Below are 112,931 nucleotides of genomic sequence, written 5' to 3' on the forward strand. Positions count from 1 at the left end.
ACCCGGAAGCTAAGCCTTTCAGCGCCGATGGTACTGCAGGGGGGACCCTGTGGGAGAGTAGGACGCCGCCGAACAATTATTCCGGGAAAGCCCCGTGCCCTTGTGGCACGGGGCTTTTCTGCGTTCTGAGCGTCTAGGCTCGAACCATGCGCTACGAACTGGTCATCTTCGACAACGATGGTGTGCTCGTCGACAGTGAGCCGATCTCCAACACCATCCTCTCCGGCTACCTGACCGAGCTCGGTCACCCCACCTCGTACGACGAATCGCTCCGTGACTACATGGGGTCTGCCGTGCACCGGGTCCACGACCTCGTCGAGGAGAGGACCGGGGAGAAGCTGCCTGCGGACTTCGACGAGACGCTGCACTCCCGGATCTTCGCCGCGTTCCAGCAGGAGCTGCAGCCGGTCGAAGGGGTCGCCGACGTGCTGGGGAAGCTCGTCGCCGACGGGGTGCCGTACTGCGTCGCGTCGTCCGGGAGCCACGAGCGGATCCGCGTCGGGCACCGCAGGACCGGGCTCGACCAGTGGTTCGAGGAGGAGTGGATCTTCAGCGCGGAGGACGTGGGGAACGGGAAGCCGGCGCCCGATCTCTTCCTCCATGCCGCTGAGCGGATGGGAGTTCCGCCCGAGAGGTGTGTCGTCATCGAGGACAGCCCGCTCGGTGTGGAGGCGGCCCGGGCCGCGGGGATGGATGTGTACGGGTTCACGTCGATGATGCCCGCCGACCGTCTCGGCGGGGTGACCGGGCACTTCTCCGACATGGCTCAACTGCGGGAAATGCTCGCCTGATCCATCTACCCATGGGTAGGCCACGGCCCTACGCTGCGGCCATGGAGGATGCGCGGTTGCGGCACGGTAGGGCCTCTTTGGCGTTCAGCTTCTTCGTGCAGGGGGTCACCTTTGCCCTGCTCGTGACGCGCATTCCTGCCATTCAGGACCGGTACGGGATATCCGACGGCCTGTTGCCCGTGTTCCTTGCCGCCGTGCCGATCCTGGCCGGCGTAGGCAGCGTGGTCACCGAGAAGGTGGTCGCGCGGGTACGGCCCCGGGTCGTGCTCAGGTGGGCGCAGCCCGTCGTGCTGCTGGCGCTGCTCGGTGTCGGGGCCGGCGACGAACTGTGGGAAGCGGCCGTGGCGCTCGGTGTGTTCGGGCTGTCCGTCGGGGCGCTCGACGCCTCCATGAACATGATGGGGGTCAGCCTTCAGCGGGCGTACGGGCGCAGCATCATGCTCGGGTTCCACGCCGCGTACAGCCTGGGCGGGATCGCCGGGGCGTCGATGGCGTGGGCCGGGGCGCACTGGGATCTGACGCTGCTGGTCTCGTATCTTCCCGCGGTCGTCGTGCTGTTGCCCGCCGCGTTGATCGGGAGCCGGTGGTACGTCGAGGGTGTCGAGGGGAAGACGGAGGGCGACGGGCAGCGGGAAGAGGCCTCTTCGGGGGGCTCGGTGTCGTTCAAGCTGCTGATGCCTCTCTGTCTGGTGATGAGCTTCGCGTACATCGGGGACTCGACGGTCTCCAACTGGAGCGCGAAGTATCTGCAGGACGTGCTGGGGAGTTCGGAGCAGCTGTCGACCCTTCCGTACAACGTCTACATGGTGACGACGCTGCTGGGGCGGGCCGTGGGGGACTTCGGGGTGCGGCGGTTCGGGGCCGTGGCCGTCGTGCGGTTCGGAAGTGCGCTGGCCGCGGCCGGGTTCGGGGCGGTGGCGGTGGCTTCCGGTGCATGGACCGGGATGCTCGGGTTCACCATGCTGGGCCTGGGGCTCTGTGTGATCGTGCCTCAGACGTTCGCGGCGGCGGGGCGGATGTTCCCGGGGGCGAGCGACACGGCGATCGCGCGGCTGAACGTCTTCAACTACGTGGGGTTCCTGGTGGGGTCGCCGCTGGTGGGGGCGCTGGGGGACGCGTGGAGCTACCGGGGCGCGATGCTCGTCCCGATGGTGCTGGTGCTCGCGACGCTCGCGTACGCCAAGTCGTTCGGCCCGGAGCCTGCCCGATACGGTGGCGGGCATGAGCGGCCGCACACAGTTGATGTGGGATGACGCAGTAACGGGATACGACTTCGGGAACAGTCACCCGATGGACCCCGTCAGGCTGGCCCTGACGATGGGTCTGGTGCGGGCGTACGGGCTCGACAGCGCGGTGGATGTGGTGGCCGCCAAGCCGGCCGGGGACTCCACGCTGCGGCTTGTGCACCGCGAGGACTATGTGGCGGCTGTGCGCGCGGCTTCCGCGAACCCCAGGGCGGCCGATCAGAACTACGGGCTCGGGACGGTGGACGATCCGGCGTTCGTGGGGATGCACGAGGTGTCGGCGCTGATCGCCGGGCAGTCGGTGGCGGCGGCCGAGGCGGTGTGGCGCGGGACCACGGCGCATGCGGTGAACTTCGCGGGCGGGCTGCACCATGCGATGCCGGGCAGTGCGTCGGGGTTCTGCATCTACAACGATCCGGCGCTGGCCATCGCCCGGCTGCTGGAGCAGGGGGCGGAGCGGGTCGCGTACATCGATGTGGATGTGCACCACGGTGACGGGGTGCAGGCTGCGTTCTGGGAGGACCCGCGGGTTCTGACGGTGTCGCTGCACGAGCATCCGCGGACGCTCTTTCCGCAGACCGGCTGGCCGGAGGAGACCGGTGCCGGTGCGGGGGAAGGGGCCGCGGTGAATGTGGCGCTGCCCGCCGGTACGGGGGACGCAGGGTGGCTGCGGGCGTTCCATGCGGTGGTGCCGGAGCTGCTGGCGGACTTCCGGCCGCAGGTGCTGGTGACCCAGCACGGGGCCGATACGCACTTCGAGGATCCGCTCGCGCATCTGGCGGTGTCGCTGGATGCGCAGCGGTCGGTCATGGAGTCGTGCCACGCGCTCGCCCATGAGCATGTGGAGGGCGGGCGGTGGGTGGCGCTGGGCGGCGGGGGATATGCGGTCGTCGACGTGGTGCCGCGGTCCTGGACGCATCTGGTGGGGATCGCCGCGCATGCGCCGGTGGACCCGGAGTCGGTGATTCCTGCTTCGTGGCGGGACGAGGTCTATGCCCGGACGCGGCAGCTGGGGCCGGCCCGGATGACGGATGGGCGTACGCCTTCGTGGCAGGCGTGGGAGGACGGGTACGACCCGGCGGACCGGCTGGACCAGGCGGTGCTCGCGACGAGGCGGGCGGCGTTCCCGTTGCGAGGGCTGCTGACCTGAAGCGGGCGGGGACGGTCACGGTGCGGCCGATTCCGGGCTGGGGTGAGGACCGGTTGCGCCAACTGAGGAATGGTTACGCCAACTGTGGGGCGTAGCCGGGCTTCTGTCCCCCCGTCCGGGTGGTTGGGGGAGCATCGGCAGGGTGTTGAGCACCGGAGCGCTGCGTGCGCATCTGCTGGCGGCCCGGCTGGCCGGGCCCGTGGCCACCTCGCGGGAGGTGAGCCTGCGGAGCTATCGGCTGTTCGCGGCGAGAGATCCGCGGGTGCTGCTCGGGCTCGACCCCGAATGGGGGTGGGAGGAGTCCGATCTGCTTCGGTTGATGGCCGACAAGTGCGGAGTCTCGGACGATCCTGCTCATGTTTCGGGCCCGGATGTGATCGATCCGGAACGGACCTTGGCTGGTCTGGACGCGTTTGCCGAGCGGTTGTCGGATGTGGCGACCCGGCGGGCACCGGTGCTGTTCGGGACCGGTCATCCGCACCGACTGCTCGGGTTCTACGCCGCGTTGGCAGACGCTTTGTCGGCGGCCGGGTGCGCCGTACTCACCCCGGCGCAGGGGAGATGTGTCGACATAACGACCCGGTTCGGCGTACGCACCTACCATCTTGATTACGTACGAGGAGTCGCTCTGGTGCGCGAACCCGGCGTGCGGGGCCGCGGTAGTGAGCCGGGCGCACATACCCACTCACCGCTGCCGGTTCGGGTGGCGCTGGAGGCCGCAGTGGCTGCCCATGGGTGGCTGCCCGAGCTGGTCGTCGGGGACCATGGATGGGTCTGCGGGGCAGGTCAGCTGGGCATTGAGGCGATCGGACTGGCGGACACGGATGATCCCGCGCTGTTCGTCGGCGAGGCCGAGGGGCAGGTGTCGGTCGCCGTTCCGCTTGATGATGCCGTCCGGTCCGCTCACTACCGGCCGCTCACTCGCTATGTACTCAATCGGGCGTGTCTGTCACAGTAGGCGGCCGATGGTCCCTCCTCTTCCCCACTCGCATCACCCGCCCCTAATCTGGGGAGTGAGCGCACAACGACGAAGAGTCACCGGAGGGGAAGCCGGTGCGCGTCTCGTGCGGAAGGTACAGGTGGGTCATGGCTGCTGGCAGCGAGAGGCCTCTCAACGAGGTCAAGTTTCTGACCGTGGCGGAAGTCGCCTCGGTCATGCGGGTGTCGAAGATGACCGTGTACCGCTTGGTGCACAGTGGTCATCTGCCGGCGATCCGGGTGGGCAGGTCCTTCCGGGTCCCGGAGCAAGCGGTTCACGAGTATCTCCGCGAGTCCTTTGTGGGGGTGGAGTCGGCCTGAGGCTGGCCTCGGATTACGTCCCTCACCCGGTGGCGGGTAGGCTAGGCCGACGTAGGTCGTGTGGGCCCAGACGCCCCGCACCAGTGAAGAGAAGTGAGCGAGGGTAGTCGTGGGCTCTGTTATCAAGAAGCGGCGCAAGCGGATGGCCAAGAAGAAGCACCGCAAGCTGCTCAAGCGCACGCGCGTTCAGCGTCGCAACAAGAAGTAAGCGAACGCAGTTCGTGAAGCCGCAGCCCTCCCGCCGATACGGCGGGAGGGCTGCGGTGCGTTGTGCGGGCGGCCTTGCACATATTTGGGCCAAAGACTCGGCAGAACGCCGCCGCGCAGTCATCACAGGGCAACATCCACCCGCTACGGTGACCGCCAGGGGAAACCTCTTCGACGGAAGGCGCTGATCTTGGGGAAGGTCGTGCTCGTCACGGGAGCGGCCCGGCAGCTGGGCGGCCGATTCGTGCGGCGCATCCAGCGTGATCCGGAGGTGGACCGGGTGATCGCGGTGGACGCGATCGCGCCGGGACACCAATTGGGTGATGCCGACTTCGTCCGCGCGGACATCCGCCAGCCCGCGATCGCCAGAGTTCTTGCCGAGCACTCCGTCGACACGGTCGTGCATCTGGATGTCAGCGGCAAGGCGCTCGGGGCCGGCAGCCGCACCACGGTCAAGGAGACCAATGTCATCGGCACCATGCAGCTGCTCGGTGCCTGCCAGAAGTCGCCGACGGTCCGGCGGCTGGTGATCAAGTCCAGTACGGGTGTGTACGGCTCCGCGCCGCGCGATCCGGCGGTCTTCACCGAGACCACCGCGCCCAAGTCCCTGCCGAGCGGGGGCTTCGCGAAGGACGCGGTGGAGGTCGAGGGGTACGTACGGGGCTTCGCGCGCCGCAGGCCTGACGTCGCCGTGTGCGTGCTGCGGTTCGCGAACATCCTGGGGCCGGACGCGGACTCGCCGCTCGCCGACTATCTGTCGCTGCCCGTCCTGCCGACGGTGTTCGGGTACGACCCCCGGCTCCAGTTCGTCCACGAGGACGACGTCATCGACGTACTGAGGATTGCCTCGCACGAACCGCGGCGCGGGACGCTGAACAGCGGCACGTTCAATGTCGCGGGCGACGGGGTGCTGCTGCTGTCGCAGTGCTCACGGCGGCTCGGGCGGCCGACGATGCCGCTGCTGCTGCCCGCCGTCACCTGGGTGGGCCAGGCGCTCCGTACCGTCGGAATGACGGACTTCTCGCCGGAGCAGATCCGGCTGCTCACACACGGCAGGGTGGTCTCCACCGTGCAGATGCGCGAGACGCTGGGCTTCCACCCTGGATTCACCACCGCGGAGACGTTCGCGGAGTTCGCGCGGAGTCAGTCTCCCGGACTGCTGCCGCCCGAGGTGGTCGGCAGGGCCGTCGACCGGCTGGCGGCGATGCCGTTCGCCGGTGGGACCGGCGAGGCCCCGGGGATCAGCGGGGCCGACGACACACAACCGAGCCACAGCGCGAGATAGAGGAGCGCACCGACGATGGCGGATGCCAAGGTCATTCCGTTCGACGACGACCGTTCACGGTCGGGCGGCACGCCGCGGTCGGCGCGGCGGCGGTCCGGAGCGGGTCCCGCGGTGGGCACTGCGGCCCTCAGCGCCCTGCCCGGGCAGTTGGACGCCGCGCCGGTCCAGGAGGCGGTGCAGGGGGGCGGGGAGCCCGTGGAGGGTGTGCAGGACGAGGTACGGCGCGGCAGCTGGGACCGGCGGATCGCGGGTGGGCTCGCATTTCTTCGGCGGCGGGTCACCGGCGAGTACGAGGTCGACGAGTTCGGGTACGACAAGGAACTCACCGACCAGGTTCTGATGTCGATGCTGCGGCCGTTGTACGAGAAGTACTTCCGGGTCGAGGTGAGAGGCATCGAGAACATCCCGTCGGACGGCGGGGCGCTGATCGTGGCCAACCACTCGGGGACGTTGCCGCTGGACGGGCTGATGCTCCAGGTCGCCGTGCACGACAACCATCCGGCGGGCCGGCATCTGCGGCTGCTCGCCGCGGATCTGGTCTTCATGCTGCCGGTGGTGAACGAGCTGGCCAGGAAGGCCGGGCACACGCTGGCCTGTGCGGAGGACGCGGAGCGGCTGCTCAGGCAGGGCGAGGTCGTCGGTGTGATGCCGGAGGGCTTCAAGGGAATCGGGAAGCCGTTCGGCGAGCGGTACAAGCTGCAGCGGTTCGGGCGGGGCGGTTTCGTGTCGACGGCGCTGCGGGCCGGGGTGCCGATTGTGCCGTGCTCGATCGTGGGGGCGGAGGAGATCTACCCGATGATCGGCAATGCGAAGACGCTGGCGCGGGTGCTGGGGGTTCCGTACTTCCCGATCACGCCCACGTTTCCTTGGCTGGGGCCGTTGGGGGCGCTGCCGTTGCCGACGAAGTGGACGATTCAGTTCGGGGAGCCGATTCCTACGGAGGGGTATCCGGTGGAGGCGGCGGAGGATCCGATGCTGATGTTCAACCTGACGGATCAGGTGCGGGAGCAGATTCAGCACACGCTGTACAAGCTGTTGGTGCAGCGGAGGTCGGTGTTCTTCTGACGGCGGCTGCACTCCAACGCCGGACGGGGTTGAGCGGCCGGCGGACGGGCTTGGGGGACCCGTCCGCCGGGCGGTCAGTAGTCTTCGTCCTCGCTGTTGATGCCCAGGCCAGGGAGCAGGCCGGGGAGCAGGGGCGGCAGCGTCACATCCGGGGTGGGGGGCGTGTTGTCCCTGCCCGTTGTGGGCGGGGTGGTGCCCGGGGACGGTGTGTCCAGGATGCCGTCCGTGCCGCCTGTGATCAGGCCGTCCTCCGGGGCGGCGGAGTCGGACGGGTCCGGGGTGCCGTTGCTGCCCGTCTGGCCCTGCGAGGCCTCGGGGGAGGACGGGTCCGGGTCGTCCGTGCCGGGTGAGTCGCCGCTCTGCTGCGAGGAGCCGGACTCCTGGGAGTCGGTACTCCGCTCCGGGGTGCGGGGGAGCAGGGACTGCAGCGGCGCGACCTCTTCGTCTATGGCCTCGAAGACCGAGCTGACCTCGTCCCCGACATCGGTCAGCTGGACCGGCAGACGGTCGCGCAGCGTGCTCCAACTTCCCCGGTGGGAGCGGGAGAAGGAGTCCAGGGTCTGGATCGGCCCGAGTGCTCCGTCGCGCTGGTAAGCGGCGTGGAGCAGGCGGTGGCCCTCGGTGGCGTCGTGCGTCATGCCGTTGAGCGTGCGCCTGATCTCGCCGAGTGATTCGTGGTCCAGATCGTCCGCGCGGCCGCGCTCCATCAGCCTGCGGGCCTCGCTCAGCCGGGTCGACGCCTGGTCGAGGTAGACCTCGCCCCGGTCGGCGTCGCCGTTGGCCATGCCGAGGTGGATGTCTTCCATGCCGCGCTTCAGCCCGTACAGCGAATCACCCGGCAGGGCGTCGGAACTGGCAGCGGCCACTCCACCGAAGGCTCCCGCGGCCACGCCGACGGTGAGCCCGCCGGCGGCGAGGCCCTTCGTCCAGCGGGAGCGGGGGCGCAACTTCCGGAGCGGGGAGGCCCGGTGGGCTCCCCTGCTCCGTTGTTCGGGCACCGTAGGGCCCGTGGACGCGCCGCCCTCGGCAAACATGGCCTCCATGGCGGCCACGAGCTGGGCTCGCTGCACCACTTTGACCTCGGGATCCAACTTCGGCCTCGGCAGCTCACCGAGGCCGTTCGCCAGGGCCAACAGCGTTCCGTGGTCGGCCGGTTCGGCCGGGTCCTCGGGCTGTACGGCCGCCGCACCCTGGAGCTCCTGCTCCTCCAGGGCCTGGGCGAAGGCGTTCGCCCGCCGGTGTGCCGAAACGTTTGCGATCACTGGCGGCACCTCCTCTCGTCATGACGGTCGACTCCCCTGGGGGTCCGGAAGGTTGCACACCTTGAGCGCTTCCACACGAAAGAGTGAGTGTCGGCGGACATGGAGTGACGACAGGGGGCCTGCAACCGGCACAACGAGTGGCGCGGCACATGGGTTACGCACGAAAGATGATCGGACCAGTGCGTGATGACGTTGTCGCAGAGCGTGTTCTCAGCGGGCATCGTCGGGCAGGAGCCGGGCGAGCGTGCGGACGGCGCGGTACTGCAAGGTTTTGATCGCGCCTTCGTTCTTGCCCATCACGCGGGCCGTCTCGGCGACCGAGAGGCCCTGCAGGAAGCGCAGCGTCACGCACTCCTGCTGCTGGGGGTTGAGTCGGCGCACGGCTTGCAGCAGTGCGGCGTTGGAGAGGGACTCCAGGACGGAGTCCTCGGGGCTGCGCTCGACCTCGTTGGCGTCGAGCATTTCGCCGGTGGTCACTTCCAGTCGGAAACGACTGGACTTGAAGTGGTCGGCGACCAGGTTGCGGGCGATCGTGACCAGCCAGGCGCCGAAGTCGCGGCCCTGCCAGGTGAACGTGGAGATGCGGCGCAGGGCGCGCAGGAAGGTCTCGCTGGTGAGGTCCTCCGCCGTCGCCTTGCCGCCCACGCGGTAGTAGATGTACCGGTACACGGTGTCGCTGTACTGGTCGTAGAGACGGCCGAAGGCGTCAGCCTCACCGGCCTGTGCGCGCTCGACGAGATCCATCATGCGCGCGCTGTCGCTGTCGGCGGTCGGCCGACGAACGGTGGACGTGGTCGTTGCGCCGCGGTTGCTGCGTCTTCCGACCGCTGCACCGCGTTCGGCCAGGGCATAGCAAGGGCCGACAGGTGCAGGGGTGGCAAAAGCGGGTACGGCGTACGCGGTGGGGACGAAGCCGCGCAAGCGGTCGGCGACCGTTGCGCGCAGCGTAGCCAGGCCCGAGGCGTCAACCCCGACGTGTGGGTACACGGGACTCCCAGAGGCAGAGCTTCCATCACGTGCAGTGCGAAACCGTCACTCGTCGTAGTGAGTGGTGGGTTCCGGAATGCGTCTGAGGAGAATAACGCTTCGTACAGGCAGTGCTACACCCAGTTGCTCAAATCATCGGTTCCGTCGCTTCTGTAGCGACTATGGGGCGCATCAAGTAGCACATCGTGACCGGTTATTGATCGGATTACTTCGTGATCTGCCTGCGGCCGCAACGGGTTGTGGTCGGGTGCGCGCAATCCGACTGGCGGGAGCGGTCGGCGGGTAGGGGGTCCCGATTGGCGGCAGGGAGCCGGGCGTGGCTCGGCCCCCTGCGCGGGTGAAGGTCCGCGTGCGGTCAGCGGCGGCGGCGGTGCAGGGCGACGGCGGCCGCGGTGCCGCCCGCGAGGGCGCCGACACCGGCCGCGGCCGGGATGCCGACCTTGGCCGCCTTGCGGCCTGTGCGGTAGTCGCGCAGCCGCCAGTCGAGGGCCCGGGCGTGCTTGCGGAGCTTGGTGTCCGGGTTGATCGCGTAGGGGTGGCCGACCAGGGACAGCATCGGGATGTCGTTGTGCGAATCGCTGTACGCCGCGCAACGGGCGAGGTCGAGGCCCTCGGCGGCGGCCAGGGCGCGGACCGCCTCGGCCTTCGCGGGCCCGTGCAGCGGCTCGCCGACCAGACGGCCGGTGTAGACGCCGTCGACGGACTCGGCGACCGTGCCGAGCGCGCCGGTCAGCCCGAGACGGCGGGCGATGATCGTGGCGGTCTCCACCGGGGCGGCGGTGACCAGCCAGACCTTCTGTCCGGCGTCGAGGTGGGCCTGGGCGAGGGCGCGGGTGCCGGGCCAGATGCGGTCGGCCATGTACTCGTCGTAGATCTCCTCGCCGATGGACATCAGCTCGGAGACGCGATGGCCCTTGACGATGGACAGGGCGCTGTCGCGGGCGTCCTGCATGTGTTCCGGGTCCTCGACGCCGGCCAGTCTGAACCAGGCCTGCTGCCAGGCGAAGCGGGTCAGTTCGCGGCGCTGGAAGAACTTCCGTTTGTACAGCCCGCGGCCGAAGTGGAAGATCGCCGCGCCCTGCATGACGGTGTTGTCCAGGTCGAAGAAAGCGGCGGCCCGTTCGTCGCCGACGACCGGGAAGTCCGGTTCCGGCTCCGCGGTCGTGGCGGGGGTCTCGTCGGTGAATCGTCCGGCGGGCTGTTCGGCGCGGAGTGACGACTTCCGCGCTGCCTCGGCTGCTGCCTCGCCTGCCAGCACGCTCCGTGCTGTCGCGGAACGCCTACGTGGTGTGAGCCATCCAAGAGCGGCCATGTCGTGAGCATAGCCAGTCTGTTGAGCCCTTCCCGACCTGCCGGGATGCGGTGGCGTGAACTCTCGGCGGCCGAATTGTTAAACGGGCGATTCGGGGCGTACCGGATCAGTGCAGGATGAGTTCCGGAAAGGACGGACGGTCGGCGCAGAATGAAGGCATGAGTGCCTTGCTGCGTCGTGCGAAGAAAAAGCCTGCGGACCGGGTGGTGACCCTGGTCGGGAAGCCGGGGTGTCACCTCTGTGACGATGCGAGGCTGGTGGTGCGGGAGGTCTGTGAGGAGACCGGCACATCCTGGGAGGAGAAGGACATTACCCAGGACGAGGAGCTGCACCGGGAGTACTGGGAGCAGATTCCGGTCGTCCTCATTGATAACGAACAGCACACGTTCTGGCGCGTGGATCCGGTGAGGCTGCGCCGCGCGCTGCTTTCCTGAGTGAAACCCGGTTACCATCGTGGGCGTTTTGAGTGATCTCGGGGGCGTAGTTGTGAGGAGTGTGTACCGTCTTGCCCCCTTCGGGCCTGCAACGGGCTGATGCGATCCAAGGTTCCGGGATCGCGCGACGGATGTGCGTGACCCCGGTCACTTTGACCGGACAAAACGGACACCATCTTTGTGCACGCGTTCACAAAGACATAGCCTGCATTCGACGGGGCGGTCTTGGAACATATGGCCGCCTGCAGCCCCGCTCATCCCGCAGGAGCACCGTGGCAACTGGCCGAACTCACCGACCGGCGACCCGTAGCCGAGGAATTCCCGAGGCCACCGTCGCCCGGCTTCCGCTGTATCTCCGCGCACTGACGGCGCTCTCCGAGCGCTCGGTCCCCACGGTCTCGTCCGAGGAACTCGCCGCGGCGGCGGGGGTCAACTCCGCCAAGCTGCGCAAGGACTTCAGCTACCTCGGCTCCTACGGGACCCGTGGTGTCGGGTACGACGTCGAGTACCTCGTCTACCAGATCTCCCGTGAGCTCGGGCTCACCCAGGACTGGCCGGTTGTCATCGTCGGTATCGGTAACCTCGGCGCCGCGCTCGCCAACTACGGCGGCTTCGCCTCCCGCGGTTTCCGGGTCGCCGCGCTGATCGACGCCGACCCCGCGATGGCCGGTACGCCCGTCGCCGGGATTCCCGTCCAGCACGCCGATGAGCTGGAGAAGATCGTCAGCGACAACGGCGTGTCGATCGGTGTCATCTCGACCCCGGCCGGTGCCGCCCAGCAGGTCTGCGACCGGCTCGTCGCCGCGGGTGTCACCTCCATCCTGAACTTCGCGCCGACGGTGCTCTCCGTGCCCGACGGCGTCGACGTCCGCAAGGTCGACCTCTCGATCGAACTCCAGATCCTCGCCTTCCACGAACAGCGCAAGGCCGGCGAGGAAGCCGCTGCCGGGGGCGGCGTCGACGACCAGGCCGCGCCGCCCGTGCGTGCCGCCGCGAGCAGCAGCCGGAAGGGACCCGACGGGGACATGCCCGCCGTGATGCCGGCATGAGTCTCCTTGTCGTAGGGCTGAGCCACCGCAGCGCCCCGGTCTCCGTACTGGAGCGGGCGTCGCTGGCTGCCGAGACGCAGGGCAAGCTGCTGCAGGACGCCCTGGCCGCAGAGCCCGCGGCCGAGGCCGCTGTCCTCGCCACCTGCAACCGCATCGAGCTGTACGCCGACGTGGACAAGTTCCACGCGGGTGTCGCCGAGCTGTCCACGCTCCTCGCGCAGCACAGCGGGGTCGGGCTGGACGAACTCACTCCGTATCTCTATGTGCACTACGAGGACCGGGCCGTCCACCACCTCTTCTCGGTGGCGTGCGGGCTGGACTCGATGGTCGTCGGCGAGGGCCAGATCCTCGGCCAGATCAAGGACGCGCTGGCACTGGGGCAGGAGAGCCACACCGCGGGCCGGCTACTGAACGACCTGTTCCAGCAGGCCCTGCGGGTCGGCAAGCGCGCGCACAGCGAGACCGGGATCGACCGGGCCGGGCAGTCGCTCGTCACCTTCGGCCTGCAGCAGCTCGCGGGCGGCGCCGACACCGCCGACTGGGCCAGGGGCAAGCGTGCTCTGGTGATCGGCGCCGGCTCGATGTCGTCGCTGGCCGCCGCCACGCTGGCCCGTACCGGTGTCGCCGAGATCGTCGTCGCCAACCGGACCCGGGCCCGCGCCGACCGGCTCGTCGAGATCCTGGGCCAGGCCGGTGGCACGGGAGTGACCGCCCGGGCCGTCGAGATGGCCGCGGTCTCCGACGAACTGACACGTGCCGATGTCGTCGTGTCCTGCACCGGTGCGACGGGTCTCGTCCTGACCGGTGAGACCGTCGCCGGTGCACTCGGCCTGCCGTTCGACGCGGCCGCCACCGCCGCCGAGGCGCCCGCCGCACCCGCCGCCGACCTGGACCAGCACGCCGCGTGGGTGGAGAACGGTTCCGCCACCACGACCGCACAGGCACAGGCACAGGCCGTGCGCCGGGTCACCGTGCCCGCGCAGTCCACCGGCCCCGTCCGGCTCGCCCTGCTCGACCTCGCCATGCCGCGCGACATCGACGGTGCGGCGGCACGCCTCGAGGGTGTGCGCCTCGTCGACATCGAGTCGCTCGCCGAGGCGTCCGCGGACGCCCCGATGGCCGCCGATGTGGACCAGGTGCGCACCATCGTCGCCGACGAGGTCGCCGCGTTCGGCGCCGCCCAGCGCGCCGCCCACATCACCCCGACCGTGGTCGCCCTGCGCACCATGGCCGCCGATGTGGTGGCCGGCGAGATCGCGCGGCTCGACGGACGCCTCCCCGACCTGGACGAGAAGCAGCGCGCCGAGATCACGCAGACCGTGCGCCGCGTCGTCGACAAACTCCTGCACGCGCCCACCGTGCGGGTCAAGCAGCTTGCCAGCGAGCCCGGCGGCGCCGGGTACGCCGACGCGCTGCGGGAACTCTTCGACCTCGACCCGCAGACGGTCGCCGCCGTCTCCCGGGCAGACCTGAACGACCCGAATCGAGGGCGGTCATGACCGACAACTCACCCCTGCGCGCACGGACCGGCGCGCCGCTCCGGCTGGGCACCCGGCGCAGCAAGCTCGCCCTGGCGCAGTCCGGCCTCGTCGCCGACGCGGTCAGCGAGGTGACCGGGCGTGCCGTCGAGCTCGTCGAGGTCACCACGTACGGAGACACCTCCAAGGAGCATCTCGCGCAGATCGGCGGCACAGGCGTGTTCGTCGCGGCGCTGCGTGAGGCGCTGCTGCGAGGCGAGGTGGACTTCGCCGTCCACTCGCTCAAGGACCTGCCGACCGCACAGCCCGAGGGCCTCGTGCTGGCCGCCGTACCGCAGCGCGAGGACCCGCGCGACGTGCTGGTGGCGCGGGACGGGCTGACCTTCGAGCAGCTGCCGTCCGGTGCCCGCATAGGCACCGGTTCGCCGCGCCGCATGGCGCAGCTCAACGCGTACGCCCGCAGTCACGGCCTCGACATCGAGACCGTGCCGATCCGCGGCAACGTCGATACGCGTATCGGATTTGTACGAAGCGGTGAACTGGACGCGGTGGTTCTCGCCGCGGCCGGGCTCAGCCGCCTCGGCCGGACCGGCGAGGTGACCGACTTCCTGCCGGTCGACACCGTTCTGCCCGCTCCCGGCCAGGGAGCACTGGCGATCGAATGTGCTGCAACCAGCGCGGACCTCGCCGCCGCGCTCGCCGAGCTCGACGACCCGTACACCCGGGTCGCCGTGACCGCCGAGCGTTCCCTGCTCGCCGCCCTGGAGGCCGGCTGCTCCGCACCTGTGGGTGCGCTGGCCGACCTCCTGGTCGACGGACAGGCTGTCAACGAACTGCGCCTGCGCGGTGTCGTCGGTTCCACCGACGGCGCCTCGCTGGTACAGATGTCCATCACCGGTCCCGTCCCCACGTCGCACGACGACGCGGCGGCCCTCGGTCGCGAGCTCGCGGCCGAGATGCTTGCCAAGGGTGCGGCCGGTCTTATGGGGGAGCGAGCACTTTGAGCCCCACCGGCCCCGCCGTATCCGACTTTCCGGTCCTGTCCGCAGGGCACGTCACCTTCCTCGGCGCCGGTCCCGGCGATCCGGGACTGCTGACTCTGCGCGCTGTCGAGGCGCTCGCGAGCGCGGAAGTTCTTGTCGCCGAGCCGGACGTACTCGGCGTTGTTCGCGGCCATGCGCGGGCAGGCGTAAGCACGCCTGAGCTGACGGTTGTTGACGTGTCGTCAACGCCCGCCGGTGTGCCCGTTCTCAGGGACGCGGCCAATCTTGTCATGGAGGCCGCGAAGGGCGGCAGGCGGGTCGTCCGTGCCATCTCCGGAGACCCCGGCCTGGACGGGTCCGCAGGCGCGGAGATGCTCGCCTGCGCCGCCGCCGGCATTCCCTTCGAGGTCGTGCCGGGTGTCGCGAACGCCGTGGGCGTGCCCGCGTACGCCGGTGTGCTGCTGCGTGACGCGCAGGGCGCCGACGTCCGGTTCGTCGACGCCCGCACCGCCTCGGACCGCTGCTGGACCGAGATCGGCGCGAGCGATGCCACGGCTGTCGTCTCGACGACGCTGGACTCGGTCGCGGCCACCGCGGGCGAGCTGGTCTCGGCGGGCCGCAAGCCCGACACCCCGCTGACCGTCACCGTCGCCGGTACGACGACCCGGCAGCGCACCTGGACGGCGACCCTCGGGACGATCGCCCAGGTTCTCAAGCAGGCGAAGGTGCTGCCGTCGCCGGACGGGCACCAGCCGGTCATAGCCGTGGTCGGTGAGCGCAGCTCCGCCGCCCAGCGCGACCAGCTCTCGTGGTTCGAGTCCAAGCCGCTCTTCGGCTGGAAGGTGCTCGTGCCGCGTACGAAGGAACAGGCGGCGTCGCTCTCCGACCAGCTGCGTTCGTACGGCGCCGTGCCGCACGAGGTCCCGACGATCGCCGTCGAGCCGCCGCGTACGCCCCAGCAGATGGAGCGCGCGGTCAAGGGCCTTGTCACGGGCCGCTACGAGTGGATCGCCTTCACCAGCGTCAATGCGGTCAAGGCCGTCCGGGAGAAGTTCGAGGAGTACGGGCTCGACGCCCGTGCCTTCGCCGGGATCAAGGTCGCCGCGGTCGGCGAGCAGACCGCCGCCGCGCTGATCGACTTCGGTGTGAAGCCGGACCTGGTGCCGTCCGGTGAGCAGTCCGCCGCCGGTCTGCTGGAGGACTGGCCGCCGTACGACCCGGTCTTCGACCCGATCGACCGCGTCTTCCTGCCGCGCGCCGACATCGCCACGGAGACGCTGGTCGCCGGGCTCATCGAGCTGGGCTGGGAGGTCGACGACGTCACCGCGTACCGCACGGTCCGCGCCTCGCCGCCGCCGTCCGACACCCGTGAGGCCATCAAGGGCGGCGGTTTCGACGCGGTGCTCTTCACCTCGTCGTCGACCGTCCGGAACCTGGTCGGCATCGCGGGCAAGCCGCACAACGTGACCGTCATCGCGTGTATCGGCCCCGCCACGGCGAAGACTGCCGAGGAGCACGGTCTGCGGGTGGACGTGCTGTCGCCGGAGCCGTCGGTGCACAAGCTGGCCGCGGCGCTCGCCGACTTCGGCGCGCAGCGGCGGGATGCGGCGAAGGAGGCCGGCGATCCGGTGACGCGGCCGAGCGAGCGGCGTCCTGGGGCGCGGAGGCGTCGTACGACGACCTGACCCGGCCCGTTCGGGAGTGCTCAGGGTGTTCAGGGGCCCGGCTGTTTCGGCAGCCGGGCCCCTGCCTGTTCTCCTGTCCGTTCTCCCGTTGGTTTTTCCGGCATAGGTGTCGGTAAGACGGTGATGTGTACGGGTCTATCGTCGAAGGATGACTGTGTACGGAAACTTCCCCGGCTCCCGCCCCCGGCGGCTGCGGACGACCCCGGCGATGCGGCGGATGGTCGCCGAGACACGGCTCGACCCGGCGAACCTGATCCTCCCCGCGTTCGTACGCGAGGGCATCACGGCGCCCGTCGCCATCTCGGCCATGCCCGGTGTCCAGCAGCACACCCTGGACACCCTCCGGAAGGCCGCCGTCGACGCGGTCTCGGCCGGGGTCTCCGGGATCATGCTCTTCGGCGTTCCGGCGGACGAGAAGAAGGATGCCCGGGGAACCGCGGGCACCGACCCGGACGGCATCCTCCAGGTCGGTCTGCGCGCGGTGCGCGAAGAGGTCGGTGACGATCTCGTCGTCATGTCGGATCTGTGCCTCGACGAGTACACGGACCACGGTCACTGCGGCGTCCTGACCGCCGACGGCCGTGTCGACAACGACGCCACCCTCGAGCGGTATGCCGAGATGGCCCAGGTCCAGGCGGACGCGGGCGCCCATGTGGTCGGCCCCAGCGGGATGATGGACGGCCAGGTGGGCGTGATCCGCGACGCGCTCGACCAGACCGGGCACGAGGACGTGTCGATCCTCGCCTACACGGTGAAGTACTCGTCGGCGTTCTACGGGCCGTTCCGTGAGGCGGTCGGCTCCTCGCTGAAGGGCGACCGCAAGACGTATCAGCAGGACCCGGCGAACAGCCGAGAGTCCCTGCGCGAGCTGGCGCTCGACCTCGACGAGGGCGCCGACATGGTCATGGTCAAGCCAGCCGGACCGTACCTGGACATCCTGGCGAAGGTCGCCGACTCGGTGGACGTGCCGGTCGCCGCGTACCAGATCAGCGGCGAGTACGCGATGATCGAGGCCGCTGCCGAGAAGGGCTGGATCGACCGCGACGCGGCGATCATGGAGAGCCTGACCGGGATCCGCCGCGCGGGTGCGCAGATGATCCTGACGTACTGGGCGACGGAGGTCGCCGAGCGGCTGCGCCGCTCGTAGCGGCCGACACCTGGAGCCCGCGCCGCCTCAGGCCGCGGGTTCCAGGCCCCAGGACGAGAGGATGCGGACCGCCTCGTGGCCCAGCGTGGCGTCCTCGGACAGCCGGTGCAGCAGCGCGATCCGCTCGTCGCTGGGGCCCGCCTCGTCGAGCGCCGCCAGGGCGTTGTCCCGTACGAGCCGGTCGAAGTCGTCCATGATGGCGGCGGCCAGCACTTCGTGGACCTCCGGGTCGTCCGCGTAGGGCCCGAGCGCCATGGCCGCGTACTGGCGGACCAGATCGTCGTCGGGGCCACGCACCACGGCCAGCAGCGCCCGGCCCGCGCAGAGCCGTGACTCGGCCTCGGCCGGCGGCCGCAGGCGCAGGACCGTGGTGGCTTCGACCCGGGCGAGGTCGTACTCCTCCGCGTCGGCGGTCACCGAGGCGAGGAAGGGCACGGCGGCCGGATGGTCCGGGCGGTCGGCGAGTATGTCGCCCATTGCGGCGATGAGTTCGCGCTTTTCGTCGCTTTCGGCAGGCAGGGCACGGAACTGCTTGATGAGGCTGTCTGTCCGGTCCATGAAGTGTGCGCTTCCCCGTGGGCGGTGATGTATTCCTCGGCGGAAGTGACCGGCCCCCGGCGGGAGTTCGCCGGGGAACGGGAGAGGTGCGTCCTCAGTCCCACCAGAACGACCAGGAATCCTCGCCCAGCACGTACTGGTCCGCGTAGGCGCGCAGGGTGTCCGGGGTGTTGTGGGCGATGTTGTCCGGGCAGAACGCGAAGTGCTCGGCGGCGACCGCTACCGCTTCGTCGACAGTGGTCGGTGGGGTGGCCACCGAGACGATCAGGTGGTCGAAGCCGAGCGCCACGACCCGTATGCCGAACCGGTCCTCCCAGGACCGGAGCACCGCGCAGAGCCGCGCCACGTCGTTCTCGTAGTTCAGCGGGCCCGTCCAGCCGATCGCCGCCGGTATGTCCGCACTGCGCCGGGCGGGGACCAGCGCCGCCCGGGCTCCCGGCATCCGGCCGTCCGCGTCGGTGAGCAGGGCGGCGATCTCGGCGGCCCGTTCCTCCGCGTCGACGGGGCCGCTCACCGGCGGGGTGGGTGCGAGGCCCGGCCACTCCGGGGTGAACGGCTCGATCGCGTCCCCTTCCAGCTCGTCCTCCGCGTACTCCTCCCAGAACTCGCCCAGCACGTCCTCCGCGTGGTGGTCACCCGGGTACGACGTCATGCCGGGGCTGAGCTCCCACTTCTCGGGCCACTCGCCGCGTATCCCGCCGTCCAGGAGGACGGGGAGCAGCCCGACCGTCCTGCCCTCGGCGAGCAGCCGGGGCCAGGTGTCCGGGGTCGCGGGCCCGTCCGCGTACCAGAGCAGGGGTTCGTGCCACGGGCCCTCATGGGTGGTGTCGACCAGGGTGCCGGGCGGGAGCCGGAGCCCGGAAGTGGCCAGTGACGGGAGCGGGTTCGGGAGCGTCGCCATGTCAGTGACCCTAGAGGCCACCGCTGACAATCGGCGGTCCGGCCCCGGCGTCAGCAGGTCGTGTGGGTGCGAGTTCAGGCGGGGCCGCTACTCCGGCTCGGTGAACTCGACGGCCTCCCGGACGTCGGCGTGCGGGTCCTGGGAGAGCCGGTGCGCATTTGACTTACGCATCGTCCGGCATGGCCGCAGCGGGGCGAAGTCTCCCCTCAGGGCGTGTGGTTGATCAGCTCCAGGTGGATCCAGCTCTCCACCGCGCGCACGCCCGCGCAGGCCCGCATGTCCTCCAGCGTGTCGCGCACCGCCGCGAGGGACTCCGCGCTGATCGTTCCGACGAGCTCGGCGCGTCCCATGCAGGCGGAGAGGAACGAGACCCGGTCCCAGGCGGCCAGACGTCGTGCGACCGCATCCCGCTCGCCGTCCAGCCGTACGGCGAACCCGCACAGGAAGCCCAGCCCCAGCAGCTCCGGGCGTACCAGTGCGAGCACCTTGGCGACACCGCCGTCGAGGAGGCGCAGTGTGCGGGCGCGGGCGGCGCCGGGTGAGAGGCCCACGCGCTCGGCGAGTTCCGCGAAGGGCAGCCGCCCGTCGCGTTCCAGCTCGTCCAGGATCAGCCGGTCCGTCTCGTCCAGCTCCGGCACCTCGGGCCGGCCCGCCAGCAGATACGGGTCCTTGAGGTGCTCCAGGGAGATCAGCGGATCCACCACGTCCACACCCTTCAGGGAGCGGATGGACTCCACGGCCCGGTCCAGCTCGGCAAGTCCCTTGGTGCGCAGCTCCGCCATGATCGCGCGGCTGCCCGCGGTGAGCGTGACGAACGGCGCCTGCGGCATGGCGGCGATCGCGCGGGCTACCGGCTCGGCCGGGCCGTTCGCGCCGATCGACAGGTGGGCCGATGCGGTCAGCTCCCGTACGGCGGGATGCACGACGGCCACCACGCGCACGCCGCCGCCCGCGAGCAGTCGCTGCACCCGGGCGCGGGTGGCGGGCCGGGAGAGGCCGACACGCTGCGCCAGCGTCTCGTACGTCAGGCGGCCGTCCGTCTGCAGTTCGCGGACGACGGCCAGATCGGTGTGGTCCAGATCCACCTGGGCGTTTCCCCTCGGCTCGACTGCCCGGGCGGGAGCACCCGGGGCGGGGTCCATTCTCGACCACCGGGGCGCGGGGGCCGGACACGGATGATGCGCGTCGCTGACGATCGCATCACCATCTATGGGCAATTTTGCCGGATGAAACGTAGGTTCTGCGCGAGCGTTGCGAACGAATCATCATTGCGCGGCGCTCTGAGGAACTTGAGGAGGATGGGATGAGCCGGCCCCTGGTGGTGTTCACGGACCCCGAGGAGCTCGACGTCGGTCCGGGCGCACGGCTGCTGGCCGACGCGGGATTCGACACACGCGTCGTCGGCAGCCGCGACCCGGACGCGATCGCCGCCGTCGCGCGTGACGCCGTCGCATTGATCGTCGGCTACGCGCCCGTGGAGGCTGCGCTGCTCGACCGCCTCCCCGGTGTGCGGATGCTGGCCACCATGTCCGCCGGGTACGACATGATCGACACGGCGCAGGCGCGGCGACGCGGACTGTGGGTGAGCAAACTTCCGCATGCCGCGACCGAGGACGTCGCCGTGCACGCGCTCGCCAGTGCGCTCAGCCTGGTGCGCGCGCTGCCCCAGGCCGACGCCACCGTGCGCGGTGGCGGATGGAACACCGAATTCGCCGCACTGCCGCGCAGAGCCGGGGAGCTGACGCTCGGCCTGCTGGGATTCGGACGCATCGCGCGGGTGCTGGCCCGGATCGCGGCCCCCGTCTTCGGCCGCGTCGCCGCGTACGACCCGCACGCCGACGCGGCCGGGTGGCCCGACGGTGTCGAGCGGCTGAGCCTGGCCGAACTGGTCGCCGCCTCCGACGTGCTCTCCCTGCCCACGCCGCTGACTCCGCAGACCCGCGGCATGGTCGACGCTGCGCTGCTCTCCCGGATGCGGCCCGGCGCCTTCCTCGTGAACGTCGCCCGCGGCGAACTCGTCGACACCGCGGCCCTGCTGGCCGCCCTGGACAGCGGTCGGCTCGGGGCGGCGGCACTGGATGTGTTCCCGGTCGAACCCCCGCCGCTCGACGACCCGTTGCGCAGCCATCCGCGCATCCAGCTGTCCCCGCACAGCGCCTATCTCTCCGACGCCTCGCAGCGGGCGTACGTGTGCGCACCCGCCGAGAACGTCATCGCCTGGCACCGCACCGGGCGACCCCTCACCCCAGTGGTCGACCCGGCCCTCGAAGGAGCCCCCTCATGACCGACGTGCAGACCGCCGACGCATCCCTCGACGAGGAGACGCGACTGCGGCGCGAACTCGCCGCCGCATACCGGCTCGTGGCGCACTTCCGGATGACCGATCTGATCTTCACGCACATCTCGCTGCGACTTCCGGGGCCCGATCACCACTTCCTCATCAACCCCTACGGTCTCCTCTTCGAGGAGATCACCGCCTCCAACCTGGTCAAGATCGATCTGGCGGGCAACCCGGTCGAGCCCACCCCGTATCCGGTCAACCCGGCGGGCTTCGTCATCCACAGCGCGATCCACGCCGCGCGCGAGGACGCCCGCTGCGTGCTGCACACCCACACCAGGGCCGGCTGCGCCGTCGCGGCTCAGCGCGACGGACTGCTGCCGCTGAATCAGATGTCGATGGAGTTCTACAACCGCGTCGGCTACCACGACTACGAGGGCGTCGCCCTCAACCTCGACGAACAGAAGCGCCTGGTCGACGACATCGGCATTCACCCGGCGCTGATTCTGCGCAACCACGGTCTGCTGACGGTCGGCGAGAGCGCGGCCCAGGCCTTCCTGCGCATGTACTACCTGGAGAAGGCCTGCGAGATCCAGGTCACCGCGCAGGTGGGCGGCGGACCGCTGACCGTCCCCGCCCCCGAGACCTGCGAGTACGCCGCCCGTCAGCTCGCGGGCGAGGCGGACGCGGACTTCCAGGACGACGGGGCCTACGAGTTGGCGTGGGCGGCCATGCTGCGCCTGCTGGACCGGGTGGCCCCGGACTACCGGGACTGAGCGGCGTCCGGGGGGTGGCTCGGATGCGACGGCCGTGATGGCGGAGAGACACAGTCGTCGCACAGTTCCGGGCGAGCGGACTGCCAGGTTGACGTCCTACGGTCGGGAACCATGACAGCGAAACACGCGGACAGGACGGTGACCAGGCGCAAGGCGCTGGCCATCGGTGGTGGAGTGGTAGCCGGAGTGGGAGTGGTCACCGCGGTCGGTGTCAACGCCTTCGGCTCGGACGCCACCGGGGCAACGGCGACCACCGTCGGCTCCTCGTCCGCCTCCAGCGGTCAGTGCGTGCTGATGTCCAGCGTCACCGAGGGGCCGTACTACCTGGACGGTGCGCTCGTACGGAAGGACATCACCGAGGGCAAGGACGGGGTCCCGCTCCACCTGAACATCACCGTTCAGGACACCACCGACTCCTGCAACCCGGTCAAGGGTGCCGCTGTCGAGATCTGGCACTGCGACGCCTGGGGCTACTACTCCGGCTACACCACGGCCAACCCCGGCGGCAGCGCGCCCGCGGAGAGCGAGGACGGCTCCACCGCGAACGACCAGACGTATCTGCGTGGCTGCCAGATAGCCAACGGGAACGGTGTCGTGAAGTTCGAGACGATCATGCCCGGCTGGTACACCCCGCGCACCTGCCACATCCACGTCAAGGTGCACACCGGTGGCGAGAAGGAGGACGGCACCTACGAGGGCGGCAAGGTGAACTACACCGGCCAGCTTTTCTTCGACGACGAGACCGCCAAGTCCGTCTTCGCCCTGGAGCCTTACTCCCAGCACTCCGGTTCGTACACCGCCCTGGACGACGACATGGTGTACGAGGGCAGCGGCGCCGCCGGCGGGCTGCTGACCCTGGAGCCGATCAACAAGAACAAGATCGAGAAGGGTTTCACCGGCACCATCGTCCTCGGTATCGACCCGGATGCCGAGAATGACGGCGCGGGCGGCGCCGGTGGTGCCGGTGGCGGTACGCCCCCGAGCGGCGCGCCCACCGGTACGCCCCCGAGCGGCTCCCCGAGCGATTCGCCCGAGCCGACCGCGTCCTCGTAACCGATGGGTCGCGAGGAGGAGAGACTTGCACGGACGGCGGTGGACGCACTGCTGGCCGAGGCCGAACTGACCCCTGAGCCCGGCCTCCCGGACGCCCGCGATTCGGACATCAGCGCCCTGCGCTGGTCGGCCCGCTCGCTGGCGCCCGGCCTCGCGGCGATGGCCGCCGCCGCCCGCCGCACCGGTGAGCCCACCCGTACGCTGCGCGAGGAACTCGGCGCGATCGGCCGGTGCACGGAACGGTCCATGACCGTGGCGAACGGCGGCACCCCCCTTCACCATGGGGCCGTCTGGCCGCTCGGCCTGCTCGTCGCCTCCGCCGCCCTGGTCCGCGGAACGGGCGTGAAGGACATCACCGCCATGGCCCGGCAGCTCGCCATGTTCCCCGACCGCCGAGCGCCGCGCCGCCCGACGACCGGATCGGCGGTCGCCACCCGCTATGGCGCGGCGGGCGCCCGGGGCGAAGCACGAGCCGGCTTTCCGCACGTCCGCAGGGCAACGGCTGCCCTGGGCAAGGCCCGCGGTGCCGGGCTGCGCGAGCCGCAGGCGCGGCTCGACGCGCTGCTCACCGTGATGAGCACCCTTCAGGACACCGGTCTCCTCCACACCGGGGGTCCGCACGGCCTGCGCGAGGTGCAGAACGGTGCCCGTGCCGTCCTCGACGCGGGCGGTACGGGCACCGAGGCAGGGTGGCAGGCCCTGCAGGACTTCGACCGGCACCTGCGTACCCGGAACCTGAGCCCCCGGGGCAGCGCCCAGCTCCTGGCGGCCGCCCTCTTCGTCGACTTCCTCACGTGACTCATGCGCCCGATTGCTGGGGTCGGAGTCTTGGCCTCGGCCTTGGACACGGCCCGGAGTGGGCGGACGCCGGCTACTGACCGGCCGAGGAGCACAAGGAGGAGGCCCGGCACGCATGCGCGCCGGGCCTCCTCCTTCGTCGTCCGGCTGTGCTCAGAGACGCTCGGGGGTGCGGATGCCGAGCAGTGCCATGCCCTGGTGCAGGGTCCGGGCGGTCAGGTCGCAGAGGAAGAGCCGGTTCTCGACCACCTCGGCAGGGTTGTCGTCGCTCAGCACGTGGCACTGGTCGTAGAACGTCGTGTAGTGCGAGGCCAGCTGGTAGAGGTACGCGGCCAGCTTGTGCGGCTCGTACGTCGACGCCACCTCGGCGAGGTTCTCGCCGAACTGGTCCAGGTGCAGGCCCAGCGCCCGCTCGGCCGGGGCCAGTTCCAGCTCCGGGTGGGCGACCGGCCGGATCTCGCCCGCCTTGCGCAGGATGGACTTGATCCGGGCGTACGCGTACTGGAGGTACACGGACGTGTCGCCGTTCAGCGACACCATCTGGTCCAGGTCGAACTTGTAGTCCCGCACGGCGGACGTGGACAGGTCGGCGTACTTCACCGCGCCGATACCGACGTACTCGCCGTTCTCGACGATCTCCTGCTCGGTCAGGCCGACCTTCTCGGCCTTCTCGCGCACGACGGCCGTCGCCCGCTCGATCGCCTCGTCCAGCAGGTCGACCAGCCGCACCGTCTCGCCCTCACGGGTCTTGAACGGCTTGCCGTCCTTGCCGAGGACCGTGCCGAACGCCAACTGGTGCGCCTTCACGTCCTCGTTCAGCCAGCCTGCCCGGCGGGCCGTCTCGAAGACCATCTTGAAGTGGAGCGACTGCCGCGCGTCCACGACGTACAGCAGGGTGCTCGCCTTGAGGTTCTGGACCCGGTCGCGGATCGCGGAGAGGTCGGTGGCCGCGTAGCCGTAGCCGCCGTTCGTCTTCTTGACGATCAGCGGGACCGGGTTGCCGTCCGGGCCCTTCACGTCGTCGAAGAACACGCACAGCGCACCCTCGGAGCGGACGGCGACGCCCGTCTCCTCCAGGATCCGGCAGGTCTCCTCGAGCATGTCGTTGTAACCGGACTCGCCGACGATGTCGGGGTCGCGGATCTCCATGTCGAGCTTGTTGAAGACCGAGTAGAAGTAGATCTTCGACTCGTCGACGAACCGCTGCCAGAGCGCGACCGTCTCCTCGTCACCAGCCTGGAGCGCAACCACCCGGTCCCGGGAGCGGGCCTTGAACTCCTCGTCGGAGTCGAAGAGCGCCCGGGATGCCTTGTAGAGCCGGTTCAGCGAGGACATGGCGGCCTCGCCGTCCTGCTCCTCGCCGCCCTGGTGGTCGAGCTCCTGCGGGTGCTCGATCAGGTACTGGATGAGCATGCCGAACTGGGTGCCCCAGTCGCCGATGTGGTGACGCCGGACCACGCTCTCGCCCGTGAACTCCAGGACCTCCACCATCGCGGCACCGATCACCGCGGAGCGGAGGTGCCCGACGTGCATCTCCTTCGCCACGTTCGGCTGCGCGTAGTCGACGACCGTGGTGCCCGCGTGCTGCGCGTACGGCACGCCGAGCCGGCCCTCGTCGTCCGCGGCGCGCGCGGCCAGGGTGTCGATGATCGCCTTGTCGCTGAGCGTGATGTTCAGGAAGCCGGGGCCGGAGACCTCGATCTCCTTGATCAGGTCGCCCGCCGGGATCGCGGCCGTGACCTGGGACGCGAGCTCGCGCGGATTGCCCTTCAGCTTCTTGGCGAGGGCCAGGATCCCGTTGGCCTGGAAGTCGGCCCGGTCGCTTCGGCGCAGCAGCGGGTCCGCGGTGCCGGCATCCGGCAGAGCTGCCGTCAGGGCATCCGCCAGCTGCTGCTGGAGCGTGGAAGCGAGGGACTTGACCGAGGCCATGGGATGGCTGCCGTTTCCGTAGGGGTACAAGGGATCACGCCCAGTATCCCACGCACTGTAAAGCCGTTTTCGCGCTGCCGGTGGGACCTGGGAGAATGGGTGGTGCCCCTACGAGCCCTACCAGAGAGAAGGACGTGCCGACCGTGGCTCAGAGTCAGAGCAGCACCGAGGCCGACTGGGTCTCCCGCTTCGCGGACGAGGTCATCGCCGAATCGGAGCGTCGTGCGCCTGGCAAACCGGTCGTCGTCGCGTCCGGTCTTTCGCCGTCCGGCCCGATCCATCTGGGCAACCTCCGCGAGGTCATGACTCCGCATCTGGTCGCGGACGAGATCCGCCGCCGGGGGCACCAGGTCCGGCACCTCATCTCGTGGGACGACTACGACCGCTACCGGAAGGTCCCGGCCGGCGTCCCCGGTGTCGACGAGTCGTGGGCCGAGCACATCGGCAAGCCCCTGACGTCCGTGCCCGCCCCGGCCGGGTCCGCGTACCCGAACTGGGCGGAGCACTTCAAGGCCGCCATGACGGCCGCGCTGGACGAGCTGGGTGTCGAGTACGACGGCATCAGCCAGACCGAGCAGTACACGGCGGGGGTGTACCGCCAGCAGATCCTGCACGCGATGAGGCACCGCGCCGACATCGACGCCGTCCTCGACCGGTACCGCACGAAGAAGGACCCGGCGGCCGCGGGCAAGGGCAAGAAGCCGCAGCAGCAGAAGAAGGCCGACGAGGCCGAGCTGGAGGCCGAGGCGGGCTCCGGCGCGGCGAGCGAGGACGACGGCAGCGGTGGATCCGCCGGCTACTTCCCGTACAAGCCCTACTGCGGCAACTGCGAGAAGGACCTCACGGTCGTCACGTCGTACGACGACGTGACGACCGAGCTGAACTACACGTGCACCGCCTGCGGCTTCGCCGAGACCGTCCGGCTCAGCGAGTTCAACCGCGGCAAGCTGGTCTGGAAGGTCGACTGGCCGATGCGCTGGGCGTACGAAGGCGTGATCTTCGAGCCCAGCGGTGTGGACCACTCGTCGCCCGGCTCGTCGTTCGTCGTCGGCGGCCAGATCGTCCGCGAGGTCTTCGACGGCGTGCAGCCGGTCGGCCCGATGTACGCCTTCGTCGGCATCTCCGGCATGGCGAAGATGTCCTCCAGCAAGGGCGGCGTGCCGACCCCGGCCGACGCGCTGAAGATCATGGAGGCGCCGCTGCTGCGCTGGCTGTACGCGCGCCGCAGGCCCAACCAGTCCTTCAAGATCGCCTTCGACCAGGAGATCCAGCGGCTGTACGACGAGTGGGACTCGCTGGCCCGCAAGGTCGCCGACGGTTCCGTACTGGCCGCCGACGCCGCTGCGTACGCCCGGGCCATCGGCACGGCCGCCGGTGAGCTGCCGCGTACGCCCCGACCGCTGCCCTACCGCACGCTCGCGTCCGTCGTCGACATCACGGCCGGGCACGACGAGCAGACGCTGCGCATCCTGAGCGACCTGGACCCGGAGAACCCGCTGACCTCGCTCGACGAGGCACGGCCGCGGCTCGACCGCGCGGAGAACTGGATCACCAGCCAGGTCCCGGCCGAGGCCCGCACCATCGTCCGCGACGAGCCGGACAAGGAGCTGCTCGGCTCGCTGGACGAGCAGGGACGCCGGTCGCTGCAGCTGCTCCTGGACGGGCTGGACGCGCACTGGTCGCTGGACGGGCTGACGACGCTCGTCTACGGCGTACCGAAGGTCCTGGCAGGGCTGGAGCCGGACGCCAAGCCGACGCCCGAGCTGAAGACCGCGCAGCGGTCGTTCTTCGCGCTGCTGTACCGGCTGCTCGTCAGCCGGGACACCGGGCCGCGGCTGCCCACGCTGCTGCTGGCCGTGGGTGCGGAGCGGGTGCGGAGGCTGCTGGGCGCGTAGGCGCCTGCAGTACGGAGGGCCGTCACCCGGTGATGCGGGTGACGGCCCTCCGTGCTGCCGGTTCCGGTCCGTCCTCGAGCGGTGACGGGCCCGGGCTGCTCACGCGATGTGGTTCTCGGCCATCTCGTTGTCGAAGCGCTGCTTGAAACCCGGCAGCAGGCGGCGGATCAGGGCCGCGCTGCGCGGGTGCCTGACGTTGTGGCCGTCCGAGAGATGTATGTCGAGGACCTCGACGCTCGGGTAGTCGTTGTGCTGGTGCGTGTACGCGCTGAACACCTCGTACGCGATCTCGCCGAACTCCGCGTCCTCCTGTGCCCACTCGACCGGGTCCGGCTCGGGCTCCTGGGGCTCCTGGGGCTGCTCCAGCGACTCCGGCCGGGGTTCTTCACTGCGGGGGTGGGGGACCGCGCCGATCGTTCCCACGCTGCCCAGCGGGCGGGTGCGGCCGCCCGGGCCCGACGGGATCATGACGGGGGTGGGCTCCAGGCCCTCGACGTACGTGGGGTTGTACGTTCCCTCGTACGTGCCTTCCGGGACCTGCGGCGCCGCGAACCACGGGCTGTCGTGCGAGCCGGGTCCCTCCTGCGGCCATTCCTCGGCGGCCGGGTCGGAGGGGTGGACGTGTTGTTGTACCTGTTGCTGGTGGGGCTCGACGTACTGCTGCTGCGAGGCGTACGGCAATTCGGCCTGGGGGTGGACCGTCTCGACGGCGGCCGGGGCCGGGGCCGGGGGCAGCAGGACCGGTTCGATGCCCGCGGCGGCCAGCCCGGCCGGGCCGGTGTCGGCCAGCGGAACGCCGAACTTCGCCAGCCGCAGCGGCATCAGCGACTCGACGGGGGCCTTGCGGCGCCAGTTCCGGCCGAAACGGGCCTGGAGCCGGGCCTGGTAGATCAGCCGGTCCTGTTCGAGCTTGATGACCTGTTCGTACGAACGCAGCTCCCACAACTTCATCCGGCGCCACAGCTTGAACGTGGGGACGGGGGAGAGCAGCCAGCGGGTGAGCCGGACGCCCTCCATGTGTTTGTCGGCCGTGAGGTCGGCTATGCGGCCGACCGCGTGCCGGGCGGCCTCGACCGAGACCACGAACAGCACCGGGATCACCGCGTGCATGCCGACGCCGAGCGGGTCGGGCCAGGCCGCGGCGCCGTTGAAGGCGATCGTCGCGGCGGTCAGCAGCCAGGCCGTCTGCCGCAGCAGCGGGAACGGTATCCGCATCCAGGTCAGCAGCAGGTCCAGCGCCAGCAGTACGCAGATGCCCGCGTCGATGCCTATCGGGAAGACCAGGGAGAAGTTCCCGAAGCCCTTCTGTTCTGCGAGCGCGCGCACCGCGGCGTACGAGCCCGCGAAGCCGATCGCGGCGATGATTGCCGCGCCGGCGACGACGACCCCGATGAGTACTCGGTGCGTGCGTGTCAGCTGCATCGCGGCCACCCGCGATCCCCTCCCTGTGTCCCCTGCTTCGACTTCTGGCGGGCACAGCCTGGCACATGTGTGTGGAGTGCGTTGCGCGGGGAGGGGCGAAGCCCGGTCTTCGGGTGAGGACCGGGCTTCGTAAAACTGCTTCTGGGCAGGGGCGTTGGCGGTTGAGGCGGCTGCCGGGCGAGCCGGTGCCGGTTCTCCGGTACGCCTAGTTCGACGACGACTTGGCCGACTTCGACGGGCTCGCCGACGGGCTCGACTGCTTCTCGTTGGCGTCGGTGACCGCGGCGACGGCTTCCTTGGCGGCCTTCTCGGCGTCCTTGAGGATGTCGGCGCCGGACGGCGTCTTCGCACCCGCGTAACCCGCGCCGTTGTAGGTCAGGGTGACGACGACGTTCCCTGTACGGGCCACGATCGTGGCGTACTTGAAGTCCTCACCGGTCTTGGTGAGGTCGTACGTGACCTTGGTGGCCTGCTCGCCGATACCGCTGACGGGGGCCTCCACGAGCTTCTTCGCGCCCTCGGCCGTCCTGGTCTTGGCGAGCTGCTTCGTGAGGTCGTCCTCGGCGCGCTTCGCGCCGCTGCCGAGGGCCTGGTCCGAGTCGAAGCGGGTGAAGCCGACGTCGAGCCAGCGGTACTGGGAGCCCTTGACGCCGTTGTCGTCGAGGCCGTTCCAGGAGCAGCCGGCGCGCGCCGCGGTGTCGCTGGACGTGGCCGGAGTACCGGCCTTGTTCTTGGCCTTGGGGACCAGCGCGGTGATCGTCTTCGTGGAGATCGCCTTGCAGGGGTCGGGCAGCTCGGCGAACTTCGCCTGCTCGACCGCCGCCACCGACTTCTTCGCGCCCGGAGCGGAGGAGGACGAGCCGTCCGACTCCTTCTTGCTGCCGGAGTCCGACGAACAGCCGGCGACGACGAGCATCACCGGGACGGCGGCGCAGGCGAGTATGCGGGTGAGTCGCGAGGCTGATCGGTGCATGGTTCCTTCACTCGGGTGGCGCGGGCGGCGCGGATGGGCGGTCGGGCGGGTGTTCCGGAGGGCCACGGTACGACGGACGGCGGCCGGATGCCGCCTCGGCCGGGAGGGCCGCCGAGCGGGCCGACGCGATCGGCGCGGCACTATTCGCTGAACTTGTCGACCAGTTTCCGGGCCAGCGCCTGGGCCTTCTCCTGCAGTTCCTTGCTGTCGGGGAGCTCCGTCGAGAGTGCGGGCTGCTCGGTGTACTGGACGGTCACAATGACGTTCGATGTGCGGAATACCACGCTCACCGTGCGGTGCTGTGCGCTGGAACCTGCCCGAATGAGCAGATCGTCCAGAAATGCGGCATCTCCGAGATTGTCGAGGACGCGCGGCTGAAGGTCTTCGGTGGCTCCGGCGGCCCCGTCGTCACTCTTTCCGTCGCTCTCCTTGCCGGTCTCCCCGTCGCTCGGTGCCGAGCCCGAAGGGGAGCTCGAGTCCGAGGGGGAGTCCGAGGGGGAGACCGAGGGGGAGTCCGATGCGGAGGACGGCAGATGGGCGGCGGCCTCCTTCGTCCCGTACACCTCGCCGGCGCGGTCGTCGTCGCTCACGGAGGTGTCGTACGAGACGACCCGCTCGAAGTCGAGGGAGAGGCTGTGGGACGAGTCCGGGGCCTCGGCCTTCCATGCGCAGCCGACGCGACGGTCCGTGTCGTAGGTCACGGCGGCCGTTCCCGCGTAGGCCTTCTCCTGCTGGTCCTCCGGCAGTTCGGCGATACCCGGAAGCAGGTCCTTCAGGGTGGAGTGCGCGATGGAGCGGCAAGGTTCGGGAAGTGTGCGGTACTTGCCCGCCGGGGCGGCGGAGGCCGTCGGGTCTCCGGGTCTGCTGTCGGCTGCGGGGGTCTCGGTTCCGGTGCCGGCGCTACAGCCGACGACGAGCGCTGCAAGGAGCGCGGCGCCGGGTACGTACGCCATTCGTCGCACGGTCCTGGGCTCCCTTCGTGCGAAAAACGGTTGCCGCTCGATGGCGGCCGGTGGACACAATGTGTATCGCACGCGCCGCTGTGAATGCCGGTCGACCGACTTATTTGCCGACCTTGGCACCGGTTTTGCGCTTTCAAGCTTTTCGGGGGAATCGAGGATCTATGTCGTATGTAGAGGTGCCGGGGGCCAAGGTCCCCATCCGTATGTGGGCCGACCCGGCTTCGGTCGAGGGCGGCGCGATGCAGCAGCTGCAGAATGTGGCCACCCTGCCCTGGATCAAGGGGCTCGCTGTCATGCCTGACGTGCATTACGGCAAGGGCGCGACCGTCGGCTCGGTGATTGCGATGCACGGTGCGGTCTGCCCGGCTGCGGTGGGGGTGGACATCGGCTGCGGAATGTCCGCGGTGAAGACCTCCCTGACCGCCAACGACCTGCCGGGAGACCTGTCGCGGCTGCGGTCGAAGATCGAGCAGGCCATTCCGGTGGGCCGCGGGATGCACGACGACGTCGTGGACCCCGGGCGGCTGCACGGCTTCCCGACGGCGGGCTGGGACGACTTCTGGGGACGGTTCGACGGGGTGGCCGATGCGGTCAAGTTCCGTCGGGAGCGTGCCACGAAGCAGATGGGATCGCTTGGATCAGGCAACCACTTCATCGAGTTCTGCCTCGACGAGTCGGGTTCGGTCTGGCTGATGCTGCACTCCGGATCCCGGAACATCGGCAAGGAGCTCGCCGAGTACCACATCGGGGTGGCGCAGAAGCTGACGCACAACCAGGGCCTGGTCGACCGCGACCTGGCTGTCTTCATCGCGGACACGCCACAGATGGCGGCATACCGGAACGACCTGTTCTGGGCCCAGGAGTACGCGAAGCACAACCGCGCGATCATGATGGGGCTCTTCCAGGACGTGGTCCGCAAGGAGTTCAAGAAGGCCCGGGTGGCCTTCGACCCGGTCATCTCCTGCCATCACAACTATGTGGCGGAGGAGCGGTACGACGGCATGGACCTGCTGGTCACTCGCAAGGGTGCGATCCGGGCCGGGTCGGGGGACTTCGGCATCATCCCGGGATCGATGGGCACCGGCTCGTACATCGTGAAGGGCCTCGGGAACGCGAAGTCGTTCAACTCGGCCTCGCACGGTGCCGGCCGGAGGATGAGCCGCAACGCGGCCAAGCGGCGCTTCTCGACGCGGGACCTGGAGGAGCAGACGCGGGGTGTGGAGTGCCGTAAGGACTCCGGCGTCGTGGACGAGATTCCGGCGGCGTACAAGCCGATCGAGCAGGTCATCGATCAGCAGCGGGACCTGGTGGAGGTCGTCGCGAAGCTGAAGCAGGTGGTGTGCGTGAAGGGCTGAGTGCCCCTGGCGCCGATGAACGGAAGAGCCCCGGACCCTGTGGTGGTGGTCCGGGGCTCTTCTGTGTGCGCTGTCGGTGGCCGGCGGTCAGAGGGTGCGGTGGACCTTGGCGTTGGAGGCCTGGGCGCGGGGGCGGACCACCAGGAGGTCGATGTTGACGTGGCTGGGGCGTGTGACGGCCCAGGTGATGGTGTCGGCCACGTCGTCGGCGGTGAGGGGGGCGTCGACGCCCGCGTAGACCTTGGCGGCCTTCTCGGTGTCGCCGCGGAAGCGGGTGGTGGCGAACTCCTCCGTCTTGACCATGCCGGGGGCGACCTCGATGACGCGGACCGGGGTGCCGACGATCTCCAGGCGGAGGGTCTCGGCGAGGACATGTTCGCCGTGCTTGGCGGCGACGTAGCCACCGCCGCCCTCGTACGTGGCGAGGCCCGCCGTCGAGGAGAGGATCACGATCGTGCCGTCGCCGCCCGCGGTGAGGGCGGGGAGCAGGGCCTGGGTGACGTTGAGGGTGCCGATGACGTTCGTCTCGTACATCTGGCGCCAGTCGGCCGGGTCGCCGGTGGCGACGGGGTCGGCGCCGAGGGCGCCGCCCGCATTGTTGACGAGGACGGCGAGGGTGCGGAAGGCGGTGGCGAACGTGTCGACCGCCTCGCGGTCCGTGACGTCCAGGGCGTACGCCGTAGCCTCGTGGCCCGCTTCGCTGATCTCGGCGGCGAGTGCCTCGATCCGGTCCTTGCGGCGGGCCGTCAGGACGACGCGGTAGCCGGCGGCGGCCAGCCGGCGGGCAGTCGCGGCGCCGATGCCGCTGCTCGCTCCGGTGATCACGGCGATGGGGGTGGCGGCCATGCGGACTCGACTCCTCGGGCAGCTGATCGGTACGGGATCAGGATAGGCAGGCGGGAGGCGCGGCCGTTCGTCGGCCGCCGGTGGGGGCGGCGCGGTGAGGTGCGGTCATCGGGGTGGTCAGTGGTTGCGCGGGGCGTACATGATCACGGCCATGCCGGCCAGGCAGATCAGTGCGCCGATCACGTCCCAGCGGCCGGGGCGGTAGCCGTCGGCGACCATGCCCCAGGCGATCGAACCCGCGACGAAGACACCGCCGTACGCGGCGAGGACCCGGCCGAACTCGGCGTCCGGCTGAAGCGTGGCCACGAAGCCGTACGCGCCGAGGGCGATGACTCCGGCGCCGATCCAGATCCGGCCCCGGTGCTCGCGCACACCCTGCCAGACGAGCCACGCTCCGCCGATCTCGAAGAGCGCGGCGACGACGAACAGTGCGACTGAGCGGGCGACGACCACGCGAGCAGCGTTTCATGCGGGGCGGGACGGGACGGGAGGAGGTGGGTGCGGACGCCGGACGGGGGAGGTGGGTCGGGCGATGGGGCAGGCGGGTGGAGTTGGCGCGTCTAACCGGTGTGTAAATAAGGATGATTCGGGGCGATCGGTATCTTCAGGGCATGGTACTGACGCGTAGGGCTCGACTGGTGGTCTTCGCGGCGGCGGCGGCTGCGGCGACGGTGTCGACTGTGTTGTGGGGGGCCGGAAAAGCGGTCGGGGCGGCCCCGGTGCCCCGGCCGGTGGCCGAAGGTGCGATCGGGCCGGTCCCGGCGTACCGGCCGGTGGTGCCGGAGGCGGATATCTCCCACCACGGGCATGTCTCGCTGTGGGGCGAGGGGCTCGGAGTCTGGCTGCTCAGCGAGAACCATGGCCCGTCGGACCTGATGCGCTCGACCGTGCGGCTGCGCTTCTCGGTGGCCCTCACCGGCCGGCAGGAGATGCCGGACGACTGTCTGCAGGCCAACGCCCGCACCGTGCTGTGCCGGACGGGACCGCTGCGTGCGGACGGGTCGGCGGGGCGGCAGATCGCGCTCGAACTGCAGCTCGCGGGGCGGCCGGACGAGGTGGTCGTACAGGTCGACACCGCGTGGAACGGCGGTGTGACCGACCGGAACCCGCAGAACAACCAGCATGAGGTGCTGGCGCCCGCCACCGGGGACGAGTACGTCTTCTGACCGCCGGTGGCGGGCGCCCGGCGCGATCGGGTCGGCCGGTGCGGCTGCTCAGGTGGTGCGTGTGCCGGTCATCTGGTGAGGGCGGCCCTCAGCGCCGCGGGGTCGGGGCGGCCGCTCGCCCAGGCGACATAGCCGTCGGGGCGGACGAGCAGCACGGTCGAGCGGTCGTCCGTCCAGTGCGTGTGCACCAGCGGGGTCGGCGATACCGGCGTGGGAGTGCCGGCAGGAGTCACGAGGACGAATTCGCCGTCGTGCAGCACCTCCTGGAGGCGGCCCTCCACCAGTCCCAGGTCGGGAGCGCGCTTTCCGGTCAGGGGATGCGAGCCGCGCGGCGCCGCGTACGCGATGCCGATGCCGGAGATCATGCCCATCGCCTTGCCGGCGGCCGGCCGCACCATCGACAGGAGGCGGACGGCGGCTGCGCGGACTGCTCGTTGCCGAAGGGTGCGGGCCATGGCGAGGCGGACCAGCGCACCGCTGCTGCGCAGCACCTCGGTGCCGACCGGGTGCCTCTCGGCGTGGTAGCTGTCGAGGAGCGCCTCCGGGTCCGCCGCGTCGCCCCGAAGCACGGCTGCGAGCTTCCAGGAGAGGTTGGCGGCGTCCTGGAGGCCGGTGTTCATGCCCTGGCCGCCCGCGGGGGAGTGGACATGGGCGGCGTCCCCGGCGAGGAAGACCCGGCCCGTGCGGTAGGCGGGCACCTGGCGCTCGTCGCTGTGGAAGCGGGAGATCCAGCGGGCGTCGTGCATGCCGTGGTCGCTGCCGAGGGCGAGGCGGGCGATCTCGCGCAGCTCGTCGAGCTGGACGGGGTCGGTGTCGTCCGCCTGGTGGCTGCGGTCCCACCCCATGACCCGGTACCAGCCGTCGCCGAACGGGGCGATGAAGGCGAAGGCGTCCCCCACGCCGCCGGCCGTGAGGAGGGCGGCGGGCTCCTCGGTGAGCCGGACGTCGGCCAGGATGATGGACCGGATCACCGACTTGCCGGGGAACGGGAGCCCGAGCGCCTCGCGGACGGCGCTGCGCACGCCGTCGGTGCCGACGGCATAGCGCGCGGAGAGGGTGGTCCGCGTCCCGTCGGCGTCCTGAACCTCGGCGGTGACCTCGTCGGCGGACTGGTGCAGACCGGTCAGCTCCGTGCCGTAACGGAAGTGCACCCCCACGGAGAGCGCGCGGCGCTCCAGCACATGCTCGACCTCGTACTGCGGGGTGATCAGCACGAACGGGAAGCGGGACCGGAGCCGGGACAGGTCGAGCGAATGGTTGCCGAAGAGCCGCAGGCTGGTGAGGCGGGAGCCCGTCTTGAGCAGCTCGTCGGCGAGGCCGCGGGCGTCGAGCACTTCGAGGGTGCGTGCATGAACGGCGAAGGCACGCGTCATGTTGCTCGCGCTGTGCGGGCGGCGCTCGATGACGGTGACCGACAGGCCGCGCGCGGCGAGGTCGCCGGCGAGCAGCAGTCCGGTGGGCCCTGCGCCCACCACGAGGACATCGGCGGTGTCGGCGTTGTGCGCTGCGTCGGGGGTGGAGTCGGCGTTCGTACGGATGCTGGGCTTGCCGGTCATGGCGGCCTCCTGAAGCCGGTTGCCAACGCGTGTGGGCCAACGCTTGTTGGCAAATGTAGATCCGGCGGAGATGGCATGTCAACACTTGTTGGCCTACGATTGTTGGCATGATGACGAAAGCCCCCGGCGCCCCCCGGCGCTCGGACGCCACGAAGGCCGCGATCCTCGAAGCCGCACGCGAGCGGTTCGCCGCCGACGGCTATGAGCGCGCCACCATCCGGGCCATCGCCCGCGACGCGAACATCGACCCGTCGATGGTGATGCGCTACTACGGCAACAAGGAAGGGCTGTTCGCCGCCGCGTCCGTGATCGATCTGCGCCTGCCCGCGCTCGGGGCGCTGCCCGGCAAGCACGTCGGGGCCGTACTCGTCACGCACTTCCTGGACCGCTGGGAGGAGGACGACGTGCTGACGGGGCTGCTCAGGGTCGGCGTCACCAATCAGGCGGGGGCCGAGCGCATGCGGGCGGTCTTCGCCGAGCAGTTCGGTCCGATAGCCGCCGGGCTCTGCCCCGACCCCGCCGATGCCCCCCGCCGTGCCGCGCTCGCCGCCTCCCAGATCCTGGGGATGGCGCTCGCGCGGTACGTCCTGCGCCTCGCGCCTGCTGCCTCGATGCCGCGCGACGAGGTGATCGCCTGGCTCGCGCCCACCGTCCAGCGCTACCTGACCGCCGAGCGGCCGTAGCGGCCCCGGTCGCCCAGGCGGGAGCTCGGCCGGACACCGCTCAGACGAGTGGGCCGGCCTGATCGGAGGCGTCGCCGAACTCGTGGACCGCGCCGGCGACGATCTTCTCCAGATGTGCGTGGTGGGCGCCGCGCCAGTACACCCGGTCGCACTCCGTGCACTGCGCGAAGACGTCGTACGACCGCTGCGTACCGTGCTCCAGCTGCCCGCTGACGGAGTCCTTGTCGGCCTCGGTGAGCTGCCCGTTGCATGCGGTGCACCGGGTCCACGGGGCCAGCACCGGGGCGAACCGTTCGAGTACGTCCCGTAGCTGGTCGTCCGGCCGGTCGCTGTAGATGTACGCCCCCGCCCAGAGCTCCCGCCGGCGCAGCAGCCCCCGGTCGCGCGAGAGCAGCACCCGCTGCTCCCTCGCCGACAGTGCGGCCAGCGCCGGATCGCCGATGTCAGCGCTCTCGTAGGCGGCGTCGACGCCCAGCAGCCGCAGTCGCCGGGCGAGCGTGCCGAGGTGGACGTCGAGCAGGAAGCGCAGCGGCGCGCCTTCGATGCGCTGGGGGCGTGCCACCGCGCGCACCTCGACGAGTTCGCCCGCGCCCGGGATGTGCGAGACCGGAACGGGCCGGCCGTCGACAAGCAGTTGGCCGGCCTCGGTGAGCGGGACTCCGAGCGACTCCACGACATGGCCGAGCGTCGAGGCGCCGTCGGTGATCACGGCCGTGCGTCCGTTGCGGCGCTCGTGCGCGACGAAGAGCCGCAGTTCGGGGTCGACCTCGAGGTGGATCTCCGGTCCGTTCACGTCGCCAGGATGCCATTCGGCGGTCCGCGTCAGCCAGGGGATTCGTAGGGAGAAGGGGCCGCCCAGGCACGGAACGCGTGTTCGGGCCCCCGGGGCGACCGGCCTACAGTTCCCGCATGAAGATTCTCGATCTCGAACCCGGCGATGCCCGACTGGCCGGCGAGCTGCTTCCCGTCCTGCGTGAACTGCGTCCCCATCTGACGGAGGACCTCTTCCGCGAGGTGTACGAAAAGGGATACGTGCAGGGGCTCCGCTTCACCGCCGTCTACGACGACGGCGGCGCATGCGTGGGCGCGGCCGGATGGCGCATCGTCGACAACACCAGCCAGATCCGCAAGCTGTACGTCGACGATCTGGTCACCGCCGGGCACGCCCGCTCCACCGGCGTCGGCCGCCGGCTTCTGGGGTATCTGGAGCAGCGCGCCCGCGAGGCGGGATGCCTGGACCTCAGTCTGGACTCGGGGACCCACCGCACCGATGCCCACCGCTTCTATCTGCGGGAGCGGCTGGCCATCGTCGCCTTCAGCTTCACCAAGCGGCTGGTCCGGGACCCGGACTGAGCTACGGGCCGGGCTCCGGGGCGAGTTCCAGTCGCCAGTTGTTTGTCAGCACCACATGGCCGGGCGGGTACTCGAAGTCGCACATGCCGAGCAGGGTGAAGCCCGCCTTGCGGCACACCGCATTCGACGCCGCGTTGTCCACGGACGGGTATGCGTGCAGATGGCGGTGCTTGCGCTCGGCCCGGGCCTGCTCGGCGACAGCCACGGCCGCGGCGGCCGCGACGCCCCGCCCCTGGTAGCCGGCGAGGACCGCCCATCCCGTCTCGTACACCTCCTGCTCTTGCCAGGTCCGCTCCCAGAACCCGATGGTCCCCACGGCCTCGTCCCCCTTGCCGCCGGTCAGGACGATCCGGTACATCCTGCCCCGGCCCGTCCGGTCCTCGCTCAGCGCGACATAGCGGTCGTGGCGCGCCATGAGCTGCTCCTCGGACTCGGGGCCGCCCAGGTGGTCCATCAGCTCCGGTGCGTTGGCACGGCGGAGCAGCTCCAGGTCGCCGTCCGACCAGGGCACGATCCGTACGGCGGGCGCCGGTGATGACGAGGTGCGTTCCATACCGAAACAGTAGGCCGCACCACCGACAACCACCGGCACCGACCGTCAACGGGCGGCGAGTGCCGTCGGCGGAGCCCCGATCGTCGACGTGAAGTCCCTGGTCAGGTGGGCCTGGTCGCTGTAGCCGAGGTCCGCGGCCAGTTCCGCCCAGTCCACTTCGGGGTCCGACTCGGCGCGTTCCAGCGCCTCGTGGATGCGGTAGCGGAGGATCACCCACTTGGGGCCGACGCCCACGTACGTGGCGAAGAGCCGCTGCAGCGAGCGTGCCGACAGCCCTTCGAGGCGGGCGAGTTCGTCGACCCGGCGCATCGTGCGGTCGGTGCGGACGCGCTCGACCAGGGCCATCGCGCGCTCGGCCTGCGGGTCCGGTTCCGGGGTGAGCGCAAGCAGGTACGCGTCCAGCGCCGCGACCCGCGCGTCCTCCTCGGCCGGGTCCAGCACGGCCGCCACCGGTGCGGGTACGGCGAGGACCTCGTGCGCCAGGAGCCGTCGGCCCGTCCACTCCGACACCGGGCGGCCCGGTGCGAACGGCCGGAAACCGCCTGGCCGGAACTTCACCGCGCACACCCGTCCCCGGCCCTCCAGCTTCTGGGCGAAGAGCCCGAGGCCGATGCCCGCGACCTCCGCGAAGGCGGCCTCGCCGCTGCTCTCGTGGTGCTGGAAGACCAGGTTCACCGAAGGGTGCGGCACCACGTGCGAGGTGTACGGCTCCGGCAGGTCCCAGTCGATCAGCCAGTAGAACGCCACCTGTGTCCGCAGTCCGGGGGCGGGCTCGCGGCGGCGGAAGTGCACATGCGAGAAGAGGTCGCGGGCGTCGACGATGCCCCGGGTGTCGCGTCGAGGAGCAGACATGGCAGCGATTCTATGGCGAATGTAAGTTCGAATCCGTGCTGTCGCGTTTATTCAAGACACGGGCCGCCGCCGGGCGGACGGTCGCAGCATGAAGAAAATCAGTGAACTGCTGGCTGCGGCCGCCGACCGTGCTGCTCCCGTCGTGCGCGGGATCGACGACGGCCGGCTGGGCGACCCCACGCCGTGCACGGAGTACGACGTGCGGGCCCTCGTCGACCATCTCTTCCAAGTGGTCGTCAACTTCCAGGCCCTGGCGGCCAGAGAGGAGCCGGACTTCGGTGCGAAGCCGACCGCGGTCACCGGGGACTGGCGGAGCCGCTTCGACGAGGAGACGGCCGAGCTGGTGGCGGCGTGGGACGCGCCGGGTGCGGACGAGGGGACCGCGGGTTCCATGGGGTTCCCCGCCAGAACCGTTGCGCGGATGGTGCTGGGCGATCTGACCGTGCATGCCTGGGATCTGGCACGGGCCACCGGTCAGGAATACGTCCCGGACGAGGCCGTGGTGAGCGAACTCGGTCCCGGGCTCGCCGAGATGGCTTCGAATGCGCGTAAGGCGAAGGTGTTCGGTGAGCCCTTCCCCGTACCGGACAGTGCTAGCCCCTTCGAGCGGGTGCTGGCTGTGACCGGCCGCGACCCGGACTGGCACCCGCCCCGGACCTGAGCCCCGGGGCGCCTGGGGCCCCGGTGACTCCCGTGGCCGGAATCGTGCCTCCTGAGGCGCCGTAGAGGCCCTCCAGCGTCGTGTACGCCCCGTCGACGATCTCCTCGGCGGCCGCAACCATCTCACGCTCGGCGAGACGCGCCGCCTGATGGGTGTACGGGGACGGCGGCGCCGGATGTCGGCGCCGCCACCACGTCTCGCACCCTGCGTAGATCCCGACGGCGAAGACCAGTACGGGGATGGACAGGGCCAGCAGAATGTCGCCCATGGGCAGGCCTCCTCGATGTCGATGCCTCGCACACCGACCGCACCGGCGGTATCGGCTGTATGGGGTACATCGGCAGGGCCGGCAGGTCTGCTGAAGATCATTCTTCGGCCAATGAATGGCCGAATAGGGGCGTATTCCGGCCTATGCGTCCAAGGCCCACAGGTGCAGGACGTCCCCGCTGCCGGACACCGTGTACCAGGTGCCGTCGCCGAGAGCCGTGGGAGTACCGGAGACCGGGAAGGGATACGCGACCTGACCGGCCGGGCGCATCCCCGCCGTCTCCAGCAGCCAGTGGCGCACCGGCCCGTACTCCTCCTCCTGGTCCGTACTGGAGATGGCCGTCGCCTTGTCCACGAACCCGCACTCGTAGTCCCACATCACCTCGTCGGCGTCGAAGTCGTCCGGATCCGCGTCGGGATGGCGGGGCACGGCGTCCTCGGCCTCCAGCTCGGCCACCACCGCACCGTCCGAGACCCGGTGCAGGGCCAGAGTGTCCAGATCGTGCGCCACCGTCAGGAAGTGCTCGCCCGTGGGGCTCACCGAGGTCAGGATCCGTTCCTCCTCGCCGAAGTGCTCCACGGACAGCTCCGCCCCGTCCCACCGTCCCCACAGCAGTGGCGCCCCGTCCTGGCCCTCGCCGACGCTCAGCCCCATCTGCGCCGGATCGGGATGCGGTACGTGCTCCGAGCCCGCCGCCACGGTCTCCGCGTCCGCCCGCCCCAGCACCCGCCCGTCGGCGGCATCGATGACCAGCCACTCGTCGAGCGCCTCCGGATCCGGCCCGGCGGTCGCCACGGGGCCGCGGACATGGGCCCATACGAGCGACCCGTCCGCCGAGAACACCACCGAGCCGCTGTCCGGGTACAGATGGGACCGGCTGTCCGCGTACTCCTCGAACGAATCGTGCAGGATGCGACAACTGCCCTCCCAGCAACCGTGCCGGACCTCCCAGCGCACCGCCCCCGCCGGATCGACCGCGCTTACCGCGTGCACCCCCGCGAAGACCGCGAGATCCCCGTCCGGCGCCACCGTGAACGTTCCGAAGCGACGCGGCCAGGGGGCCGGGAATCGGGTCTGCGGGGCGGACGGGGCATCCAGGTCGACGGCGACCGCCTCGAAGTCGCCGCGCTGTATCAGCAGACGGCGGTCCGGCCACCGCAGGACGGACGGCGCGAACGCGGCGTCGCGGTCCCGGTCCAGGGGCGCGGTGAGCGTGGCGACAAGACGAGCGGATACGGCACTGGTGGTCATGGGTCCCCTCCCGAACGTGCAGCGTGCACGAGAACAGGGGAGAACCGTAGAGCCCCGGGGTGACACTCGCGCTACGGGGTGGCTTCGGGACCGGCTCAGCACGGGATCGGGACCGGCCCATGGCCGGGTCCGGCGTGGGCGGTCCGGTCCGGAGCGCGAGGCGTACGTGGGCGTTCCGGGCCTTCGCGCCGACACCTCGGACGCATCGAAGACCCGGAACGCTTTCATGCGGGTACGGGGATCGGAACCGGACCGGACCTCTTGAGGTTCGCCGGATCAGAGCCTGTCGAGGATCTTGTTCATCTTCTCGATCTCGGCGGTCTGGTGCGTGACGACGGTACCGGCGAGTTGCTTGGCGTCGGTGCTCTGCCCGTTCTTCTGTTCGTCCTTGGCCATGGTGATCGCACCCTCGTGGTGGTCGATCATCATCTGGGCGAACATCCGGTCGAAGGCCGTGCCCTTGGCGGCCTTCAGGCCTGCCATGTGCTCGTCCGACATCATCCCGGACAGGTCCGTGCCGCCCGAACCGTGATCCATGCCGGGCATGCTGCTCGCCATGGACGTTTCCGGCTTGCCCCAGGACTTCAGCCACCCTCGCATGGTGCTGATCTCGGGGTCCTGGGCCTTCTGGATCGCGGCGGCCAGGTCCTTGACGTCCTGGCCGGAGGCGCGGCCGTCGGCCAGTTCCGCCATCTCCACGGCCTGCTGGTGGTGCGGGATCATCTGCTGCGCGAACGCCACATCCGTGTCGTTGAACGCAATGGGCGAGGGCGAGGCGCTGGAACTGCTTCCGTGGTCCATGCCGGGCATGGACGAGTCCTTGGAGTTGCCGGAGCCGCAGGCCGCCAGCGTCAGCGCGAGGACAGCCGCCGCACCGGCCCGCCGCGAGGGCGCGGCGGGGCGCGTGGGAACGCGGGGAAGTGAACATCTCCGTGGTCTTTCCGGGTGGGCGCGCCATACCGGCGGCGCGCGGGTGAGCCGGACACCTGGCCGGATCGGCCGAACGGCCGGACTCCGGCGGGCGTCTGTCACGTCCGCGCTACGCACACCTTTGTCAGCAGACCCCGCCCACCCACGGGCGGGCCGCGGCGGGCGGGGCCCCCGAAGGCAGGGGGGCGGCCCGTCGCCCCCCACACCATGAGGGCCACGAGGCCGAGGAGCGCGAGCAGACTCGCCGTGGGCAGCGGCGTCCGGTCCCGGGCCGGCGTGGACACACACAGCTCCCCGCTCATCCCCGCCATGGCGGGGGTGTGAGCAGCAGTGACCATGTCGCCCATTCCGCTGGACGCGTGGGCGACGGCGGTTGAGGCCTCGGGGGCCATGACGGCGTGATCCGCGCCTGGAGACACGACCGTGGACATCGTGCTGTGGCAGCCTTCGGCGGCGTTCGCCGGAGCACCGTGCATGAAGAACAGCCCGAACAGAACTGCACAGAGCGCAAAAAGCCGGGTCACTCCCGGCCCGCGCATCCGCCTGCTGTCCACCTCTGCCCTTTCTCCGGTCCGCACGGCACCACCAAGGAGGCACCCTCCCCGACCATACCCCCACGGGGTTCACCCGGCGGCCCGTGGTTCATCCGTCGGCCATCAACCTCGGATCAAGGCCAGACCAAGCAGTACGCCTGATGCCCCGCGTCATGCAGACGATGGCTGAAATCCTGCCATTCGTGAAGCAGTTGGTAGACGTTGAACGCGTCGCGCGGGCCGCCGCGGTCCGGAACCGTGGACCAGATGAAGGCCGCGGCGCCGACCGACTCCTCGCTGACGTCGCGCAGCGGGTCGACGACCGTCATCGGGAGCTTGACCACCGCGTAGTCGGGGTGCAGGACGACCAGTTCCAGCGGGGGGACCTTGTGCAGGGGTATGCCCTGGATGCCGGTGAGAACCATGGCCGCGACCGTCTCCGGCTTGATCTTGGTGAACATGCCGCCCATGCCCAGCTCGTCGCCGCCGAGCTCCTCGGGGCGCATCGAAATGGGCACGCGTGCGGCAGTGGCCCCGTCGGGAGCCCCGAAATATTTGTAGGTCACCCCCACCCGGCCACCACTCCTGCTTCCGGCCTGTGCACTGCCGGCCTGATGTATGCCCTGTTTGCGCTCAGCCTCACGCCGGTGCCGACCTCGCCGGGCAGGCTCGGGCCCCAGGTCGTCGGTCCCTTCGCCCACTCCGCCACCGCGATGCATATCTCATCCACCCGACTACTTCTTAGGAGACACAGCCCCCGCCGCGCAACCCGATCATCGTGTCAGTGACCTCCCCCACGGGCGTGGTGTGAAACACCTGTCCGCAAGACCGTCCGTGGCTCTGACACCATGGCTTGTGTGAGCTTTCCCTATGACGCCCCAGTTTCGCAGACGCTTTTCGACCGCGCGTCCCTCGTGACGCCCGGCGGCGTGAACTCTCCCGTACGTGCCTTCCGGGCCGTGGGCGGTACGCCCCGCTTCATGGTGTCCGGTACCGGTCCGTACCTCACCGACGCCGACGGTCGTGAGTATGTCGACCTTGTGTGCTCGTGGGGGCCGATGATCCTCGGCCATTCCCACCCCGAGGTCATTGCCGCAGTCCAGGAGGCTGTCGTCCGCGGCACCTCGTTCGGTACGCCCGGTGAGGGCGAGGTCGCGCTCGCCGAGGAGATCGTGGCCCGGATCGAGCCCGTGGAGCAGGTACGACTCGTGTCGTCCGGCACCGAGGCGACCATGTCCGCGATCCGGCTGGCCCGCGGGTTCACCGGCCGCGCGAAGGTCGTGAAGTTCGCCGGCTGCTACCACGGGCACGTCGACGCGCTGCTTGCCGCCGCCGGGTCCGGGGTCGCGACCTTCGGTCTTCCGGACACCCCCGGGGTCACGGGCGCGCAGGCCGGCGACACGATCGTGCTGCCGTACAACGACCTCGAGGCCGTGCGGACCGCGTTCGCCGCGCACCCCGGTGAGATCGCCTGCGTGATCACCGAGGCGTCGCCCGGCAACATGGGCGTCGTACCGCCACTGGACGGCTTCAACGCCGGGCTCAAGGAGATCTGCTCCGCCAACGGTGCGCTGTACATCTCCGACGAGGTCATGACCGGATTCCGTACCTCGAAGGCCGGCTGGTTCGGCGTCGACGGGGTGCGGCCCGACCTGATGACCTTCGGCAAGGTCATGGGCGGCGGCTTCCCGGCCGCGGCCTTCGGCGGACGCGCCGATGTGATGGCGCACCTCGCCCCGGTCGGCCCCGTCTACCAGGCGGGCACCCTCTCCGGTAACCCGGTCGCCACCGCCGCCGGGCTCGCCCAGCTGCGGCTGCTCGACGACGCCGCGTATGCGAAGCTCGACGCGGTCTCCACGGAGATCCGGGCCCTGGTGAGCGAGGCGTTCACCAAGGAGGGCGTCGCGCACACGGTGTCCGCGGCCAGCAATATGTTCTCCGTGTTCTTCACGGACCGGCCGGTGCGGAACTACGAGGGCGCCAAGAAGCAGGAAGCTTTCCGCTTCACCGCCTTTTTCCACTCGATGCTGGCGCAGGGTGTCTATCTGCCGCCGTCCGCGTTCGAGTCCTGGTTCGTCTCCACCGCCCACGACGCACAGGCCGTCGAGCGGATCGCCGCCGCGCTGCCCGCCGCCGCCCGCGCCGCATCGGAGGCCACCGCATGAGCCCCGCAGACAAGGACATCACCGTTGTCCATCTGATGCGTCACGGGGAGGTGCACAACCCCGAGGGCGTGCTCTACGGACGCCGCCCCGGCTACCACCTCTCCGAGCTCGGCCGGCAGATGGCCGACCGGGTGGCCGAGCACCTGGAGAAGCGCGACATCACCCATGTCGTCGCCTCCCCGCTGGAGCGCGCCCAGGAGACGGCGACACCTGTCGCCAAAACGCACGGCGTCGACCTGGCGACAGACGAGCGGCTGATCGAGGCGGCCAATGTCTTCGAGGGCAAGACCTTCGGGGTCGGCGACGGCGCGCTGCGCAAGCCGGACAACTGGAAGCACCTCACCAACCCGTTCCGTCCGTCCTGGGGCGAGCCGTACATCGAGCAGGTCGTACGGATGATGGGTGCCCTCGACACCGCGCGCGACGCGGCCCGCGGGCACGAGGCGGTCTGCGTCAGCCACCAGTTGCCGATCTGGATCGTCCGGAGCTTCGTCGAGCGGCGGCGGCTCTGGCACGACCCGCGCAAGCGGCAGTGCACGCTCGCCTCGCTGACCACCTTCACGTACCAGGGCGACAAGATCGTCTCCGTCGGCTACACCGAGCCGGCCCGCGATCTGGTGCCCGCGCATCTGCTGGCCGGTGCCAAGCCGGTGAAGGGGAAGTCCAAGGCGTTCGGAGCCTAGATCCTGTCAACTCTGCGGGCCCCGCCGATGCGTCGGCCGGGGTCCGCAGTGTGTTCGACCACGTCGGTTCTGGTCGTGGTCAGCATTTTGTGCTCGATGGCGGAACGCCTGTGTTGTTTCACCCATCTAAGCCATCGCCAGTTTGTATGGACTTGAGGTAAAACGACCGCAAATGGGGGCGCCATGCGCGACATCAGCCGTAGGAGCCTGCTCGGAGCCGGACTGGGGGCCGCGGCTGCCATCGGGCTGGCGGGCTGCAGTTCCCCGCACTCCTCCGAAAGAGTTCGTCCGGGCCCCGGGGAGGGGAGGGCCGACGGAAAGGGTGCCGGGGGCAAGGACGTCCGGGAGATCGGGGACGGTTCCACCGCTGACACCGGAGAGCAGCCGAACCAGCCTTCCGCGCCGGTTCCGCTGGAACCCGGGCAGACCCCGCCGCAGTTCGTAATCTTTTCCTGGGACGGGGCGGGCGAGGTCGGCACCGGTCTCTTCCCGCGTTTTCTCGAACTCGCCAAGGAGCACGACGCGGCGATGACCTTCTTCCTCTCCGGGCTCTATCTGCTGCCCGAGTCGAAGAAATCTCTCTACCGGCCGCCGGACAACGGCATCGGTGCCTCCGCCATCGGCTATCTCACCGATGCCCACATCAAGGAGACGCTGGGCCACGTACGCCGGGCCTGGCTCGACGGTCATGAGATCGGCACGCACTTCAACGGGCATTTCTGTGCCGGTTCCGGATCGGTCGCCCACTGGACGTCCGGCCAGTGGGAGAACGAAATCGACCAGGCGGTCTCCTTCGTCACCGAATGGCGCACCAATACCGGCTGGACCGATCTCGACCCGCTGCCGTTCGACTACCGCAAGGAACTCATCGGCTCCCGCACCCCCTGTCTGCTCGGCCAGGACAATCTGCTGCCCACCGCGCGCAAACTGGGCTGGCGCTACGACGCGAGTTCGCCCGGTGGCATCCAGGTCTGGCCGGAGAAGCGCCAGGGCCTGTGGGATCTTCCGCTCCAGGGCATACCGTTCCCCGGGCGCACCTTCGAAGTGCTGTCGATGGACTACAACATACTCGCGAACCAGTCGAACAATTCCACCCAGGGAATACCGTCGCGCTTTCCGGCCTGGCGCGAGCAGGCCATGCAGGCGTACCTCGCCGGTTTCGACCGGGCATACGAAACGAATCGTGCGCCCTTCTATATCGGCAACCACTTCGAGGTGTGGAACGGCGGCATCTATATGGATGCGGTCGAGGAGGTCATCAAAAGGATCGCGGGGAAGCCGGATGTGCGGCTCGTGTCGTTCCGGCAGTTCGTCGACTGGCTCGATGTCCAGGACCCGGCCGTGCTCGCGAAGCTTCGTACCCTCGAGGTCGGCGAGTCGCCCCAGGGTGGCTGGAACACCTTCTTTAAACAGGTCTGACAACGGGCTTTACGGGCACCGAGGGGGGTGCGCAAGATCCCCGATACCGCCATGCGAAACTTTTCACATGAGCTCTGGCCGCGCACCCCGACGCCGCTTCACCCTGCTCGCCGCCCCCGCAGCGGCCGCCGCACTGGCGCTGACCCTGACCGCCTGCGGCGGTGACGGCAACAAGGCCGGCGGTGGTGGCAACTCCCACTTCGTCACCGGCAGTGGCGGGATCTCCACCGTGGCCAAGGCGGACCGCCGGGACGCGCCGAAGCTCGACGGAGCGACGCTGGACGGCAAGCCCCTCGACATCGCCGACTACAAGGGCAAGGTCGTCGTGCTGAACGTGTGGGGTTCGTGGTGCGGCCCCTGCCGGCTGGAGGCCAAGCACTTCGCGAAGGTGTCGAAGGAGACCGCGAGTCAGGGTGTCCAGTTCATCGGGATCAACACCCGGGACGCCGAGAAGGGTCCGGCGGTGAACTTCGAGAAGGACAACAGCATCACCTACCCGAGCTTCTTCGACCCGATCGGCAAGCTCATTCTGCGTTTCCCCAAGGGCACACTGAACCCGCAGGCCATTCCGTCGACCGTGGTCATCGACCGGGACGGGAAGATCGCGGCCCGCACCCTCGTCGCCCTCGACGACGTCAAGCTTCACAAGATGATCGACCCGCTGATCGCGGAGAAGTGATCACGTGCTCACGCTCGCCGCGACCACGGGCATGAACACGACTGTGTTCAACGGGGCTCTTCTGGTGGCCCTGCCCATCGCCGTACTCGGCGGACTGGTCTCGTTCTTCTCGCCGTGCGTGCTGCCGCTGGTGCCCGGCTACCTCTCGTACGTCACCGGGGTCAGCGGGACCGATCTGGCCCAGGCCAGACGGGGGCGCATGGTCGTCGGCGCCTCGCTCTTCGTGCTCGGCTTCTCCGCCGTGTTCGTCTCCGGCGGTGCGCTCTTCGGTTATTTCGGGCAGCGGCTGCAGGATCACAGCGAGGTCATCTCCAAGATCCTCGGCGTCCTGATGATCCTGATGGGCGTCTTCTTCATGGGTCTGATGCCCTGGATGACCCAGCGCGAATTCCGCATCCACAAGCGGCCGGTGTCCGGCCTCGCCGGAGCGCCGCTGCTCGGGGTGCTGTTCGGGGTCGGCTGGACGCCGTGCCTCGGCCCGACGCTCACCTCGGTGCAGACACTCGCCCTCGAACAGGGGACCGCCGGGCGCGGGGCCGTACTGACCCTGGCGTACTGTCTCGGGCTCGGCCTGCCGTTCGTACTGGCCGCAGTTGCCTTCCGCAAGGCGCTCGGCGCCTTCGCATGGGTCAAGCGCCACTACGTATGGGTCATGCGGATCGGCGGCGCAATGATGATCGTGACCGGACTGCTCCTGCTGACCGGTGTGTGGAGCAGCATGATGCAGGAACTGCAGGGCTGGTCCAACGGCTTCACGGTGGGGATCTGAGTTCCATGAGCAACACCAAGACCAACGCGGCCGAAGAGCGCGCGAACGAGCGCGAGCGCGAGAGCCGGCAGGAGCGGGAGAACGCGGCCGAGCTCGGCGCGGCCGGCTCGCAGCTCTCCACGGCACCGCGCGAAGAGGCCCTGGCCACGCTGCCCGCCATGGGCGTCATCGGCTGGGCGCGCTGGTTCTGGCGCCAGCTCACCTCGATGCGGGTCGCGCTGATCCTGCTCTTCCTGCTCTCGCTCGGGGCCGTCCCCGGCTCGCTGATCCCGCAGAACAGCGTGGACGAGCTGAAGGTGCAGACCTTCAAGGAAGCCCACACCACCGTCACGCCGATCTACGAGAAGCTCCAGTTCTTCGACGTCTACAGCTCGGTGTGGTTCTCCGCGATCTACATCCTGCTGTTCATCTCCCTCATCGGCTGCATCGTGCCGCGCACCGGCCAGTTCATCGGCCAGCTGCGCAGCCGGCCGCCGGGCGCCCCCAAGAGGCTGACCCGGCTGCCCGCGTACACGACGTGGCGCACCGACGTCGGACCCGAGCAGGTCCGGGAGGCCGCGCTCGCGATGATGCGCAAGCGGCGCTTTCGGGCGCACACCGCCGGTGACGCGGTGGCCGCCGAGAAGGGCTATCTGCGCGAGGCCGGGAACCTGATGTTCCACGTCGCGCTGTTCGTCATGCTGGTGGCCTTCGCCACCGGGCAGCTCTTCAAGTCCGAGGGTGGCAAGCTGATCGTCCAGGGCGACGGCTTCTCCAACACGCTGACCCAGTACGACGACTTCAAATCCGGGTCGCTGTACGACACGGACTCGCTCGCCCCGTTCAGCTTCACCCTCGACAAGTTCGTCGGCACGTACGAGCGCAGCGGGCCGCAGATCGGCACCCCACGCAAGTACGAGGCCCACGTCACGTACTCCGAGGGCGCGTACGGCAAGCCGAAGACGGCCGTCATCAAGGTCAACGAGCCGTTGGTGGTCGACGGCTCCAAGGTCTATCTGATCGGGCACGGCTACGCCCCGGTCGTCTCCGTCAAGGACGGCAAGGGCAAGGAGGTCTACAAGACCGCCGTTCCGCTGCTGCCGATCGACAGCAATGTCACCTCGACCGGTGCGATCAAGGTGATGGACGGCTACCGCGGCAAGAACGGCAGGAAGGACCAGCTGGGGTTCCAGGCGTTCTTCGTGCCGACGTTCGCGGGCAGCGGCAAGGGGACGATGTTGTCCCAGTTCCCGGCCGCGGACTTCCCGGTACTGGCCCTCAACGGGTACCACGGCAGCCTCGGTGTCGACTCCGGACTGCCGCAGAACGTGTACCAGCTGAACACCTCGAAGATGGAGGCGTTCAAGGACAGCAAGGGCGACAAGCTGACGCAGCGGCTGCTGCCCGGCGAGACGATGAAGCTGCCGGACGGCGCCGGATCGATCACCTTCGAAGGCATCGAGCAGTGGGCCAGCTTCCAGATCTCCCAGCAGCCCGCCAGCGGCTGGGCGCTCACCGGAGCCATCGGGGCCATCGCCGGTCTGGCCGGGTCGCTGTTCATCCAGCGGCGCCGGGTCTGGGTCCGGGCCGTACGCGGCGCGGACGGCGTCACCGTCGTCGAGATGGCGGGCCTGGGCCGCAGCGAGTCCGCGAAGCTTCCCGAGGAGCTGGCCGATCTCGCCGTCACACTCCATGACATGGCGCCCACCGCGCCCGATGACGCATCCGCCGAAGCACTTTCCGAAGAACCTGCCGAAGGGGCTGAGAAGTGAATCTCGCCGCCGCAACAAACGAGAATCTGGCGCACACCAGCAATGTGCTGATCTATTCGTCGATGGCCGTCTACACCATTGCCTTCTTCGCGCACATCGCGGAGTGGGTGTTCGGCAGCCGCAGCAAGGTCGGCCGAACCGCCGCCGCGCTGACCGGGGCCGAGGCCGCCGGCGCCTCTTCGGCGAAGATTCAGGTCCAGGTCGCGGAGAAGAGCGGCGCCACCGCCGTGCTGGACCGACCGAAGATCATTACGCGTTCCGCGGCCGGTTCGCGTGATGTCCCGGACGGGCCCGGCGCCGCCGGTGGCACGTTCAAGGGCGATCTGTGGGGGCGGATCGCGGTCTCCATGACCGTGCTCGCCTTCGTCGTCGAGGCCGGCGGGGTCATCGCCCGCGCGCTGTCCGTGCAGCGCGCCCCCTGGGGCAACATGTACGAGTTCTCGATCACCTTCTCCACGGTGGCCGTCGCCGCGTACCTGATCCTGCTCGCGCTGAAGAAGAACGTCCGCTGGATGGGCCTGCTGCTGGTCACCACCGTCCTGCTGGACCTCGGCATCGCGACCACCGTCCTCTACACCTCCAGCGACCAGCTGGTGCCCGCACTGCACTCGTACTGGCTGTGGATCCACGTCTCCACCGCCATCATCTGCGGCGCCGTCTTCTACATCGGTGCGGTCGGCACACTGCTCTACCTGTTCCGCGACAGCTACGAGAGCAAGCTTGCGAACGGCGTCGAGCCCGGCTCGTTCGCCCAGTCCGTGCTGTCCCGGCTGCCCGCCGCGGCGACCCTCGACAAGTTCTCGTACCGGGTCAACGCAGCCGTCTTCCCGCTGTGGACGTTCACGATCATCGCGGGCGCGATCTGGGCGGGCGACGCCTGGGGCCGCTACTGGGGCTGGGACCCCAAGGAGGTCTGGTCCTTCATCACCTGGGTCGCGTACGCCTGCTACCTGCACGCCCGCGCCACCGCAGGCTGGAAGGGCCGCAAGGCCGCCTACCTGGCGCTGATCGCCTTCGGCTGCTGGCTCTTCAACTACTACGGCGTGAACATCTTCGTCACCGGCAAGCACTCCTACGCCGGCGTCTGAGCCCTCCCCCTCATCCGTACGGGTGCGGAACCCGCCCCATCGGGCCACGCTGGAACCATGAGCGACACGCACCCCGTGATCGAACGTGGCGCCGAGGAGACCGACGGCGACCACCACATCCTGCGGTTCACGCTCCGGCTGCCCCACCCCGTGTCACAGGTGTGGGCAGCCGTTGCCAGTTCCGAGGGGCTGCGGGACTGGCTCGCCGCCGCCGAACCGTTCGAACCGCGCATCGGCGGTGCGATCACGCTGCGCTGGCGGGGCACCGACCAGGGCGGGAACGCCACGGTCGCCTCCGGCACCGTCACGGCCTGGGACATCGAGCGGGTCGCCGAATACACCCTCGAAGGGGTGCACGGCCGGATCCGCTTCCACCTGGAGCCGCCGCGCGGCGACCATGTGGTGCTGCGCTTCACCAATGAGTTCCGCGGTGACGACGCGCTGCGGCTGGACTGTCTGGCGGGCTGGCACAACCACTTCGAGTATCTGGTGGAGGCGCTGGACGGGCGTCCGGCCGACTGGTCCGCGCGGACGCTCACGCGGTGGCAGGAGCTGCGGGACGGGTACGCGGCGGACGACGGTCGGGGCGGGGGGTGACGGTCCGGGCGGCGGTGGCGGTCAGGGTGCGGACGACGGCGGCAGGCAGTTCCGCGCCGAGGGCTTCCCCTCCGGCCAGGCGATCGCCACGAATCGCTGCGAGGCGTCCTCCGGCGCCAGCTCCACCATTGGCACCGCCTTGTTGTACGGGTTGCCGTGGTTGTCCAGGCAGATCCAGCCGCTGGCCCCCCGACACCCGCAGCGACGCTTTCACCCGCGGCCACTGCTCACCCACGTCCGCCGGCTCCGGAAGCCGCTTGCCGCCCGGGGTCGCCTGCCGGATGCCGTGCACGGCCGTCGCCATCGCGTCGTACGCGGTGATCACCTGACCGTCGGTCAGATCCTGGTAAGCGGTCGGGCCGATCGGACCCACCGGCTTCTTCCCCACCGCTTCCAGCAGATCCAGGAACTCCTGGTAGTCCGCAGGGGAGCCGCCCGCCTTCTCCTTCGCCCCGTCCTCCCCCCGCCGCCCAGGCGTCCGGGTGCGCGAGCGAGGCGTAGCGGACCGTCACCTTCCGGCGCAGCGTGTTCCGGTCGAGCTTCTTGTCGCCGCCTAGGTACGAGCCCTCGTCGCCGGTGAGCACGGTGAATGCCCGGTTCTGGCAGCCGCGGGCACCGAGCGCGTTGATGAACTGCCGCAGCTGCGTGTGGCGCACTGCGGTCTTGCCCATGCCGCGCCCGCCGGTCAGCACGACCACGGGCGGATCGTCGCGGTGCTCGTAGGCGGCCCTGGCGGAGCCGGTGGGGGTCAGACCTGTCAGACGCGCCGCAAGTCCGTCTTTGCCGAAGATCGCCTCGCGCCCGTACAGCTCTCTGTCCACAGCACCCCCAGTGCCGACACCACGTCTGAACTGTCACACCGTCAACATCAGGATATCGGCGGTGTGTTGGAGAGGGGTGAAGATTTTCGAACGATACGGGCGGTGCCGTCGACCGGTCGCGGACCCTCGTCAGCCGACCGAGATCGCGTCCAGTTTCGCGCGCAGATACGTGTGGGACTCCACCGGCTCGTGGGAGACCCGGCCGGTCGGCGCGGGCACCGACTCGACCGTGGTGCGCGGGTCGCACTCATAGAAATAGACGAGCGACATGAGCTCCTCGGCGGGGGCGTCGGAGGGCGGCGGCAGCACCCGGTGCCGGCCCGAGCGCCAGCGGTCGCCCGTCCAGCGCGCCATCAGGTCACCGATGTTGATGGTGAAGGCCTCGGCGTCGTACGGGGCGTCCTCCCAGCCGCCCTCGTCGGTGAAGACCTGCAGCCCGCCCTTGCCGGCCTGCCGGTCGAGGACCGTGACGGTACCGAAGTCGGTGTGCGGGCCGATCCGGAACTGGCCCGGCTGCGGCTCCCCGACCACCTCCGTGCCCGGATACCAGTTGACGTTGAAACCCCAGGTGGGATGCGTGGTGTGCCGGGTGAAGAAGTCCTCGGGCTTGCCGAGCGCCGCACCGAGCAGCTCCAGCAGCCGGTCCGAGAGCGTCCGCATCTGCGTGACGTACTCCGTCACCAGGGCCTTCAGCTCGGGTGCCTCACGGGGCCAGGTGTTGGGCAGGAACCACTCGGCGTCGATCTCCGGGTCGCCGGTGGGGTCCTCGGCGGCGAAGGAGAGCGACTCCTTGAGGTCCGGGGGCGTCTGCGTACCCTCCGCACAGCCGTTGGCCTCGGTGCCGGGGCCGAGCCAGCCACGGCCGCCGACCTTGACGGCGTACGGCTCCTTCGCCGCGGCGGGCAGCCGGAAGAACCCCCGCGCGGCCTCGCGGATCGCGGTCCGCAGCGCGGGGTCCACGCCGTGCCCGGTGACCAGCAGAAAGCCCGCCGCCCGCAGCGCCGCGTCGACAGTCGCGGCGGTCTCGCGGCGGGCCTGGGCGTCGCCGGAGAGCCACGGCCGCAGATCGATGGTGGGAATCCTGGGCTCACTCATCGCCGATGTCCTCGTTCCATACATCCGGGTGGTCCTGGATGAAGGCGCGCATCATGGCGGTGCACTCGGCGTCGTCGAGGAGCACGACCTCGACACCGTGCCGAGCCAGCCAGTCGTGGCCGCCGTGGAAGGTCTCCGCCTCACCGATCACCACCCGGGAGATCCCGAACTGCCGGACCAGTCCGCTGCAGTACCAGCACGGCGAAAGGGTGGTCACCATCGTCGTGCCACGGTACGAGCGCTGCCGCCCGGCGGCACGGAAGGCCGCGGTCTCCGCGTGCATGGAAGGATCGCCGTCCTGGACGCGGCGGTTGTGCCCGCGGCCGAGGAGCGAGCCGTCCGCCCCGTACAGCGCGGCGCCGATCGGAATGCCGCCCTCGGCCAGTCCGGAGCGGGCCTCCGCGACGGCGGTCGCGAGGCGCTCCCTGTCGACGTCGCGGCCGGAGCACCCGGCGCCGCACCTGCCGTCGTCCATGTCCTTCATGCTGTTCACTCTCCCGGTCATGGGACACCGGGGCAATGTGCGGTCTCCGGTCGCCCTGCGTCCTCAATCGCCGGGCGGGCCTGATTTCCGAGCCCGTCCGCCGGACGTGACAGCTGCTGCATCCGTGAACCCCGCGCGGTTACGAGGCGGGCGGAGCGGACTCCTCCGGCCCGGTCCCGCTCTCGCGGCGCTTGAGCTCCTCCTCGCGGCGGCGCAGATCCGCCTCCCAGTCCTTGAGGAGCGACTCGTCCTTCTTGCTCTCTTCCTTCAGCGCCTTCAGGAACTCCGGATTGTCGTCCGGTGCCACCCACTCGTGGCGGTGGTTGCGATGCCATTCCGACGGCGTACGGCCTCCGGCGGGCGCGTGGCGCATCTTGCCCGCGGCCAGCCACACGAGCGGACCCACGATCCAGAACAGCAGAATGATGAAGACCCAGGCGATCTTCGGCAGATGCTTGGCCTCGTCCTCCGGGGTGTTCAGACAGTCGATGAACGCGTAGATCGTCAGTGCCAGAGGCAGGAGATAGATCAAGGCCCGGAACATGGTGAAGGGTTCTCCCCGCAAAGAGATGGCGGGGCGCTGTCCCGCCCCGGTGACGGGGCCAGGGTAGCCCGTGGCCGATACTTGTCCGCATGGCTTACGACGATCTTCGTTCCCTCCTCCGGGCGCTGGAGCGCGAGGGCGAGCTCAAGCGCATCAAGGCCGAGGTCGACCCCTATCTGGAGGTCGGCGAGATCGTCGACCGGGTGAACAAGGCGGGCGGGCCCGCGTTGCTCTTCGAGAACGTCAAGGGCTCGGCGATGCCCCTGGCCATGAATGTGTTCGGCACCGACCGGCGGCTGCTGAAGGCGCTCGGGCTGAAGTCGTACGCCGACATCAGCGACAAGATCGGCGGCCTCCTCAAGCCGGAGCTGCCGCACGGCTTCGTCGGGGTGCGCGAAGCGTTCGGGAAGCTCGGCTCGATGGTGCACGTACCGCCGAAGAAGGTGAAGTCGGACAGCGCCCCGGTGCAGGAGGTCGTCCTCACCGGCGACGACGTGGACCTGGATCAGCTGCCTGCGCTCTTCACCTGGCCCGAGGACGGCGGGTCCTTCTTCAATCTGGGACTCACCCATACCAAGCACCCGGAGACCGGCGTACGGAACCTGGGGCTCTACCGGCTCCAGCGCCACGACCGGCGCACCATCGGGATGCACTGGCAGATCCACAAGGACAGCCGCAACCACTACCAGGTCGCAGCCAAGCGCGGCGAGCGGCTGCCCGTCGCCATCGCGTTCGGGGCGCCGCCCGCGGTGACGTACGCCTCCACGGCCCCGCTGCCCGGGGACATCGACGAGTACCTCTTCGCCGGGTTCATCCAGGGCAAGCGGATCGAGATGGTCGACTGCAAGACCGTGCCGCTGCAGGTCCCGGCGCACGCGGAGGTCGTCATCGAGGGGTGGCTGGAACCCGGGAAGATGCTTCCCGAGGGGCCGTTCGGCGACCACACCGGGTTCTACACGCCGCAGGAGCCCTTCCCAGCGCTGACCATCGACTGCGTGACCATGCGGAAGCGTCCGCTGCTCCAGTCGATCGTGGTGGGCCGGCCGCCGACCGAGGACGGGCCGCTGGGGCGGGCCACCGAGCGGTTCTTCCTGCCGCTCCTGAAGATCATCGTGCCGGACATCGTGGACTACCATCTGCCCGAGTCCGGCGGCTTCCACAACTGTGCGATCGTCTCGATCGACAAGAAGTACCCGAAGCACGCCCAGAAGGTGATGAGTGCCATCTGGGGCGCGCACATGATGTCGCTGACCAAGCTGATCGTCGTCGTGGACTCCGACTGCGACGTCCACGATCTGCACGAGGTTTCCTGGCGGGCGCTCGGCAACACCGACTACGCCCGGGATCTCACTGTCACCGAAGGCCCGGTCGACCATCTCGACCACGCCTCCTACCAGCAGTTCTGGGGTGGCAAGGCGGGCATCGACGCGACAAAGAAGTGGCCCGAAGAGGGCTACACCCGGGACGGGGGCTGGCCGAACATGGTCGAGTCCGACCCGGAGACGGCGGCGAAGGTCGACCGCCGGTGGAAGGAGTACGGGCTGTGAGTGCGGCCGAAGCGGCGCTGGGCCCCGGGCCCGCGCAACCGATGGGCAGGGTCAAGGCGTTCTTGCGGCTGGTGATGATCGAGCACTCGGTCTTCGCGCTGCCCTTCGCCTACATCGCCGCGCTGAGCGCGATGTTCCAGCTCGACGAGAACATCCACTGGGGCCGGCTGCTGCTCGTCACCATCGCGATGGTCGGGCTGCGTACGTTCGCGATGGCCGCGAACCGGATCATCGACCGCGAGATCGACGCACGGAACCCGCGTACCGCGGGCCGCGAGCTGGTCACCGGTGCCGTCACCGTGAGGTCGGCGTGGACGGGTGCACTCGTCGCCGTCGTCGTCTTCCTCGGGGCCGCCGCCCTGCTGAACCCGCTCTGTCTGGCGCTCGCGCCGATCGCGGTCGTACCGATGGTCGTCTATCCGTACGGCAAGCGGTTCACCCACTACCCGCACGCCATCCTCGGCATCGCGCAGGCCATGGGGCCCATCGGCGCCTGGATCGCGGTCACCGGCAGCTGGTCGTGGGACGCGGTGATTCTCGGTCTCGCGGTCGGTGTCTGGATCGGTGGCTTCGACCTGATCTTCGGCTGCCAGGACGTCCAGGCGGACCGTGCGCACGGCGTGCGCTCGGTCCCGGCCCGCTTCGGCATCCCGGCGGCGCTCTGGGGTGCCCGGGTCTGCCACGCGGTGACGACCGGGCTGCTCGTCTGGTTCGGGCTCGCGACGGGCGCGGAACTCTTCTACTGGATCGGCATGGTGATCGTCGCCGTGGCGTTCGTGTACGAGCACCGCGTGGTGCGGCCGCACGACCTGTCCCGGCTGAACCGGGCGTTCTTCTCCGTCAACGGGTTCATCGGGATGGCGCTGTTCGCATGCGCCCTGCTGGATCTGCTGGTGCGCGGCCTCACACCGTAAAAGCAGGGGGCACGGGGCGGGTGGCACGGCGCGGGCGGCGGAACGCGAACGCCGCGCCCACCCCTCCGATCAGCCCGAACAGATGTCCCTGCCAGCTGATCCCGGAGTCGGTCGGCAGGACGCCCCACAGCAGTGAGCCGTAGACCACGGCGATCACGACGCCCATCACTATGTCGAGCGGTCTGCGGTCGACGAAGCCGCGGACCAGCAGATAGCCGAAGAGGCCGAAGACGACGCCGGACGCGCCGAGCGTGACCGTGTGCGGCGGCGCGGTCAGCCAGACGCCGAGGCCGCTGGCAACGATCACGGTGAGGACGACGGCGGCGAAGCGGCGTATCCCGCCGAGGGCGGCGATGAAGCCGAGGATCAGCAGGGGGAGGGTGTTGGAGGCGACATGCTCCCACCCGCTGTGCAGGAACGCGGCGGGCACGATGTCGAGCAGCTCGCCCGGCTCGCGCGGGGTGATGCCGTAGGTGTCGAGCGCCTGGCCGGTCGCCATGTCGATGGATTCGAGCACCCACAGCAGGGCGATCCAGCCCAGCATCAGTGCGCCGGCCGTCATCGCCCGTGCGGAGGTGCCTGTACGGGTACCGGTCATGCCGCCCCCCTGTCCGTGGCCTGTTCACAGCCGTCCGCGGCCCGTCCATGGCCGTCCGCGGCCCTGTCCCTGGCCTGTCCTTCAACTGTCGGAACGCCCGAAACCCCTCGCTCGGTTCCGCAGGCCGTGCGCCGGATAGGCTCGGGTGTGTGGAATCCGGGACTTCAGTGAGTCAGCAGCAGCGGCAGCCTTGGATTGTCGGGGTTTCCGGTGCTTCGGGCACACCATTTGCCGCCGCCGTGCTGCGCGGTCTGCTGGCCGCGGGGGAGAGCGTCGATCTGGTGGTGAGCCGGGCCTCGCGGCTGACGCTGCTGGACGAGACGGGGATCGCCTTCCGCGACGCGCACTGGCAGGAGGACCTGCGGAGCTGGCTGGCGCGCGGGGCGGACGGGAAACCGCACACCTTCGATGTGGAGGTCGACCGGGTGCGGCACTGGGCGGCCGGTGACCTCGCGGCCGGGCCGTCCTCGGGTTCGTACCCGGCGAAGGGGATGCTGATCGTGCCGGCCTCGACGGCCTGTGTGGCCGGAGTGGCGCTCGGGCTTTCGAAGGATCTGCTGCAGCGGGCCGCGAGCGTGACGCTCAAGGAGCGGCGGAAGCTGGTCGTCGCGGTGCGCGAGACTCCGCTGAACGGTCAGACGCTGAAGCATCTGGTGGCCCTGGACGAGGCGGGCGCCGTGGTGCTGCCCGCCTCTCCGGCGTTCTATGCAGGCGCGACGCACATCCAGGATCTGGTGGACTTCGTCGCGGGGCGGGTGCTGGACGCGGCAGGGGTGCCGCATCGGCTGTACCGCCGGTGGGAGGGGGAGCTCGGTGGCTCCCGTGACTGAGGCCGGGCCGGTGGGGCCGGGAGTCAGCGCTTCTTCGGGGCGCGCTGGGTGCGGGTCCTGTCGACCTCGCGCGCGGCGGCGGGCTGGTGGGCACGCGAGCGGTTGGCCAGGTCCTGCAGTTCGCGCATCCGGGCGTAGGCCATCTCGATCGTGTACACGGTGTCTTCACTCCTGAGGATTCGAAAGAACTTCTTTGAAAATCGGAAAGATCTGCAGGGTGTGAACCCTGCATGCCTTAGATTCTATACGTAAACTCGCGGTACTGCTGAACAATGGAAGGTTTCAGTCATATGGACGCGGTGGACAGGCAGCTCATTCAGGCCCTCAGGGAGAACGGCAGGGCCTCGTACGCCGAGCTGGGACGGCTCGTCGGGCTCTCCGGGCCCAGCGTCACCGACCGCATCAACCGGCTGGAAACCGCCGGTGTCATCACCGGCTACCGCGCCACCGTCGACGCCGCCTCGCTCGGTCTCGGGGTCACGGCCCTGATCGGCATCTCGCTCTCCGACGCCGCCGACCACGAGGACGTCGCACGCCGGCTCAAGGACCTCGCGGAGATCGAGGACTGCTGGTTCATCGCGGGCGACGACTCGTACATGCTCAAGGTGCGTGTCGGTGACGTCGACGGCCTGGAGAAGACCATTCGCAGGCTCAGCGGTACGAAGGGCGTCTCCCGCACCCGCACCACGATCGTGCTCTCCACCAAGTGGGAGAACCGGGTCGGGGAACTTCCCGAGGAGTCGTAGGCGTAACGTGGTGGAGCCCCCGGGTGACCCGGGGTTCCACCGGGTGTTCCGGGGGAGCGCACGTATCGCACAGCACGTCAGAGACATCTGGGAGGCAGCCGCATGGACGTCGGGCTCAAGCGCGAGCTGGAGGAGAAGGTCCGCGCAGGGGAGCGGCTGACCCGTGAGGACGGCATCGCCCTCTACGCGTCGGACGATCTGGCCTGGCTCGGTGGCCTCGCCCACGAGGTGCGCACGCGCAAGAACGGCGACGTCGTGCACTTCAACGTCAACCGGCACCTCAACATGACGAACGTGTGCACCGCGTCGTGTGCGTACTGCTCGTTCCAGCGCAAGCCGGGCGAGAAGGACGCGTACACCATGCGCATCGAGGAGGCCGTCCGTCTCGCGAAGGCGATGGAGGGCGAGAACCTCACCGAGCTGCACATCGTCAACGGGCTCCACCCCACGCTGCCGTGGCGCTACTACCCGCGCTCCCTCAGCGCGCTGAAGGAAGCCCTTCCGCAGGTCTCCCTCAAGGCGTTCACCGCCACCGAGATCCACCACTTCGAGACCATCTCCGGGCTCTCGGCCTCCGAGATCCTCGACGAGCTGATCGAGGCCGGTCTGGAGTCGCTGACCGGCGGCGGCGCGGAGATCTTCGACTGGGAGGTCCGCCAGCACATCGTGGACCACAACACCCACTGGGAAGACTGGTCGCGCATCCACCGCCTCGCGCACGAGAAGGGTCTGAAGACCCCGGCGACGATGCTGTACGGGCACATCGAGGAGCCGCGTCACCGCGTCGACCATGTGCTGCGGCTGCGTGAGCTGCAGGACGAGACCGGCGGCTTCCAGGTCTTCATCCCGCTGCGCTACCAGCACGACTTCGTGGACATGAAGGACGGCAAGGTCCGTAACAAGCTGCAGGCGCGGACGACGATGGCGACCGGTGCCGAGGCGCTGAAGACGTTCGCCGTCTCGCGTCTTCTCTTCGACAACGTCCCGCACGTCAAGGTCTTCTGGGTGATGCACGGGGTGCAGACCGCCCAGCTCGCGCTCCAGCACGGCGCGGACGACATGGACGGTTCGGTCGTCGAGTACAAGATCACGCACGACGCGGACAACTACGGCACGCCGAACAAGCTCGGCCGCGACGATCTGCTGGACCTGATCCGGGACGCGGGCTTCCGCCCCGTCGAGCGGAACACCCGGTACGAGATCATCCGCGAGTACCCGGGGCCGGACGCGGAGCGCCGCGAGTCGCCGCAGCCGATGCGGGTCTGACGCGGCCGGTTTGCTCCGCCGTCGAACTGCCCGGCGCGGATCTCTCTGTACGAAAGCCCCGGCCGCCGTCCCCGGCCGGGGCTTTCTCGCGTGGTGGACGGCGTTTGAGGCAACGCCACTGTAATGGCTAATCTGCCACTATGGCGCTTACATTTGAGGTGGATCCCAAGCTCGACAGCACCCTCCGGGACGGCATCTGTGCACTCTGGGCCGATGTCTCCAATGCGGGCGGCGCCGTCGGCTTCGTGCCGCCCGTCACCACTGAGGACATCCGGCCCGAGCTGGTCAAGCACCTCGTCTCGATGGCCGAGGGGCGCACCCGCCTGCTGGTCGGCTACGACGGCAAGGGCGCCGTCGCCGCCACGGCCTTCCTGGTCCGCAACACCCACCGGCTGATGTCCCACTGGCTCTGGCTCTACACGGTGATGGTCCACCCCGGCCACCAGGGCAAGGGTTACGGCCGCGCGCTGATGTCCGCCGCGGCGGAGGCTGCCCGCGGGACCGACGGCATAGAGGCCATCCGGCTCACCTGCCGGGGCGGAACCGGGGCCGACCGTTTCTATGGGGCGTGCGGATACAAGGAGGTCGGCCGGGTGCCCGGCGCGATCCGGGTCGCCGACGGGGACGACCGCGACGACATCATCATGCTGCTCCCGCTGGGCTGACTCACCGGCCTGCCCGCCGAAGTGATCGAATTCGGGGCATGCTTCACTGGTCGGGCAGGGTTGTCGTACGTAGAGAGAAGGCCAGCCGTGTCCGCTGCCAAGCCGAGCGCAACGATCCGGTACACGCTGATGCGCCTCAGTATCTTCGTCGGCTGTCTCGCCGTCGTCGCTGTGGCTGTCAGCTACGGTGCGCTGCCCTCCGGACTCGGCGGATCCAACGTCATGTGGATCATCCTGCTCGCTCTTCTGCTCTCCGCGCCCCTCAGCTATGTCCTGCTGCGCAAGCAGCGCGACGAGATGTCCATGCAGATTGCCCCCAAGATCGACCGTGCCAAGGCCCGGCTGGCGGCCAATCAGGGCCAGGAGGACGGCGTCGCCCCGTAGTGCCGTTGGTGTCGCGGTTCCGCGTGAGGGCGGGGTAAGGGTTCCGTAAGGTTCCTCACACGCGCACCGTGTTCGTTCGAAGCCCCAGTGCCGGAGCATGCGCTCCCGTGCTGGGGTCTCTGCATTCCCCGCGGCCCGGTCAGGGGTGTTCGAAGGCCACTTCCGGGCTGTCCGCTGTCGGGCCGGTCAGCAGTGACTCCGGTGTGCCTTTCGTCGGGGGTGAAACCGGCCACTCGGCGGCTCTGGAAGGCGTCTCCGGACGACGCGTGAGGAGCCTGCGCCGTACTCTTGCCGAGGAGTGGCGCAGTGGGGTGGGAGGAAGTCGGACGTGGGTGCTGTGAAGAGCAAACGGATGCCGCGCGCCGTGCGCGAGCAGCAGATGATGGACGCCGCGGTGCAGACTTTCGGGCAGCGTGGCTACCGGGCCGCCTCGATGGACGAGATCGCGGAGCTGGCCGGGGTGTCCAAGCCGTTGGTCTATCTGTACCTGAATTCCAAGGAGGAACTCTTCACCGCCTGTATCCAACGCGAGGCAAAGGCGCTGGTCGCGGCGGTGCAGTCGGAGGTGGAGCCGGGGCTGCCGGCGGATCGGCAGCTGTGGGCCGGGCTACGGGCCTTCTTCACGCACACCGCGCAGAACCCGGACGGCTGGGCGGTGTTGCACCGGCAGGCACGTACGCACGGGGAGCCGTTCGCCACCGAGGTCATGGTGCTGCGGGACGAGATCGTTGCGTTCGTGACGGGTCTGATCGGCGCTGCGGCGCGCGAGGCGCACCACGATCCGACGCTCCCGGACCGCGATGTTTCGGGCCTGGCGCAGGCGCTCGTGGGCGCCGCGGAGTCGCTTGCCGGCTGGGCGAACGACACCCCGGGCGTCTCGGCGAAGGAAGCTGCGGCCACGCTGATGAACTTCTCGTGGGCGGGCCTGGAGAACCTCATGCACGGCCGCCCGTGGGCGCCGCGGGCCCAGGCAGCCGCTCGGACGTAACGGCCGACCGGTCAGGACCGCGGCCGCGCACCGTCCCGCGCCGTCGACCCGGTGAGGTGGATGCGGCCGCTGCTACGGAGCTGAAAGGTGGTGCCCGCGCTGTCCGCCGCGTATGTCACGGTCGACGGGAGCAGGACCGGGGCCCTGAAGTCGGCCCGCACGTAACGGATCCTGCCCGGTTCGGGGGACTCGGCCAGGCAGCGGGCGACCGTCCACATGCCGTGAGCGATGGCCCTCGGGAAGCCGAACAGCCGGGCGGTGAGCGGATACAGGTGGATGGGGTTCCGGTCACCCGACGCGGCGCCGTACCGGCGGCCCAGATCGCCGGGCAGCCGCCACTCGGCGAGGGCGGGGAGTTCGACGGCGGGGAGTGCGGGGGCGGGGGGCCCGGCCGCGGCAGCGGGCGAGGCCCCGCGTGTCATGTGGCGGGAAAGATAGCCGCTGCGTGACTCCCACACCAGCTCGCCGCCCGACCGCGCCTCGGTCACCACCGTGACTTCGGTGCCCCGTCGATGAGTCGTCAACCCATCTGCGTAAACGGTCAGTTCGAGTGCATCCGCGGGGTGCGGTGCCCGGTGCCCGGTGATCTCGATCCAGGTGTGGACCAGCCCGGCAACGAGAAGCGGGAAGCTCCGCCCGGTCATCAGCCGCATCGCGAGCGGGAAGCCCAGCACATGCGGGTACGTAAGCGGCAGCGTGCCCGACTCGGAGAAGCCGCAGATCCTGCTGGACGAGGCGAGGGGGCCGGGCGCGATCCGTACGTCCCGGGCGACCAGGCGGTCGGCCGGCAGCGCGGCGCCGGACCGGCCCGCCCGTTTGAACGGGGACGTGACAGCGCCGCGTATCAGTGATGCCGTCAGACCTCGGGAGGTGGCGGTGGCCGGCATCGGCGTCACGCCCCGAGCAGGTTCTGGCCGCAGACCCGCACGATCTGGCCGTTCACGGCCGTCGAAGCGGGCTGGGCGAACCATGCGGTCGTCTCCGCGACATCGACCGGAAGGCCGCCCTGCGCCAGGGAGTTCATCCGGCGGCCCGCCTCCCGGATGAAGAGCGGAACCGCCGCGGTCATCTTGGTCTCGATGAATCCGGGGGCGACCGCGTTGACCGTGACGCCGTGGTCGGCGGCGGCGCGCGGGGCCAGGGAACGGACCGGGCCGATGATGCCCGCCTTGCTGGCCGCGTAGTTCGTCTGACCGTTGTTGCCCGCGATACCGGCGATGGACGCGGTGGCGACGATCCGGCCGCCCCGGTTGATGGTGCCCGCCTTGAGCAGCGCGTCCGTGGTGCGCAGCACGCTGTCGAGGTTGACCTCGACGACCTGGGCCCAGCGGTCGGCGGGCATGTTGGCGAGCCGCCGGTCGCGCGTGACGCCCGCGTTGTGGACGAGGACGTCCAGGCCGCCGGGGACCGCGGCGGCGATCCGCTCGGCGGCGTCGTCCGCGGTGATGTCCAGCGGCAGGGCCGACGCGCCGAGCCGGTCGGCGGTACGTGCCAACTCGTCCTGGGACTGCGGGATGTCGAGGCAGATGACCTGCGCGCCGTCCCGCGCCAGGACCGACGCGACCGAGGCGCCGATGCCGCGCGCCGCACCGGTGACCAGTGCGGTGCGCCCGGCGAGAGGCGCGGCCCAGTCGGCGGTCGGATCGGGCGTGGCGCCGGTGAGTTCGACGACCTGGCCGCTGACGTACGCGGACCGGGGCGAGAGCAGGAACCGGAGAGTGGACTCGGCCGAGGCGGTCGCATCCGGTTCGATCCGGAGCAGCTGGGCGGTGGCGCCCCTGCCGATCTCCTTTCCGAGCGAGCGCACGAACCCCTCAAGGGCCTGCCGGGCGGCCGCCTGATGGTGGTCGTCGGCCGACGGCCGCACCCCGACGACCACGATCCGGCCGCCCGGCGCCAGCGCACGTACGACAGGATGCAGCGCGGCGTGCACGTCCCCGAGCCCGGCGGCGGTGGCAACTGCCGTCGCGTCCACCACGATTCCCGCGGGACGGGGCGCCTGTCCGGCGCTCCGGACCACCGTGAGGCCGGTCGCGGCGAGAACCGCACCCAGCTCCTGCGCAACGGCGGAGTCCCCGGCAGCGAGGTGCAGCAGCGGAGTCCCCGGCAGCGAGGTGCAGCAGCGGGCCGTCCAGTGACTGCGTCTCCAGCGACCAGCGGCGCAGCCGCGCCGGCTGCGGCAGGCCGAGCTTCCCGGTCAGAAATCGGCCGGGTGCTGTGCCGGTGAAGTGCAGATAGCGGTCGGCCATTGTCCAGACTCCCTGCGCGGTCGTAGATTTTACTGCGGAGTAAGGTTACTCAAGAGTCAGGAGCAGGTCGAGATGAGTTGGTCGAGATGATCCCCCTTGCTCGCCCACAGCCGCGCCGGGTCGCGGTGATCGGCGGCAGCCTTATCCCGTTCGCGCGCTCCGACGGCCCCTACGCACACTCCTCCAACCAGGAAATGCTCACCGCCGCACTGAACGGTCTGGTCGAGCGGTTCGGGCTCCAGGGGCAGCAGGTCGGTGAGTTCGTCGCGGGCGCCGTCCTCAAGCACAGCCGGGACTTCAACCTGGCCCGCGAGACCGTCCTCGGCTCGGCGCTCGACCCGCGCACCCCCGCGTATGACATCCAGCAGGCCTGCGGCACCGGCCTCCAGGCCGTCATCGCCGCCGCCGACAAGATCATGCTCGGCGCGCTCGACTCAGCGATCGCGGGCGGCACGGACACCACGAGCGACGCGCCCCTCGGCGTCAACGACCAGTTGCGCAGACCGCTGCCGGCAGCCCGGCGGGCTCCGTTCGCCGCGGCCGGAGCGCGGATCGTCGCCACCCTCGCCGAACTGCTTGCCGAGCGGGAAGGTCCGGGCCGCGGACTGATCTCGATCTGCGCAGCGGGCGGCCAGGGAGTCACGGCGATCCTGGAACGCCCCTGATTTTTGAGCCCTTTCAGCGATCGAGGACATCTTCAAGCCCGACCGGCGGCCGAGGACGAAACGGCCCCCCGGACGGGCCGGCCGAACCGCCCTTCCCCCCTGTTGAGGAGCCGCTCGTGTCCACGCCAGCCTTTGCCACCGCACCTGCCGCGCCGCCCGCCGTACCCGCCCTGGTCGAGCCGACGAAGGTCAGGGCGGCGGACGGAACGGTGCGGCAGGTCTCCGTACCGCCGCTCGCGCCGCCCGTCCGGCGCGGATCGCTCGCCGAGATTCCCTTCGACAACGCCCGCGAGGCCCCGGGCGACGCCGTCCTCAGTCGCAAGCAGCCGGACGGCAGCTGGCAGGACGTGACGGCCGAAGAGTTCGCCGGTGAGGTGCTCGCCGTCGCCAAGGGCCTGATCGCGGAGGGCCTGCGGGCCGGTGACCGGATCGCGATCATGTCCCGTACCACGTACGAATGGACGCTGCTCGACTTCGCGGGCTGGGCCGCCGGACTCGTCACCGTCCCCCTCTACCCCACGTCCTCCGCCTTCCAGGCCCGCTGGATCCTCCAGGACTCGGGCGCCGTCGCATGCGCCGTGGAGACGGCGGACGAAGGCCGGCTGATCAGCCAGGAACGCAAGCAGCTCGGCGATCTCGCCCATCTGTGGCAGTTCGACACCGGCGCGCTCGGCCGGCTGAAGGCGCTCGGCAGGGACGTCCCCGACGACGCGGTCGCCGCCCGCCGGGCCGGCCTGGAACCGGAGACACCCGCCACCCTCATCTACACCTCGGGCACCACCGGACGCCCCAAGGGCTGCGTCCTGACCCACGGCAACTTCTTCGCCGAGGTCGACAACGCCATCGAACTCCTCCACCCCGTCTTCACATCGGTCAGCAAGGAACCGGCCTCGACGCTCCTCTTCCTGCCGCTGTCGCACGTCTTCGGGCGGATGGTCGCGATCGGCTGTCTGCGCGCCCGGGTCCGGCTCGGCCACGCCCCGTCCATCCGGACCGAGGACCTCCTCGCCGACCTGGCGGGTTTCCGGCCCTCGTTCCTGCTGGCCATCCCGTACGTACTGGAGAAGGTCTACAACACCGGCCGGGCCACCGCCGAGAAGATGGGCCGCGCCTCGTCGTTCGATCGCGCCGCGAGAATCGCCCAGCGGTACGGGCAGGCCGTCGAGGCCGCCGAACACGGCACCGGCCCCGGACCGGGCTGGGGCCTGCGGGCCGCCCGGGCTCTGTACGACCCGCTGGTCTACCGCCGCATCCGGGCGGCCCTCGGCGGACACGTCCGGTACGCGATCTGCGGCGGCTCTCCGCTGGGCCGCCGGCTCGCGTCCTTCTACGCGGGCGCGGGCATCGAGATCTTCGAGGGGTACGGGCTGACGGAGACCACCGCCGCCGCCACCGTCACCCCACCGCTCAAACCGCGCCTCGGCACGGTCGGCTGGCCGCTGCCGGGCACCGCCGTGCGGATCGCGGACGACGGCGAGGTGCTGCTCAGCGGTGGCCAGGTGTTCCGCGGCTACTGGGACACCGAACGCGGCGCGCCCGTCCCCGCACTGGACGGCGGCTGGTTCGCCACCGGCGACCTGGGCGCCCTCGACGAGGACGGCTACCTCACCATCACCGGCCGCAAGAAGGAAATCATCATGACGACGGGCGGCAAGAATGTCGCCCCGGCGCCGCTGGAGGACTGGCTGCGCGCCCACCCGCTGGTCAGTCAGTGCATGGTGGCCGGCGACAACCGCCCGTTCATCACCGCCCTGATCACCCTGGAGCCGGACGGGCTCCTGCACTGGCGGCAGATGCGCAAGAAGCAGGACGTGCCGATCCGGGACCTGGTGGCGGACGAGGAGCTGCGCGGTGCGCTCCAGCGCGCGGTCGACGAGGCCAACCGCCTGGTCTCGCGCGCCGAGTCGATCCGCAAATTCGTCGTGCTGCCGGTGGACTTCACGGAGGAGGGCGGGCATCTGACGCCGTCCCTGAAACTGAAGCGGGATGCGATCCTGCGGGACTTCGAGGCGGAGATCGAGGCGCTGTACCGGAGGTAGACGGACGGTCCCGACGGGACGGGGTAGTCAGCCCGACGGCGCGTCAGCGGTCGCGGCAATTCGTTGAGAAACCTGCGTGAGCGTGACCGGGAATGCCACCGCGGCGGCCTTCGGCAGGGGCGTGGGCGACCGTGCGGGGCGGTTGCGGGCGGAGGCCCTCGCCGCTCCCGGACGGACCGCCCGGACACCCCTTCGCGGCCTTTCCGTATGCGTCCTGAGCTGGGCTTTTGTGCAGTGCAGCCCTACCGTGTCCCCATCGTGAAAGGGGATCCGATGGACCGGAACATACGCACGGTCGACGACGTTCTGAAGCTGATGGACGGCCTGTTCGCGCCGGAGGACGATCGCTGGACGGCGGACGGGGCCGGCTGGTGGGACGGTTTCTACACCGACCGCTCGAAGCCGGTGCCGTTCTTCGTGGCGAAGCCGGACGAGAACCTGGTCTCGTACCTTGACCGATCCCTGATCACGCCGGGCCGGGCGCTCGACCTCGGGTGCGGTCCGGGCCGCAACGCCCTTCATCTCGCCTCCCTGGGTTTCCAGGTGGACGCCGTCGACCTCTCCCCGGCAGCCATCTCCTGGGCCGAGGAGCGCGCCCGTGAGGCCGGGGCCGACATCCGGTTCCGCTGCGGTGATGCCTTTGCCCTCACCGACGCCGAGCTCGGCGGTCCGTACGACCTGATCCACGACTCCGGCTGCTTCCACCACCTGCCGCCCCACCGCCGCATCAGCTACCTGGCGCTGCTCGACCGCGCTCTCGCCCCCGGCGGCCATCTCGCCCTCACCTGTTTTGCGTCAGGAGAGATGGGCTCCGAACTCCCCGACGAGGCGTTCTACCGCCAGTCCTCCGGCCTGCACGGCGGACTTGCCTACACGCCGGAGTCCCTGCGCCGGATCTTCTCCGAACTCACGGAGGTCGAACTGCGCCGCATGCACGACGAACCCCCCGAGTCGCCGTGTTTCGGTGAGCCGTTCCTGTGGACGGCCCTGTTCCGCCGGGACGGCCAGGTTCTGCCCGGTTGACCCTGCCGGGGCCGACTGCAGGTCAGAGGACGCAGAACTCGTTGCCCTCCGGGTCGGCCATCTCCATGTGATCGGGGCGGCCGTCCATCTCGTGCTCGCGCACCACGGTCGCGCCGGCGGCGGTCAGGCGCGTGACCGCCTCGGTCACGCGCGGCCACCGCACCTCCCACGGCGTCTCGCGGCCGCCGCCGGCCTGTACGTCCAGGTGAACGCGGTTCTTCGCCACCTTCGGCTCCGGCACCTTCAGGAAGGACAGCGTCGGCCCCACCCCGTCCGGATCGCACAGGTACGCGCCGTCGTCCCACTCCTCCTCCGGGATGCCGTGGTGGGCGAACCACTCCTCCCAGCTCCCGAAACCGGCGGGCGGGGGCTTCGGTACGTAACCGAGGGCAAGGGCCCAGAACTCCGCCAGCCTGGTCGGGTGCGCGCAGTCGAGCGTCACGGTCCACCTGGTCGACATGGTGGTTCCTCCTCGGTCCGGGTCGATGAGGGGCACCGTATCGTGCACCTCTGACACCCCGGCGCCCCCGGAGCTACCAGGCCGCTTCGTTCTCGGGGACCTGGGACTCCCCCTGCCAGTGGAGCACCGCTGCGACGAGGGCGGAGACTGCGAGCGGCACCCACAGCAGGAGCAGCTGCGTGCTCCACCAGATGTCCGCGATCCTCAGCACACCCGAGATGTCCGCGATCCTCAGCCCAACCCAGAGCGCGAACATGGCGCACCACACGACCAGGGCCGTGAGCAAGGATCTGTTCCGGGCCTTGGCGAGTCCCACGCGCCGGCGGACGACCTGCTCCATCTCCGGGCGCCTGTGCCACGTCAGGCCCGCGTACCGGGTGCCGGCCGCGCGGATTGCCGCGACCTGGGCGCCCACGTCGTCCATCTGCCAGTTGTTGACGTGAGGGAGAGCGATGGCTCGCCCGTTCGCGGTGCGCACATAGCCGTACAAGTCGAAGCTGCCTGGCGAGCGGCCCGGCAGATTTTTGACGGCCACGATCCAGGCCAGCCGGCGTGTGAACACGGCCTTACGCACGACGATGCCGCCAGGGCCCACGAGAGTGTGGCCACGGCGCATGTGGAGCACCCACCACGCAGCGAGGAGAAGCAGGAAAGGAAAGGTGATGTGCCAGGGCTGGACGGCCAGATGTGTGCGATGGGCGGCCTGTACGGCCACGATCGCGAACGGGATAACCATTTGCCGGTAGAACGCGTTCGGAGGCCGTCTTCGTCTGCGGTATTCGAGCACTTGCCTGCCACCCCCTCGTCGGCCCCGCCTGGCCCCGAAGTCCTAGCCCAGACACCAGGGAACAAGTAACCCGCCAGTAGGTTCTGGGCCCGTTTCCCGGGGGTGGTACGCCTCGTTGGGCAGTCCGAGTGGATGCCCGGGAGGTCGACGGCAAAGGGGCGGGTGTGCGGCAGGAGTGGTCGCCGGAAGAGTTGCTGGCGAGCTGGACCCTGGTGGACGGCGACTGGAAGCTCGTGGCCAACAAGACCGGGCCGACGACGCTCGGCTTCTGCCTGATGTTGAAGTTCTTCGAGATCGAGGCCCGGTTCCCGGAGTTCATCGAGGAGTTCCCTCAGCCCGCGGTGGAGTACGTCGCGGGTCTGGTGGTGCCGGCGGCGGAGCTGACGAAGTACGACCTGGCGGGCGCGAAGCGGCACCGCAAGCAGATCCGTGAGGCCCTGGGGTTTCGTCCGTCGACGCTCGCCGACGAGGAGTCGCTGATTGCGTGGCTGGCCGCGGAGGTATGCCCGGTTGAACTGGTGGAGGACCGGCAGCGCGAGGCCCTGCTGGTGGAGTGCCGTACGCGGAAGATCGAGCCGCCGGGCCCGACCCGCGTTGAGAAGGTCCTGGTCGCGGCTCGGGGCAGGTGGGAGCGGGCGTTCTGCGCCCGGACCATCGAGCGCCTGGGCACGGTGGTCCGGGCCCGGCTGCTGGCGCTGGTGGCCGAGGGGAACGATGAGGGCACCGCGCTGCTGGCCGCGCTCAAGCGCGACCCGGGAGCTGTCGGTCTCGATGCCCTGCTGATGGAGATCATCAAGCTCACGTCGGTGCGGGAACTCGGGCTCCCGAAGGGGTTGTTCGCGGACTGCTCGGAGAAGCTGGTGGCCGCGTGGCGGGCGCGGGCGATCAAGATGTACCCCTCGGACTTCCGCGACACGGCGGAGGACGTACGGATCACTCTGCTCGCGGCGCTGTGCTCGTCACGTCAGGCGGAGATCACCGATGCCCTGGTCGACCTGCTGGTCGCCCTGGTTCACAAGATCAACGCTCATGCGGAGCGGCGGGTGGAGAAGCAGCTCACCGCCGAGTTGAAGAAGGTCCGCGGCAAGGAGGGCATCCTCTTCAAGCTGGCGACGGCCGCTGTCGACAAGCCCGACGAGGTCGTACGCCGGGCCCTGTTTCCGGTGGTCGGGGAGAGGACGCTGCGTGAGCTGGTGGCCGAGGCGAAGGCGAACGAGAAGGTCTTCAAGGCGAAGGTCCGCACTACCCTGCGCTCTTCGTACAGCTCCTACTACCGGCAGATGCTGCCGCCGCTGCTGAACACGCTGGGCTTCAAGTGCAACAACACCGCCTACCAGCCGGTGATGGACGCAATGAAGCTGCTGAAGAAGTACGCCGATGTCGACGGCAAGACCCGCTTCTACGACAGCGCCGAGGACGAGGCGCCGATGTACGGCGTGGTACGCAAGGACTGGCGTGAGGCGGTCGTCGACGACAAGGGCAGGGTCGAGCGCATCCCGTACGAGCTGTGTGTGCTGGTGGCGCTGCGGGATGCGGTGCGCCGCCGGGAGATCTACGTCGAGGGCGCGGCCCGGTGGCGGAATCCGGAGGATGACCTGCCCGGTGATTTCGAGGCCACCCGCGCCGTGCACTACGCCGCGATCCGCCAGCCGCTGAACCCGCGCACGTTCATCGCGGATCTGAAGAAGCGGATGACCGCGGGCCTGGACGGGCTCACCGCCGCGCTCGCGGACGGCAGCGCGGGCGGGGCGAAGGTCACCACCCGTCGAGGCGAGCCGTGGATCACCGTGCCGAAGCTGGAGCCCCTGGCCGAGCCGACCGGCCTGCAGGCGTTGAAGGACGAGGTCGTACGGCGCTGGGGTGTCCTGGACCTGCTGGATGTGCTGAAGAACGCCGAGTTCATGACCGGCTTCATCGACGAGTTCTCCTCCGTGGCCGCCTACGAGCGCATCGACCGGGACGTGCTCCAGCGCCGGCTCCTGCTCGCGCTGTTCGCGCTGGGCACGAACATGGGGATCCGCGCGATCGTGGCGACCGGCGAGCACGGCGAGAGCGAGGCGGCACTGCGGCATGTGCGCCGGCACTTCATCACCGTCGACAACCTCCGGGCCGCCGTCACGAAGTTGGTGAACGGCACCTTCGCCGCCCGCGATACCGCGTGGTGGGGCCGCGGTACGGCGTGCGCGTCGGACTCGAAGAAGTTCGGCTCCTGGTCCAGCAACTTCATGACCGAGTACCACGCCCGCTACGGCGGCAACGGCGCGATGATCTACTGGCACGTCGAGCGGAAGAACGTCTGCATCTACTCCCAGCTCAAGTCCTGTTCGTCGTCCGAGGTCGCGGCGATGATCGAGGGACTGCTGCGGCACTGCACGGACGCCGAGATCGAAGCGAACTACGTCGACACGCACGGGGCGTCCGTGGCCGGCTTCGCGTTCACCGAGCTGCTCAACTTCCGGCTTCTGCCCCGCTTGAAGAACATCGGCAGCATCCGCCTGTACCGCCCGGACGACACCCCGCCCGGCTGGCCGGCGCTCGGCGCCTCGCTGACGCGGCCGATCCGCTGGGAGCTGATCGAGCAGCAGTACGACCAGATGGTGAAGTACGCGACTGCGCTTCGGCTCGGGACGGCGGAGGCCGAGCAGGTGCTGCGGCGCTTCACCCGCGGCGGCCCCAAGCACCCCACCTACGCCGCGCTCGAAGAACTCGGCCGCGCCGTACGTACAGTCTTCGCCTGCGACTACCTCGCCAGCCCCGGCCTGCGTCGCGAGATCCACGGCGGGCTCCAGGTCGTGGAGAACTGGAACAGCGCCAACACCGTGCTCCACTACGGCAAGGACGGCGCCCTGACCGGCCCGGACAAGGAACACGCCGAGACCTCGATGCTCGCCCTGCACCTGCTCCAGTCCGCGCTCGTGCACGTCAACACCCTGCTGCTGCAGCAGGTCCTTGCCGAGCCGGCGTGGGCGAAGAAGCTCACCGACGAGGACCGGCGCGGCTTGACCGCGCTGTTCTGGTCCAACGTCAACCCGTACGGCACCTTCCGCCTCGACATGGACAAGCGCCTCGAGCTCGGGCTGTCCGCCGGCGTGCCCCGCACCCGAGCTCCGGCGGGCGCGGGGCTTGAGCAGCAACCGAACCGTCAGTGGCGTTAGCGAGCCGTCGGGGCGCGTGTTATCGCCACTGACGGTTCCGATGCGGAAGGCCGCAGGTTAGGAGAGGTAGGTCCAGGTGGTGCCGGTGCCCTTGTACTCGGTGACGCTGATCGGCTGGATGCCCTCGCTCATACGGGCGGTGTAGAGAGCCCCATACAGGTGGTCGACCTCGTGGCAGACCAGGCGGGCCATGGCGTCGGTGAACACGGTGACGGTGCGGACGCCGTCCAAGCCCGTGTGCTCGACCTCCAGCCAGCGCGGGCGGGGCACCACGCTGCGGAAGGCTACGCAGTGGCCGCTCGGGATGATCTCGCTCGGAGCGAGTAGAGGATCGGGAGGTAGGTGTCACCGAACGGGAACCGACAAGTGCCGTCGGGTCCTTGAGGCAGGATGCGACGTCCGGGGAATTCGGCCTCGGTGTGCTCGACGAGCCGGTCGACGATCAATCCCGATCCAGCGGCCGCTGTCACGATCTCGCCCACCGAGTGCGGGTACTGGACCACCTCCTGTGCGGTCATCGGCAGGTCCGGGTCCGCATATGTGTCCGTTACGACCTCACGCTGGGGCTCTCCTCCGCCGTAGGGCCAGTCGGCCACGAGCGGCTCGTAGGTGGCCAGGGTCTGGTAGGCGGGATGCAGGTCGACCAGCACCAGCCTTCCACCCGGCCGCAGTGCCATCGCCGCACCACGCATCCACGCGCCAAGGTCCCCGATCCAGCACAGCACCCCGTAGGTGGCGATCACCAGATCGAACCTACCCGCCAGGCCGGACGGTAGGTTCTGCGTGTCCGCCTCGACGAAATCGGCGGTCAGCCCGGCGAGCTCGGCCAGCTCGCGTGCCCGGACGATCGCCGTCGACGAGAAATCGACACCGGTGACCCTGGCACCCAGACGAGCCCAGTTGAGTGTGTCCATGCCGAAGTGGCACTGCAGATGCAGCACATCCTGTCCGGTCACATCACCGGCCAGTTCCAGCTCGATCCCATAGAGCGTCTGCCGGCCCGCCAGGAACGAATCGACGTCGTAGAGCATGTCGTTGGGAGTCGTGCCATGCGTCCGGGCACGGGCATCCCAAAGGGCCCGGTTCACGCCGAGCCCGTCGTCGGGAGAGTTTCCGTTCATGTCCGCAGTGTGGCAGGCCGATTCGAGCGAGCGCCGACACCTGGTGGGTGTTGAGAATCGATCGTCTGTCGACACTCCGGCTGGCGATAGCGAATCCGCAGGTGGGCAGTGTCGGCAACTCGCGCCGGAAATCAACGTCGGAGAACGACCCTTCGGGTAGTTTCCGACAATGCTCATCGGCTACTGCCGCACATCGACGGCCGACCAGAACCCCGATCATCAGATCGACGCACTACTCCGCCACGGCGTCGGCCGCGACAACATCCACGTCGACGTCGCCAGCGGCGCGAAGGCGTCCCGCCCGAAGCTCGATCTCGTCATGCAGCTGCTGCGCGAGGGCGACACGCTGAAGGTCACCCGGCTCGACCGGCTCTCCCGCTCCGTGCTGCACCTGGTGACCCTCGGCGCGGAGCTGCGCGAGCGCGGCATTGGCCTGCACGTCATTGAGCAGGGCATCGACACTGCCACCATGGAGGGGCGGGCCATGTTCGGGATGCTGTCCGTACTGGCAGAGCTCCAGCGCGAGCTGATCGTGGCGAACACGAACGATGGGCTCGCCTCCGCGCGGGCCCGGGGCCGGGTCGGCGGGCGCCGGCCGAAGCTCACCAAGGACCAGGCCGCACTCGCCCAACGGCTCCACGACGAGCGGGAGAAGACCGTCCAGCAGATCGCCGACATGTTCGGCGTCCCGCGGTCCACGGTGTACGGGCACCTCGACAAGACCAGGACCGTGCCTCGCCAGCCAAAGAAGACCGCGGTCACGAAGCCCTGAAAGCTACCGGCGGGTTACTTGTTCCCCGGTGCCCGGGCTAGGACTCCGGGGCCATACATGTCCGCGAACATCCCCGGCGGAAACAGAGCCTCGCGATGTTCGGCCAGGAACGCGAACACACTCCCAGCCGGGATCAACTCCCGGCAGGTCTCCCACACATCCGGCCCGACCATCTCCCCAGCCCATTCCCCCTGCATGCCTACAAGACTGGCCCCAACTCCACCGAGCCGGGGCCAGAACCCGAGATTTTCAGCAGTCTTCCAGGCTGGTACCGGCTTCCACCGCCGTCCATGGCTGACCCGCCCCCGGGCGATGGATCCGCTGCTCTCCCTCCCTCTTGTCTGATGCACCGTCAGGTACGACGATGGCACCCGCCTCGAAAAATGACGGATCGTCAGGTCGGGTCGGGGCGGACACGGAGGAAGGGAGGCGACCCGGTGCCGATACTGCCCGCCGGGCGGCTGTCGTACGGGATGCAGCTCCCGGTCCAGTCGCAGAGCACCATCTATACGGAAGCGTGGGAGGCCTCGGCCGGACCCGGTGATCTCGCCGAGATCGCCCGCACCGCCGACCGCACCGGCTTCGCCTACCTGGCGAGCTGCGACCATGTCGCGATTCCGCGGCGGCTCGCCGAGGTCATGAGCACCGTCTGGTACGACCCGGTGGCCACCCTCGCCTTTCTTGCGGGGATCACCGAACGTGTCCTGCTGATGAGCCATGTCGCCGTCGTCGGGCTGCGCCACCCGCTCGCCACCGCCAAGCAGTACGCCACCCTCGACCACCTGTCCGGCGGCCGGCTGATCCTCGGGGTCGGGGCCGGGCACGTGCGGGAGGAGTTCGAGGCGCTCGGGGCGGACTTCGACGGGCGCGGCGGCGTGCTCGACGAGACCATCGACGCGCTGAAGGCCGCGCTCGGGCCGGAGGAGTACCCGGAGTTCGCCGGGGAACGGTTCTCGTTCAGCGGACTCGGGCAGCGGCCGCGGCCCGCGCAGGAGCGGGTGCCCGTCTGGGTGGGCGGGTCCTCGCCCGCCGCCGTGCGCCGGGCCGCGCTGCGCGGTGACGGATGGCTGCCGCAGGGGGATCCCCGGGACCGGCTGCCGCGGCAGATCGCCAGGGTGCGGGCGTTGCGGGCGGAGGCCGGAATCGAGCAGCCGCTGGTCGTCGGTGCCATCACCGAGCCGCTGTACGTGGGGGAGCCGGCATGGGCCGTGGGGCGGCGCACGCTCAGCGGGAAGCCGGAAGTCATCGCCGAGTCGCTGCACGCGTACGGGGCGATGGGCGTGCACCAGATCCAGGTGCGGTTCCGCAGCCGGAGCCGTAGCGAACTGACCGATCAGATGTCGGCGTTCGCCGCTGATGTCGCTCCCTACCTCGACCAGCAGTAAGGAGTACGGACATGGGCAAGCTGGATGGGCGCACCGTCCTCATCAGCGGCGCCGCACGCGGGCAGGGCGAACAGGAGGCGCGGCTCTTCGTCGCCGAGGGCGCGCGGGTGGTGATCGCCGATGTGCTCGACGACCAGGGGGAGGCCCTGGCGAAGGAGCTGGGGGAGGGGGCCGCCCGGTTCGTGCATCTCGATGTGAGCCGGGAGGAGGAGTGGCAGAGCGCTGTGGCCGTCGCCAAGGGCGCCTTCGGGAGGATCGACGGGCTGGTCAACAACGCGGGGATCCTGCGGTTCAACGAGCTGGTGTCCACACCTCTGGAGGAGTTTCAGCAGGTCGTGCAGGTCAACCAGGTCGGCGCCTTCCTGGGGATCAAGAACGTCGCGCCGGAGATCGAGGCCGCGGGCGGCGGGACCATCGTCAACACCGCCTCGTACACCGGACTCACGGGGATGGCCTTCGTGGGGGCGTACGCGGCGACCAAGCATGCCGTGCTGGGGCTGACCAGGGTCGCGGCGGTCGAGCTCGCGGCGAAGGGGATACGCGTCAATGCCGTCTGCCCCGGGGCCGTGGACACCGCGATGACCAACCCGGCCGCGCTGGACCCGGCCGCGGACCCGGAGGAGTCCAGGGCGGCGGTGGCCGGGCTCTACAAGAAGCTCGTGCCGCTCGGGCGGATCGGGAAGCCGGAGGAGGTGGCGGCCCTGGCGCTCTTCCTGACCTCGGACGACTCCTCGTACATCACCGGGCAGCCGTTCGTCATCGACGGCGGGTGGCTGGCGGGTGTCAGCCTTTTCTGAGGGCGTCAATAGCTGACGGAACGTCAGCTATTGACGGGTCGGACCGTCGGTGGAACAGTCGGTCGCATCACAATCTGACGGTGTGTCAGAAATGATTGAGGACGGTGAACCCCCTTGGAATTCGGGCTGTTTGTACAGGGGTACGTACCCGCCGCGCGCGCCGAGGTCGACCCCGAGGCGGAGCACAAGGCGCTGATCGAGGAGACCGAGTACGTCATCCAGGCGGACAAGTCCGGCTTCAAGTACGCCTGGGCCTCCGAACACCACTTCCTGGAGGAGTACTCGCATCTCTCGGCCAACGACGTGTACCTGGGGTACCTGGCGCACGCCACCGAACGGATCCACCTCGGCTCCGGGATCTTCAACCCCCTCGCCCCCGTCAACCACCCCGTGAAGGTGGCCGAGAAGGTAGCCATGCTCGACCATCTCTCGGAGGGGAGATTCGAGTTCGGCTCAGGGCGCGGGGCCGGCAGCCACGAGATCCTCGGATTCATGCCGGGCATCACCGACATGAACCACACCAAGGAACTCTGGGAAGAGACCATCGCCGAGTTCCCCAAGATGTGGCTCCAGGACGAGTACGTCGGCTTCCAGGGCAAGCACTGGTCGCTGCCGCCCCGCAAGATCCTTCCGAAGCCGTACGGGAAGTCGCACCCGGCGATGTGGTACGCGGCCGGATCGCCGTCCTCGTACGCCATGGCCGCCAAGAAGGGGCTCGGCGTGCTGGGGTTCAGCGTGCAGAAGGTCTCCGACATGGAGTGGGTCGTCGACTCGTACAAGACGGCCGTCAAGGACGCGGAGCCGGTCGGTGACTTCGTCAACGACAACGTCATGGTGACGTCGACGGCCATATGCGCCGAGACGCACGCCAAGGCCGTGGAGATCGCGGTCGGCGGCGGGCTCAACTACCTGCAGTCACTGCTGTTCCGCTACCACGACACATTCCCGAGGCCCGAAGGCATTCCGGAATGGCCGGAGCTGCTGCCGGAGTACAGCGAGGAGATCATCGAGCTGCTGATCGCCGAGGAGCTGATGATCTGCGGTGACCCGGACGAGGTGCTGCGGCAGTGCAGGCGGTGGGAGCAGGCGGGGGCGGATCAGTTGAGCTTCGGGCTGCCGATCGGGATCAGCCGTGAGGACACGATGAACTCGATCCGGCTGATCGGGGAGCATGTGATTCCGGAGATCGACACGGATCCGGTGCACCGGACCACGCGGTTCCGCACGGCGGCGTAGGCGGGGGCGCTGCCCCCGGATCCCCGCTCCTCAATCGCCGGAGGGGCTTGAGCTGGAGCGGCGTCTTCCCGGACCGTCGCTCCGCGAGCCGGGGTGCGTACCGCGGTCGTACGCACCCCGGCTGCATCCCCGTACAGAACAGAAGGGAACCCGACATGTTCGACCACCTCATCCGCGGAGCGACCGTCGTGGACGGCACCGGTGCTCCCTCGTACGCCGCCGACCTCGGGATCCGCGACGGCCGCATCGCCGTCGTCGACGAGCCCGGCACCTTCACCGAGGAGGCCGTGACCTCGGAGGACGCCACCGGACTCGTGCTCGCCCCCGGCTTCGTCGACCCCCACACCCACTACGACGCCCAGCTCTTCTGGGACCCGTACGCCACCCCGTCCATGAACCACGGTGTCACCACCGTCGCCGGTGGCAACTGCGGGTTCACCCTCGCCCCGCTCCACCCCGACCGGCCCGACGACGCCGACTACACCCGCCGCATGATGTCCAAGGTCGAAGGCATGGCCCTCAAGGCACTGGAGGAGGGCGTCGACTGGTCCTGGTCCACCTTCCGCGAATACCTCGACGCGCTCGAGGGGCGGATCGCCGTCAACGCCGGGTTCATGGTCGGCCACTGCGCCCTGCGCCGCCACGCCATGGGGGCCGACGCCGTCGGCGGACAGCCCGGACCCGCCCAGCTCGACGCGATGCTGCGGCTCCTCCACGACGCAATGGACGCCGGGGCCTGGGGTCTGTCCACCACCCAGTCCGCCACCCACTCCGACGGCGACGGCAAGCCCGTCGCCTCCCGGCACGCGCTGCCCGAAGAACTCCTCGCCCTCTCCCGCGCCGTCGGCGAACACGAAGGCACCCAGCTCGAAGCGATCGTCGCGGGCTGCCTCGACCAGTTCTCCGACGACGAGATCGGCCTCCTCGTCGACATGAGCGCCGCCGCCGGCCGCCCCCTCAACTGGAACGTCCTGACCATCGACGCCGCCGTCCCCGAACGCGTACCGCGCCAGCTCGTCCCCAGCGAACGCGCCCGCCGGGCGGGCGGCCGGATCGTCGCGCTCACCATGCCGATCCTCACGCCCATGAACATGTCGCTCGGCACCTTCTGCGCCCTCAACCTCATCCCCGGCTGGGGCGAGATCCTGTCCCTTCCCGTCCCCGAACGGATCGAGCGGCTCCGCGACGCCGCCACCCGCGCCGAGATGCTCCGCCGCGCCGACAGCAAGGAGGCCGGTGTCTTCCGGCGCCTGGCCGACTTCGGCCGGTATGTCATCGGCGACACGTACAGCGCGGCGAACGAGGGCCTCAGCGGGCGCGTCGTGCGCGACATCGCCGCCGAGCGCGGGCAGGACCCGTTCCACTGCCTCGTCGAGATCTGCGTCGCCGACGAACTCCGAACGGTGCTGTGGCCCATGCCCACCGACAACGACCCGGACTCCTGGGCGCTGCGGCAGCGGACCTGGCAGCACGAGGACGTCATGCTCGGCGGCTCCGACGCGGGCGCCCATCTGGACCGGATGTGCGGAGCCCCGTACACCACCCGCTTCCTCGGCGACTGCCTGCGCGGCCGGAAACTCGTCCCCCTCGAACAGGCCGTCAAGATGCTCACCGACGACCCCGCCCAGCTCTTCGGGCTGCGCGACCGGGGCAGGATCCAGGAAGGTTTCCACGCCGACCTCGTCCTCTTCGACCCCGAGCGCATCGACGCCGGGCCCGCCACCCTCGTACACGATCTGCCCGGCGACAGCCCACGCCTCGACTCCAAAGCCATCGGCATCGTGTCGGTCCGCGTCAACGGCGTCGAGACGCTGCGCGACGACAAGGTGACCGGCGCGGTCCCCGGTACGGTGCTGCGCTCCGGCCGCGACACCCGGACGGTGAGCACACAATGACCACCACCCCCCAGCGCCTCTTCATCGGTGGCGAGTGGACCGAACCCGACCACGGCCACTACGAGGTGATCAACCCGGCCACGGAGCAGGCCGTCGGTCTCGCACCCGAGGCGAGCCGCACGCAGGTGTACGCGGCGGCCGCCGCGGCCCGCGACGCCTTCCCCGCCTGGTCGCGGACCCGCCCCGAGGAGCGCGCCGCGATCCTCGACCGCGCCGCCGACCTGATGCACCGTGACTTCGCCGCCAACGCCGCACTCGCCCGGGCGGAGAGCGGCGCGACGACGGGAACGGCCCGGTCGATGCAGGTCGCCGTCGGAGCGGCCCGCTTCCGGCGGTACGCGAGGGGCGCCCTGGAGCCGGTCGAGGAGGCGATCGCGCCGCAGATCAACGAGGCCGGTCCGATGGGCCGGGCCGGTGTCTTCGGCGCGATCGCCGTACGCCAGCCGGTCGGCGTCGTCACCTGCATCACCTCATACAACAACCCGTGGGCCAATCCGGCCGGCAAGGTCGCCCCCGCGCTCGCCATGGGCAACACGGTCGTCGTGAAGCCCGCCCCGCAGGACCCGCTCTCCGTCTACCGGATGGCTGAGGCCCTTGCCGAGGCGGGCGTGCCGGCGGGCGTCGTCAACGTCGTCACGGGATCGGGCCCCGATGCCGGTGAGGCGGCCGTCGACTCTCCGGACGTCGACATGGTCAGCTTCACCGGTTCCACGGCCGTCGGACGGCGTATCGCCGAGGTGTGCGGGCGAGGGATGAAGCGCCAGCTGATGGAGCTGGGCGGCAAGGGCGCCGCGGTCGTCCTCGACGACGCCGACCTGGACGCGGCGGTGGCGGGCATCGGCACGACGTTCTCCTTCTACAGCGGCCAGATCTGTACGGCTCCGACGCGCGTCCTCGTCCAGCGCGGCAGCCATGACGCGCTGGTCGAGAAGCTCGTCGCATATGCGGGCCGTCTGACGGTCGGCGACCCGGCGGCGCCGGGCACGGTCGTCGGGCCGGTCATCTCCGCGGCCCACCGCGACCGCATCGAGGCCTACGTCGATCTGGGCCGGAAGGAGGGCGCGCGGGTCGTCACGGGCGGCGAGCGGCCCTCCCACGTCGACCGGGGCTTCTACGTCGCACCGACGCTCCTCGCCGACTGCACCAACGACATGCGGGTCGTCCGGGAGGAGATCTTCGGCCCGGTCGTCGTGGTCGTCCCCTTCGACGACGAGGAGGAGGGCATCGCACTCGCCAACGACAGCGACTACGGACTGATCGACTACGTGTGGTCCGGGGACGTGGCCCGGGCCTTCCGGGTGGCGCGCCGGCTGCGCGCCGGCGGGGTCGGGGTGAACACGATCGGCCGGAACATGGAGGCGCCGTTCGGTGGGTTCAAGAGGAGCGGAGTCGGGCGCGACGTCGGCTCGTACGCGCTGCACGCGTACAGCGAACTGCAGGCGATCGTCTGGCCGGGCTGAGCATCGACCCGGCATGCCTCATGATCTGCTTCGACTACGCGCTGACGGCCTTCGCCTGCGCCTGGTACTTCCGCGCCGAACTCACCCGCTCCACCCGCGGCCTGGTCTTCAAGGACCACTTCCCGGTCGTCGGCGGCATCCTGCTCACCGCGGTCTTCTCCAAGACCCTCTACGACATGTGGGACCCGGCCTACGGCTCCGGCTCGTCGGTCCTCGGCGTCGGTTCGGTGTTCGTGACCGGTGTCGGGCTTCTGCTGCTCGGCGTGCTCCTGATGCTGGTGATGCAGCGCAGGAGTCCTTCGTTCTTCCGCGGCGAGGTGCTGACGAAGGAGACTCCGGCGCTGGTCGCCGAGGACTGAGCGGCTGCCCGCGGGCGTATGCGGCGCGGTGCGGACAGTTCTCAGGCAGCCGTGCGCCAGTAGCCCAGCGCGTTCACCCGCTCCTTGGCGACGGCCAGTTCCTTGCGTACGTACGTGGCCAGGGAGCGCGTCGTCGCCGTGTCGCACGCGATCCAGACGTATGCCTGGGACGGGTCGCCCAGCAGCGCGGGCAGAGCGGTCTTCACCTGGTCGACCAGGTGGGCGCCCGCGTCGCGGCGCGGGACCCTGTGCAGGGTGTGGCAGTCCGGGTCCAGCCGGAACGGCAGTTCCTCGTCGGAGGCGTGCGTCGTCTCGAACCAGATCGTCGCCGGGGTCCGCGGAACCGCGTCCAGCAGGGAGTTGATCGCGGGCAGCGAGGCCGGGTCGCCGATCACGAAGAGCCGGGCGGGCCGCGGCTCGGGCAGGGTGAAGCCGGTGCCCTGGAGCGTCGCCTCGATCGTGTCGCCGGGCTGTGCCTTGCGCGCCCAGTCGCTCGCGGTGCCGTCGTGCAGGGCGAATTCGAGACTGAACGTCCCGGCGGCCGGGTCCGGGTCGACCAGGGTGTAGGCGCGCTGGTGCGGCTTGCCCGCCCGCTCGAACCAGATCCTGACCCACATCGTGGGGTGCGCGCCGCCGGTCGCGGCGAGCAGCCCGCCGTCGGTCAGATGCACCCGGCGGAAGTCGTCGGTGACCTGTTCGGCCCCGGTCACGGTGAACTCGAAGTCCCTCCCGCGCATCAGCTTGAGGACGACGCCCTCCCAGCCATGTCCCACAGCTGTCTCCTCCCCAGAGAACCATCTCAGATCGCTTTTAGGTTAGGCTAACCTAAATTTCGGGGGCGAGGAGTCGAGCGAGGGCGGGAACGGCATGCGCAACGAGGTCTACCGGGACGACTGGGGCATACCCCATCTGCGAGCGGCCGGTGCCCGCGAACTCGCCCATGCCCAGGGGCGCAACGCCGCCCTGGACCGCGCCTGGCAGATCGAGGTCGAACGGCACCGGGTTCAGGGCACCACGGCCGCCTTCCTCGGTGCGGAGGCCGTGGAGTGGGACCGGTTCGCCCGCCGGGCCCGGCTGGACGACACCGCCCGCCGCTGCTTCGAGCGCCTCGCTCCGGAGACCGCCGACTGGGTGCGTGCATACGTCGACGGCGTCAACGCGGGACTGGGCGAAGGGGCGGGAGGAGCACCCGAGTTCGCCGCCGCCGGACTCGCCCCTGGCGCCTGGCAGCCGTGGACCCCGCTGGGCGTCTGGCTCTCCACCCACATCCTTTTCGCGGGCTTCCCCACCAAACTCTGGCGCGAGGAGGTCGCCCGCCGACTGGGCGAGGACGCGATCGAACTCTTCGCCACCGACGGCCCCGGTACCTCCGGCAGCAACGGCTGGCTCGTCACCTCCGAGCGCACCGCCACCGGGGCGCCGGTCATCGCCGGCGACCCGCACCGGTTCATCGAGGACCCCGGCGTCTACCAGCAGATCCGGCTCGCCTGCCCCGAGTTCGACGTGGTGGGCCTCGCCGTCCCCGGTGTGCCCGGCATCGCACACTTCGGGCACACCGGGCAGGTCGCCTGGGCGATCACCAATGCCATGGCCGACTACCAGGACCTCTACCGGGAACGGCTGCGGCGTACGCCGGCCGGCGGGGTGGAGGCGCTCGGTCCGCACGGCTGGGAACCGGTCGCCGCCCACACCGAGACCATCGAGGTGGCAGGCGCCGATCCCGTGACCGTCGAGGTCGTCGAGACCGGCCGCGGGCCGGTGATCATCGGCGGTCCGGACACCGGCGAGGAAGCCGTCAGCCTCCGCCACCCGCCCCGCGTCACCGGCGAACTCGGCTTCGACGCCCTGCCCGCACTGCTCCGCGCCCGCACGGTCGCCGACCTCGATGCCGCCCTGGACGGCTGGGTGGAGCCCGTCAATGTGGTCCTGGCGGCGGACACGGCAGGCGCGACGCTGCACCGGGTCGCCGGACACGTACCCCTGCGCCCGCACGCGAACCGGCTGCGCACCGTGCCCGCCTGGGACGCCGCGTACGCCTGGCAGGCCCGCCGCGCACCGATGCCGTGCACGGACGTCCACGGCACGACGGTGATGGCCAACCAGCGGGGGATCGCCGCCCCGCTCGGTGTCGAGTTCGCTCCCCCGCACCGCGCCGACCGGATACAGGAACTGCTCGACAAGTGCGCCCACTGGACCGCCCAGGACATGGCGGCCGTCCACATGGACACCCATCTCGCCTCCGCCGGAGCCTTGCTGAGGCTGCTGGAAGAGGTGGCGGTCGACAGCCCGGAGGCCGCACGGCAGCGCGACCGGCTGCTGCGCTGGGACCGGCGGATGGACGCCGACAGCACGGACGCCACGCTGTACGCGGCGCTGCGCGCCGAGGTCGTGCACCGACTGGCGGCCCACCCGGCGCTCGCTCCGCTGAGCGGCTCGGCGCACTCGGATCCGTACCCGGAACTGTTCCGCCCGTGGCTGGCGACGGTGCCGAGGATCGCGTACGCGCTGGAGGGCCTGCTGACGGGGGAGGACGGACCGCTGACGCACGCGGACCGGGTGGCTGTGGTGGCGGGCGCGATGGAGCGCGTGGCGGGCATCGAAGTGACCAGTCCCTGGGGCGAGTTGCACCGGCTCTCGCCCTGGTGGGCGCTGCCCGGCGCCGACTCCGACGAGAGCCGGCCGGGGCTCGCGGGCGACCACGACTGCGTGCTGTCCACGTCCAGCGTCCCCGGCGTCACCGACCGCAGCGCCCGCGGCCCCGCCGCCCGCTACGCATGGGACCTGGCGCGGCGCGAGGACAGCCTCTGGGTGGTTCCGTTCGGGGCGTCCGGGGTTCCGGGGGGCGCGCACCACCGCGATCAACTGCCGCTGTGGGTACGGGGGGAGCTCGTCCCCGTCGTCACAGACTGGAATCTGCTGCACCGAGAAGAGGAGAGCCCTGACGTGAGCGCCGGGACAAGTGCCGGGACAAGCGCCGAGTCCGCCGTGTACGAACGGGAGGTCGACAGCTTCGGTACGGTGTGCCTCGCCCCCGTCGACCCGGCGCGCGACCTCGACGTGATCCACGCCTGGGTCACCGAGGACCGCGCCCGCTTCTGGGGCATGGGCGAGTACAGCCGTGAACAGGTTCTGGAGACCTATGAGTTCCTGGACACGCTCACCACGCACCATGCCTACCTCGCGTACCGCGGTGGTGTTCCGGTCGCGCTCTTCCAGATGTACGAGCCGGACGCCGACCCGCTCGGCGAGTGCTACGACGTACAGCCCGGCGACCGCGGAGTCCACCTGCTGATCGGGCCCGTCGGCACCGCCGAACCGGTACCGGGCTTCACCGGTGCGCTGCTCTCCGTATTCATCGACTACGTCTTCAGCGACCCCGCCTGTCTGCGGATCGTCGTCGAGCCCGATGCCCGCAACGCGAAGGCGGTCGCCCGGATGGTCCGGGCCGGGTTCGAGCTGGGCCCGGAGATCGACAAGCCGGAGAAGCGGGCCCGGCTCGCGTTCCTGAGCCGGGCCGCCGCACACCGCGCCTAAAGAAGGTCCAGGAACACCGGGTTGGTGAGCGCCGCCAGTGCCCCCGGCAGTCCCGGCACGGTCGGCGGGTGGCGGACCTCGGCGCGGACATAGGTGGCGTACGCCGCGGTCGTACGCCACTCCACCGTGCCCGAGCCCGACTCCGGCAGCGCGGCGGTGAACAGCGTGCCCTGGTCCGTGACGAAGTGGGCGGTGCAGCCGGGCGCCCCGGTCACCTCCAGCCGTACCGTGACCGGGCTGTCCGCGTCGGCCCGCAGCCGCTCACCGATTCCCGCGTGCCCGCCCCGCCCGCCCGAGACGCCGAAGGAGAGGGTGACGGCGGACGACTCGGCGATGTACGCGTGCCCGGCCCGGATGCCCGCCACGATCGCGTCGCGCGAGAGCTCCTCGGCGAGGACGACGGTCTGCGGCAGCCCCACCTTGTCCGGCTCGCGGTGCGCGTCGCTGTTGCCCATCGCCGGGATCCACGGCTTCGACGCGCGGACGGCCGCGACGAGGGAGTTGTCCCACTCGGCGAGCGCCATCTCGTCCTCCGGGGTGTACGGCCCGTTCCACACCTCCACCGCGTCCGCCTCGCCGAAGCCGAACTTCCAGTGGCAGCCGATGCAGGTGGCGTGCGGATGAGCGGGGACCACCAGACCGCCCGCCCGGCGGACGGCCTTCGCGTAGTGCCCGAAGCGGTTGTCGCGGGCCCGGTAGCGCCAGTCGACGAAGGTGCCCGGGTCGGTGGAGAGCGCGATCACATGACCGTTGCGGGTGGTGATCTCCTCACCCGTCAGGATGAGCAGGTCGTCGCCCCACAGCCCCTGCCACGCGCTGTGCGCGCTGTGGGTGTTGTGCTCGCTGCTGTTGATGAAGTCGAGCCCGGCGGCGCGAGCGGCGGTGGCGATCTCGGCGGGGGTGCGCTTGCCGTCCGAGTGGACGGAGTGCAGATGGCAGTCGCCGCGGTACCAGGCGCGCCCCCGGCCCTTGGCGCGCTCGGGCGGGTACACCGGCGTCGGTGTGGTGCCGGGCTCGCCGAAGCGAAGGGTGATCGTCACCTCGTACGGGAGGCCTTCGGGTGCGACGGTGTACGGGCCCAGTGCGATGTTCCAGGTGCCGGCCCGTACCGGACCCGCGACATAGCCGGGTGTCGCCTCGTCCGCCCGGATGAAGAAGTCGGCACGCGCCCCACCGGACCAGCCGCGGAATCCGCGCCCGCCCAGCTCCGCGCCGCGCTCGTCGAAGATGCCGATGTCGAGGGCGTTGCCCTGGGTGCCGGCCGGGACGGGCTTCTTCTCGTACGTGTACGAGACGGCGATCTCCCGTACCCCGCGAGGTACTTCGACCGGCAGATGGACGAAGTCGGGCGACCCGGGCGGCAGGGTGCCGCGCACGGTCTTCGTCAGGCCGGCCTGGTCCGTGCCGCCGCCCTTGCCGTTGTCCTTGCCGGGCGCGGCGTTCGCGAAGCTCACGGTGGACAACGTTAGGGCGGTGGCGGCGGTCCCGACGAGAAGGCCGCGCCTGCCGAGCGGGCCGTTCTGCTGGGTGTGCGATCCGGTCATACGAGTGGCTCCCCAGGGTGTCGTGAGTGACGAGGGTGACGGACTCGAACCCTGCTATGGGGCCACGAACTCACGGCAAACGGAAGAAGAGTCACGGACAGGAACCGCGGCCCGAGAAGCCCTGGGCGTCCTGACCGGCACCGCATAGGTTGGGGCCAGACGACGACGGAGGTGCCCTCGCATGCGGATCGCCACAACGATTTTCCTCACCGACGGGACGATCACGCCGGTACGGCTCGCGCGCGAACTCGAACAGCGCGGATTCGCCGGGCTCTATCTGCCCGAACACACCCACATCCCGGTGACCAGGGACACCCCCTACCCGGCGGGCGGCGAACTCCCGCCCGAGTACGGCCGCACCCTCGACCCGTTCGTTGCCCTCGGGCAGGCCGCCGCGGTCACGGAGAGCCTCGCGCTCGGCACCGGCATCACGCTGATCGCCCAGCACGACCCGATCGACCTGGCGAAGCAGATCGCCACGCTCGACCATCTCTCCGGCGGCCGGTTCACGCTCGGCCTCGGCTTCGGGTGGAACGTCGAGGAGGCCGCGGACCACGGGGTGACCTGGTCGACACGGCGGGAGCTGGGCCGCGACCGGATGGCGCTGATGCGCGCGCTGTGGGCGGACGAACCCACGGGGCACGAGGGTGAGTTCGGCTCGGTCCGGGCCAGCCATGCGTACCCGAAGCCGGTCCAGAAGCCGCGCGGCCCGGTGTCCGGCCCGCGCACCCTGATCGGCGGCGCGGCCGGCCCCAAGCTGTTCGCCCACATCGCGGAGTACGCGGACGGCTGGCTCCCGATCGGCGGCCGGGGGCTCACGGAGTCGGTGCCCGTGCTGCGCGCTGCCTGGGAGTCGGCGGGCCGCGACCCGGAGCAGCTCCAGGTGGTGCCGTACGCGGTGCTGCCGAGCGCGGGGAAGCTGGCGCACTACGCGGAGCTGGGCATCGAGGAGATCGTGCTGCAGCTGCCCCCGGCGGAGGAGGCGGAGGTACTGCGCACGCTGGACGACTACGCGCAGTATCTGTGACCTCGGTAGGCTCCCCGGCATGAGCGTCGAGGTGGAGATCGTCCGCGCAGCGAGTCCGGAAGTCGTCGACGCCTTCGGGCGGTTGCTGCCCCAACTGTCGTCGGCAGCCGGCCTCCTGGACCTCGAAGCGATCGACCGTGTGGTGCGGTGCGAGACGAACACCGTGCTGGTGGCTCGGGACGGGGGTGAGATCGTCGGGACGCTGACCCTGTTGCTGTTCCCCGTTCTCACCGGGGTCCGGGCACGCATCGAGGACGTCGTCGTGGATGTCTCGGCCCGGGGCAAGGGCGTTGCGGCCACGCTGACCCAAAGAGCCCTGGACCTCGCACGGGAAGCGGGCGCCCGGACCGTCGACCTGACGTCCCGCCCGGACCGCGAGGCGGCGAACCGGCTGTATGAACGCCTCGGCTTCCGGGCCAGGGGGTCGAGGGTCTACCGGTTCCCGATGGAGTAGGGCGCCGCGACCGCCCTTCCCCGCCACCGCGACCGATCAGTCACGCTCGCATCTATGTGCGCCTCCTGTGAGTATCTGTGCGATCACCGCGTCGATTAGCCGCGCGCCCCGCTGCCGTTGAGGGGCCCGAAGTGCGCATGTCATCTCACCGCTCCGGGGGGAACGGAATGCCTCACCACCGGTGTACGCCGCGAGAACCGCGGCGTACACCGCGTTGATGCTCACGCTGACGGTCCTGTTGTCGCTGCTGCATCCCGGCCGACGACCACAGCGCAGGAGAACCTGCAGCTCCAGGCGGCGCCCGGCACCACGTCCACCGCCGAGTTCTCCGTCCTGGACGACCACGGCAAGCAGGTCTGCTCGATCTATCCGTCCCTGTCCACCTGGAGCAGCGCTACCAAGGCGGTCGCCCGCTGACCGGGCAGGGGAAGCGGTAGCGGTACGTATGCAGAAGGGGCGCCCCATCGATGGTGGGGCGCCCCTTCATGTCAGGCCGGTGAGACCGGACCCGCGTCCGTCCACGGTGTCGGGAGCCTGGATCCCATGGCTTTCGGCAGGGAGCAGGTTGCCGCCCGGGAGCGGCACTCGACCTCAATGCAACCCTCGGGTTGCGGCCGGGGACTCGATGTGCAACTCTGGGGTTGCATTCAATGGCGGCAATGAAGGAGTCCCCTCATGAGCGAACAACGGATCGAGCGCGAAACCCTGATCGCGGCACCCCTGGAACGGGTCTGGTCGCTGGTGACCGAACCCGGGTTCTGGGTGGCGGACCCGGCGAGCCTCCGCGGCACCGTGGCCGAAGAAGGCGAGTCGGTACTGGCGAAGAACGCCGAGTACGGCGACTTCCCGGTGCGCGTGGAGAAGGTCGAGCCGCAGACGTACGTGGCGTACCGCTGGGCCAGCGCGTTCCCCGGGGAAGAGCTGCGCGAGGACAACAGCACCCTCGTGGAGTTCACATTGACCCCGGAAGGCGACCGGACCAGGCTCCGCGTCGTCGAGAGCGGTTTCGAGGCGCTGGCCGGGTCCGAGGAGCTGCGCAGCCAGGCAGTGAAGGACAACAGCGGCGGCTGGCCACAGGTGTTCGACGCGCTCAAGACGCGTGCCGAACAGTCATCCGTGTGACGGACGAACGCCGCAGCCTCGGCGAAGCGGTCGACAGCGTTCTCGGCGCGCTGGCGGACCCGATGCGACGTCAGCTGCTCGATCTGCTCGCCGCGCAGGGTGAGGTCAGCGCGACGACGCTCGCCGAACGAGTGCCCGTCTCACGGCAGGCGGTGGTCAAGCACCTCGCCGTCCTGGACGCCGCCGGACTGGTTTCCGGCAGACGGGTCGGGCGCGAGGTGCGGTACGCGGTGCGGCCCGCGGCGCTGGACGCGACGGCGCGGTGGATGGCCGCGCTCGCGGCCGACTGGGATCGGCGCTTGGCGCACATCAAGCGCGTCGCCGAGGCGGCGGAGCGGGACTCGCGCTAGTACGACGGCGCGGCGTGCGCCGGACGGGCTGGAGGGGGGCACCGGCCCCGACAGGGGGCCGGATGCCCGGGCCACGGTTTCCGTCCTCGAACGCCGGACGGGCCGGATCGGCGCCGGTCACGGCGGATGGGGGGCGGCGGTCACGCGTGACGGGGCCGCCGGCCGCCGCTGGGTCAGGGCAGCACCAGGATCGCGTCGCCGACCGGGCGCTCGCCCGCCGCGTCGGACGGGTGGTTGATCATCTTGTCGTCGACGACCATCGTCGTCGAGCCGCCGCCGTCCAGGTTGACGGCGCTCTCCATGCCGAGGGAGTCGGCCACCGCGGCGCTCTCCGCGATGGACAGACCGAGGCTGTCGACCGCGCGGCCGTCGACCGTGGCCAGCATGATCCGGCCGTGCCCGTCCACGCCGGCGATCGTGCGCGGGTTCCGCTTGGCCGCCCAGCCGTAGTAGAAGCTCGGGTCGCCGGGCCGGACCATGCCGTCGGCCTGCGGCGTCACATGGGGACGGCCGTCGCGGACGAGTTCTGGGCCGCCGTTGACGGCCATCTGCGGGACGCGGGCCGGTCGCCCCCGCTGGTCGGTCAGGTGGCCGCTGACGGCGAGGCGGGCGCCCGGCACAGCCATCGTGCGCAGGGCGGCGGCCTCGGTGCCGGTGCCCTGGACCGAGCGGGCGCCGGCGGGGAGCGCGCCGCCGCGGGGCTCGCGGACCTCGGTCACCCGGCCCTGCCGGTCGAGGACGGCTTCCACGCCGGGGCCGGACGGGGTGTCGGTGCCGTAGTCCGCGGTGAAGGCGACGAGTTCGTCGGTGTCCGTACAGGTCGTGTCGTGGAGCGGGTGGCTGGTGGGCCGGTCGTCGTGGGTGCCGCCGCAGTTGCGGATGAGGCCAGGGACGCGGTTGATTCCGTCGAGCGTCAGCGTGGTGCCGCCCCTGCTGACCTTGCCGGTCCAGCTGTACCGGTCGACGCCCGCGTGCTGCGCGTCGGCGGTGAACGTGAACACCGGCCGGCCGTTGGTGGACTCGCTCAGCAGCCTTCCGTCGTAGACACCCAGACCTGCGGGGTCGCCGGGCGCGCCGGCGGCGGGGTCGAGCACGAAGAACCCGGCGTTGACTCCCGCAGTCGCGTTCCGGGCCCGGGCGAGCACGCTGGTGGTCTCGCGCCGCTCGATGTCCGGCCCGAAGTCGCCGACGAGGTCGCCGCGGAACTTCCTGGGGTCGATGGTGAGTACCTGAACGCGCCACGGACCGCGGTCGGTCGAGGCGCCGTCCCACCCGGTGAAGACGGCGGAGGCGGTGAAACCCGCGGCCCGTACCCGCGCGAGGAGGGTGTTGGCGGCCGCCTTGTCGGCGTCGAGCCCGATCCGCACCCGGAAGCCGAGGCTGCCGCCGGCGAAGTCGGCCACGGCAGGGGTCGTGACCTCCTCGACGCGAGCGGCGAATCCCTTGCCGGACAGGGCGCCGGCGAGAGCGTCGGCATGCGCCCGGTCGGCGACGGCGGTGGGCGGCGCGTCGGGGTCGGGGTCGTTGCCGCCGCCGGGGACGGCGACCTCGACGGTCCAGCCGTCGGCCGGATCGGACTCGCCGCGAACGATCGTGGTCAGGGTGACGCCGGGCTGGAGCGCTTCGACAGTACGCGTCTCGGGAAGGCCGCGCGGGCCGAGCGGCAGCCCGTGGTCCCGATCGGCGGCCGCCGTCGGCCCGCCGACGGTCCCGGCCACGAGGGCTATCGCTGCTACGACTGCGAACTTCCTGGGTCCGAACCGCATATGACACCTCGTCCTTGATCCGGTGATGGCGGCCTCACCTAAACACGGGATCCCATGGCCTGTAAGCCCTTTCCGGGATCGGATGCGCTTCGAGCCGGGTCCGGTCCGGTCCGCGACGGTTCCGGCAACGGTCCTGTCCTCGGTCGCCCGCCGCGCCGGACGGGTGCCGGCCGCGCCGGACGGGAGCGGCCGGCACGCGGGGCAGGGGTACCGGCCGCCCCGCAGGCGTCCGTCCCGCTCGCCCGCATCGCTCGTATGCTCGGTTCATGACCGATCTTCAGCGCGGACGCCCGACCACCAACTCCATGCGGCGCGCTCTCAAGCGGGCCCGTGACGGTGTCGCTCTCGATGTGACCGAGGCCGCCGTCCTGCTCCAGGCGCGCGGCGACGAGCTGACGGACCTCGCCGCGTCCGCCGCCCGGGTGCGGGACGCGGGCCTCGAAGCCGCGGGCCGGCCGGGCGTCATCACGTACTCGCGCAAGGTCTTCATCCCGCTGACCCGGCTGTGCCGCGACAAGTGCCACTACTGCACCTTCGTCACTGTCCCCGGCAAGCTCCGCAAGGCCGGGCACGGGATGTTCCTGTCGCCCGACGAGGTGCTGGACATCGCCCGCAAGGGCGCCGCGATGGGCTGCAAGGAAGCGCTGTTCACGCTCGGCGACCGGCCCGAGGACCGCTGGCCGGAGGCGCGGGAGTGGCTGGAGGCCGAGGGTTACGACGACACCCTGGCGTACGTACGGGCCATGGCGATCCGGGTCCTGGAGGAGACCGGACTCCTCCCGCACCTCAACCCCGGCGTGCTGACCTGGACCGATCTGCAGCGGCTCAAGCCCGTCGCCCCCTCCATGGGCATGATGCTGGAGACGACGGCCACCCGCCTGTGGTCCGAGCCGGGCGGCCCGCACCACGGCTCCCCGGACAAGGAGCCCGCGGTGCGACTGCGGGTGCTGGAGGACGCGGGCCGTTCCAACGTCCCGTTCACCACCGGGATCCTGATCGGGATCGGTGAGTCGTACGAGGAGCGCGCCGACTCCCTCTTCGAGCTCCGCAAGACCGCCCGCGCCTACCACGGCATCCAGGAGGTCATCGTCCAGAACTTCCGCGCCAAGCCCGACACGGCGATGCGCGGGATGCCGGACGCCGAACTGGAGGAGCTGGCCGCGGCCATCGCCGTGGCCCGCCACATCCTCGGCCCGTCCGCCCGCATCCAGGCCCCGCCGAACCTCGTCGACGCCGAGTACGCGCTGCTCATCGGCGCCGGGATCGACGACTGGGGCGGTGTCTCGCCGCTCACTCCGGACCATGTGAACCCCGAACGGCCCTGGCCGCACATCGACGAACTCGCCGCGAAAACCGCCGAGTCGGGCTTCTCCCTGCGCGAACGACTCACCATCTACCCGGAGTTCATCCAGCGCGGCGAGCCGTGGCTCGACCCCCGCCTCCTCCCGCACGTCCGGGCGCTCGCCGACCCGGAGACGGGTCTCGCGAAGGAAGGGGCCATCCCGGTCGGGTTGCCCTGGCAGGAGCCTGACGAGGGTTTCAGCCCCTCCGGCCGCACCGACCTGCACCGCACCATCGACACCGAGGGCCGCACCGGCGACCGCCGCGACGACTTCGACGAGGTGTACGGGGACTGGGAGGCACTGCGCGAAGCGGCCGCCCCCGGCATGGTCCCGTCCCGCATCGACACGGATGCGAAGTCCGCGCTGGCCACTGCCGCCGACGATCCGACGAAGCTCACCGACGACGAGGCACTCGCCCTGCTCCACGCCGACGGGCCGGCTCTCGACGCGCTGTGCCGGATCGCCGACGAGCTGCGGCGGGACGTGGTCGGTGACGACGTCACCTACATCGTCACGCGGAACATCAACTTCACCAACGTCTGCTACACCGGCTGCCGCTTCTGCGCCTTCGCCCAGCGGCGCACGGACGCCGACGCGTACACCCTGTCGCTGGACCAGGTCGCCGACCGGGCCGCACAGGCGTGGGACGTCGGCGCCGTCGAGGTGTGCATGCAGGGCGGTATCCACCCGGACCTGCCCGGCACCGCGTACTTCGACATCGCACGCGCGGTGAAGGAACGCGTGCCCGGCATGCATGTGCACGCCTTCTCGCCGATGGAGGTCGTCAACGGCGCCACCCGCACCGGGATGTCCATCCGCGACTGGCTGACCGCCGCCAAGGAGGCCGGGCTCGACTCCATCCCCGGCACCGCCGCCGAAATCCTCGACGACGAGGTCCGCTGGGTCCTCACCAAGGGGAAACTGCCGACGGCCACCTGGCTCGACGTCATCAGGACCGCCCACGAGGTGGGGCTGCGATCGTCGTCGACGATGATGTACGGCCACGTCGACCAGCCCCGCCACTGGCTCGGCCATCTGAGGACCCTGGCCCGCCTCCAGCAGGAGACCGGTGGTTTCACGGAGTTCGTGACACTGCCGTTCATCCACACCAACGCCCCCGTCTACCTCGCGGGTATCGCCCGGCCGGGCCCGACCGACCGTGACAACCGGGCCGTCACCGCCATGGCCCGGCTCCTCCTGCACCCGCACATCACCAACATCCAGACCAGCTGGGTCAAGCTCGGTACGGAGGGCGCGGCCGAAATGCTGCGCTCGGGCGCGAACGACCTGGGCGGCACGCTGATGGAGGAGACCATCTCCCGGATGGCGGGGTCGAGTTACGGCTCGTACCGGTCGGTCCAGGATCTGGTCGCCATCGCGGAGCTGGCGGGCCGGCCGGCGAAGCCGCGTACGACGCAGTACGGGGAAGTGCCGCAGGAGCGGGTGACGGCCGCCGCCGCCTCGGACGGGCACCTGCCGGAACTGCTGCCGGTCCTGTCGGACTGATCCGTGGTTCCGCTGCGCGAGCACGTTGCGAGCGAGACGTTGCCACGGCCCATGGGCGACTGCTGTCCCGCGGTACGGAAATCCCCGGAGATTGCCGTTCAAAAGTGACCGCGAGAGCCACTCCGTACATACCGTTCCGGCCCTCAACCGGCGGTTCCCCGTTCGATTACAGTGCTGCGGAGTCGAAGCTGCGCAGCCGTAAGCGGACGGGGAAGGGGCACGGTGAGCACAGGAGCCACAGCTGTCTGGGGCCGTGCCGAACAGCAGGACTTCCGCAGCCGGGTACGTGGCTGTCTGCTGGGCGGTGCCATCGGCGACGCGCTCGGTGCGGCCGTCACCGGTCTCTCGCTCGAAGAGATCCGTGCGGCCCACGGCGCCGACGCCCTCACCGACTTCGTCTCCGTCCACGGCAGACGCGGCGCGGTCACCGCGGTCACCCAGCTCAACCTGTTCACCGTCGACGGGCTGATCCGCGCCCAGGTCCGCCGCGACACCGGCGCCTGGCACCCGCCCACCGATGTGCACCGTGCCCATCTGCGCTGGGCAGCCACCCAGCACGACTGGGGGCCCGACGAGCGCCGCCAGGACAACGGCTGGCTCGCCCAGGAGGAGTGGTTGTACGCCCGCCGCGCTCCCACCCGGGAATGCCTCACCGGGTTCGGTGACGCCGCGATGGGCACCCTCGACCGGCCCAAGAACCCCACCGCACGCGACTCGGCGGCCCTCACCCGGTCCGCCCCCTTCGGGCTGCTGGTCGGGTGGGAGCCGCAGCTCGTCCTCCAGCTCGCCGTCGAGTGCGCCGCCCAGACCCACGGTCACCCCACCGCCCTGCTCTCCGCGGGGGCCCTCGCCGTCATGGTGCACGGCCTGGCCCGCGGTGAGACGCTCGATGGTGCCGTGCAGCACGCCCTCACGCTGCTTGCCGAGCGCCCGGGCCACCAACAGGTCACCGAGGCTCTCAAGCAGGCTCTCGGTTCCGTACGTCAGGGGATTCCGGGCCCGGCCCTCATCGAGGCGCTGGGCGACACGGACTCCGCCGAGGAAGTGCTCTCCGTCGCCGTGTACTGCGCCCTGGTCGGCGACGACGTGCGGCACGGGCTGCGGCTCGCGGTGAACCACGGGGGCCCTTCCGCGGCCACCGGGGCCCTGTGCGGGGCCCTGCTCGGCGCGCTGCACGGCGAGACCGCGCTGCCGCCGGCCTGGCTTGCCGAACTGGAAGGCAGGGCCACCCTCCTCGAACTCGCCGACGACTTCGCCATGGAGATGACCCAGGGCCCGGCCCTGCACAGCCCCTCGGCCGCCGCACCGGGCTGGCTGACCCGCTACCCGCGCGGGTGACCACCGCGCTCGCGGGCCGACCCGCGGAGCACGTACGAGGGGCGGGGTCCGGACACCGCCGTGTCCGTACCCCGCCCCTCGGCTCTGTGCGGGCGGATCAGTCCTTCACGCCCTCCGCGACGGTGGTGTCGCCGGCACCGGCCTGCGCCGGAACCGTCGCGCCGGCGGCCGACGAACCGTCGCCGTCCGTGTTGATCTGCTCGATCAGCGCGTCGCGCTCCGGGGTGTCCTCCGGCTTGATGAAGCCGATCGCGATGTAGAGCACCAGCGAGATCGCCAGCGGCAGTGCCACCTGGTACTGGAGCGCGACAGTCGTCTTCACCGAACCGTCGAAGTTGTAGTTGGTGAAGTAGAACGCCAGCAGACCCGCAGCCCAGCTGATGAGCGCCGCCGTCGGACCCGACTTACGGAACCTGCGCAGCAGGCCCAGCATGAACGGGATCGCGATCGGACCCATCAGGCCGGCCACCCACTTGATGACGACGGAGATGATGTCCTTGAACGTCGGCGAGTTGATCTGGGTGGCGAGCGCCATCGACAGACCGAGGAAGCCGAGCGTGGACACGCGGGCCGCCAGCAGACCGGTGCGGTTGCTCCATGTGCGGGCCGCCTTCGAGAGGACCGGGGCGATGTCCCGGGTGAAGACCGCCGCGATGGCGTTGGCGTCCGAGGAGCACATGGCCATCGTGTGCGAGAAGAAGCCGACGACGACCAGACCCAGCAGACCGTGCGGCAGCAGCTGCTCGGTCATCAGGGCGTAGCTGTCGGAGGCGTCCGGCTTCTGCGCGTCGACCAGCAGCGGGGCGCACCACATCGGGAAGAACAGGACCGTCGGCCAGACCAGCCACAGAATGGCGGAGAGCCGGGCCGAACGCTTCGCCGACGCGGCGGAGTCCGTGGCCATGTAGCGCTGGGCCTGGTTCCACATGCCGCCGTTGTACTCGAAGGTCTTGATGAAGAGGTACGCCAGCAGGAAGGTCACCGTGTACGGGCCGGCCGTCGGGTTCGTGTGGCCCTCGGGCAGCTTGTCCCAGACCGTCCACAGCGTGCTGACACCGTCGAGCTTGGCCATGACGGCGACGAGCATCGCGATGCCGGCGAACAGCTGGATGACGAACTGACCCAGTTCCGTGAGCGCGTCGGCCCACAGTCCGCCGACCGTGCAGTAGACGGCGGTGATGCAGCCGGTGATGAAGATGCCCTGGGCGATCGAGATGCCGGTGAAGACGGAGAGCAGGGTGGCGATGGCCGCCCACTTGGCGCCGACGTCCACGATCTTCAGCAGCAGGCCCGACCAGGCGAGCGCCTGTTGCGTCGGGATGTTGTAGCGGTTCTTGAGGTACTCGAGCGGCGAGGCGACGTGCAGTCGCGAGCGCAGCCGGTTGAGCCGCGGTGCGAAGAGCTGGGCGCCGATGCCGATGCCGATGGCGATCGGCAGCGACCAGGTCACGAACGACGTGACGCCGAACTGGTACGCGATACCGGCGTACCCGGTGAACATCACGGCGCTGTAGCCGGACATGTGGTGCGAGATGCCGGACAGCCACCACGGCATCTTGCCGCCGGCCGTGAAGAAGTCGCTGACGTTGTCCACACGCTTGTGGGACCAGAGTCCGATCGCGATCATCACGCCGAAGTAGCCGATGAGCACGACCCAGTCGAGACTGTTCATGTGCCCCCTCCTGGGGTCCGCCTTATGAACGGGGTACGCACTTCGTCAGTACGGCCGCCCAGCGGGGCCCCGTGCGGGAGCGGGGACATCGGGGATTGAACCGCCTGTTCGGTACCTCGGTCAAGGTCTTGGCGATCAGAAATGTGAACGCCAATCAGTAAGTCGAACGATTTTACTTGTTCTTGACCCACGGGGGCGTTGTCGTGAACGTGACGGCGGCCACACGATGAGCGGGCACTTCGTCAGGCTGTGCAGAGCAATCACGAGCACTGGAGAGCACAGAAAGACCGCACGGGATGCGGGTCCCGTGCGGCCGAGAAGGAGGAGAACTGCCCTTAGTCGCGGCGGATCAGCGCATCAGCTCGCCGGCGTTGACCAGCAGGGACTGCCCGGTGATCGACCGGGCCCGGTCGGAGGCCAGGAACGTCACGGCCTCCGCCACATCGCCGTCCGTGGCCAGCTCGGGCAGTGCCATCCGTTCGGTGAGCCTGCCGAGCACCTCGGCCTCCGGTATGCCCTCGGAGTGCGCGGTGAACCGGACGTACGCCTGCACGGGCGGGCCCCACATCCAGCCGGGCAGCACCGTGTTCACCCGGATCCGGTGCGGTCCGAACTCCCGCGCCATGGAGTACATCGCCGAGGTGAGCGCGCCCTTCGACGCCGCGTACGCCGCCTGCCGCACCTGGGACGGTGCGGCGACCGACGACTGCGTACCGATGACGACCACGGAGCCTCCCCGTTCCTTGAGGCCGGGCAGGCAGGCGCGCGTCATCCGCAGCGTGCCGAGCAGATTGACGTCGATCACCGACTGCCAGGTGGCGAGGTCGGCGTCCTCGACGCCGCCGAAGTAGCTGTCCCAGGCAGCGACATGGACCACCGCGTCGATCCGCCCGAACCGCTCCAGTGCCAGCGCGGCGAGCGCCTCGCACTGTGCCTCGACGGTGATGTCGGTGGCCAGAAAAGCGGTGTGCCGGCCCTCGGGATCGATTTCGGCGGCGGACTTGGCGAGCCGCTCCGCGGTGCGTGCCCCGAGGACCGCCCTGCCGCCGTCCCGTACCACCGTCTCCGCGATCCGGTGCCCCAGTCCGGCCCCGACCCCGGGCACCACGACGGTCTTTCCCGTGAGCAACATCGGTGCCTCCCGGCCCCTGGCAGGTTTTCTGACGGGGCGTCAGAGTAGGACGTTGCGGCGGAGTACGGAAGGGGACTGGCATGAGCGACGAGACGCGCAGCGATACGTACGCCGAACTGGCCGCGCTGGGGCCGTACGGAGTCCATCCCGGCCACGCGCTGATCACCATGGTGGAACCGCGCCCGGGTCATGAGCATGCGTACAACCGCTGGTACGAAGATGATCACTACTACGCAGGCGCGATGGCGATGCCCTGGATGTTCGCCGGGCGGCGCTGGGTGGCCACCCGGGAGCTCCAGGAGCTGCGCTACCCGGAGAAGTCCGCGGTCGCGCAGCCGGTCGGCGCCGGGTGCTACCTGTCCACCTACTGGGTGACGGACGGGCGCTATGACGACCACATGAAGTGGACCGTCGGGATCAACAAGCGGCTGAACCGGGACGGCAGGGTCTACCAGGACCGCACCCATGTGTTCACCGCGTTCCAGGACCACGAGGCGACGGTCTACCGGGACGGCGCCGCCGGGCCCAGGGACTACCACGCCCTCGACCATCCGTACCGCGGACTGGTGCTTCAGGTGATCGACGCCGAAAACGCCGGGCAGCGGGCCGAGCTGCTGGAGTGGCTGCGCTCCCGGCATCTGCCCAAGCGGCTCGGCGGCTCACCGGCGGCCATGGCGACCGTCTTCCGTCCCACGCCGCTGCCGGGCGACCGGATGACCTACGTGAAACAGGTCGAAGGCGTGGACACCCGGCTGACCCTGCTCTGGTTCCTCCAGGAGGACCCGAGGGCCTGCTGGGCGGAGTATTTCACCGGGCTCGACGCGGCGGTCGCTGAATCCGGCCTGGGGCGGGTGGAGCTGGTGGCGCCGTTCATTCCGACCGTGCCCGGCACGGACCGGTACGTGGATCAACTGCGTTGACCGGATCCGGTGGTGGAGCCCCCTCGGCCAGGACGGCGAACCAGTCGAGAGGGCTTCCGGCAGCACCGGTACCGGTGCTGCACCCCGATCGGTGGAAGGGCATGGGTCAGGCGTCGACGGTGCCCTTCGCGATGTCGGACACGAAGGCGTTCCACGCGCCGGGCACGAAGGTGATCGAGGGGCCCTCGGGGGCCTTCGAGTCACGCACCGCGATCGCCTGCACGAGGGGGGACTTGACCTCGACGCAAGCGCCGTTGCCCCCGGAATACGACGACTTCGTCCAATTGTCCGTAGCACCCTGACGAATAGCCATGTTCACTCCGGTTCAGAGAGTTGTGTGAGAGGTGCCAACCGCAAAACCGTTGGCGTGATCGACGCTACTCGCCAACATCGTTGCGTGAAGGGGCCGTTCACTCGACCGGATGGCATATTCCATTAGGGCCTTCCACTGTGAGGTGGCGACGGTGTACCGTGCCGTCGCCCCACCCGTAACATCGCCCCTTTTCCCGCATAACGGACTTTGCGGAATAGCTGGTTCGGGCCATCGCCGACTGCCGTTCGGCAGACATTCGGCCGGAGTTGGCCCGGAGTTCAGCCCCTGCTCAGTCGGTGCTCAGCCGGGCGTACCTCTTCGCGATGTCGGCGATGAAGTGCCGGGTCTGCTCCACGTTCAGCGCCTGTGCCCGCAAGTGCTCATACATGACGCTGTATCGCTGCACATCATTCGCTTTCTCCAGATAGAGATCGCTGGTGACGCCCTCGATATAGACCACGCTGGAGTCCGCGGCGTCCGGGAATTCCAAAATGGCGTACTGCCCGTTGATGCCCGGATGGGCGCCCATCTCGAAAGGCAGCACCTGCACGGTCACATGCGGCAGGTGCGACAGCTCGACGAGCTGTTCCAGCTGCTCGATCATCACCTGCCTGCCACCGACCTGCCGGCTCAGCGCGGCCTCGTCGATGACCGCCCAGAGCCGCAGCGGGTGCTCCTGGTCGGTGATCCGGTCCTGGCGCCGCGCCCGGACGCTGACGCGCTTGTCGATGTCGTTCGGCGGCGCCTCCGGCAGTGCGCCGTTGATCAGCGCCTCGGCGTAGCTCCGCGTCTGCAACAGGCCCGGTACGACCTGGGGTTCGTACACCCGCAGTGACTCGGCGTCGGTCTCCAGACCGATGTAGACGCTGTACGGGATGTCGCCGAAGGCGTGCCACCAGCCCTGCTGGCGGGAGTCCTTGGCCATCTGCATGAGCGAGTCGACGATCCGGTGGTCCTCGACCTCGTACACCCCGCAGAGGTCGCGGACGTCGCGCTGACTGATGGACCGGCGGCCGTTCTCCAGGCGGCTGATCTTCGACTGCGAGACCAGCAGCCGCTCCGCCACCTCCTCGGCCGTCATGCCCTTGAGCTCGCGCAGGCGGCGCAATTCCTGCCCCAACCGGCGTCGCCTGACGGTGGGATTGACGTTGGTCGGCACGGAAACGGCACCTCCGGCTGTGTAGCTGTGCGTATCTACTGCTCAGCAGATTGCCACCCAGGGGTCGGGTTGCGCTGGGAAATGGCCACACGCAGGCGCGCGGGGCAGTCGGTGGACCGGCTGCCCCGCGCGTGGTGCGGCTCCCGAACCGGGTCTTGGGGACGTCGGTGCGGCGGTTTTCGGTTGTTCCGGTAGTACGGGTGGTGCGGTCCGCCGCCCTAGTGGGCCGCGGTGTGCACCATGCTGTCGCGGCGTGACTGCGACTGCACTTGCGGTTGCAATGGCGCTCCCGTCGCCTGGTTGCGGCGCGGTTGTGCGACCGCCCCGTTCTGGACGTCCATCACGGCGTGCGCCACGAGGCCGCCCATCGGGTCGTGTCTGATCAGGTCCCGGAGCCGGGAGCGCGATGAGCGCCCTTCGTTCCCGGGGTACAGGTGCTTGCCGAGTCCGACCGCGTGGGCCAGTGCGGCGAGCGCCGCGGTCCGCGGGTCCGGCGGTACGCCGGTGCGGATCGCACTGTCCAGCCGGGATCTGATCTCCCGGCTGATCGCCGTGTCCGTCGCCTGGTAGCGAGTCGTCGGCAGCACCCCGCACATCTGTCCCGCCACGGCATGCACCATGCCGCACCGTTCCAGATGCGAGAGATAGGTCTGACGCAGCCCCAGCCGGGGCCCGCCAATCCAGTGGACGGCCCGGACCGGGCTGCCGCGTCGGCGCAGCAGTTCCAGTGCGGAGTCCAGTGTCGGATCTCCTGTCGGCCGTGGCATCACCACGGCGATACGATCCCCGTCAGGGGCTATCCGTCCTGCCAGAGCCAGCTCCACTAGCTGAGCTCCGGCGAGGCCGAGGTCGAGCGACTGCGGCTGCGCTGTGGTACCCGTGGTCGGGTCCAGAGCGAGCAGCAGAAGCTCCTCCGGAATTGTTCTGCGGCTCCTGCCCATCCATGCCTCCCCGCGTGGATGAATGACAGGGTGACCCCTCTCACATTGGTCTGTCGAGAGCGCCTGGGTGCTTCGTACGGGAACCGGTAGGTATGTCGTTCTCGTCTAGCAGCGCGGCCGAGGGTTCACACAGGACACTGGCAACTGGTTCGGACAGCGCGGGGGGCGTCCCCGCGGCGCATGGAGGAGGCATCGGTGGCGGGCGAGTCCCCCGACAGGTCGGAGCAGCACAAGTCGTCGGGCGCGGCTCGGAGCGAACGCGATCCGCGGCTCGCCGTCTTCCGTGAACCGGGAGCCGCGGCGGATGCCGGGACCGGAACCGGAACCGGCGGCAAGCAGGACACGGCGACGGCGGTGTTCCGTACGAAGTCTGCGGGGGCCGGCGAGGGCGAGGGGCAGGACTCTCCCGAGGACCTCGGTGAGGACCTCGACGGGTTGCGGAACGGCTCTCACGGTCCTGAGGGCGCCGAGAAGGCCCCCGAGGCCCCGGAGGCGGTCTCCGCGCCCGAGGAGCCGGAGGAGTCCGAGGAGGACGCCCGGGTCGCGGAGGCGGCCGGGTCGGCCGACGAGGCGGGAACCGGTACCGCACCCGGGGAGAGCGACGCGCGGCTGCGTGCTGCGGTCGCCGCGTGGGTGGGCAAGGGCGCCGCCGGTGCGGAGACGGCCGAGCAGGACGAGAGGTCCGATGCCGGCGCGCTCACCGAGAGCGACGACGTCACCGGGAGTGACACGCCCGAGCCCGCGGACGAGGCGAGTGACAGCGGGACGACTTCCGCCGACGCGACTCCGGACGAGCCGGCCGCGTCGGACGCAGCCGGTGCCGACGCCGCGGATGAGGACGACGCCGACGATGCGCGGGGCGAGGGCGCCGGGGAGCCTGCGGCTTCAGAGGACGCCGAAGCCGCGGACGAAGTCTCGGACGAGAATGCGGACGCGGACGCGGACACAACCGACGACGCAACCGACGAAGCCCGGGGCCCTGGCGCCTCCGAGGGCTCGGAGAGCGTCAAGGCAGCCGAGCCCGCAGAGTCCTCCGAGGCTTCCGAGCCCGCCGAGGGCAAGCGCGGAATCGATCAGCCTACGACCGTCCTCAAGACCGTACGGCCCAACCGGATCGACCAGCCGACGACCGCGCTGAAGATCACCCCGCCCGCGTCGAAGCCGGAGCAGAGGCCGGAGCAGAAGCCCCAGCAGAAGCCGGAGCCCGAGCCGTGGAGCGCCGCCGAGCGCACCAGCCGGTTCGTGCCGCTGCGCCGCGACGAACCACAGCCCGCCCCCGCCGTCCGCCCGCCCGGGGCATCCGAAGCCGCACCCGCGTCGGCTGCCGCCCCCTCGCTCAGCGGCGCGGAGCGGACCCGGCAGCAGCCGATGCCGCCCCGACCGCCGCTCGACCTGCTGGCCGAGCTGACGAACACGCCTGCGCCGCAGGAGACGCCCGTCCGTACGGCCGTCCGCCGGGTCAAGATCTGGACCCCGCTCGTGGTGCTCCTGCTGATCGTCTTTGCGATCGTGCAGGCGGTGCGCCCGCTGCCGACGCCCGAGCTCCGGCTGACGGCGCAGCCGACGTACACCTTCGAAGGCGGCAAGCCGTCACTGCCCTGGCCGAACGAGGGCCAGGGCTATATGGCGGCGACCGGCCTCGGCACAGTGGACTCGTTCGGCGAGCAGAAGGCCGTGCCGATCGGCAGTGTGGCCAAGGCGATGACCGCGTACATCGTGCTCAAGGACCACCCGCTCAAGAAGGGCCAGGCCGGTCCGTCCATCACGGTCGACGCCAAGGCGGAGTCGGACGGCAAGCTGGACGCCGCGGGCGAGTCGACGCTCAACACCGTGAAGACCGGGGACAAGCTCACCGAGGAGGAGGCCCTCTCGGCCATAATGATCCCGTCCGCGAACAACATCGCGCGGCTGCTGGCGCGTTGGGACGCGGGTTCCGAGGCGGCGTTCGTCAAGAAGATGAACGACACCGCCAAGTCGCTCGGCATGAAGAACACCACGTACACCGACCCGTCCGGGCTCACCGCGACCACGGTGAGTTCGGCCGAGGACCAGGTGAAGCTCGGCCAGAAGCTGGTGGAGATCCCGGCGCTGATGGCGATCACCAAGCTGCCGTCGTGGACCGACCCGTCGGGCAGGAACTGGCGGAACTACAACACCCTCGTGCCGTACAACGGCGCTCTCGGCATCAAGACCGGCTCCACGAGCAAGGCGGGCGGCAACCTGCTCTTCGCCGCGCACAAGATGGTCGGCGACACCGACCAGCTGATCGTCGGCGCGGTGCTGGGCCAGCACAAGTCGCCCATCATCGACACGGTCAACGCAGTCAGCAAGGACGTGATGGTCGCGACCGAGGACCTGCTGAAGAGCGGGAAGGTGGTCAAGAAGGGTGACGTCGTCGGCGCGGTCGACGACGGGTTCGGCGGTACGACCCCGGTCGTCGCGACCGAGGACGTGGCGGCGGTCGGCTGGCCCGGTCTGACGGTCAAGCTCGAGCTGACCGACGACGGGAAGGCGCTCCTGCACTCGGCGGCCGCCGGAACCCACGTCGGCACGCTCACCGTGGGCGAGGGGACCAGCCAGGTGAAGGTGGCGGTGGCCCTGCAGAGCGATCTGACGGACCCGTCCTTCGGCGAGAAGCTGACCCGCATCAGCTGACGCGGACGGGGGAGGGGGTGCCGGTCCCCGGCATCCCCTCCCCCTTTTTGGTGCCGGTACCGGCACCTCCTTCCCCTTTGTGTACGTGTTAGCGTCCCCGGACAACCGGGGAGCGCCGGACGGCGTCCTCACAGGTGAGACGGAGACGGGGAACGGGGCCGGCGGAGACGGGGAGAAGCCGTAGTGACCACCGCGGAGCCGAGACCCGGCCGTGAGGCGGCCGGGAACAGCGATGTGCGAGGCGACGTGACGAGCGGCAGTGGTGGCAGCACGAATGTCCGGCTGCCCGCCCCGCGTACCCCGGAACCGCGGGCCGGGGCCACCGAATCGCCCCAGCGGGCACGCAGTCGGCAGGTCCGTACCCGGCAGTTGCTGCGGCACCCCGTCACCATCGCGACGGCGGCTGCCGCGGTCACCCACATCCTCTGGTTCTTCTTCTTCGCGAACAGCGGTGGCGATCTCGCGGCCCAGGACGCCTGGGCCGAGTTCGTCGGCCGGCATCCGGGTACCGCGTACAACCTCGCCTGGTACGGGGGCATACACCCCGTCTCGTACAGCGTGGTCTCGCCGTATCTGATGTCCGTGCTCGGCGTCCGTACGACGATGATGATCGCCGGGACGGTGTCGGCGGCGCTGACCGCGTTGATCGTGGTCCGGGTCCGGGCCGTCCGCAACCCGCTTGCCTGCTCGCTCGCCGGAGTGTTCGCGTATCTGTGCAACGCGCTGTCCGGACGGGTGACGTTCGGGCTCGGCATGATGTTCGCACTGGGCGCGGTGGCCGCGGTGTTCTGCTGGCCGTACCGGTGGCGCCACAAGCGCTGGGCGAAGGCGGCCGTCGCCGCGCCGCTCGCCGGGCTGGCCACGGCGGGCAGCCCCGTCGCGGGGCTGTTCCTCGGCGTGGTGGCCGCCGCGCTGTTCCTGAACAAGCGGCGCCCGGGCGCCTACGCACTGGGTCTGGCGCCGGTCGTCGTCGTCGCGCTGTCGGCGTGGCTGTTCCCGTTCTCCGGTACGCAGCCGATGTCGCTCGCGACGCTGTCCCTGCCGTTCCTCTTCGCCGTTCTCGTCTTCGTCCTCGTGCCGCGCGAGTGGCGCACGGTCCGCACAGCTGCTGCCGTCTACGGGGCCGGGACGCTGCTGACCTATGTGGTCGACTCGCAGATCGGCTCGAACGTCACGCGGATGGCGATGCTGTTCGCCGGGGTGGTGCTGCTTGCCGCGCTGCCGTACGCCGTGCCGCGCTCCCGGCGCTGGTACGCGCTGATCCTGGCATTCGTCGGGATGAACATCTGGATCGGCGTCAAGGGTGTCGACGACATGGTCCGTACCGCCCCCGCCGCCTCCTGGACGCGGGAACTGGCCCCGCTGGTCAACGAACTCCAGGAGGTCGGCGCGGAACGCGGCAGGGTCGAGGTGGTGCCCGCCAGCAGTCACCGTGAGGCGTCCGCGCTCGCCCCGTACGTCAATCTGGCCCGCGGCTGGAACCGGCAGGCCGACATGGAGCTCAACCCGCGCTTCTACGACGACACCCTGGACCCCGTGAACTACCGCCAGTGGCTCGACCGCTGGGCGGTGCACTACGTGGTGCTGCCCAAGGGGGAGCCGGACTCCACCGGCGCGGTGCAGGAGGCGGCGCTGGTCCAGAAGGGTCAGCCGTATCTGAAGGCCATCTGGTCCGACTCGAACTGGCAGCTCTTCGCGGTCGACAGCCCGGTGCCGCTGGCCGACCCGCCGGCGACGGTGGACCGGGCCGGTGCGGGTGAGCTGACCATCCATGTGAAGCAGGCGGGCCGGGTGCTGATCCGGATCCCGTACTCACGCTGGCTCGCCCTGGTCGACGACGAGGGCAAGAGCGTGGAGCGGCCGCAGGAGACCGAGGCGTCCAAGCAGCGCGCGGACCAGGACAGCCCGCGGACCTTCGTCAACACGAACGGCTGCCTGATCAAGGTGGACGAGGACGAGGACGGCGACGAGTGGACGGAACTGCTCGCGCCGCGCCCCGGGAAGTACCGGCTGGCGGCCCCGTACCAGCTGTCGCCCGGTACGCCGTGCCCGGAGGAGCTGCGCTGAGAAGGGTGCAGACAGGGACCTGCAGGTAAGGGGAGAGCGAGCAAAACATGCACGATCTCTCCCTCCGGGGGCGTTGCCCTGGCATGGTGTGCTGCCATGAGGTGCCAACGGTGCGGCAGTGAACAGCGGGGTGCGCTGCCGGGATTGGTCTGTCCGGACTGCGGAGCAGTGGCCCGCCCGGTCGGCGGGGACGGTTCCTGGATCGCCCGCGAGACGCTCGCGGGCCGGATATCCACGCTGCCGCGGAGCAGAAAGGCCCTGCTGGCGGCGGGAGTCGTGGTGGTGGCCGGCTCGCTGGTCACGGGCGCCTCACTGCTTGCTTCAGGCAGCGACGACGGCAGTCGTACGGGGGCGGTGGGCCGCGCGGCAGCCCCGCCGGACGGCATCGGGGGCGGCGCCCCGACCCGGATCGGCCCGGCCGGTACGGAGAGCCCGGACCCGGCGCCCACCTCTTCGCAGTCGCCGTCGTCACCACCGTCGCCGCGCCCGTCCCGTGCCCCGAAGTCCCCGCCCGGCAAAGGCGGTTACACGTACACCGCCTGGGCGGGGCCCGGCTGCTCGACGGGCGAGTACCGCGAGCACGGCCGGTTCGAAAACGGTGACGACGGCTGGTACACGGTCGGCTCCGGCGGCTACCGGGGCAGTACGTGCGACGGGCGGTTCAGCGCCGTGCCGATGTCCGGCAGCACGACCCAGGACCGGGGCAACACCGCCACCTGGTCCTGGCACCTGGGCAGCGGCTACCGCGAGTGCGCGCTGACCGTCTTCGTACCGGACAGCGGCCGCGACCGTGATGTGGCGGGGAACCCCACCGTGTACCGGGTGCTCTCGGACCCGGACGACGCGGACTCCGCGTATACGGGCTTCGCCGTACGCCAGACCGCGCACCGCGGCACCGCCGTCGACGTGAGCAGCTACCCGGTCAAGGGCAACACCTTTGCGGTGCAGCTGATCGACCGGGGGCGCGACTGGGGCGACGAGGAACTGGTGGGCGCACATCACGCAGCGGCGCAGCTGAGGGTGGACTGCCGCTGAGGCCGACCGCCCGGTTGTCGAGCGGAACGGCAGGTGTCGGTCCAACCCGGGAGTCATAGTGGACGCATGAGCCTGACCACCGACGGAGAGCCGCCCGGACCTGTGCGGTTCTTCCTCCAGTGCGATCGCCGGGGTTGCCAGACGCGGGCCGTGTTCGACATGGTCATCGCGGACCCGCCGCCGGACATCGAGTCGGACCTGTTCGGCCACGTCCTCCACAGCGCGACCCTTGCCTCCCCGTACATCGAGGAGCTCGGCTGGAAGTACGTCCAGCAGAAGGGCTACTGGTGCCCTGGCTGCGCCGCCCCGGGCCGTCGACCGAGGTCGAGGGGTGTCACGTCCTCGTGAGCGGCGCAGCGTATCGCGACACGGTTCGGCAACCACCGAAGAGTCCCGCCTCTAGCGTCGAACCATGACGACAACGACCGGCTCCACCCCCGACACCGCACCCGACTCCATCCCGGCGACCGACGACCGCGATCCCGCCAGGATCGTCGCGGACATGGTCGACGGCGTTCTGGCACTCGCTGCCACCTGGACGGCCTGGGACGGCCGTCCCGTCCCCGCCGACGACCGCGTCCACACCCCGCACAAGGCGATCCGCCGCGTCGCCGACCATCTGGTCGATCACCTCGCCGAGATGGAGGCGCGGCTCGTGGGGGAGGAGACGCCGCCGGACCGCTGGCACGCCTCGGCGACCACCACCGAGGCGGACCTCGCCCCGGTGGGCTGCACGCGGCGAAGATCGCGGCGGTGAAGGCCGCCGTCCCGCATCTCTTCGTGAACGCCCGCACCGACACGTACTGGCTCGGCGGCCGGGAGGCCGCGATGGCCGGAACGATGGGCCGGCTCGATGTGTATCAACAGGCGGGCGCGGACGGCGTGTTCGTCCCCGGCCTGGCCGACCCCACCGCAATCGCCGCACTGGTGAAGAGCCTGGACGCGCCCCTCAACATCCTTTACTCCCCGTCCGGGCCCACGGTCGCCCAGCTCGGTGAGCTGGGGGTGCGCAGGGTGAGTCTCGGCTCGCTGTTGTACCGGGCGGCGCTCGGGGAGGCGATGGCCGTGGCGGCGAACATCCGGACGGGCCGGCCGATGGGCGGGGATGTACCGACGTACGCACAGGTGCAGAACCTGAGCGTACGTCGGCATGACCCGGGCCCGGGCTCCGACTGACCCCGGGCGATCAGTTGGCGAAAACGTCGCCGAAGTAGGAGATCCCGGCGGGCCCGCCGACCGATCCGGGACCGAAGGCCGTCGATCCGGTCGCCGTGATGCCGCTGGTCCCCGTCTTGAACAGCCAGACCGACCCGACGCCGTTGTTCTCGGCGGCGGCACCGGCCACCAGTTCCGCACGGCCGTCGTTGTTGCTGTCCGTGACCCATACGGAGCCGCCGAACTCGTCACGGGCCTCGGCGGTGCCGGGGACCCCCGTCGTGTCCTGGGAGAAGCTCTTGGATCCGGTGCCGGTCAGTCCCTTGGCCGAACCGCGCAGCACGGTGACCGAGCCGGCCGACTGCTTGGATCCGAGGGCCTCGCCCGAGGCGCCTACGGCGACATCGGCGTACCCGTCGCCGTTGGTGTCACCCGCGGACACGCTCCACCCGAAGCGGTCGTTCTTCTCGGCGGTGCCCGGGACCGAGGCGGTGTCCTGGGTGATCCGGACAGGGGTCCGGGTGGACAGTCCGGAGGCGCTTCCGTACGTCACGGTGACCGCACCGCCCGGACCGCCGTTCGGCTCCTCGGCGGACTTCTCCATGAAGTTGCCGGTGATGATGTCCCCGTAACCGTCCTTGTCGACGTCGGCGATGGCCGCCGCGTAGCCGCCCGCGAGCTTGCTCGACGCCTTGAGGCCGGTGGAGCTGCCCTTGTAGAGGACGCTGCGGGTGGCGTACACGGTGCCGCTCTCCTGCTGGCCCATGACGAGGAGGTCGGCCGCACCGTCACCGTTGACGTTGCCCGCGACGAGCAGGTCCGGGTAGATGCCGGTGGCGGCGGTGGTGTCGATGCCGACGAGGGCAGCGGCCTGGCCGGTACGGGAGATGGGGCCCTTGAAGATGTTCAGGCTCGGGGTGGAGTTGTTGCCGGCGGCGAGGTCGGTATGTCCGTCGCCGTCGAAGTCGCCGGCCGCCAGGGCCCAGCCGAGTTCGTTCCGGTACTTGGGCAGCGGGGACGCGATGTCGGTGCCGGTCGTGAGGCCGGTCGCCCCGCCCCAGATGACGGTGAGGACACCGAACGAGTCGGTGGAGCCGATCCGCTCGGAATGCACACCGACCACGAGGTCGGTGTACCCGTCGCCGTCGAGGTCGCCCGTGGTGAGGCGGTCACCGAAGTAGTCGCTGGTCTCCGGGGTGCCGGGGATGCCCGTGGTGGCCTGGCTGATGACGGTGTGCTTGGACTTGTCGAGGCCGCTCTTGGTGCCGTAGACAACCGTGACGTAACCGGCCCCTGCCCTGCCCGAGATCTTGCCGAGGGGCGCGGCTATGACGAGATCGCGGTAACCGTCGCCGTTGAAGTCGCCCTGCAGCCTGGAAGGTGCAGCGGAGGCGCTGCCCGCGCCGGCGACGAGCAGCGCGCCGGTGAGCGCGGCTGCGGCGGCGGTTGCGGTGGCGACACGGAGTCTCTGGTGCATGCGGGTCTTCTTCTCCTGCGGCAGGCCGGATGCCGGTGGTCCGGCATCCGAATTCGGTTGATCGATCGGCGCGGGTGCGCGGGTGAGCAGGCGTTCAGGCGCGTACAGGTGTACCCACGTCGTTCGGTGCAGATGAGGACTGCTGGAGGGCCCCCAGGGTTGTACGGGACATGGGACGCCTGTCCGACAGGACGAGCGCATGTGTGATGACCCGCTACCGGGCTTCGCGGTCTTTGGGCCCCTCGGTCGCCGGTGCACGGTCAGTGCGGTGCGCACGGGTGTCGCGCACGTCGAGCACGGCCTGGAACTGCTGCTGTGCCTCGCGGACGCGGCCCGTTGCCAAGTAGGCGCGGCCCAGGCGGGATCGGATGTCCATCTCCAGCCAGTCGTAGCTGGGTTCGGTGAGCGGGGACAGCAACTGGTGCTGAAGGAGGGCCTGGTGATGGAGTGCAATGGCCGCGTCCAGGTTTCCCTCGCCTTGCTCTGCCGTGCCCAGCCGGGTCAGGCTGCGCGCGCAGAGGAAGATGTCCCCGGCCTGCTCAGCCAGGTGGACCGCCTCGCGGAGCGAGCTCTGGGCCGCACCGTAGTGGCCGAGGCGGAGGTGGACGTCAGCGGCGCAGCTCAAGGGCCTGCCGAGCATGCGCGGTCTGCCGTCCGTCTCGGCATGGGTATAGGCGTCGGCAAAGCAGGCCAGCGCCTCCTCGTTCCGTTTCCCGAAGTAGTGGGCGAGGCCGAGGATGACGAGTGCCATCGAGGCGACCCAGTCCTTGCGCAGTCGCTTGGCCAGGTCCACCGCCGCGGTGGCATGGCGAATCGCCCGGTCACCCTCGCCCACACTCAGGTCGAGAGCCCCCAGCCCGGCGTGAGTCCGGGCCTCTTCGAACGGGTCGGGGCGGCGCCGGCTGAGGTCCAGTGCCTCGGTGAAGCAGGTGCGCGCCTGCGTGTACCTGCGTTGGTGTACGGCGGTGTAGCCCAAGCAGTTCCGCAGTGCGAGAGCCATCCGCTCGTCGGTGGCCTCGTCCACGTGGTCGAGTGCGATCTCGAGAGCTGTCCGGCACTCGTGGTAGCGGCCCTGCCGTACGAAGTAGTCGACCAGCGCCTCGGCAATCCAGCAGGCGTAGTCGGCTTCGCCGAGGGCCGCGGCGTGTCCGACGACGTCGGCGAGCTCTCCACCGGCCGCGTCAAGCCAGGCCTCCGCTCCCTGCCAGGTCGTGAACGGTGCTCCATCGGGTGGAGGTCCGGTGGGGAAGCCGCGGGAGCCCCAGTCACTGGCGATCCGGGCCGCGTCCAGGTGAAGGCGGAGTGCGGCCGTGCGTGCGGCGGCGGCTTCGGCGGGCGTGGCTTCCGCGAGGCGTCGTGCGTGCACGCGAACCAGGTCGTGCAATCGGTAGCGGCCCGGACGCGGCTGCTGCAGAAGACTCGTGTCGACCAGGCTTTCCAGGATCTGCTCGGTGGCGTGGGACGGCTCATTGAGCATGGTCGCCGACGTCAGCACATCGAACTCGACCGTCGGTGCCAGGCCCAGGGCGCGGAATCCGCGCTGCTGCTCGGGTGCGAGCTGTTCGTACGACAGGCTGAAGGCCGCCTCCACGCTGCGGTCCCCGACGCTCAGTTCGCCGAGCCGGTGCTCATCGCCTGCCATGCGTCCCGCCAGGTACTCCACCGTCCAGGTGCTGCGGTTCTGCAGCCGCGACCCGGCGATGCGCAGTGCCAGCGGCAGCCCGTCGCACAGCCCGACCAGCTGCTGCGTCGCCTTCGGCTCCCTGCTCGCGCGCTCCTCCCCGATGATGTGCGTGAGCAGGGACACCGCGTCCCCGCTGTCCAGGGGCTCCAGGGTGACCCGTCGGTCGGCGTCCAGTCCGGCCAGCCGTCGTCGCCCGGCCACCAGCACCCTGCTTCCCGCTCCTGCCGGCAGCAGCGGTCGTATCTGTTCGGCGTCCAGGGCGTCGTCCAGCACGAGGAGCAGTCGTAGCGGGCTCGTTGCCGCGCGCCAGACGGCGGTGAGCTCTTCGAGATCGCCCGGCAACTCACCTTTGGCGGCGCCGAGCGACCGGA

The 112,931-nt window shown here is 70.0% G+C and carries 104 protein-coding genes, 1 rRNA gene and 4 pseudogenes (1 of these 109 running past the window's edge); 67 read left to right on the forward strand and 42 right to left on the reverse strand.

What is annotated here, in order from left to right; all coding sequences use genetic code 11:
• The 9 genes from rrf to ABZV38_RS14600 form a co-directional block, all read left to right on the forward strand.
• Positions 1-74, forward strand: a 5S ribosomal RNA gene (gene rrf, locus ABZV38_RS14560); the annotation flags it as partial.
• Between the two features lie 72 nt (positions 75-146).
• Complete coding sequence (locus ABZV38_RS14565) at positions 147-791, forward strand: HAD family hydrolase (RefSeq protein ID WP_356327151.1); 645 nt, start codon at positions 147-149, stop codon at positions 789-791.
• Between the two features lie 41 nt (positions 792-832).
• Positions 833-2,044, forward strand: coding sequence for an MFS transporter (locus ABZV38_RS14570; RefSeq protein ID WP_356327152.1), 1,212 nt, complete (start codon positions 833-835; stop codon positions 2,042-2,044).
• Positions 2,013-3,185 carry an acetoin utilization protein AcuC gene (locus tag ABZV38_RS14575; RefSeq protein ID WP_356327153.1) on the forward strand — a complete coding sequence of 391 codons (1,173 nt, stop codon included), beginning with the start codon at positions 2,013-2,015 and terminating at the stop codon, positions 3,183-3,185. Before ABZV38_RS14570 ends, ABZV38_RS14575 begins: the two co-directional genes overlap by 32 nt.
• Positions 3,186-3,327: 142 nt before the next feature.
• Positions 3,328-4,143, forward strand: a complete 816-nt coding sequence (locus ABZV38_RS14580; protein WP_356327155.1) for a phosphatase — start codon at positions 3,328-3,330, stop codon at positions 4,141-4,143.
• Between the two features lie 128 nt (positions 4,144-4,271).
• A complete protein-coding gene (locus ABZV38_RS14585) occupies positions 4,272-4,484 on the forward strand; it encodes a helix-turn-helix domain-containing protein (RefSeq protein ID WP_014046653.1) in 213 nt (70 codons plus the stop codon).
• A gap of 109 nt (positions 4,485-4,593) precedes the next feature.
• Positions 4,594-4,692, forward strand: coding sequence for an AURKAIP1/COX24 domain-containing protein (locus ABZV38_RS14590; RefSeq protein WP_003948845.1), 99 nt, complete (start codon positions 4,594-4,596; stop codon positions 4,690-4,692).
• 189 nt (positions 4,693-4,881) lie between these two features.
• The gene (locus ABZV38_RS14595; RefSeq protein WP_356327156.1) at positions 4,882-5,976 is read left to right on the forward strand and encodes an NAD-dependent epimerase/dehydratase family protein; all 1,095 of its coding nucleotides are present in this window, start codon (positions 4,882-4,884) and stop codon (positions 5,974-5,976) included.
• A gap of 15 nt (positions 5,977-5,991) precedes the next feature.
• The gene (locus tag ABZV38_RS14600; RefSeq protein ID WP_356327157.1) at positions 5,992-7,041 is read left to right on the forward strand and encodes a lysophospholipid acyltransferase family protein; all 1,050 of its coding nucleotides are present in this window, start codon (positions 5,992-5,994) and stop codon (positions 7,039-7,041) included.
• A 74-nt stretch (positions 7,042-7,115) separates the two neighbouring features.
• Here ABZV38_RS14600 and ABZV38_RS14605 read toward each other — a convergent pair whose 3' ends face one another.
• From ABZV38_RS14605 to ABZV38_RS14615, 3 genes are all read right to left on the reverse strand, one after another.
• Positions 7,116-8,303, reverse strand: coding sequence for a DUF5667 domain-containing protein (locus ABZV38_RS14605; RefSeq protein ID WP_356327158.1), 1,188 nt, complete (start codon positions 8,301-8,303; stop codon positions 7,116-7,118).
• 210 nt (positions 8,304-8,513) lie between these two features.
• On the reverse strand, positions 8,514-9,290 hold the full coding sequence (locus ABZV38_RS14610) for an ECF subfamily RNA polymerase sigma factor, BldN family (protein WP_030928170.1): 777 nt from the start codon (positions 9,288-9,290) through the stop codon (positions 8,514-8,516).
• A 355-nt stretch (positions 9,291-9,645) separates the two neighbouring features.
• The gene (locus ABZV38_RS14615) at positions 9,646-10,602 is read right to left on the reverse strand and encodes an HAD-IB family hydrolase (protein WP_356327159.1); all 957 of its coding nucleotides are present in this window, start codon (positions 10,600-10,602) and stop codon (positions 9,646-9,648) included.
• 158 nt (positions 10,603-10,760) lie between these two features.
• Between ABZV38_RS14615 and ABZV38_RS14620 the strand changes: the two genes are divergently transcribed.
• The 6 genes from ABZV38_RS14620 to hemB all read left to right on the forward strand — a co-directional run bounded on the left by ABZV38_RS14620 (position 10,761) and on the right by hemB (position 17,378).
• Positions 10,761-11,036: a glutaredoxin family protein gene (locus ABZV38_RS14620; protein WP_356327160.1), complete on the forward strand. Its 276-nt coding sequence runs from the start codon at positions 10,761-10,763 to the stop codon at positions 11,034-11,036.
• A gap of 272 nt (positions 11,037-11,308) precedes the next feature.
• A complete protein-coding gene (locus tag ABZV38_RS14625; protein ID WP_356327161.1) occupies positions 11,309-12,085 on the forward strand; it encodes a redox-sensing transcriptional repressor Rex in 777 nt (258 codons plus the stop codon).
• Positions 12,082-13,584, forward strand: a complete 1,503-nt coding sequence (locus tag ABZV38_RS14630; RefSeq protein WP_356327162.1) for a glutamyl-tRNA reductase — start codon at positions 12,082-12,084, stop codon at positions 13,582-13,584. The genes ABZV38_RS14625 and ABZV38_RS14630 overlap by 4 nt, the downstream gene beginning before the upstream one ends.
• Positions 13,581-14,567: a hydroxymethylbilane synthase gene (hemC, locus tag ABZV38_RS14635; protein ID WP_356327163.1), complete on the forward strand. Its 987-nt coding sequence runs from the start codon at positions 13,581-13,583 to the stop codon at positions 14,565-14,567. Before ABZV38_RS14630 ends, hemC begins: the two co-directional genes overlap by 4 nt.
• A complete protein-coding gene (locus ABZV38_RS14640) occupies positions 14,564-16,231 on the forward strand; it encodes a bifunctional uroporphyrinogen-III C-methyltransferase/uroporphyrinogen-III synthase (protein WP_356327164.1) in 1,668 nt (555 codons plus the stop codon). Before hemC ends, ABZV38_RS14640 begins: the two co-directional genes overlap by 4 nt.
• Before the next feature lie 148 nt (positions 16,232-16,379).
• Complete coding sequence (hemB, locus tag ABZV38_RS14645) at positions 16,380-17,378, forward strand: porphobilinogen synthase (RefSeq protein WP_356327165.1); 999 nt, start codon at positions 16,380-16,382, stop codon at positions 17,376-17,378.
• Positions 17,379-17,405: 27 nt separating this feature from the next.
• On the opposite strand, the gene ABZV38_RS14650 is transcribed toward hemB, so the two are convergent.
• From ABZV38_RS14650 to ABZV38_RS14660, 3 genes are all read right to left on the reverse strand, one after another.
• Positions 17,406-17,936, reverse strand: coding sequence for a HEAT repeat domain-containing protein (locus tag ABZV38_RS14650; protein ID WP_356327166.1), 531 nt, complete (start codon positions 17,934-17,936; stop codon positions 17,406-17,408).
• Positions 17,937-18,030: 94 nt separating this feature from the next.
• Positions 18,031-18,837 (reverse strand): DUF4253 domain-containing protein, encoded by an 807-nt coding sequence (locus ABZV38_RS14655; protein WP_356327167.1) that lies wholly within the window; start codon positions 18,835-18,837, stop codon positions 18,031-18,033.
• A 206-nt stretch (positions 18,838-19,043) separates the two neighbouring features.
• A complete protein-coding gene (locus ABZV38_RS14660) occupies positions 19,044-19,922 on the reverse strand; it encodes an Lrp/AsnC family transcriptional regulator (RefSeq protein WP_356327168.1) in 879 nt (292 codons plus the stop codon).
• Between the two features lie 218 nt (positions 19,923-20,140).
• Between ABZV38_RS14660 and ABZV38_RS14665 the strand changes: the two genes are divergently transcribed.
• The 4 genes from ABZV38_RS14665 to ABZV38_RS14680 all read left to right on the forward strand — a co-directional run bounded on the left by ABZV38_RS14665 (position 20,141) and on the right by ABZV38_RS14680 (position 23,742).
• Entirely contained in the window at positions 20,141-21,121 is a 981-nt protein-coding gene (locus ABZV38_RS14665) for a C-terminal binding protein (protein WP_356327169.1), read from the forward strand.
• The gene (locus ABZV38_RS14670) at positions 21,118-21,891 is read left to right on the forward strand and encodes a class II aldolase/adducin family protein (RefSeq protein WP_356327170.1); all 774 of its coding nucleotides are present in this window, start codon (positions 21,118-21,120) and stop codon (positions 21,889-21,891) included. Before ABZV38_RS14665 ends, ABZV38_RS14670 begins: the two co-directional genes overlap by 4 nt.
• 111 nt (positions 21,892-22,002) lie before the next feature.
• Positions 22,003-22,944: an intradiol ring-cleavage dioxygenase gene (locus ABZV38_RS14675; RefSeq protein WP_356327171.1), complete on the forward strand. Its 942-nt coding sequence runs from the start codon at positions 22,003-22,005 to the stop codon at positions 22,942-22,944.
• A gap of 3 nt (positions 22,945-22,947) precedes the next feature.
• Entirely contained in the window at positions 22,948-23,742 is a 795-nt protein-coding gene (locus tag ABZV38_RS14680; RefSeq protein WP_356327172.1) for a triphosphoribosyl-dephospho-CoA synthase, read from the forward strand.
• Between the two features lie 153 nt (positions 23,743-23,895).
• Here the strand turns inward: ABZV38_RS14680 and argS are convergent, their stop codons facing one another.
• Complete coding sequence (argS, locus tag ABZV38_RS14685) at positions 23,896-25,671, reverse strand: arginine--tRNA ligase (RefSeq protein WP_356327173.1); 1,776 nt, start codon at positions 25,669-25,671, stop codon at positions 23,896-23,898.
• A gap of 134 nt (positions 25,672-25,805) precedes the next feature.
• Between argS and lysS the strand changes: the two genes are divergently transcribed.
• A complete protein-coding gene (gene lysS / locus ABZV38_RS14690; RefSeq protein ID WP_356327175.1) occupies positions 25,806-27,566 on the forward strand; it encodes a lysine--tRNA ligase in 1,761 nt (586 codons plus the stop codon).
• A 99-nt stretch (positions 27,567-27,665) separates the two neighbouring features.
• On the opposite strand, the gene ABZV38_RS14695 is transcribed toward lysS, so the two are convergent.
• From ABZV38_RS14695 to ABZV38_RS14705, 3 genes are all read right to left on the reverse strand, one after another.
• A complete protein-coding gene (locus ABZV38_RS14695) occupies positions 27,666-28,997 on the reverse strand; it encodes a DUF2637 domain-containing protein (RefSeq protein ID WP_356327176.1) in 1,332 nt (443 codons plus the stop codon).
• Positions 28,998-29,193: 196 nt separating this feature from the next.
• Positions 29,194-29,961, reverse strand: a complete 768-nt coding sequence (locus ABZV38_RS14700) for a DUF3558 family protein (RefSeq protein ID WP_356327177.1) — start codon at positions 29,959-29,961, stop codon at positions 29,194-29,196.
• 140 nt (positions 29,962-30,101) lie between these two features.
• Complete coding sequence (locus ABZV38_RS14705) at positions 30,102-30,914, reverse strand: DUF3558 domain-containing protein (protein ID WP_356327178.1); 813 nt, start codon at positions 30,912-30,914, stop codon at positions 30,102-30,104.
• 170 nt (positions 30,915-31,084) lie between these two features.
• On the opposite strand from ABZV38_RS14705, the gene ABZV38_RS14710 reads away from it, so the two are divergent.
• Positions 31,085-32,278 carry an RtcB family protein gene (locus tag ABZV38_RS14710; RefSeq protein ID WP_356327179.1) on the forward strand — a complete coding sequence of 398 codons (1,194 nt, stop codon included), beginning with the start codon at positions 31,085-31,087 and terminating at the stop codon, positions 32,276-32,278.
• 87 nt (positions 32,279-32,365) lie between these two features.
• Here the strand turns inward: ABZV38_RS14710 and ABZV38_RS14715 are convergent, their stop codons facing one another.
• Both ABZV38_RS14715 and ABZV38_RS14720 read right to left on the reverse strand, forming a co-directional pair.
• Entirely contained in the window at positions 32,366-33,124 is a 759-nt protein-coding gene (locus ABZV38_RS14715) for an SDR family NAD(P)-dependent oxidoreductase (protein ID WP_356327180.1), read from the reverse strand.
• A gap of 117 nt (positions 33,125-33,241) precedes the next feature.
• Positions 33,242-33,577: a YnfA family protein gene (locus ABZV38_RS14720; protein ID WP_356327181.1), complete on the reverse strand. Its 336-nt coding sequence runs from the start codon at positions 33,575-33,577 to the stop codon at positions 33,242-33,244.
• 158 nt (positions 33,578-33,735) lie between these two features.
• On the opposite strand from ABZV38_RS14720, the gene ABZV38_RS14725 reads away from it, so the two are divergent.
• Positions 33,736-34,290, forward strand: coding sequence for a hypothetical protein (locus tag ABZV38_RS14725; RefSeq protein WP_356327182.1), 555 nt, complete (start codon positions 33,736-33,738; stop codon positions 34,288-34,290).
• Between the two features lie 68 nt (positions 34,291-34,358).
• Here the strand turns inward: ABZV38_RS14725 and ABZV38_RS14730 are convergent, their stop codons facing one another.
• On the reverse strand, positions 34,359-35,846 hold the full coding sequence (locus ABZV38_RS14730; protein ID WP_356327183.1) for an FAD-dependent oxidoreductase: 1,488 nt from the start codon (positions 35,844-35,846) through the stop codon (positions 34,359-34,361).
• A gap of 107 nt (positions 35,847-35,953) precedes the next feature.
• Here ABZV38_RS14730 and ABZV38_RS14735 point away from each other — a divergent pair, with 107 nt between their 5' ends.
• On the forward strand, positions 35,954-36,529 hold the full coding sequence (locus tag ABZV38_RS14735; RefSeq protein ID WP_356327184.1) for a TetR family transcriptional regulator: 576 nt from the start codon (positions 35,954-35,956) through the stop codon (positions 36,527-36,529).
• A 40-nt stretch (positions 36,530-36,569) separates the two neighbouring features.
• On the opposite strand, the gene ABZV38_RS14740 is transcribed toward ABZV38_RS14735, so the two are convergent.
• Positions 36,570-37,322 (reverse strand): Mut7-C RNAse domain-containing protein, encoded by a 753-nt coding sequence (locus ABZV38_RS14740; RefSeq protein ID WP_356327185.1) that lies wholly within the window; start codon positions 37,320-37,322, stop codon positions 36,570-36,572.
• Between the two features lie 116 nt (positions 37,323-37,438).
• Here ABZV38_RS14740 and ABZV38_RS14745 point away from each other — a divergent pair, with 116 nt between their 5' ends.
• Positions 37,439-37,882 (forward strand): GNAT family N-acetyltransferase, encoded by a 444-nt coding sequence (locus tag ABZV38_RS14745; RefSeq protein ID WP_356327186.1) that lies wholly within the window; start codon positions 37,439-37,441, stop codon positions 37,880-37,882.
• A gap of 1 nt (position 37,883) precedes the next feature.
• On the opposite strand, the gene ABZV38_RS14750 is transcribed toward ABZV38_RS14745, so the two are convergent.
• Both ABZV38_RS14750 and ABZV38_RS14755 read right to left on the reverse strand, forming a co-directional pair.
• Positions 37,884-38,435 (reverse strand): GNAT family N-acetyltransferase, encoded by a 552-nt coding sequence (locus tag ABZV38_RS14750; protein WP_356327187.1) that lies wholly within the window; start codon positions 38,433-38,435, stop codon positions 37,884-37,886.
• Positions 38,436-38,480: 45 nt separating this feature from the next.
• Entirely contained in the window at positions 38,481-39,287 is an 807-nt protein-coding gene (locus ABZV38_RS14755; RefSeq protein ID WP_356327189.1) for a helix-turn-helix domain-containing protein, read from the reverse strand.
• An 88-nt stretch (positions 39,288-39,375) separates the two neighbouring features.
• On the opposite strand from ABZV38_RS14755, the gene ABZV38_RS14760 reads away from it, so the two are divergent.
• Positions 39,376-39,948 carry a TIGR03086 family metal-binding protein gene (locus ABZV38_RS14760; protein ID WP_356327190.1) on the forward strand — a complete coding sequence of 191 codons (573 nt, stop codon included), beginning with the start codon at positions 39,376-39,378 and terminating at the stop codon, positions 39,946-39,948.
• Here the strand turns inward: ABZV38_RS14760 and ABZV38_RS14765 are convergent.
• From ABZV38_RS14765 to ABZV38_RS14780, 4 genes are all read right to left on the reverse strand, one after another.
• Complete coding sequence (locus ABZV38_RS14765; RefSeq protein WP_356327191.1) at positions 39,881-40,216, reverse strand: hypothetical protein; 336 nt, start codon at positions 40,214-40,216, stop codon at positions 39,881-39,883. The genes ABZV38_RS14760 and ABZV38_RS14765 overlap by 68 nt on opposite strands.
• A gap of 141 nt (positions 40,217-40,357) precedes the next feature.
• Positions 40,358-41,467, reverse strand: a complete 1,110-nt coding sequence (locus ABZV38_RS14770) for a hypothetical protein (protein WP_356327192.1) — start codon at positions 41,465-41,467, stop codon at positions 40,358-40,360.
• 276 nt (positions 41,468-41,743) lie between these two features.
• Complete coding sequence (locus ABZV38_RS14775) at positions 41,744-42,277, reverse strand: DUF305 domain-containing protein (RefSeq protein ID WP_356327193.1); 534 nt, start codon at positions 42,275-42,277, stop codon at positions 41,744-41,746.
• Between the two features lie 787 nt (positions 42,278-43,064).
• Positions 43,065-43,649: a hypothetical protein gene (locus ABZV38_RS14780; protein WP_356327194.1), complete on the reverse strand. Its 585-nt coding sequence runs from the start codon at positions 43,647-43,649 to the stop codon at positions 43,065-43,067.
• Positions 43,650-43,787: 138 nt separating this feature from the next.
• Here ABZV38_RS14780 and hemL point away from each other — a divergent pair, with 138 nt between their 5' ends.
• The 8 genes from hemL to ABZV38_RS14820 all read left to right on the forward strand — a co-directional run bounded on the left by hemL (position 43,788) and on the right by ABZV38_RS14820 (position 52,081).
• Complete coding sequence (hemL, locus tag ABZV38_RS14785; protein ID WP_356327195.1) at positions 43,788-45,095, forward strand: glutamate-1-semialdehyde 2,1-aminomutase; 1,308 nt, start codon at positions 43,788-43,790, stop codon at positions 45,093-45,095.
• Positions 45,092-45,778 carry a histidine phosphatase family protein gene (locus ABZV38_RS14790; protein ID WP_356327196.1) on the forward strand — a complete coding sequence of 229 codons (687 nt, stop codon included), beginning with the start codon at positions 45,092-45,094 and terminating at the stop codon, positions 45,776-45,778. The genes hemL and ABZV38_RS14790 overlap by 4 nt, the downstream gene beginning before the upstream one ends.
• A 183-nt stretch (positions 45,779-45,961) precedes the next feature.
• Entirely contained in the window at positions 45,962-47,197 is a 1,236-nt protein-coding gene (locus tag ABZV38_RS14795; protein ID WP_356327197.1) for a hypothetical protein, read from the forward strand.
• A 67-nt stretch (positions 47,198-47,264) separates the two neighbouring features.
• On the forward strand, positions 47,265-47,876 hold the full coding sequence (locus tag ABZV38_RS14800) for a TlpA disulfide reductase family protein (protein WP_356327198.1): 612 nt from the start codon (positions 47,265-47,267) through the stop codon (positions 47,874-47,876).
• Positions 47,877-47,907: 31 nt separating this feature from the next.
• Entirely contained in the window at positions 47,908-48,645 is a 738-nt protein-coding gene (locus tag ABZV38_RS14805) for a cytochrome c biogenesis protein CcdA (protein WP_356327253.1), read from the forward strand.
• A gap of 5 nt (positions 48,646-48,650) precedes the next feature.
• A complete protein-coding gene (locus ABZV38_RS14810) occupies positions 48,651-50,396 on the forward strand; it encodes a cytochrome c biogenesis protein ResB (RefSeq protein WP_356327199.1) in 1,746 nt (581 codons plus the stop codon).
• Positions 50,393-51,484 carry a c-type cytochrome biogenesis protein CcsB gene (ccsB, locus tag ABZV38_RS14815; protein WP_356327200.1) on the forward strand — a complete coding sequence of 364 codons (1,092 nt, stop codon included), beginning with the start codon at positions 50,393-50,395 and terminating at the stop codon, positions 51,482-51,484. Before ABZV38_RS14810 ends, ccsB begins: the two co-directional genes overlap by 4 nt.
• Before the next feature lie 57 nt (positions 51,485-51,541).
• The gene (locus ABZV38_RS14820) at positions 51,542-52,081 is read left to right on the forward strand and encodes an SRPBCC domain-containing protein (protein WP_356327201.1); all 540 of its coding nucleotides are present in this window, start codon (positions 51,542-51,544) and stop codon (positions 52,079-52,081) included.
• Between the two features lie 21 nt (positions 52,082-52,102).
• Here the strand turns inward: ABZV38_RS14820 and ABZV38_RS14825 are convergent.
• The 4 genes and pseudogenes from ABZV38_RS14825 to ABZV38_RS14840 form a co-directional block, all read right to left on the reverse strand.
• Positions 52,103-52,902 (reverse strand): annotated as a pseudogene (locus tag ABZV38_RS14825) (hypothetical protein).
• Between the two features lie 129 nt (positions 52,903-53,031).
• On the reverse strand, positions 53,032-53,997 hold the full coding sequence (locus tag ABZV38_RS14830) for a 2-oxoglutarate and iron-dependent oxygenase domain-containing protein (RefSeq protein WP_356327202.1): 966 nt from the start codon (positions 53,995-53,997) through the stop codon (positions 53,032-53,034).
• Positions 53,990-54,472: a nucleoside deaminase gene (locus tag ABZV38_RS14835; RefSeq protein ID WP_356327254.1), complete on the reverse strand. Its 483-nt coding sequence runs from the start codon at positions 54,470-54,472 to the stop codon at positions 53,990-53,992. Before ABZV38_RS14835 ends, ABZV38_RS14830 begins: the two co-directional genes overlap by 8 nt.
• Positions 54,473-54,620: 148 nt before the next feature.
• Positions 54,621-55,025 carry a PLD nuclease N-terminal domain-containing protein gene (locus ABZV38_RS14840; RefSeq protein WP_356327203.1) on the reverse strand — a complete coding sequence of 135 codons (405 nt, stop codon included), beginning with the start codon at positions 55,023-55,025 and terminating at the stop codon, positions 54,621-54,623.
• An 89-nt stretch (positions 55,026-55,114) separates the two neighbouring features.
• Here ABZV38_RS14840 and ABZV38_RS14845 point away from each other — a divergent pair, with 89 nt between their 5' ends.
• Together ABZV38_RS14845 and mqnP are read left to right on the forward strand one after the other, a co-directional pair.
• A complete protein-coding gene (locus tag ABZV38_RS14845) occupies positions 55,115-56,572 on the forward strand; it encodes a menaquinone biosynthesis decarboxylase (RefSeq protein ID WP_356327204.1) in 1,458 nt (485 codons plus the stop codon).
• A gap of 41 nt (positions 56,573-56,613) precedes the next feature.
• On the forward strand, positions 56,614-57,486 hold the full coding sequence (gene mqnP, locus ABZV38_RS14850) for a menaquinone biosynthesis prenyltransferase MqnP (protein WP_356327255.1): 873 nt from the start codon (positions 56,614-56,616) through the stop codon (positions 57,484-57,486).
• Here mqnP and ABZV38_RS14855 read toward each other — a convergent pair.
• Entirely contained in the window at positions 57,476-58,084 is a 609-nt protein-coding gene (locus tag ABZV38_RS14855; protein ID WP_356327205.1) for a rhomboid family intramembrane serine protease, read from the reverse strand. The two genes, mqnP and ABZV38_RS14855, sit on opposite strands and share 11 nt — an antisense overlap.
• A gap of 167 nt (positions 58,085-58,251) precedes the next feature.
• Between ABZV38_RS14855 and ABZV38_RS14860 the strand changes: the two genes are divergently transcribed.
• Entirely contained in the window at positions 58,252-58,914 is a 663-nt protein-coding gene (locus ABZV38_RS14860; protein WP_030928013.1) for a UbiX family flavin prenyltransferase, read from the forward strand.
• A gap of 23 nt (positions 58,915-58,937) precedes the next feature.
• On the opposite strand, the gene ABZV38_RS14865 is transcribed toward ABZV38_RS14860, so the two are convergent.
• Entirely contained in the window at positions 58,938-59,072 is a 135-nt protein-coding gene (locus ABZV38_RS14865; protein ID WP_356327206.1) for a hypothetical protein, read from the reverse strand.
• Between the two features lie 132 nt (positions 59,073-59,204).
• Here ABZV38_RS14865 and ABZV38_RS14870 point away from each other — a divergent pair, with 132 nt between their 5' ends.
• From ABZV38_RS14870 to ABZV38_RS14890, 5 genes are all read left to right on the forward strand, one after another.
• The gene (locus ABZV38_RS14870; RefSeq protein WP_030928011.1) at positions 59,205-59,660 is read left to right on the forward strand and encodes an Lrp/AsnC family transcriptional regulator; all 456 of its coding nucleotides are present in this window, start codon (positions 59,205-59,207) and stop codon (positions 59,658-59,660) included.
• A gap of 102 nt (positions 59,661-59,762) precedes the next feature.
• Positions 59,763-60,926: an aminofutalosine synthase MqnE gene (gene mqnE, locus ABZV38_RS14875; protein WP_313937840.1), complete on the forward strand. Its 1,164-nt coding sequence runs from the start codon at positions 59,763-59,765 to the stop codon at positions 60,924-60,926.
• 140 nt (positions 60,927-61,066) lie between these two features.
• Positions 61,067-61,591 (forward strand): GNAT family N-acetyltransferase, encoded by a 525-nt coding sequence (locus ABZV38_RS14880; protein ID WP_356327207.1) that lies wholly within the window; start codon positions 61,067-61,069, stop codon positions 61,589-61,591.
• Between the two features lie 87 nt (positions 61,592-61,678).
• Entirely contained in the window at positions 61,679-61,975 is a 297-nt protein-coding gene (locus ABZV38_RS14885; RefSeq protein ID WP_356327208.1) for a DUF4229 domain-containing protein, read from the forward strand.
• A gap of 352 nt (positions 61,976-62,327) precedes the next feature.
• Positions 62,328-62,963 carry a TetR/AcrR family transcriptional regulator gene (locus tag ABZV38_RS14890; RefSeq protein WP_356327256.1) on the forward strand — a complete coding sequence of 212 codons (636 nt, stop codon included), beginning with the start codon at positions 62,328-62,330 and terminating at the stop codon, positions 62,961-62,963.
• Between the two features lie 11 nt (positions 62,964-62,974).
• Here ABZV38_RS14890 and ABZV38_RS14895 read toward each other — a convergent pair whose 3' ends face one another.
• Both ABZV38_RS14895 and ABZV38_RS14900 read right to left on the reverse strand, forming a co-directional pair.
• Positions 62,975-63,850, reverse strand: a complete 876-nt coding sequence (locus ABZV38_RS14895) for a MaoC/PaaZ C-terminal domain-containing protein (RefSeq protein ID WP_356327257.1) — start codon at positions 63,848-63,850, stop codon at positions 62,975-62,977.
• A gap of 5 nt (positions 63,851-63,855) precedes the next feature.
• Positions 63,856-65,212 (reverse strand): annotated as a pseudogene (locus ABZV38_RS14900) (3-oxoacyl-ACP reductase).
• 86 nt (positions 65,213-65,298) lie between these two features.
• Here ABZV38_RS14900 and ABZV38_RS14905 point away from each other — a divergent pair.
• The 3 genes from ABZV38_RS14905 (at position 65,299) to ABZV38_RS14915 (ending at position 68,939) form a co-directional block, all read left to right on the forward strand.
• Positions 65,299-65,877, forward strand: coding sequence for a beta-ketoacyl synthase N-terminal-like domain-containing protein (locus ABZV38_RS14905; RefSeq protein ID WP_356327209.1), 579 nt, complete (start codon positions 65,299-65,301; stop codon positions 65,875-65,877).
• Positions 65,878-65,993: 116 nt separating this feature from the next.
• Positions 65,994-67,916: an AMP-dependent synthetase/ligase gene (locus ABZV38_RS14910; RefSeq protein WP_356327210.1), complete on the forward strand. Its 1,923-nt coding sequence runs from the start codon at positions 65,994-65,996 to the stop codon at positions 67,914-67,916.
• A 273-nt stretch (positions 67,917-68,189) separates the two neighbouring features.
• A complete protein-coding gene (locus ABZV38_RS14915; protein WP_356327211.1) occupies positions 68,190-68,939 on the forward strand; it encodes a class I SAM-dependent methyltransferase in 750 nt (249 codons plus the stop codon).
• Between the two features lie 22 nt (positions 68,940-68,961).
• Here ABZV38_RS14915 and ABZV38_RS14920 read toward each other — a convergent pair whose 3' ends face one another.
• Both ABZV38_RS14920 and ABZV38_RS14925 read right to left on the reverse strand, forming a co-directional pair.
• A complete protein-coding gene (locus tag ABZV38_RS14920) occupies positions 68,962-69,399 on the reverse strand; it encodes a VOC family protein (protein ID WP_356327213.1) in 438 nt (145 codons plus the stop codon).
• Between the two features lie 73 nt (positions 69,400-69,472).
• Positions 69,473-70,135: a hypothetical protein gene (locus tag ABZV38_RS14925; RefSeq protein ID WP_356327214.1), complete on the reverse strand. Its 663-nt coding sequence runs from the start codon at positions 70,133-70,135 to the stop codon at positions 69,473-69,475.
• A 179-nt stretch (positions 70,136-70,314) separates the two neighbouring features.
• On the opposite strand from ABZV38_RS14925, the gene ABZV38_RS14930 reads away from it, so the two are divergent.
• The gene (locus ABZV38_RS14930) at positions 70,315-73,341 is read left to right on the forward strand and encodes a Tn3 family transposase (RefSeq protein WP_356327215.1); all 3,027 of its coding nucleotides are present in this window, start codon (positions 70,315-70,317) and stop codon (positions 73,339-73,341) included.
• A gap of 57 nt (positions 73,342-73,398) precedes the next feature.
• On the opposite strand, the gene ABZV38_RS14935 is transcribed toward ABZV38_RS14930, so the two are convergent.
• Both ABZV38_RS14935 and ABZV38_RS14940 read right to left on the reverse strand, forming a co-directional pair.
• Positions 73,399-73,614 carry a peptide deformylase gene (locus ABZV38_RS14935; RefSeq protein ID WP_356327216.1) on the reverse strand — a complete coding sequence of 72 codons (216 nt, stop codon included), beginning with the start codon at positions 73,612-73,614 and terminating at the stop codon, positions 73,399-73,401.
• A gap of 11 nt (positions 73,615-73,625) precedes the next feature.
• On the reverse strand, positions 73,626-74,462 hold the full coding sequence (locus ABZV38_RS14940; RefSeq protein WP_356327217.1) for a methyltransferase domain-containing protein: 837 nt from the start codon (positions 74,460-74,462) through the stop codon (positions 73,626-73,628).
• A gap of 169 nt (positions 74,463-74,631) precedes the next feature.
• Here ABZV38_RS14940 and ABZV38_RS14945 point away from each other — a divergent pair, with 169 nt between their 5' ends.
• From ABZV38_RS14945 to ABZV38_RS14975, 7 genes and pseudogenes are all read left to right on the forward strand, one after another.
• Positions 74,632-75,234, forward strand: a complete 603-nt coding sequence (locus tag ABZV38_RS14945; protein WP_356327218.1) for a recombinase family protein — start codon at positions 74,632-74,634, stop codon at positions 75,232-75,234.
• 437 nt (positions 75,235-75,671) lie between these two features.
• Positions 75,672-76,619, forward strand: coding sequence for an LLM class F420-dependent oxidoreductase (locus ABZV38_RS14950; protein ID WP_356327219.1), 948 nt, complete (start codon positions 75,672-75,674; stop codon positions 76,617-76,619).
• Positions 76,620-76,630: 11 nt separating this feature from the next.
• Complete coding sequence (locus ABZV38_RS14955) at positions 76,631-77,416, forward strand: glucose 1-dehydrogenase (protein WP_356327220.1); 786 nt, start codon at positions 76,631-76,633, stop codon at positions 77,414-77,416.
• Between the two features lie 114 nt (positions 77,417-77,530).
• Positions 77,531-78,652, forward strand: coding sequence for an LLM class flavin-dependent oxidoreductase (locus ABZV38_RS14960; RefSeq protein ID WP_356327221.1), 1,122 nt, complete (start codon positions 77,531-77,533; stop codon positions 78,650-78,652).
• A 155-nt stretch (positions 78,653-78,807) separates the two neighbouring features.
• The gene (locus ABZV38_RS14965; protein ID WP_356327222.1) at positions 78,808-80,547 is read left to right on the forward strand and encodes a D-aminoacylase; all 1,740 of its coding nucleotides are present in this window, start codon (positions 78,808-78,810) and stop codon (positions 80,545-80,547) included.
• The gene (locus tag ABZV38_RS14970) at positions 80,544-82,007 is read left to right on the forward strand and encodes an aldehyde dehydrogenase family protein (protein ID WP_356327223.1); all 1,464 of its coding nucleotides are present in this window, start codon (positions 80,544-80,546) and stop codon (positions 82,005-82,007) included. The genes ABZV38_RS14965 and ABZV38_RS14970 overlap by 4 nt, the downstream gene beginning before the upstream one ends.
• 17 nt (positions 82,008-82,024) lie before the next feature.
• A pseudogene (locus ABZV38_RS14975) lies at positions 82,025-82,366 on the forward strand (amino acid transporter); the annotation flags it as partial.
• A 41-nt stretch (positions 82,367-82,407) separates the two neighbouring features.
• Here ABZV38_RS14975 and ABZV38_RS14980 read toward each other — a convergent pair.
• The gene (locus ABZV38_RS14980) at positions 82,408-83,139 is read right to left on the reverse strand and encodes a siderophore-interacting protein (protein ID WP_356327224.1); all 732 of its coding nucleotides are present in this window, start codon (positions 83,137-83,139) and stop codon (positions 82,408-82,410) included.
• Positions 83,140-83,233: 94 nt separating this feature from the next.
• On the opposite strand from ABZV38_RS14980, the gene ABZV38_RS14985 reads away from it, so the two are divergent.
• The gene (locus ABZV38_RS14985) at positions 83,234-85,900 is read left to right on the forward strand and encodes a GNAT family N-acetyltransferase (protein ID WP_356327225.1); all 2,667 of its coding nucleotides are present in this window, start codon (positions 83,234-83,236) and stop codon (positions 85,898-85,900) included.
• Here ABZV38_RS14985 and ABZV38_RS14990 read toward each other — a convergent pair.
• Positions 85,897-87,444 (reverse strand): CehA/McbA family metallohydrolase, encoded by a 1,548-nt coding sequence (locus ABZV38_RS14990; RefSeq protein WP_356327226.1) that lies wholly within the window; start codon positions 87,442-87,444, stop codon positions 85,897-85,899. The genes ABZV38_RS14985 and ABZV38_RS14990 overlap by 4 nt on opposite strands.
• Before the next feature lie 181 nt (positions 87,445-87,625).
• Between ABZV38_RS14990 and ABZV38_RS14995 the strand changes: the two genes are divergently transcribed.
• The 5 genes from ABZV38_RS14995 to ABZV38_RS15015 all read left to right on the forward strand — a co-directional run bounded on the left by ABZV38_RS14995 (position 87,626) and on the right by ABZV38_RS15015 (position 90,397).
• The gene (locus tag ABZV38_RS14995) at positions 87,626-88,471 is read left to right on the forward strand and encodes an LLM class F420-dependent oxidoreductase (protein WP_356327227.1); all 846 of its coding nucleotides are present in this window, start codon (positions 87,626-87,628) and stop codon (positions 88,469-88,471) included.
• 19 nt (positions 88,472-88,490) lie between these two features.
• Positions 88,491-88,925 (forward strand): GNAT family N-acetyltransferase, encoded by a 435-nt coding sequence (locus ABZV38_RS15000; RefSeq protein ID WP_356327228.1) that lies wholly within the window; start codon positions 88,491-88,493, stop codon positions 88,923-88,925.
• Between the two features lie 117 nt (positions 88,926-89,042).
• Positions 89,043-89,342 (forward strand): hypothetical protein, encoded by a 300-nt coding sequence (locus ABZV38_RS15005; protein ID WP_356327229.1) that lies wholly within the window; start codon positions 89,043-89,045, stop codon positions 89,340-89,342.
• A gap of 258 nt (positions 89,343-89,600) precedes the next feature.
• Positions 89,601-90,047, forward strand: coding sequence for an SRPBCC domain-containing protein (locus ABZV38_RS15010; RefSeq protein ID WP_356327230.1), 447 nt, complete (start codon positions 89,601-89,603; stop codon positions 90,045-90,047).
• The gene (locus tag ABZV38_RS15015) at positions 90,044-90,397 is read left to right on the forward strand and encodes a metalloregulator ArsR/SmtB family transcription factor (protein WP_356327232.1); all 354 of its coding nucleotides are present in this window, start codon (positions 90,044-90,046) and stop codon (positions 90,395-90,397) included. The genes ABZV38_RS15010 and ABZV38_RS15015 overlap by 4 nt, the downstream gene beginning before the upstream one ends.
• 173 nt (positions 90,398-90,570) lie before the next feature.
• On the opposite strand, the gene ABZV38_RS15020 is transcribed toward ABZV38_RS15015, so the two are convergent.
• Positions 90,571-92,163, reverse strand: coding sequence for a phosphodiester glycosidase family protein (locus ABZV38_RS15020; protein ID WP_356327233.1), 1,593 nt, complete (start codon positions 92,161-92,163; stop codon positions 90,571-90,573).
• A 266-nt stretch (positions 92,164-92,429) separates the two neighbouring features.
• Between ABZV38_RS15020 and ABZV38_RS15025 the strand changes: the two genes are divergently transcribed.
• Together ABZV38_RS15025 and ABZV38_RS15030 are read left to right on the forward strand one after the other, a co-directional pair.
• Positions 92,430-95,012 carry a bifunctional FO biosynthesis protein CofGH gene (locus ABZV38_RS15025; protein WP_356327234.1) on the forward strand — a complete coding sequence of 861 codons (2,583 nt, stop codon included), beginning with the start codon at positions 92,430-92,432 and terminating at the stop codon, positions 95,010-95,012.
• A gap of 222 nt (positions 95,013-95,234) precedes the next feature.
• Positions 95,235-96,350: an ADP-ribosylglycohydrolase family protein gene (locus tag ABZV38_RS15030; RefSeq protein WP_356327235.1), complete on the forward strand. Its 1,116-nt coding sequence runs from the start codon at positions 95,235-95,237 to the stop codon at positions 96,348-96,350.
• A gap of 97 nt (positions 96,351-96,447) precedes the next feature.
• Here ABZV38_RS15030 and ABZV38_RS15035 read toward each other — a convergent pair whose 3' ends face one another.
• Both ABZV38_RS15035 and ABZV38_RS15040 read right to left on the reverse strand, forming a co-directional pair.
• Positions 96,448-98,022, reverse strand: a complete 1,575-nt coding sequence (locus ABZV38_RS15035; protein WP_356327236.1) for a sodium:solute symporter family protein — start codon at positions 98,020-98,022, stop codon at positions 96,448-96,450.
• 349 nt (positions 98,023-98,371) lie between these two features.
• A complete protein-coding gene (locus ABZV38_RS15040) occupies positions 98,372-99,154 on the reverse strand; it encodes an SDR family oxidoreductase (RefSeq protein ID WP_356327237.1) in 783 nt (260 codons plus the stop codon).
• An 80-nt stretch (positions 99,155-99,234) separates the two neighbouring features.
• Here ABZV38_RS15040 and ABZV38_RS15045 point away from each other — a divergent pair, with 80 nt between their 5' ends.
• The gene (locus ABZV38_RS15045) at positions 99,235-100,074 is read left to right on the forward strand and encodes a hypothetical protein (RefSeq protein ID WP_356327238.1); all 840 of its coding nucleotides are present in this window, start codon (positions 99,235-99,237) and stop codon (positions 100,072-100,074) included.
• Positions 100,075-100,180: 106 nt separating this feature from the next.
• On the opposite strand, the gene ABZV38_RS15050 is transcribed toward ABZV38_RS15045, so the two are convergent.
• From ABZV38_RS15050 to ABZV38_RS15060, 3 genes are all read right to left on the reverse strand, one after another.
• A complete protein-coding gene (locus tag ABZV38_RS15050; RefSeq protein ID WP_356327239.1) occupies positions 100,181-100,387 on the reverse strand; it encodes a DUF397 domain-containing protein in 207 nt (68 codons plus the stop codon).
• A gap of 289 nt (positions 100,388-100,676) precedes the next feature.
• On the reverse strand, positions 100,677-101,546 hold the full coding sequence (locus ABZV38_RS15055) for a helix-turn-helix transcriptional regulator (protein WP_356327240.1): 870 nt from the start codon (positions 101,544-101,546) through the stop codon (positions 100,677-100,679).
• A gap of 218 nt (positions 101,547-101,764) precedes the next feature.
• Positions 101,765-102,487, reverse strand: coding sequence for a GPP34 family phosphoprotein (locus tag ABZV38_RS15060; RefSeq protein ID WP_356327241.1), 723 nt, complete (start codon positions 102,485-102,487; stop codon positions 101,765-101,767).
• A 195-nt stretch (positions 102,488-102,682) separates the two neighbouring features.
• On the opposite strand from ABZV38_RS15060, the gene ABZV38_RS15065 reads away from it, so the two are divergent.
• From ABZV38_RS15065 to ABZV38_RS15090, 6 genes and pseudogenes are all read left to right on the forward strand, one after another.
• Positions 102,683-105,142 (forward strand): D-alanyl-D-alanine carboxypeptidase, encoded by a 2,460-nt coding sequence (locus tag ABZV38_RS15065; protein ID WP_356327242.1) that lies wholly within the window; start codon positions 102,683-102,685, stop codon positions 105,140-105,142.
• 183 nt (positions 105,143-105,325) lie between these two features.
• Positions 105,326-107,209: an MFS transporter gene (locus ABZV38_RS15070; protein ID WP_356327243.1), complete on the forward strand. Its 1,884-nt coding sequence runs from the start codon at positions 105,326-105,328 to the stop codon at positions 107,207-107,209.
• 96 nt (positions 107,210-107,305) lie between these two features.
• Positions 107,306-108,244: an adhesin gene (locus ABZV38_RS15075; RefSeq protein WP_356327244.1), complete on the forward strand. Its 939-nt coding sequence runs from the start codon at positions 107,306-107,308 to the stop codon at positions 108,242-108,244.
• Positions 108,245-108,310: 66 nt separating this feature from the next.
• Positions 108,311-108,592 carry a hypothetical protein gene (locus ABZV38_RS15080; protein ID WP_356327245.1) on the forward strand — a complete coding sequence of 94 codons (282 nt, stop codon included), beginning with the start codon at positions 108,311-108,313 and terminating at the stop codon, positions 108,590-108,592.
• Between the two features lie 64 nt (positions 108,593-108,656).
• Positions 108,657-109,001 (forward strand): hypothetical protein, encoded by a 345-nt coding sequence (locus ABZV38_RS15085; RefSeq protein WP_356327246.1) that lies wholly within the window; start codon positions 108,657-108,659, stop codon positions 108,999-109,001.
• Positions 108,977-109,420: pseudogene (locus tag ABZV38_RS15090) on the forward strand (isocitrate lyase/phosphoenolpyruvate mutase family protein); the annotation flags it as partial. The gene ABZV38_RS15085 and the pseudogene ABZV38_RS15090, both read left to right, overlap by 25 nt.
• Positions 109,421-109,430: 10 nt before the next feature.
• Here ABZV38_RS15090 and ABZV38_RS15095 read toward each other — a convergent pair.
• Together ABZV38_RS15095 and ABZV38_RS15100 are read right to left on the reverse strand one after the other, a co-directional pair.
• Positions 109,431-110,876, reverse strand: coding sequence for an FG-GAP-like repeat-containing protein (locus ABZV38_RS15095; protein WP_356327247.1), 1,446 nt, complete (start codon positions 110,874-110,876; stop codon positions 109,431-109,433).
• Positions 110,877-111,090: 214 nt separating this feature from the next.
• A protein-coding gene (locus tag ABZV38_RS15100) for a BTAD domain-containing putative transcriptional regulator (RefSeq protein ID WP_356327248.1) crosses the window boundary here: on the reverse strand, positions 111,091-112,931 show its 3' portion. It continues 1,048 nt past the right edge of the window; 1,841 of the gene's 2,889 nt are visible here — the last part of the coding sequence; the start codon falls outside the window, past its right edge — the gene reads right to left on this strand; the stop codon is at positions 111,091-111,093.

It is taken from the genome of Streptomyces sp. NPDC005181, from assembly GCF_040608395.1.
Lineage (GTDB): Bacteria > Actinomycetota > Actinomycetes > Streptomycetales > Streptomycetaceae > Streptomyces.

Excerpts from the sequence above, each read along its gene's own strand:
- ABZV38_RS14565 (WP_356327151.1), top strand. The coding sequence starts at position 147 with ATGCGCTACGAACTGGTCATCTTCGACAACGATGGTGTGCTCGTCGAC.
- ABZV38_RS14570 (WP_356327152.1), top strand. The coding sequence starts at position 833 with ATGGAGGATGCGCGGTTGCGGCACGGTAGGGCCTCTTTGGCGTTCAGC.
- ABZV38_RS14575 (WP_356327153.1), top strand. The coding sequence starts at position 2,013 with ATGAGCGGCCGCACACAGTTGATGTGGGATGACGCAGTAACGGGATAC.
- ABZV38_RS14585 (WP_014046653.1), top strand. The coding sequence starts at position 4,272 with ATGGCTGCTGGCAGCGAGAGGCCTCTCAACGAGGTCAAGTTTCTGACC.
- ABZV38_RS14600 (WP_356327157.1), top strand. The coding sequence starts at position 5,992 with ATGGCGGATGCCAAGGTCATTCCGTTCGACGACGACCGTTCACGGTCG.
- ABZV38_RS14615 (WP_356327159.1), bottom strand. The coding sequence starts at position 10,602 with ATGGCCGCTCTTGGATGGCTCACACCACGTAGGCGTTCCGCGACAGCA.
- ABZV38_RS14620 (WP_356327160.1), top strand. The coding sequence starts at position 10,761 with ATGAGTGCCTTGCTGCGTCGTGCGAAGAAAAAGCCTGCGGACCGGGTG.
- ABZV38_RS14630 (WP_356327162.1), top strand. The coding sequence starts at position 12,082 with ATGAGTCTCCTTGTCGTAGGGCTGAGCCACCGCAGCGCCCCGGTCTCC.
- hemC (WP_356327163.1), top strand. The coding sequence starts at position 13,581 with ATGACCGACAACTCACCCCTGCGCGCACGGACCGGCGCGCCGCTCCGG.
- hemB (WP_356327165.1), top strand. The coding sequence starts at position 16,380 with ATGACTGTGTACGGAAACTTCCCCGGCTCCCGCCCCCGGCGGCTGCGG.
- ABZV38_RS14650 (WP_356327166.1), bottom strand. The coding sequence starts at position 17,936 with ATGGACCGGACAGACAGCCTCATCAAGCAGTTCCGTGCCCTGCCTGCC.
- ABZV38_RS14655 (WP_356327167.1), bottom strand. The coding sequence starts at position 18,837 with ATGGCGACGCTCCCGAACCCGCTCCCGTCACTGGCCACTTCCGGGCTC.
- ABZV38_RS14665 (WP_356327169.1), top strand. The coding sequence starts at position 20,141 with ATGAGCCGGCCCCTGGTGGTGTTCACGGACCCCGAGGAGCTCGACGTC.
- ABZV38_RS14670 (WP_356327170.1), top strand. The coding sequence starts at position 21,118 with ATGACCGACGTGCAGACCGCCGACGCATCCCTCGACGAGGAGACGCGA.
- ABZV38_RS14675 (WP_356327171.1), top strand. The coding sequence starts at position 22,003 with ATGACAGCGAAACACGCGGACAGGACGGTGACCAGGCGCAAGGCGCTG.
- ABZV38_RS14680 (WP_356327172.1), top strand. The coding sequence starts at position 22,948 with ATGGGTCGCGAGGAGGAGAGACTTGCACGGACGGCGGTGGACGCACTG.
- argS (WP_356327173.1), bottom strand. The coding sequence starts at position 25,671 with ATGGCCTCGGTCAAGTCCCTCGCTTCCACGCTCCAGCAGCAGCTGGCG.
- ABZV38_RS14700 (WP_356327177.1), bottom strand. The coding sequence starts at position 29,961 with ATGCACCGATCAGCCTCGCGACTCACCCGCATACTCGCCTGCGCCGCC.
- ABZV38_RS14705 (WP_356327178.1), bottom strand. The coding sequence starts at position 30,914 with ATGGCGTACGTACCCGGCGCCGCGCTCCTTGCAGCGCTCGTCGTCGGC.
- ABZV38_RS14710 (WP_356327179.1), top strand. The coding sequence starts at position 31,085 with ATGTCGTATGTAGAGGTGCCGGGGGCCAAGGTCCCCATCCGTATGTGG.
- ABZV38_RS14715 (WP_356327180.1), bottom strand. The coding sequence starts at position 33,124 with ATGGCCGCCACCCCCATCGCCGTGATCACCGGAGCGAGCAGCGGCATC.
- ABZV38_RS14725 (WP_356327182.1), top strand. The coding sequence starts at position 33,736 with ATGGTACTGACGCGTAGGGCTCGACTGGTGGTCTTCGCGGCGGCGGCG.
- ABZV38_RS14730 (WP_356327183.1), bottom strand. The coding sequence starts at position 35,846 with ATGACCGGCAAGCCCAGCATCCGTACGAACGCCGACTCCACCCCCGAC.
- ABZV38_RS14735 (WP_356327184.1), top strand. The coding sequence starts at position 35,954 with ATGATGACGAAAGCCCCCGGCGCCCCCCGGCGCTCGGACGCCACGAAG.
- ABZV38_RS14745 (WP_356327186.1), top strand. The coding sequence starts at position 37,439 with ATGAAGATTCTCGATCTCGAACCCGGCGATGCCCGACTGGCCGGCGAG.
- ABZV38_RS14750 (WP_356327187.1), bottom strand. The coding sequence starts at position 38,435 with ATGGAACGCACCTCGTCATCACCGGCGCCCGCCGTACGGATCGTGCCC.
- ABZV38_RS14755 (WP_356327189.1), bottom strand. The coding sequence starts at position 39,287 with ATGTCTGCTCCTCGACGCGACACCCGGGGCATCGTCGACGCCCGCGAC.
- ABZV38_RS14760 (WP_356327190.1), top strand. The coding sequence starts at position 39,376 with ATGAAGAAAATCAGTGAACTGCTGGCTGCGGCCGCCGACCGTGCTGCT.
- ABZV38_RS14765 (WP_356327191.1), bottom strand. The coding sequence starts at position 40,216 with ATGGGCGACATTCTGCTGGCCCTGTCCATCCCCGTACTGGTCTTCGCC.
- ABZV38_RS14770 (WP_356327192.1), bottom strand. The coding sequence starts at position 41,467 with ATGACCACCAGTGCCGTATCCGCTCGTCTTGTCGCCACGCTCACCGCG.
- ABZV38_RS14775 (WP_356327193.1), bottom strand. The coding sequence starts at position 42,277 with ATGCCCGGCATGGACCACGGAAGCAGTTCCAGCGCCTCGCCCTCGCCC.
- ABZV38_RS14780 (WP_356327194.1), bottom strand. The coding sequence starts at position 43,649 with ATGCATCGCGGTGGCGGAGTGGGCGAAGGGACCGACGACCTGGGGCCC.
- ABZV38_RS14790 (WP_356327196.1), top strand. The coding sequence starts at position 45,092 with ATGAGCCCCGCAGACAAGGACATCACCGTTGTCCATCTGATGCGTCAC.
- ABZV38_RS14795 (WP_356327197.1), top strand. The coding sequence starts at position 45,962 with ATGCGCGACATCAGCCGTAGGAGCCTGCTCGGAGCCGGACTGGGGGCC.
- ABZV38_RS14800 (WP_356327198.1), top strand. The coding sequence starts at position 47,265 with ATGAGCTCTGGCCGCGCACCCCGACGCCGCTTCACCCTGCTCGCCGCC.
- ABZV38_RS14805 (WP_356327253.1), top strand. The coding sequence starts at position 47,908 with ATGAACACGACTGTGTTCAACGGGGCTCTTCTGGTGGCCCTGCCCATC.
- ABZV38_RS14810 (WP_356327199.1), top strand. The coding sequence starts at position 48,651 with ATGAGCAACACCAAGACCAACGCGGCCGAAGAGCGCGCGAACGAGCGC.
- ABZV38_RS14820 (WP_356327201.1), top strand. The coding sequence starts at position 51,542 with ATGAGCGACACGCACCCCGTGATCGAACGTGGCGCCGAGGAGACCGAC.
- ABZV38_RS14830 (WP_356327202.1), bottom strand. The coding sequence starts at position 53,997 with ATGAGTGAGCCCAGGATTCCCACCATCGATCTGCGGCCGTGGCTCTCC.
- ABZV38_RS14835 (WP_356327254.1), bottom strand. The coding sequence starts at position 54,472 with ATGGACGACGGCAGGTGCGGCGCCGGGTGCTCCGGCCGCGACGTCGAC.
- ABZV38_RS14840 (WP_356327203.1), bottom strand. The coding sequence starts at position 55,025 with ATGTTCCGGGCCTTGATCTATCTCCTGCCTCTGGCACTGACGATCTAC.
- ABZV38_RS14845 (WP_356327204.1), top strand. The coding sequence starts at position 55,115 with ATGGCTTACGACGATCTTCGTTCCCTCCTCCGGGCGCTGGAGCGCGAG.
- mqnP (WP_356327255.1), top strand. The coding sequence starts at position 56,614 with ATGGGCAGGGTCAAGGCGTTCTTGCGGCTGGTGATGATCGAGCACTCG.
- ABZV38_RS14855 (WP_356327205.1), bottom strand. The coding sequence starts at position 58,084 with ATGACCGGTACCCGTACAGGCACCTCCGCACGGGCGATGACGGCCGGC.
- ABZV38_RS14870 (WP_030928011.1), top strand. The coding sequence starts at position 59,205 with ATGGACGCGGTGGACAGGCAGCTCATTCAGGCCCTCAGGGAGAACGGC.
- mqnE (WP_313937840.1), top strand. The coding sequence starts at position 59,763 with ATGGACGTCGGGCTCAAGCGCGAGCTGGAGGAGAAGGTCCGCGCAGGG.
- ABZV38_RS14880 (WP_356327207.1), top strand. The coding sequence starts at position 61,067 with ATGGCGCTTACATTTGAGGTGGATCCCAAGCTCGACAGCACCCTCCGG.
- ABZV38_RS14890 (WP_356327256.1), top strand. The coding sequence starts at position 62,328 with ATGCCGCGCGCCGTGCGCGAGCAGCAGATGATGGACGCCGCGGTGCAG.
- ABZV38_RS14895 (WP_356327257.1), bottom strand. The coding sequence starts at position 63,850 with ATGCCGGCCACCGCCACCTCCCGAGGTCTGACGGCATCACTGATACGC.
- ABZV38_RS14905 (WP_356327209.1), top strand. The coding sequence starts at position 65,299 with ATGATCCCCCTTGCTCGCCCACAGCCGCGCCGGGTCGCGGTGATCGGC.
- ABZV38_RS14915 (WP_356327211.1), top strand. The coding sequence starts at position 68,190 with ATGGACCGGAACATACGCACGGTCGACGACGTTCTGAAGCTGATGGAC.
- ABZV38_RS14920 (WP_356327213.1), bottom strand. The coding sequence starts at position 69,399 with ATGTCGACCAGGTGGACCGTGACGCTCGACTGCGCGCACCCGACCAGG.
- ABZV38_RS14925 (WP_356327214.1), bottom strand. The coding sequence starts at position 70,135 with ATGGTTATCCCGTTCGCGATCGTGGCCGTACAGGCCGCCCATCGCACA.
- ABZV38_RS14940 (WP_356327217.1), bottom strand. The coding sequence starts at position 74,462 with ATGAACGGAAACTCTCCCGACGACGGGCTCGGCGTGAACCGGGCCCTT.
- ABZV38_RS14945 (WP_356327218.1), top strand. The coding sequence starts at position 74,632 with ATGCTCATCGGCTACTGCCGCACATCGACGGCCGACCAGAACCCCGAT.
- ABZV38_RS14955 (WP_356327220.1), top strand. The coding sequence starts at position 76,631 with ATGGGCAAGCTGGATGGGCGCACCGTCCTCATCAGCGGCGCCGCACGC.
- ABZV38_RS14965 (WP_356327222.1), top strand. The coding sequence starts at position 78,808 with ATGTTCGACCACCTCATCCGCGGAGCGACCGTCGTGGACGGCACCGGT.
- ABZV38_RS14970 (WP_356327223.1), top strand. The coding sequence starts at position 80,544 with ATGACCACCACCCCCCAGCGCCTCTTCATCGGTGGCGAGTGGACCGAA.
- ABZV38_RS14985 (WP_356327225.1), top strand. The coding sequence starts at position 83,234 with ATGCGCAACGAGGTCTACCGGGACGACTGGGGCATACCCCATCTGCGA.
- ABZV38_RS14990 (WP_356327226.1), bottom strand. The coding sequence starts at position 87,444 with ATGACCGGATCGCACACCCAGCAGAACGGCCCGCTCGGCAGGCGCGGC.
- ABZV38_RS14995 (WP_356327227.1), top strand. The coding sequence starts at position 87,626 with ATGCGGATCGCCACAACGATTTTCCTCACCGACGGGACGATCACGCCG.
- ABZV38_RS15000 (WP_356327228.1), top strand. The coding sequence starts at position 88,491 with ATGAGCGTCGAGGTGGAGATCGTCCGCGCAGCGAGTCCGGAAGTCGTC.
- ABZV38_RS15010 (WP_356327230.1), top strand. The coding sequence starts at position 89,601 with ATGAGCGAACAACGGATCGAGCGCGAAACCCTGATCGCGGCACCCCTG.
- ABZV38_RS15020 (WP_356327233.1), bottom strand. The coding sequence starts at position 92,163 with ATGCGGTTCGGACCCAGGAAGTTCGCAGTCGTAGCAGCGATAGCCCTC.
- ABZV38_RS15025 (WP_356327234.1), top strand. The coding sequence starts at position 92,430 with ATGACCGATCTTCAGCGCGGACGCCCGACCACCAACTCCATGCGGCGC.
- ABZV38_RS15035 (WP_356327236.1), bottom strand. The coding sequence starts at position 98,022 with ATGAACAGTCTCGACTGGGTCGTGCTCATCGGCTACTTCGGCGTGATG.
- ABZV38_RS15040 (WP_356327237.1), bottom strand. The coding sequence starts at position 99,154 with ATGTTGCTCACGGGAAAGACCGTCGTGGTGCCCGGGGTCGGGGCCGGA.
- ABZV38_RS15045 (WP_356327238.1), top strand. The coding sequence starts at position 99,235 with ATGAGCGACGAGACGCGCAGCGATACGTACGCCGAACTGGCCGCGCTG.
- ABZV38_RS15050 (WP_356327239.1), bottom strand. The coding sequence starts at position 100,387 with ATGGCTATTCGTCAGGGTGCTACGGACAATTGGACGAAGTCGTCGTAT.
- ABZV38_RS15060 (WP_356327241.1), bottom strand. The coding sequence starts at position 102,487 with ATGGGCAGGAGCCGCAGAACAATTCCGGAGGAGCTTCTGCTGCTCGCT.
- ABZV38_RS15075 (WP_356327244.1), top strand. The coding sequence starts at position 107,306 with ATGAGGTGCCAACGGTGCGGCAGTGAACAGCGGGGTGCGCTGCCGGGA.
- ABZV38_RS15080 (WP_356327245.1), top strand. The coding sequence starts at position 108,311 with ATGAGCCTGACCACCGACGGAGAGCCGCCCGGACCTGTGCGGTTCTTC.
- ABZV38_RS15085 (WP_356327246.1), top strand. The coding sequence starts at position 108,657 with ATGACGACAACGACCGGCTCCACCCCCGACACCGCACCCGACTCCATC.
- ABZV38_RS15095 (WP_356327247.1), bottom strand. The coding sequence starts at position 110,876 with ATGCACCAGAGACTCCGTGTCGCCACCGCAACCGCCGCCGCAGCCGCG.